Origin of the sequence: Salinicola sp. MIT1003 (genome assembly GCF_001858555.1) — a bacterium.
In the GTDB taxonomy this organism is placed as follows: domain Bacteria; phylum Pseudomonadota; class Gammaproteobacteria; order Pseudomonadales; family Halomonadaceae; genus Salinicola; species Salinicola salarius.
This window is the reverse complement of the sequence record NZ_MCAP01000006.1, coordinates 1-115,343: the sequence shown is the minus strand read 5'-3', so window position 1 is coordinate 115,343 and position 115,343 is coordinate 1. Positions and strand designations below refer to the sequence as shown.

At 62.7% G+C, this 115,343-nt stretch carries 94 protein-coding genes (1 of these 94 running past the window's edge); 48 read left to right on the top strand and 46 right to left on the bottom strand.

Going from position 1 to position 115,343, the window contains the following annotated elements; translation table 11 throughout:
* A protein-coding gene (glpD, locus tag BC443_RS03335; protein WP_071230428.1) for a glycerol-3-phosphate dehydrogenase crosses the window boundary here: on the top strand, positions 1-1,382 show its 3' portion. It extends 145 nt beyond the left edge of the window; the window shows 1,382 of its 1,527 coding nt (coding positions 146-1,527); its start codon lies beyond the left edge, outside the window; it ends in the stop codon at positions 1,380-1,382.
* Between the two features lie 110 nt (positions 1,383-1,492).
* Positions 1,493-2,569: an endonuclease/exonuclease/phosphatase family protein gene (locus tag BC443_RS03330; protein ID WP_071230427.1), complete on the top strand. Its 1,077-nt coding sequence runs from the start codon at positions 1,493-1,495 to the stop codon at positions 2,567-2,569.
* Between the two features lie 132 nt (positions 2,570-2,701).
* Here the strand turns inward: BC443_RS03330 and BC443_RS03325 are convergent, their stop codons facing one another.
* Positions 2,702-4,081, bottom strand: coding sequence for a class II fumarate hydratase (locus tag BC443_RS03325; RefSeq protein ID WP_071230426.1), 1,380 nt, complete (start codon positions 4,079-4,081; stop codon positions 2,702-2,704).
* A gap of 112 nt (positions 4,082-4,193) precedes the next feature.
* Positions 4,194-5,321 (bottom strand): zinc-dependent alcohol dehydrogenase family protein, encoded by a 1,128-nt coding sequence (locus tag BC443_RS03320; RefSeq protein WP_071230425.1) that lies wholly within the window; start codon positions 5,319-5,321, stop codon positions 4,194-4,196.
* Between the two features lie 203 nt (positions 5,322-5,524).
* Here BC443_RS03320 and BC443_RS03315 point away from each other — a divergent pair, with 203 nt between their 5' ends.
* Positions 5,525-5,944 (top strand): secondary thiamine-phosphate synthase enzyme YjbQ, encoded by a 420-nt coding sequence (locus BC443_RS03315; RefSeq protein WP_071230424.1) that lies wholly within the window; start codon positions 5,525-5,527, stop codon positions 5,942-5,944.
* A gap of 56 nt (positions 5,945-6,000) precedes the next feature.
* Here the strand turns inward: BC443_RS03315 and BC443_RS03310 are convergent, their stop codons facing one another.
* From BC443_RS03310 to BC443_RS03285, 6 genes are all read right to left on the bottom strand, one after another.
* The gene (locus BC443_RS03310) at positions 6,001-7,785 is read right to left on the bottom strand and encodes an IlvD/Edd family dehydratase (protein ID WP_071230423.1); all 1,785 of its coding nucleotides are present in this window, start codon (positions 7,783-7,785) and stop codon (positions 6,001-6,003) included.
* A gap of 94 nt (positions 7,786-7,879) precedes the next feature.
* Positions 7,880-9,280: a GntP family permease gene (locus BC443_RS03305; protein WP_071230422.1), complete on the bottom strand. Its 1,401-nt coding sequence runs from the start codon at positions 9,278-9,280 to the stop codon at positions 7,880-7,882.
* A 219-nt stretch (positions 9,281-9,499) separates the two neighbouring features.
* Positions 9,500-10,501 carry an L-arabinose ABC transporter permease AraH gene (gene araH / locus BC443_RS03300; RefSeq protein WP_071230421.1) on the bottom strand — a complete coding sequence of 334 codons (1,002 nt, stop codon included), beginning with the start codon at positions 10,499-10,501 and terminating at the stop codon, positions 9,500-9,502.
* 140 nt (positions 10,502-10,641) lie between these two features.
* The gene (araG, locus tag BC443_RS03295; protein WP_071230420.1) at positions 10,642-12,135 is read right to left on the bottom strand and encodes an L-arabinose ABC transporter ATP-binding protein AraG; all 1,494 of its coding nucleotides are present in this window, start codon (positions 12,133-12,135) and stop codon (positions 10,642-10,644) included.
* A gap of 45 nt (positions 12,136-12,180) precedes the next feature.
* Positions 12,181-13,173, bottom strand: a complete 993-nt coding sequence (locus BC443_RS03290; protein ID WP_071230419.1) for an arabinose ABC transporter substrate-binding protein — start codon at positions 13,171-13,173, stop codon at positions 12,181-12,183.
* A gap of 298 nt (positions 13,174-13,471) precedes the next feature.
* On the bottom strand, positions 13,472-14,713 hold the full coding sequence (locus BC443_RS03285; protein ID WP_071230418.1) for an aldose epimerase family protein: 1,242 nt from the start codon (positions 14,711-14,713) through the stop codon (positions 13,472-13,474).
* A gap of 173 nt (positions 14,714-14,886) precedes the next feature.
* Here BC443_RS03285 and BC443_RS03280 point away from each other — a divergent pair, with 173 nt between their 5' ends.
* Positions 14,887-15,888: a LysR substrate-binding domain-containing protein gene (locus BC443_RS03280; RefSeq protein WP_071230417.1), complete on the top strand. Its 1,002-nt coding sequence runs from the start codon at positions 14,887-14,889 to the stop codon at positions 15,886-15,888.
* 25 nt (positions 15,889-15,913) lie between these two features.
* On the opposite strand, the gene hda is transcribed toward BC443_RS03280, so the two are convergent.
* Both hda and BC443_RS03270 read right to left on the bottom strand, forming a co-directional pair.
* Entirely contained in the window at positions 15,914-16,615 is a 702-nt protein-coding gene (gene hda, locus BC443_RS03275) for a DnaA regulatory inactivator Hda (protein WP_071230416.1), read from the bottom strand.
* Entirely contained in the window at positions 16,612-17,709 is a 1,098-nt protein-coding gene (locus tag BC443_RS03270) for an AI-2E family transporter (RefSeq protein ID WP_071230415.1), read from the bottom strand. Before BC443_RS03270 ends, hda begins: the two co-directional genes overlap by 4 nt.
* A 104-nt stretch (positions 17,710-17,813) precedes the next feature.
* On the opposite strand from BC443_RS03270, the gene purM reads away from it, so the two are divergent.
* The 3 genes from purM (at position 17,814) to BC443_RS03255 (ending at position 20,933) form a co-directional block, all read left to right on the top strand.
* Entirely contained in the window at positions 17,814-18,908 is a 1,095-nt protein-coding gene (purM, locus tag BC443_RS03265) for a phosphoribosylformylglycinamidine cyclo-ligase (protein WP_071230414.1), read from the top strand.
* Complete coding sequence (purN, locus tag BC443_RS03260) at positions 18,905-19,657, top strand: phosphoribosylglycinamide formyltransferase (RefSeq protein ID WP_071230413.1); 753 nt, start codon at positions 18,905-18,907, stop codon at positions 19,655-19,657. Before purM ends, purN begins: the two co-directional genes overlap by 4 nt.
* Positions 19,658-19,844: 187 nt before the next feature.
* Entirely contained in the window at positions 19,845-20,933 is a 1,089-nt protein-coding gene (locus BC443_RS03255) for an aldo/keto reductase (RefSeq protein ID WP_071230412.1), read from the top strand.
* 298 nt (positions 20,934-21,231) lie between these two features.
* Here BC443_RS03255 and dcd read toward each other — a convergent pair whose 3' ends face one another.
* The 6 genes from dcd to BC443_RS03225 form a co-directional block, all read right to left on the bottom strand.
* Positions 21,232-21,798 (bottom strand): dCTP deaminase, encoded by a 567-nt coding sequence (gene dcd, locus BC443_RS03250; RefSeq protein ID WP_071230411.1) that lies wholly within the window; start codon positions 21,796-21,798, stop codon positions 21,232-21,234.
* Positions 21,799-22,048: 250 nt separating this feature from the next.
* A complete protein-coding gene (gene apbC / locus BC443_RS03245) occupies positions 22,049-22,915 on the bottom strand; it encodes an iron-sulfur cluster carrier protein ApbC (RefSeq protein ID WP_083387184.1) in 867 nt (288 codons plus the stop codon).
* Positions 22,916-23,032: 117 nt separating this feature from the next.
* Entirely contained in the window at positions 23,033-23,494 is a 462-nt protein-coding gene (locus tag BC443_RS03240; protein ID WP_071230410.1) for a TerB family tellurite resistance protein, read from the bottom strand.
* A gap of 261 nt (positions 23,495-23,755) precedes the next feature.
* On the bottom strand, positions 23,756-24,271 hold the full coding sequence (luxS, locus tag BC443_RS03235; protein WP_071230409.1) for an S-ribosylhomocysteine lyase: 516 nt from the start codon (positions 24,269-24,271) through the stop codon (positions 23,756-23,758).
* Between the two features lie 61 nt (positions 24,272-24,332).
* The gene (locus BC443_RS03230) at positions 24,333-25,061 is read right to left on the bottom strand and encodes a glutathione S-transferase (RefSeq protein ID WP_071230408.1); all 729 of its coding nucleotides are present in this window, start codon (positions 25,059-25,061) and stop codon (positions 24,333-24,335) included.
* A 244-nt stretch (positions 25,062-25,305) separates the two neighbouring features.
* Entirely contained in the window at positions 25,306-25,575 is a 270-nt protein-coding gene (locus tag BC443_RS03225) for a hypothetical protein (protein ID WP_071230435.1), read from the bottom strand.
* Positions 25,576-25,754: 179 nt separating this feature from the next.
* Here BC443_RS03225 and thiI point away from each other — a divergent pair, with 179 nt between their 5' ends.
* Positions 25,755-27,248: a tRNA uracil 4-sulfurtransferase ThiI gene (gene thiI, locus BC443_RS03220; protein ID WP_071230407.1), complete on the top strand. Its 1,494-nt coding sequence runs from the start codon at positions 25,755-25,757 to the stop codon at positions 27,246-27,248.
* A 31-nt stretch (positions 27,249-27,279) separates the two neighbouring features.
* On the opposite strand, the gene BC443_RS03215 is transcribed toward thiI, so the two are convergent.
* The 3 genes from BC443_RS03215 to BC443_RS03205 all read right to left on the bottom strand — a co-directional run bounded on the left by BC443_RS03215 (position 27,280) and on the right by BC443_RS03205 (position 30,977).
* The gene (locus BC443_RS03215) at positions 27,280-29,679 is read right to left on the bottom strand and encodes a DNA polymerase II (protein WP_071230406.1); all 2,400 of its coding nucleotides are present in this window, start codon (positions 29,677-29,679) and stop codon (positions 27,280-27,282) included.
* Between the two features lie 25 nt (positions 29,680-29,704).
* Entirely contained in the window at positions 29,705-30,634 is a 930-nt protein-coding gene (locus BC443_RS03210) for an AEC family transporter (RefSeq protein WP_071230405.1), read from the bottom strand.
* Positions 30,635-30,743: 109 nt separating this feature from the next.
* Positions 30,744-30,977 carry a DUF2845 domain-containing protein gene (locus BC443_RS03205; protein ID WP_247643204.1) on the bottom strand — a complete coding sequence of 78 codons (234 nt, stop codon included), beginning with the start codon at positions 30,975-30,977 and terminating at the stop codon, positions 30,744-30,746.
* 292 nt (positions 30,978-31,269) lie between these two features.
* On the opposite strand from BC443_RS03205, the gene metG reads away from it, so the two are divergent.
* The 4 genes from metG (at position 31,270) to nth (ending at position 36,902) form a co-directional block, all read left to right on the top strand.
* A complete protein-coding gene (gene metG / locus BC443_RS03200; protein ID WP_071230404.1) occupies positions 31,270-33,333 on the top strand; it encodes a methionine--tRNA ligase in 2,064 nt (687 codons plus the stop codon).
* Between the two features lie 366 nt (positions 33,334-33,699).
* On the top strand, positions 33,700-35,181 hold the full coding sequence (locus tag BC443_RS03195; RefSeq protein ID WP_170835839.1) for a diguanylate cyclase: 1,482 nt from the start codon (positions 33,700-33,702) through the stop codon (positions 35,179-35,181).
* 54 nt (positions 35,182-35,235) lie between these two features.
* Positions 35,236-36,267: an RnfABCDGE type electron transport complex subunit B gene (locus tag BC443_RS03190; RefSeq protein WP_071230402.1), complete on the top strand. Its 1,032-nt coding sequence runs from the start codon at positions 35,236-35,238 to the stop codon at positions 36,265-36,267.
* Positions 36,264-36,902 (top strand): endonuclease III, encoded by a 639-nt coding sequence (gene nth / locus BC443_RS03185; protein WP_071230401.1) that lies wholly within the window; start codon positions 36,264-36,266, stop codon positions 36,900-36,902. The genes BC443_RS03190 and nth overlap by 4 nt, the downstream gene beginning before the upstream one ends.
* A gap of 62 nt (positions 36,903-36,964) precedes the next feature.
* Here the strand turns inward: nth and BC443_RS03180 are convergent, their stop codons facing one another.
* The 4 genes from BC443_RS03180 to BC443_RS03165 all read right to left on the bottom strand — a co-directional run bounded on the left by BC443_RS03180 (position 36,965) and on the right by BC443_RS03165 (position 40,017).
* Positions 36,965-37,486 (bottom strand): DUF1161 domain-containing protein, encoded by a 522-nt coding sequence (locus BC443_RS03180; protein WP_210766233.1) that lies wholly within the window; start codon positions 37,484-37,486, stop codon positions 36,965-36,967.
* 114 nt (positions 37,487-37,600) lie between these two features.
* On the bottom strand, positions 37,601-38,263 hold the full coding sequence (locus BC443_RS03175) for a glutathione S-transferase (RefSeq protein WP_071230399.1): 663 nt from the start codon (positions 38,261-38,263) through the stop codon (positions 37,601-37,603).
* 149 nt (positions 38,264-38,412) lie between these two features.
* A complete protein-coding gene (locus BC443_RS03170; RefSeq protein ID WP_071230398.1) occupies positions 38,413-38,718 on the bottom strand; it encodes an HlyU family transcriptional regulator in 306 nt (101 codons plus the stop codon).
* Positions 38,719-38,796: 78 nt separating this feature from the next.
* Positions 38,797-40,017, bottom strand: coding sequence for an argininosuccinate synthase (locus tag BC443_RS03165; RefSeq protein WP_071230397.1), 1,221 nt, complete (start codon positions 40,015-40,017; stop codon positions 38,797-38,799).
* A 291-nt stretch (positions 40,018-40,308) separates the two neighbouring features.
* On the opposite strand from BC443_RS03165, the gene rnt reads away from it, so the two are divergent.
* Positions 40,309-40,974 carry a ribonuclease T gene (gene rnt, locus BC443_RS03160; protein ID WP_071230396.1) on the top strand — a complete coding sequence of 222 codons (666 nt, stop codon included), beginning with the start codon at positions 40,309-40,311 and terminating at the stop codon, positions 40,972-40,974.
* A gap of 61 nt (positions 40,975-41,035) precedes the next feature.
* Here rnt and grxD read toward each other — a convergent pair whose 3' ends face one another.
* On the bottom strand, positions 41,036-41,380 hold the full coding sequence (grxD, locus tag BC443_RS03155) for a Grx4 family monothiol glutaredoxin (RefSeq protein ID WP_071230395.1): 345 nt from the start codon (positions 41,378-41,380) through the stop codon (positions 41,036-41,038).
* 410 nt (positions 41,381-41,790) lie between these two features.
* Here grxD and argF point away from each other — a divergent pair, with 410 nt between their 5' ends.
* Entirely contained in the window at positions 41,791-42,708 is a 918-nt protein-coding gene (gene argF / locus BC443_RS03150; RefSeq protein ID WP_071230394.1) for an ornithine carbamoyltransferase, read from the top strand.
* A 65-nt stretch (positions 42,709-42,773) separates the two neighbouring features.
* On the opposite strand, the gene BC443_RS03145 is transcribed toward argF, so the two are convergent.
* From BC443_RS03145 to BC443_RS03135, 3 genes are all read right to left on the bottom strand, one after another.
* Positions 42,774-43,400 carry a VTT domain-containing protein gene (locus BC443_RS03145; RefSeq protein WP_170835838.1) on the bottom strand — a complete coding sequence of 209 codons (627 nt, stop codon included), beginning with the start codon at positions 43,398-43,400 and terminating at the stop codon, positions 42,774-42,776.
* Positions 43,401-43,539: 139 nt separating this feature from the next.
* Positions 43,540-45,036 carry an anthranilate synthase component I gene (gene trpE, locus BC443_RS03140; RefSeq protein ID WP_071230433.1) on the bottom strand — a complete coding sequence of 499 codons (1,497 nt, stop codon included), beginning with the start codon at positions 45,034-45,036 and terminating at the stop codon, positions 43,540-43,542.
* A gap of 229 nt (positions 45,037-45,265) precedes the next feature.
* Positions 45,266-45,931 carry a phosphoglycolate phosphatase gene (locus tag BC443_RS03135; protein ID WP_071230392.1) on the bottom strand — a complete coding sequence of 222 codons (666 nt, stop codon included), beginning with the start codon at positions 45,929-45,931 and terminating at the stop codon, positions 45,266-45,268.
* Positions 45,932-46,280: 349 nt separating this feature from the next.
* Between BC443_RS03135 and BC443_RS03130 the strand changes: the two genes are divergently transcribed.
* Both BC443_RS03130 and BC443_RS03125 read left to right on the top strand, forming a co-directional pair.
* Positions 46,281-47,579, top strand: a complete 1,299-nt coding sequence (locus BC443_RS03130; RefSeq protein WP_071230391.1) for an NAD(P)/FAD-dependent oxidoreductase — start codon at positions 46,281-46,283, stop codon at positions 47,577-47,579.
* Positions 47,580-47,680: 101 nt separating this feature from the next.
* Positions 47,681-49,336, top strand: a complete 1,656-nt coding sequence (locus BC443_RS03125) for a dihydroxyacetone kinase subunit DhaK (protein WP_071230390.1) — start codon at positions 47,681-47,683, stop codon at positions 49,334-49,336.
* 365 nt (positions 49,337-49,701) lie between these two features.
* On the opposite strand, the gene BC443_RS03120 is transcribed toward BC443_RS03125, so the two are convergent.
* The 5 genes from BC443_RS03120 to rpe all read right to left on the bottom strand — a co-directional run bounded on the left by BC443_RS03120 (position 49,702) and on the right by rpe (position 55,722).
* Positions 49,702-52,080 (bottom strand): ATP-dependent DNA helicase, encoded by a 2,379-nt coding sequence (locus BC443_RS03120; protein ID WP_071230389.1) that lies wholly within the window; start codon positions 52,078-52,080, stop codon positions 49,702-49,704.
* On the bottom strand, positions 52,077-53,816 hold the full coding sequence (locus tag BC443_RS03115; RefSeq protein ID WP_071230388.1) for a VRR-NUC domain-containing protein: 1,740 nt from the start codon (positions 53,814-53,816) through the stop codon (positions 52,077-52,079). Before BC443_RS03115 ends, BC443_RS03120 begins: the two co-directional genes overlap by 4 nt.
* Before the next feature lie 85 nt (positions 53,817-53,901).
* Positions 53,902-54,648, bottom strand: coding sequence for a ParA family protein (locus tag BC443_RS03110; RefSeq protein ID WP_071230387.1), 747 nt, complete (start codon positions 54,646-54,648; stop codon positions 53,902-53,904).
* A gap of 42 nt (positions 54,649-54,690) precedes the next feature.
* Positions 54,691-55,029, bottom strand: coding sequence for a GIY-YIG nuclease family protein (locus tag BC443_RS03105; protein WP_071230386.1), 339 nt, complete (start codon positions 55,027-55,029; stop codon positions 54,691-54,693).
* A 6-nt stretch (positions 55,030-55,035) separates the two neighbouring features.
* Positions 55,036-55,722, bottom strand: coding sequence for a ribulose-phosphate 3-epimerase (gene rpe / locus BC443_RS03100; RefSeq protein WP_071230385.1), 687 nt, complete (start codon positions 55,720-55,722; stop codon positions 55,036-55,038).
* Positions 55,723-55,934: 212 nt separating this feature from the next.
* Here rpe and ggt point away from each other — a divergent pair, with 212 nt between their 5' ends.
* From ggt to BC443_RS03065, 7 genes are all read left to right on the top strand, one after another.
* Positions 55,935-57,695, top strand: coding sequence for a gamma-glutamyltransferase (gene ggt / locus BC443_RS03095; RefSeq protein ID WP_247643203.1), 1,761 nt, complete (start codon positions 55,935-55,937; stop codon positions 57,693-57,695).
* An 80-nt stretch (positions 57,696-57,775) separates the two neighbouring features.
* Positions 57,776-58,987, top strand: coding sequence for an MFS transporter (locus BC443_RS03090; RefSeq protein WP_071230384.1), 1,212 nt, complete (start codon positions 57,776-57,778; stop codon positions 58,985-58,987).
* 163 nt (positions 58,988-59,150) lie between these two features.
* Positions 59,151-60,179 (top strand): thiosulfate ABC transporter substrate-binding protein CysP, encoded by a 1,029-nt coding sequence (gene cysP, locus BC443_RS03085; protein ID WP_071230383.1) that lies wholly within the window; start codon positions 59,151-59,153, stop codon positions 60,177-60,179.
* Positions 60,176-61,030 carry a sulfate/thiosulfate ABC transporter permease CysT gene (cysT, locus tag BC443_RS03080; protein ID WP_071230382.1) on the top strand — a complete coding sequence of 285 codons (855 nt, stop codon included), beginning with the start codon at positions 60,176-60,178 and terminating at the stop codon, positions 61,028-61,030. Before cysP ends, cysT begins: the two co-directional genes overlap by 4 nt.
* Complete coding sequence (cysW, locus tag BC443_RS03075) at positions 61,030-61,857, top strand: sulfate ABC transporter permease subunit CysW (protein WP_071230381.1); 828 nt, start codon at positions 61,030-61,032, stop codon at positions 61,855-61,857. Before cysT ends, cysW begins: the two co-directional genes overlap by 1 nt.
* Positions 61,854-62,954 (top strand): TOBE-like domain-containing protein, encoded by a 1,101-nt coding sequence (locus BC443_RS03070; RefSeq protein WP_071230380.1) that lies wholly within the window; start codon positions 61,854-61,856, stop codon positions 62,952-62,954. Before cysW ends, BC443_RS03070 begins: the two co-directional genes overlap by 4 nt.
* Positions 62,955-63,060: 106 nt before the next feature.
* Positions 63,061-63,654 (top strand): YajG family lipoprotein, encoded by a 594-nt coding sequence (locus BC443_RS03065; RefSeq protein WP_071230379.1) that lies wholly within the window; start codon positions 63,061-63,063, stop codon positions 63,652-63,654.
* Positions 63,655-63,804: 150 nt separating this feature from the next.
* Here BC443_RS03065 and BC443_RS03060 read toward each other — a convergent pair whose 3' ends face one another.
* Genes BC443_RS03060 through BC443_RS03050 form a run of 4 tightly spaced genes read right to left on the bottom strand, consistent with a single transcriptional unit; the run spans position 63,805 to position 65,688 of the window.
* On the bottom strand, positions 63,805-64,437 hold the full coding sequence (locus BC443_RS03060; RefSeq protein ID WP_071230378.1) for a thiopurine S-methyltransferase: 633 nt from the start codon (positions 64,435-64,437) through the stop codon (positions 63,805-63,807).
* A 19-nt stretch (positions 64,438-64,456) separates the two neighbouring features.
* Positions 64,457-65,074: a TIGR04211 family SH3 domain-containing protein gene (locus BC443_RS03055; protein WP_071230377.1), complete on the bottom strand. Its 618-nt coding sequence runs from the start codon at positions 65,072-65,074 to the stop codon at positions 64,457-64,459.
* Positions 65,075-65,123: 49 nt separating this feature from the next.
* Positions 65,124-65,300: a hypothetical protein gene (locus tag BC443_RS18745; protein WP_157957044.1), complete on the bottom strand. Its 177-nt coding sequence runs from the start codon at positions 65,298-65,300 to the stop codon at positions 65,124-65,126.
* A 58-nt stretch (positions 65,301-65,358) separates the two neighbouring features.
* A complete protein-coding gene (locus tag BC443_RS03050; protein ID WP_071230376.1) occupies positions 65,359-65,688 on the bottom strand; it encodes a DUF1820 family protein in 330 nt (109 codons plus the stop codon).
* Positions 65,689-65,964: 276 nt separating this feature from the next.
* Here BC443_RS03050 and miaB point away from each other — a divergent pair, with 276 nt between their 5' ends.
* From miaB to BC443_RS03010, 8 genes are all read left to right on the top strand, one after another.
* A complete protein-coding gene (miaB, locus tag BC443_RS03045; RefSeq protein WP_071230375.1) occupies positions 65,965-67,314 on the top strand; it encodes a tRNA (N6-isopentenyl adenosine(37)-C2)-methylthiotransferase MiaB in 1,350 nt (449 codons plus the stop codon).
* A 291-nt stretch (positions 67,315-67,605) separates the two neighbouring features.
* Positions 67,606-68,610: a PhoH family protein gene (locus BC443_RS03040; RefSeq protein ID WP_083387181.1), complete on the top strand. Its 1,005-nt coding sequence runs from the start codon at positions 67,606-67,608 to the stop codon at positions 68,608-68,610.
* Complete coding sequence (gene ybeY, locus BC443_RS03035) at positions 68,607-69,092, top strand: rRNA maturation RNase YbeY (protein ID WP_071230373.1); 486 nt, start codon at positions 68,607-68,609, stop codon at positions 69,090-69,092. The genes BC443_RS03040 and ybeY overlap by 4 nt, the downstream gene beginning before the upstream one ends.
* Before the next feature lie 303 nt (positions 69,093-69,395).
* Positions 69,396-70,289 carry a transporter associated domain-containing protein gene (locus BC443_RS03030; RefSeq protein ID WP_071230372.1) on the top strand — a complete coding sequence of 298 codons (894 nt, stop codon included), beginning with the start codon at positions 69,396-69,398 and terminating at the stop codon, positions 70,287-70,289.
* Positions 70,290-70,378: 89 nt separating this feature from the next.
* Entirely contained in the window at positions 70,379-71,866 is a 1,488-nt protein-coding gene (gene lnt, locus BC443_RS03025) for an apolipoprotein N-acyltransferase (protein ID WP_071230371.1), read from the top strand.
* A gap of 270 nt (positions 71,867-72,136) precedes the next feature.
* Positions 72,137-73,504: a VOC family protein gene (locus tag BC443_RS03020; protein ID WP_071230370.1), complete on the top strand. Its 1,368-nt coding sequence runs from the start codon at positions 72,137-72,139 to the stop codon at positions 73,502-73,504.
* A gap of 75 nt (positions 73,505-73,579) precedes the next feature.
* The gene (locus BC443_RS03015) at positions 73,580-74,350 is read left to right on the top strand and encodes an SDR family oxidoreductase (RefSeq protein ID WP_071230369.1); all 771 of its coding nucleotides are present in this window, start codon (positions 73,580-73,582) and stop codon (positions 74,348-74,350) included.
* A 115-nt stretch (positions 74,351-74,465) separates the two neighbouring features.
* A complete protein-coding gene (locus BC443_RS03010; protein WP_208625342.1) occupies positions 74,466-75,839 on the top strand; it encodes an MFS transporter in 1,374 nt (457 codons plus the stop codon).
* 46 nt (positions 75,840-75,885) lie between these two features.
* Here the strand turns inward: BC443_RS03010 and BC443_RS03005 are convergent, their stop codons facing one another.
* On the bottom strand, positions 75,886-77,250 hold the full coding sequence (locus tag BC443_RS03005) for a hypothetical protein (protein ID WP_139284232.1): 1,365 nt from the start codon (positions 77,248-77,250) through the stop codon (positions 75,886-75,888).
* A gap of 82 nt (positions 77,251-77,332) precedes the next feature.
* Positions 77,333-77,875, bottom strand: coding sequence for a zinc ribbon-containing protein (locus BC443_RS03000; protein ID WP_071230367.1), 543 nt, complete (start codon positions 77,873-77,875; stop codon positions 77,333-77,335).
* A 321-nt stretch (positions 77,876-78,196) separates the two neighbouring features.
* Here BC443_RS03000 and leuS point away from each other — a divergent pair, with 321 nt between their 5' ends.
* From leuS to BC443_RS02980, 4 genes are all read left to right on the top strand, one after another.
* Positions 78,197-80,767, top strand: a complete 2,571-nt coding sequence (gene leuS, locus BC443_RS02995; protein WP_071230366.1) for a leucine--tRNA ligase — start codon at positions 78,197-78,199, stop codon at positions 80,765-80,767.
* A 111-nt stretch (positions 80,768-80,878) separates the two neighbouring features.
* Positions 80,879-81,367, top strand: coding sequence for an LPS assembly lipoprotein LptE (gene lptE, locus BC443_RS02990; RefSeq protein ID WP_071230365.1), 489 nt, complete (start codon positions 80,879-80,881; stop codon positions 81,365-81,367).
* A complete protein-coding gene (gene holA / locus BC443_RS02985) occupies positions 81,364-82,422 on the top strand; it encodes a DNA polymerase III subunit delta (protein WP_071230364.1) in 1,059 nt (352 codons plus the stop codon). Before lptE ends, holA begins: the two co-directional genes overlap by 4 nt.
* A 139-nt stretch (positions 82,423-82,561) precedes the next feature.
* Complete coding sequence (locus BC443_RS02980; RefSeq protein ID WP_071230363.1) at positions 82,562-83,743, top strand: multidrug effflux MFS transporter; 1,182 nt, start codon at positions 82,562-82,564, stop codon at positions 83,741-83,743.
* Positions 83,744-83,854: 111 nt separating this feature from the next.
* Here the strand turns inward: BC443_RS02980 and BC443_RS02975 are convergent, their stop codons facing one another.
* Positions 83,855-91,321, bottom strand: coding sequence for a carbohydrate-binding protein (locus tag BC443_RS02975; protein ID WP_071230362.1), 7,467 nt, complete (start codon positions 91,319-91,321; stop codon positions 83,855-83,857).
* Between the two features lie 678 nt (positions 91,322-91,999).
* On the opposite strand from BC443_RS02975, the gene BC443_RS02970 reads away from it, so the two are divergent.
* The 6 genes from BC443_RS02970 to BC443_RS02945 all read left to right on the top strand — a co-directional run bounded on the left by BC443_RS02970 (position 92,000) and on the right by BC443_RS02945 (position 100,478).
* Positions 92,000-93,784 (top strand): type I secretion system permease/ATPase, encoded by a 1,785-nt coding sequence (locus BC443_RS02970; protein ID WP_071230361.1) that lies wholly within the window; start codon positions 92,000-92,002, stop codon positions 93,782-93,784.
* Entirely contained in the window at positions 93,781-95,118 is a 1,338-nt protein-coding gene (locus tag BC443_RS02965) for an HlyD family type I secretion periplasmic adaptor subunit (protein ID WP_139284231.1), read from the top strand. Before BC443_RS02970 ends, BC443_RS02965 begins: the two co-directional genes overlap by 4 nt.
* Positions 95,118-96,518, top strand: coding sequence for a TolC family protein (locus tag BC443_RS02960; protein WP_071230359.1), 1,401 nt, complete (start codon positions 95,118-95,120; stop codon positions 96,516-96,518). Before BC443_RS02965 ends, BC443_RS02960 begins: the two co-directional genes overlap by 1 nt.
* A gap of 245 nt (positions 96,519-96,763) precedes the next feature.
* On the top strand, positions 96,764-97,150 hold the full coding sequence (locus tag BC443_RS02955; protein WP_071230358.1) for an MAPEG family protein: 387 nt from the start codon (positions 96,764-96,766) through the stop codon (positions 97,148-97,150).
* Positions 97,151-97,307: 157 nt separating this feature from the next.
* The gene (locus tag BC443_RS02950; RefSeq protein ID WP_071230357.1) at positions 97,308-99,452 is read left to right on the top strand and encodes a GGDEF and EAL domain-containing protein; all 2,145 of its coding nucleotides are present in this window, start codon (positions 97,308-97,310) and stop codon (positions 99,450-99,452) included.
* Between the two features lie 141 nt (positions 99,453-99,593).
* Positions 99,594-100,478, top strand: a complete 885-nt coding sequence (locus BC443_RS02945; RefSeq protein WP_071230356.1) for an LD-carboxypeptidase — start codon at positions 99,594-99,596, stop codon at positions 100,476-100,478.
* A 154-nt stretch (positions 100,479-100,632) separates the two neighbouring features.
* Here the strand turns inward: BC443_RS02945 and fadA are convergent, their stop codons facing one another.
* Positions 100,633-101,808, bottom strand: coding sequence for an acetyl-CoA C-acyltransferase FadA (gene fadA / locus BC443_RS02940; RefSeq protein ID WP_071230355.1), 1,176 nt, complete (start codon positions 101,806-101,808; stop codon positions 100,633-100,635).
* Between the two features lie 26 nt (positions 101,809-101,834).
* Positions 101,835-104,000 carry a fatty acid oxidation complex subunit alpha FadB gene (fadB, locus tag BC443_RS02935; protein WP_071230354.1) on the bottom strand — a complete coding sequence of 722 codons (2,166 nt, stop codon included), beginning with the start codon at positions 103,998-104,000 and terminating at the stop codon, positions 101,835-101,837.
* A 313-nt stretch (positions 104,001-104,313) separates the two neighbouring features.
* Between fadB and BC443_RS02930 the strand changes: the two genes are divergently transcribed.
* On the top strand, positions 104,314-105,444 hold the full coding sequence (locus BC443_RS02930) for a DUF5924 family protein (RefSeq protein WP_071230353.1): 1,131 nt from the start codon (positions 104,314-104,316) through the stop codon (positions 105,442-105,444).
* A gap of 77 nt (positions 105,445-105,521) precedes the next feature.
* Positions 105,522-105,974 (top strand): transcriptional regulator SlyA, encoded by a 453-nt coding sequence (gene slyA / locus BC443_RS02925; RefSeq protein ID WP_071230352.1) that lies wholly within the window; start codon positions 105,522-105,524, stop codon positions 105,972-105,974.
* 106 nt (positions 105,975-106,080) lie between these two features.
* Here slyA and BC443_RS02920 read toward each other — a convergent pair whose 3' ends face one another.
* The gene (locus tag BC443_RS02920; RefSeq protein ID WP_071230351.1) at positions 106,081-106,602 is read right to left on the bottom strand and encodes a hypothetical protein; all 522 of its coding nucleotides are present in this window, start codon (positions 106,600-106,602) and stop codon (positions 106,081-106,083) included.
* Positions 106,603-106,837: 235 nt separating this feature from the next.
* Here BC443_RS02920 and BC443_RS02915 point away from each other — a divergent pair, with 235 nt between their 5' ends.
* Positions 106,838-107,293, top strand: coding sequence for a universal stress protein (locus BC443_RS02915; RefSeq protein ID WP_071230430.1), 456 nt, complete (start codon positions 106,838-106,840; stop codon positions 107,291-107,293).
* A gap of 80 nt (positions 107,294-107,373) precedes the next feature.
* Here the strand turns inward: BC443_RS02915 and BC443_RS02910 are convergent, their stop codons facing one another.
* On the bottom strand, positions 107,374-109,299 hold the full coding sequence (locus BC443_RS02910; protein ID WP_071230350.1) for an ATP-binding cassette domain-containing protein: 1,926 nt from the start codon (positions 109,297-109,299) through the stop codon (positions 107,374-107,376).
* Positions 109,300-109,542: 243 nt separating this feature from the next.
* On the opposite strand from BC443_RS02910, the gene BC443_RS02905 reads away from it, so the two are divergent.
* Together BC443_RS02905 and BC443_RS02900 are read left to right on the top strand one after the other, a co-directional pair.
* Positions 109,543-110,418: a TatD family hydrolase gene (locus BC443_RS02905; RefSeq protein WP_071230349.1), complete on the top strand. Its 876-nt coding sequence runs from the start codon at positions 109,543-109,545 to the stop codon at positions 110,416-110,418.
* The gene (locus BC443_RS02900; RefSeq protein ID WP_071230348.1) at positions 110,415-110,897 is read left to right on the top strand and encodes a hypothetical protein; all 483 of its coding nucleotides are present in this window, start codon (positions 110,415-110,417) and stop codon (positions 110,895-110,897) included. The genes BC443_RS02905 and BC443_RS02900 overlap by 4 nt, the downstream gene beginning before the upstream one ends.
* Here BC443_RS02900 and BC443_RS02895 read toward each other — a convergent pair.
* Positions 110,854-111,447, bottom strand: coding sequence for an elongation factor P hydroxylase (locus BC443_RS02895; protein WP_071230347.1), 594 nt, complete (start codon positions 111,445-111,447; stop codon positions 110,854-110,856). The genes BC443_RS02900 and BC443_RS02895 overlap by 44 nt on opposite strands.
* A 112-nt stretch (positions 111,448-111,559) precedes the next feature.
* Here BC443_RS02895 and BC443_RS02890 point away from each other — a divergent pair, with 112 nt between their 5' ends.
* Both BC443_RS02890 and BC443_RS02885 read left to right on the top strand, forming a co-directional pair.
* Positions 111,560-112,984 carry an MATE family efflux transporter gene (locus tag BC443_RS02890; protein ID WP_071230346.1) on the top strand — a complete coding sequence of 475 codons (1,425 nt, stop codon included), beginning with the start codon at positions 111,560-111,562 and terminating at the stop codon, positions 112,982-112,984.
* Between the two features lie 105 nt (positions 112,985-113,089).
* Positions 113,090-113,785 carry a hypothetical protein gene (locus BC443_RS02885; protein WP_071230345.1) on the top strand — a complete coding sequence of 232 codons (696 nt, stop codon included), beginning with the start codon at positions 113,090-113,092 and terminating at the stop codon, positions 113,783-113,785.
* Positions 113,786-113,826: 41 nt separating this feature from the next.
* Here BC443_RS02885 and tusA read toward each other — a convergent pair whose 3' ends face one another.
* Both tusA and rlmM read right to left on the bottom strand, forming a co-directional pair.
* Positions 113,827-114,069 (bottom strand): sulfurtransferase TusA, encoded by a 243-nt coding sequence (tusA, locus tag BC443_RS02880; protein ID WP_071230344.1) that lies wholly within the window; start codon positions 114,067-114,069, stop codon positions 113,827-113,829.
* An 18-nt stretch (positions 114,070-114,087) separates the two neighbouring features.
* Complete coding sequence (gene rlmM / locus BC443_RS02875; protein WP_083387179.1) at positions 114,088-115,170, bottom strand: 23S rRNA (cytidine(2498)-2'-O)-methyltransferase RlmM; 1,083 nt, start codon at positions 115,168-115,170, stop codon at positions 114,088-114,090.
* Positions 115,171-115,343: the final 173 nt, after the last annotated feature.

The window sequence follows — 115,343 nt, the reverse complement described above, 5'->3', positions numbered from 1 at the left end:
CGGCCAGCAGCAAGCTGATCCATGGCGGCCTGCGCTATCTGGAGCACCGGGAATTCCGCCTGGTCCGCGAGGCACTGAGAGAACGCGAAGTCATGCTGCGCAAGGCGCCTCACATCGTCTGGCCGCTACGCTTCATTCTTCCGCATCAGCCCCACCTGCGTCCGGGCTGGATGATTCGTACCGGGCTGTTCCTCTACGACCATCTGAGCCACCGGGACAGCCTGCCCAACGCCAAGGGCCTGCGTTTCGGCAGCGAAAGCCCGCTGGTGCCGACGATCAAGCGCGGGTTCGAATATTCCGACTGCTGGGTGGACGACGCCCGGCTGGTGATCCTGAACGCGCTGCAGGCGCAGGAAAAAGGCGCGGACATTCGGGTTCGCACCCGCTGCACCGAGGCTCGAGAGGAAGCGGGACACTGGGTGGTCAGCCTCGAAGATCGCGACACCGGCGAACGCCGCGAACATCGCTGCAAAGTGCTGGTCAACGCCGCCGGCCCCTGGGTCGAATCCTTCGTCAAAGGCAATGCCAGGCGTGACTCGCGCTACGGCATCCGCATGATCCAGGGCAGTCATCTTATCGTGCCGCGACTCAACGACGACGAGCGCGCCTACATTCTTCAGAACCAGGACGGCCGTATCGTGTTCGTGCTGCCCTACCAGCAGCGCTTCAGCCTCATCGGCACGACCGATCGCCGCTATCAGGGCGACCCGGCCAAGGTCAGCATCAACGACGAGGAAATCGACTATCTGCTCGACGTACTCAACGCGCACTTCGTCAGGAAGCTGAGCCGAGCGGATGTCATTTCGACCTATGCCGGCGTCCGCCCGCTGTGCGATGACGAATCGGAAAATCCCTCCGCCATGACGCGTGACTACACGCTCGATCTCGACAAGCACGGCGCGCCGATGCTGTCGATCTTCGGCGGCAAGATCACCACCTATCGCAAGCTTGCCGAAGCGGCCATGCACAAACTGCAACCGCTGCTGCCGCACATGGGGCAAGCCTGGACGGCCGACGCTCGGCTCCCCGGCGGGGATATCGAATCGCGCCAGACATTCGTCGCACAGTTGCTGCGCGAATATCCGTTTCTTGGCCGGGAGCGGGCCGAGCGCTTCGCCTCCAGTTACGGCACGCTCTGCTTGAAGTTCCTGGCAGGAAAGCAGAGCCAGGAAGATCTCGGCCAGCATTTCGGCAGTGGCCTGACCCGTGCAGAAGTCGATTACCTGATCGAGCACGAATGGGCACGCACCAGTGACGATATTCTGTGGCGACGCAGCAAGCTGGGGCTGCGCCTGACGCTCGAAGAGCAGCAAGCGCTGGTGGAACATCTCAGCCGGCATCCCCTCATTGCGACCCTCGGACCGCTATCCCAGGCATCTTGAATGACAGCTTTTGGTGAGTCGTCGAAGCGCCATATCGGCGTGGGCGCCTGTCACGTTTCTGCTACCCTTGGCCAGGTACGGTGCTTTAACCTGATATAAGGAATGACCAGTTGCTGCAATTCCTGTTTACCTGCCTTGGCTGCCTCGTCTTGTTGGTCACGCTCGCGCCTTATCTGAGGATCCGCCACTGGAGCGTTCGCAGCTTCGATTTCCCGCTACTCCAGATTGCCATCATCGCCACCATCCTGGCACTCGCTCAGGCTGCCTTAAGCCCGACCGCCTGGTGGCACTGGGCTGGCGTCGTAGCCAGCACCGTTGCCGCCATCATCCAGTGGGCGCGAGTCTACCCCTGGACGTCATTGGCAAGCTGTCTCGTCGTCGAGGCCGAATCTCACGAGCCGGATCACGAGCTCAAGCTGCTCGTCTCCAACGTGCTGACACCCAATCGTCAGGCCGACAAACTGATCGCTCTCGTCGAGAAACACCAACCCGATATTCTGCTGACGCTGGAATCCGACCAATGGTGGGGCGACCAATTGGACGCCGCCATTGGCGAGGAGATGCCGGAAGCCGTGCGCATTCCTCTCGACAATCTTTACGGCATGCATCTTTATTCCCGGCTGCCGCTGGAAGACGTCGAGGTCAAGTGGCTAATTCAGGATGACATCCCGTCGATTCATGCCTGGGTCAAACTCAAAAGCGGTAAGCGCATTCGCTTCCACGCGCTGCACCCGAGACCGCCCGCGCCGTCGGAAAGCGACGAATCGCTGTGGCGAGACGCGGAACTGCTGCTGGTCGGCCAGACGATTGCCAAGAACGACGATCCGACCATCGTCGCCGGAGATCTCAATGACGTGGCATGGTCGCCGACGACCAAGCTCTTCTGTCGGGTCAGCGGCATGCTGGATCCCCGACGCGGCCGCGGCCAGTACAGCACCTTTCATGCCAAATATCCGATGCTGCGCTGGCCGCTGGATCACGTATTCGTCACTGAGCACTTCACGCTCGTCGATATGCAACGGTTGCCCGAGATCGGGTCGGATCATTTCCCGATTCTGGTCACGCTATGTCACAACCCTTCTCGCGCCGACGAGAACGAGCCCGAAAAGGCCGACACGGAGGAGCGAGAAGACGCCGAGGACACCATCGAAGAGGCGCAGGACCGGCATGGCGAAACGCCGGTTTGAGGCCGTCTTCGCAGCGATAGCGTCCCAGTCGACAACGCCACCCGATCGGGTGGCGTTGTCGTGTTGGTGTCGACCATGCGTGGATGAATGGCGACGTTCGAGGCAGGCAAGCAGCCAATCAGACCGGAGCCGTCACTCCGGGATTCCCCCTTCGGTCAGCCTGGCGGGATCGAGCAGACGCTCCAGCTCCTCGCGGGAGAGATCGGTTTCCTCCTCGGCGACATCGATGATCGGCCGCCCTGCCTGATAGGCTTTCTTGGCCACCGCCGCCGCCGCGTTGTAACCGATCACCGAATTGAGCGCCGTCACCAGAATCGGGTTGCGGGAGAGCGGGCGCTCGATGTTGTCGCGCCGCACATTGAACGTGGCGATGGCGCGGTCGGCCAGCAGACGGCTGACATTGGTCAGCAGCGTGATCGAACCCAGCAGGTTGTGCGCGATCAGCGGCAACATGACGTTGAGCTGGAAATTGCCGCTCTGCCCACCGATCGTGATCGCCGCATCGTTGCCGATCACCTGCGCCGCGACCTGGGCGGCGGATTCGGGAATCACCGGATTGACCTTGCCCGGCATGATCGAACTGCCCGGCTGCAGCGCCTCCAGCTCGATCTCGCCCAGACCGGCCAGCGGGCCGGAATTCATCCAGCGCAGGTCGTTGGCGATCTTCATCACCGCGACGGCGTACGTCTTGAGATGCCCCGAAAGCTCCACCGCCGCGTCCTGCGACGCCAGGCTGGCAAAGAAGCTGTCGTTGGGGCGGAAATCGAGATGGGTATCGCTGGCCAGACGCTGCGCCACCTTGTCGGCGAACTCGGGATGCGCATTGACGCCGGTGCCGACCGCCGTACCGCCCAGGGCCAGGCAAGTGATGCGCTTCAACCCGTCTTCCAGTCGCGCGATCGCCTGACCGACCTGGCTGGACCAGCCACCCAGTTCCTGGCTCAAGCGCACTGGCATCGCGTCCATGAGATGCGTGCGGCCAGTCTTGACCACGTCGTCGACATCCTTCGCCTTGTCATCGATGACCGAGCGCAGGTAGCCGAGGGCCGGCAGTAGGCGCTCACGGACCTGGATCGCTGCCGCCAGATGGATGGCCGTGGGGATCACGTCATTGCTCGACTGCCCCATGTTGACATGATCGTTGGGGCCGACTTCAAGCCCGTCGCGACTCGCGAGATGCGAGATCACCTCGTTGACGTTCATGTTGGTCGACGTGCCGGACCCCGTCTGGAACACATCGACCGGAAACTGGTGGGGATGCTTGCCGTCGATGATCTCGTCGGCTGCGGTAACGATAGCCTTGGCCCGGGCTTCGTCCAGCAGCCCCAGCTCCTGGTTGACCTGCGCCGCAGCACGCTTGATACGGGCCACCGCCGCGATGAATGCCGGTGGCAATGGCTGACCACTGACCGGAAAATTGTTCACCGCACGCTGCGTCTGAGCGCCATAGAGCGCGCTCTCCGGGACTTCCAGTTCGCCCATGCTATCGCGCTCGACTCGTGTCTGAGCCATGACCTTCTCCTATCGATGACGGTTGAAATGCCAAGGCGCAGCCCGAACGTCGGGCTACGCCTTCGAGTCCTTCAAGACTAGCAGCCGGACCATGCTCCGTCCGGTTCGAGGCTCAATCGAAATCGATGATCTGCCGTATCGCCTCACCACTCGCCAGACGGTCGAAACCGAGGTTGATCTCGTCGAGTTTCAATCGGTGCGTCAGCAACCGATCTACCGGCAGGCGGCCGGACTGGTAGAGCGCGATATATTCGGGCACGTCCAGCGATGGCACGTGACCGCCCAGATAGGAGCCCTTGAGCGTGCGCTCTTCCGCGACCATGCGCGTCGGGCTGATGGCGAATCGCACGTCGGGATGCGGCAAGCCGGAAGTGACGGTCGTGCCGCCACGGGCGGTGGATTCATAGGCAAACTCCAGCGCCTTGGCCACACCTGCGAACTCGGCCGCGATGTCCACCCCGCCGCCGCTGATCTCGCGCACCTGCTCCACCGCATCCGGATCGCCGCTGTTGACGATATGCGTGGCACCCATCGCCTTGGCGGTCTCCAGCTTGTCCGGCGCGATATCCGCCGCGATCACCTGCCGCGCGCCGCCACCGGCGGCGCCCATGACCGCCGCCAGCCCGACGCCGCCCAGGCCGACGACCAGCACCGACTGGCCCAATCTCAGGCCCGCCGTATGCACCAGCGCACCGACGCCTGTCAGCACCGCGCATCCGAACAGCGCCGCGATATGAAAAGGCAGGTCCGGATCGATCCGGGTCAGGGAGCGGCGCGACGCCACCGTGTACTCGGCAAAGCCGGAAACGCCGATATGGTGATAGATCTTCTGGCCGTTCTTGTGCAGACGCATCCCGCCACCCAGCAGATGCCCGGCAGTGTTGGCTGCCGCACCGGGCTGACACAGCGCCGCCCGCCCGGAAAGACACGACGAGCATGCACCGCAGCTGGGCGCAAAGGAGAACACCACATGGTCGCCGGGAGCGAGATCGGTCACGCCCTCGCCGACTTCGGCGACTTCGCCGGCCGCCTCATGGCCCAGCACCATCGGCAACGGGCGCGGCCGATCGCCATTGATCGTGGAAAGATCCGAATGACACAGACCGGCGGCACGCATCTTGACAAGCACCTCGCCCGGCCCCGGCCCGTCCAGCTCGACCTCCTCGACCGACATCGGCAGCGACTCCCGATACGGGCGTGGCCTTTTCATTTCATGTATCACGGCGGCACGAATTTTCACGAACACCTCCTGGTTTCGAATCGCCTGGGGGCGACTACCGGTTCTCGGTAGTCGTTCAGACTAAGCGCAAACGTTAACGCGAGTACTGCGACTTTGGTCTTTCGGTGCCGCTGACGATTGCCAGCCGTCGACGTTGAAAGACAGGGCAAGCATCGCGATCTAGGATGAGGTGCTTTCTATCAATGACCGAAGGAACCAACCCCATGTGGCATCGTCAGCAGTTCTCGCTCAAACCCCGTTCGCGCGGCTTTCATCTGGTCACCGACGAGATTCTCGGCGCGCTTTCCGGCATGAACGACATCCGCACCGGGCTTTTGCATCTGCAGCTGATGCATACCTCCGCCTCACTGACGCTCAACGAGAATGCCGACCCGGACGTGCGCCACGACATGGCGCTGTTCGCCAACAAGCTGGCACCGGAAAACCTGTCCGGCATGCGGCATACGCTGGAGGGCCCGGACGACATGCCCGCTCACGTGCTGGCGAGCCTGTTCGGCACCGAACTGACCCTGGCGGTGGAAAACGGCCGCCTGCTAACCGGCACCTGGCAGGGCATCTGGTTGGGCGAACATCGCGAGCATGGCGGTGCCCGAAAGGTCACCGCCACATTGATGGGCGAATAACGAAAGCTTCTGTGCTCACCCTCGTGCTTTCTGGCTGAACACGATTCTCTGCCAGCTCAATGCGAGTGCCGTGGCACCTCGGCGCCCCGGCAACCGCGCAGGAAGTCGAAATCGCAGCCCTCGTCCGCCTGCAGCACCCGCTCGATATAGAGCTGGCGGTAACCGCCGGTCGTGGCGATCTGGTTCGACGCCGCCATCGGATCGGCTTCCGCCAGCCGCCGTGCGATTTCGACGTCGTCGACTTCCAGATTCAGCGCGCCGCTGTCGCAATCCAGCGAGATCCAGTCGCCGTTGTGGACCGCCGCGAGCGGACCGCCAGCCGCGGCTTCCGGCGCCACGTGCAACACCACCGTGCCGTAGGCCGTGCCGCTCATGCGCGCGTCCGAGATGCGAACCATGTCGGTGATCCCCTGCTCCAGGATCTTGGGCGGCAGGCCCATGTTCCCGACTTCGGCCATGCCGTGGTAGCCGCGCGGGCCGCAGTGTTTCAGGACCAGAATGTCGTTGGCTTCGACTTCCAGGTTCGGGTCGTTGATCCGCGCCTTGTAGTCGTCGAAATTCTCGAACACCACCGCCCGGCCGCGATGCTTCATCAGCTCGGGGCTGGCCGCCGAGGGCTTGAGCACCGCACCATTGGGTGCCAGATTGCCGCGCAGAATGCAGATGCCGCCATCTTCACGCAGCGGATTGTCCAGCGGCCGGATCACCTCATCGTTGTAGTGCGGCGCGTCCTGCACGTTTTCCCAGATCGTCTTGCCGTTGACCGTCAGCGCATCCTTGTGCGGCAGCCGGTCGGCTTCGCCCAACCGACGCAGCACCGCGGGCAGACCGCCGGCATAATAGAACTCTTCCATCAGGAAGCGCCCGGAGGGCTGCAGGTCGACGATGGTCGGCGTACCGCGGCCGATACGCGTCCAGTCGTCCAGTGGCAGATCGACACCGATACGACCGGCGATCGCCTTCAGATGAATGACAGCGTTGGTCGAGCCGCCAATCGCCGCGTTGGTGCGAATCGCGTTCTCGAACGCCTCGCGGGTCAGAACCTTCGACAGCTTCAGATCCTCGTCGACCATCTCGACGATGCGGTTGCCGGAAAGGTGCGCGAGTACGTAGCGACGGGAATCCACTGCCGGAATCGCCGCGTTGTGCGGCAGGGAAACGCCCAGCGATTCCGCCATGCAGGCCATGGTCGACGCGGTCCCCATGGTGTTGCAGGTACCAGCGGAGCGCGACATGCCAGCCTCGGCGGCCATGAAGTCGTGGATCGAGATCTTGCCCGCCTTGACCTCTTCGGAAAGCTTCCAGACCACCGTGCCGGAACCGATATCCTTGCCTTCGTGCTTGCCGTTGAGCATCGGCCCGCCGGTCACCACGATCGTCGGGATATCGCAGCTCGCCGCGCCCATGAGCAGCGCCGGCGTGGTCTTGTCACAGCCGACCAGCAGTACCACGGCATCCATCGGGTTGCCGCGAATCGCCTCCTCGACATCCATGCTGGCGAGATTGCGGGTGAACATCGCCGTCGGCCGCAGGTTGGACTCGCCATTGGAGAACACCGGAAACTCGACCGGGTAGCCACCAGCTTCGAGCACCCCTTTCTTGACGTGCTCGGCAAGCTTGCGGAAATGCGCATTGCACGGCGTCAGCTCGGACCAGGTATTGCAGATGCCGATGATCGGCTTGCCCTGGAATTCATGATCCGGAATGCCCTGGTTCTTCATCCAGCTGCGGTACATGAAGCCGTTCTTGTCGGCGCTACCGAACCACTGGGCAGAGCGCAGCTGGCGCTGGGACTCTGGTTTTTGGGACGGCTTTTGGGACTTGTCCGATGAATCGCTCATTCTTCTCTCCTCGAGCCATCGTCAGTGCGGTGGCGGTCAGGGCCATCATCAAAGGTGTTCGTCAACCGGTGCTGTCGATGCGTGTCATCAAGGATCACAGCAAGGAAAACACCAGCCACGCCAGGGCGAACGACATCAGCGAAATGCCGATGGAGATCACCGTCCATGTCTTCAACATCGTCTTGGTATCGACGCCGAGAAAGCGACCCACCAGCCAGAACCCGGAATCGTTGACGTGGGAGTAACCGATGGCGCCCGCGACGATCGCGACGGTAATGCAGGCTGCCGGCAATCCGGCAAGCGTGGGATCCCCCAGCACCACCGGCGCCATGATGCCGGCTGCCGTGGTGCCGGCCACCGTGGCCGAACCCTGAGCTATCCGGATCACCGATGCGATCACGTATCCGGCCAGGATCACCGGCAGCCCGAACGCCTGGAGACTGTCCGCCAGCGCGTCGCCGATGCCGCTGGCCGTCAGCACGCCACCGAACATGCCGCCGGCACCGGTGATCAGGATGATGCTGCAGACCGGGGAGAGCGCCTGCTCGACAATCTCGTTGATGGAATCCATCGCTCCGCGTTCACTGGCACGAATGACCAGCAGCCACATGGCGATACAGGTACTGATCAGCAGCGCGATCGGTGTCTCGCCGATCACCATCAGCGCGGAAACCAGCGGGTTGTCGCTATCGATCACGCCGCTCTGACCCAGCGTCGATAGCCCCGTGTTGAGGAAGATCAGCACCAGCGGCAGCAACAGTACCAGCAGCACCGTACCGAACGCCGGGCGCTTCTCGGGCGGGATCTCCTCGCTTTCCGCCCCCATGAAGTTCGGCACCGGCTGGAACGGCGTCCGCTTGGCCAGTATCAGCGACAGCCGGTAGCCCATCACGTACCAGGTCGGCAGCCCCACCAGCAGCGCGACGAACAGCACCTGGCCGATGTCGGCGTGCAGGAAGACCGCCGCCGCGACCGGGCCGGGATGTGGGGGCATCAAGGCGTGCATGACCAGAAACGCACCCGCCGCCGGCAGCCCATAAAGCAGCAACGAGGCCTTGAGCTCACGAGCGACCGAATAGATGACCGGCAGCATGACCACGAAGGCCGCATCCAGAAAGATCGGAAAGCCGAACAGCAGGCAGGCGATCGACAGACCCAACGGCGCCCGCTTGCTGCCGAACAGACTAATCAGCGTGTCGGCCAGCACTCGCGCCCCGCCGGAAACCGCAACCAGCCGCCCCAGTACCGCCCCGAAGCCGATCAGCAGCGCCACATTGCCCAGCGTCTTGCCGAAGCCGCCCAGCAATGTGGGAAGCAGATCGGCCACCGTAATGCCGGTCGCCAGTGCCGTACCGATACTGACGATGACCAGCGCAAAAAAGGGATGCAGACGCACCCGAATGATCAAAACCAACAGAATGGCGATAGCCGCGACGGCGACCCCCATCAGCCCTAATGTGGATAGGCCGGCGGCCGCTTGTGTCGTGTCTTGCATGGCGTTCTCCTGACGACTGTCACGGCTTCGATTGGACATGTCCGCCGTGGGTACGGCCACAGTAGTGCCAAGCATCAATAACCATGAAATGCCAAAAATCGGCAAAACCAATATCAATATGGTTATTAGATGGGCCGCATCATGCGTAAGAACACGTGATCGTCATACAAGCTCGTGGTTTCGACGCGACCAAAGTTGCAGGTTGCGTGCCGGGACTCATCAGCCACCGGCGCGGCGGGTCTGTTTCCAGCGGTCGAACATGACCGCGAGCAGCAGGATCGCGCCGCGTACCAGGTACTGATAGAACGTCGGTACGTTGAGCAGCCCCATCGCATTCTGTACGCACCCCATGATGAGTACACCGACCAGCACGCCGGTGATCGAGGCCACGCCGCCGGAAAGCGAGACACCACCCAATACGCAGGCCGAGATGACGGCGAGCTCGAGCCCTTGAGACGTGTTGGGATCGCCCAGCCCCATACGAGAAGTCAGCAGCACCCCGGCGATGCCGGCAACCAGACCCTGGAGCGCGAACACCATGATCTTCAAGCGGCGAACATTGACCCCGGCCAGACTGGCGGCCTCGGAATTGCCCCCCGTCGCCAGCGTATTACGGCCAAAGGCAGTCATGTTGAGTACGACACCGAACACCAGGAAGCAGACGATCATCGTCCATACCGGCAATGTCAGACCAAGAAACGAGGCGCTGCCAAGATCGAAGAAGCCCGGTACGGTGATCATGACGGCATCGCCGCCGGACGTGATATAGGCCAGGCCTCGTACGAACTCCATCGCGGCCAACGTCGCGATCAGCGAGTTGATACCGAAGCGGGCGACCACGAAACCGTTGAAAGCCCCGACCGCTGCGCCGGCTGCGATTCCCACCAGCACGCCGATCACGACGCTGCCAGTAGTCGAAGTCACCATTGCCGCGACCACACCGGAAAAGGCCACGATCGACGCCACCGACAGATCCACCTCGCCCAGCGCCAGCACCATCATCATGGTGGTGGCGATCGTGCCGATCAGGGTCACCGACAACAGCAGCCCGACGATGTTACGGCCGGTCAGGAAATCCGGCACCAGCACGGAGAGGCCGATGAAGAGCAGGATGAAAACCGCAATCAGACCGGACGTGTCGAGTAGCGTCCGTAGCGGCTTGGGCAGCCCACGGCGTGTCTCGCGTGGTAGTGCCGCCGATGTGGCAACTTTGTCATTCATGTTCCTGAACCCTCTTGAGATTCATTTGCTTCTATAAAACGGAGCTTCTATAAAACGGATGCAACCTCAAAACGATGACGACCATAAACCGATGCCAACCGGCGCGGGATCGATTCATCGAGTAGCGATGAGGACCGATCTCAGGCCGGCAGCGCCAATCCCAGCAGTCGCTCGGGCGTCGCCTCGTCTCGTTCGACGACATCGGTCAGTACGCCTTCCCGCATGACGCCGATGCGGTCGCAGATCGAACTGACTTCCGCCAGATCGCTGGAGATGACCAGGATCCCCTTGCCCTGCTCGGCGAGGTCGTACAGGAGCGAATAGATGTCCCGACGCGCCCCGACATCGATGCCGCGAGTGGGCTCGTCCATCACGAAAAGATCGATCTCTTCGGCCAGCCAGCGCGCCAGAATCACCTTCTGCTGGTTGCCGCCGGAAAGATTGGCGATGGGCGTCTTGGGCCCCGGCGTCCGGATACGCAGTTGGCGAATGTAGTCCTGGGTGTTTCGGGTCTCGCGTTGCGGGTTGCGAAAGCCGCCCCAGCGCTTGAAGAAGCGGCGACAGCTGATGTTGAGATTGTCCGATACGCTCGCCACCGGGAAGATACCCTGCGACTTGCGATCCTCCGGACACATGGCGATACCGGCACGGATTGCGGCCTGCGGCGAACCGAATCGCTGCAACTTGCCATCGAAGAAAACCCGGCCGGCGGTGGCACGCTCCACGCCGCAGACCAGCCGCATCAATTCGCTCCGTCCTGCCCCGACCAGCCCGAACAGCCCGAGCACTTCGCCGCGCCGAATCTCGAGGCTGACCGGCGCCCGGACGCCACGGCCCTCGATACCCTCGAGACGCATCAGCACATCGCCCGATTGGCGTGGCCGGTAGCCGTAGACATCCTCGATCTCGCGCCCCACCATCTCGCTGACCAGCGTATCGTGATCGAGTCCTTCCAGCGTGTCGTGAGTACGAATGTGGCGGCCATCGCGGAACACGGTCACCGCATCGCACATTTCGAACACCTCTTCCATGCGATGGGTCACGTAAAGCACCACGCGGCCTTCGTCGCGCAGTCGCGAGACGATTCGCTTCAGATGGCGAATTTCCTGCACCGAGAGCGAGCTGGTCGGCTCGTCGAAGGCAATGATGCGCGCGTCCCGCAGCAGTGCTCGCCCGATTTCGATCATCTGCTGCTGACCGATCGAGAGATCCCGAACCTTGGTCGAGGGGTGGATGTCCCCCTCCCCCAGTTCTTCCAGAATCGTCATCGCCCGCTCGCGCAGCCGACGCCGGTCGAGAAAGCCGTGCTTGACCGGCAATTGCCCCAACAGAAGGTTCTCGGCAACCGAGAGATTGGGCGACAGGGTCAGTTCCTGATAGATGATCGCGATGCCACGCCGTAGCGCTTCACGCGCATTAGCGAAAACGATCGGTTCACCGCCGATCCAGAGCTGACCACCGGTGACGCGGTTGACGCCGCTCAGTACCTTGAGCAGCGTGGATTTGCCTGCACCGTTCTCGCCCATCAACGCGTGGACTTCGCCGCCGCGCGCCGAGAAACTGACGCCGTCCAGCGCGCGAACCCCGGGAAACTCGACGGTGATGCCATCGACACGCAGGTAAGCATCCGCCATACCGTTCTCCTCAGCGGTATATGATTCGACTATCGACGCACCGGCTTACAGTCCCAGGTCGTCGCGAACCTGCTCCCAATTGTCGCGCGTCATCAGCGTCCCGGTGGTTTCGGTATTGGCCGGCGGCTGCTTGTCCTCGGTGATCCAGGTATAGAGATTGTCTGCGCTCTGGCGTCCATGCATGGTCGAACTCACGGCGATGGTGCCGTAGAAGCCGGTCGGCTTCTCGCGCGAGAATTCGGCGAACGCCGCACCCGAGCCATTGATGCCGACGCCGATCACCTGATCCGGCGACAGGCCGTACTGTTCACTCGCGCGAACGCCGCCCAGCACGCTCTCTTCGTTGAGCGCGTAAATCACCCAATGCTCGAAATTGCCATTCTTCGATAGCACGGGAGACGCCGCGGCGAAGGCGCTGCTGGTATCGGTATTCTGCTGCGGCGCATCGAAGATGTTGTCCTCGACGAAACCGGCGTCCAGCAACGCGTCCGTCGCGCCATCGGTGCGCTCCTTGGCGGTCGGCAGTTCGTTGTTGCTGATGCGCAACGCCGCGACATCCTGCGGATCCCAGCCCCGCGCCTTCATCTCCTTGGCAATCGTCTCGCCGACCTGCTGACCGATCTTGTAGCCCGACATGCCCAGATGCGGCACGGACGCCATCGGCTTGCCGTCCGGACCCAGGAACTGATCATCGACGGTCACTACCTTCATGCCGTACTGCTCGGCGCGGTTGGCGATCGCCGGCCCCAGCCGAACGTCCGGCGGACAGATCACGAAACCCTGGGCGCCCTGTGAATTGAGGTTATCGATGGCGCTGAGCACCTGCTGGCCGTCTTCGCCCGACAGCCGGACGACTTCGAATCCCTTTTGCTCGCCCAGAGCGGTGGCCGCATCCTGCTCATTGATGAACCAGGCCTGCTCGGGTTTCTTGACGATGAAACCGATCTTGACGTCATCCTGGGCATAGAGCGGTGCAGCGCCAATGCCAAGGGCGGAGACACTCAGCACGAGCAGTGACGACTTCACAAAGCGAATCATTGACGACCTCCAGGCCTCGTGGACCATTAGGTTTATTATTGGCAAGCACATGCCATGACACGGCTGAAACGACATTAAACAGTCGTCCAATAACCGGCTAATAACGAGCCTCGCTCAAAGCGATACTTAATTTGCTATCGGCAAATCATGAGAGCTACCGGGATGCGGGGTCGACGACCTCACAGTGGCTTTTCGTGCCGACTAAAGTCGTTTTACGACTTTGGTGACGGGAAGCCCCCCATCCTCCACGAAAAAGCCGCCATGACGGCGGCTTCGAAGAGTCGGGCCCTGATAGCAATCAGCCTGAGGTAACGCCCGGCATCTGCTGAATCGTCGAGAAACGATAGACGGTCTGGGAATGGTACGTTTCACCGGGCTTGAGAATCGTCGAAGGGAAATTCGGCTGATTGGGGGAATTGGGGAAATGCTGCGTCTCCAGTGCCAGACCGGAACGATGGGTGTACGGGCGACCGCTTTTGCCGACGAGACTGCCATCAAGGAAATTTCCCGAATAGAACTGCAGTCCCGGCTCCGTGGTGGCAACCTCGAGCACTCTGCCGCTGTGCGGTTCGATGACCTTCGCCGCCAGCGTCGGTCGATCGGCCTGTCCCGGATTCTTGCTCAGCACGAAGTTGTGATCGTAGCCCTTGGCATAGGCCAGTTGAGTGTTCTTCTGCCCCATGCGTGCGCCGATGGCGGTCGGCTGGCGGAAATCGAACGGCGTACCGCTGACGTCGGCGATCTCTCCCGTCGGAATCAGGGTCTCGCCGACGGGCGTGTAGGCGCTCGCGTTGATCATCAGTTGGTGATCGAGGACGCTGCCGCTCCCCTCGCCCTGGAGATTGAAGTAGCTGTGCTGGGTCAGATTGACCGGCGTCGCACGCGTCGTTTCCGCACGGTAGTCGATGGCCAGTTCATTGTCATGGGTCAGCGTATAGCTGACTCGCGTCGACAGACGGCCGGGGAACCCCTGTTCGTCATCCGGGCTGGTATAGGTCAGGACCAGGCCTCGCCCCTGGGAAGATGAGAAGGGTTCGGCATGCCACAAGCGCTGATTGAATCCGACATCGCCGCCATGCAGGGTATTGGGACCGTCGTTGGTGGGCAGACGATAGGTTTCGCCATCCAGCGTAAAGCGGCCATTGGCAATACGATTGCCATAGCGACCAATCAAGGCACCAAAGTAGGGGTTGGCCTGACGATAGGTGTCGGAGAGATAATCGTCGAGCGAATCGAAGCCCAGCACGATATCGTCCATCTGCCCGGTCATATCGGGCGTCTTCAACGATACGATGATGCCGCCGTAGTTGATGACCCGCATCTCGATGCCGTTGTCGTTGGTGATTCGATAGCAGTCGACCTCGCGGCCATCCGGCAACCGACCGAAGGCCGATCTCTCGATGCCCGGTGGCAAGGCGCTGGAGGATGGCGAATTCGCCGGCATCGTCTGCGCCTGGGCTTGCAAGAAGGCCTGCCCGATCATCAATCCGAACAGACCGACGCCGAGACACCGAGAAAGAGAAAGGACATGGCGTGTCATCACAAGCTCCTGGTTTCATTTTCAGTTTTCTGGTTATCGTTCTTGCTGCTCGGACCGGCCTGCCGCTGCCGATGACGATCGTTTAAACCCTAGACCCACGATCCCTATCTGACTATGCGAGAACGCCACAACGTGACTTATAAAAACGTCGAATATACGTCCGAGACCGTTTCATGAAAGCACATTCCACCGACCCGTTGCCGCCGGACTGGTTCCTTCGTGTCAGGCTCAAGTTCCGCCATTTGCAGCTGTTCGTGGCACTAGACGACCACCGCAACCTGCATCGTGCGGCGGCAAGGCTGGGAATGAGCCAACCGGCGGCTTCCAAGCTGCTGGGGGATCTCGAGCATCTGCTTGGCGTCTCGCTTTTCGAGCGGCACTCCCGTGGCGTGACGCCCAACTGGTACGGGGAAAGCCTGATCCGCCATGCCCGCGGCATGTTGACATCGTTGGCGCAAGCGAGCGATGAAATCAATGCACTCAAGGAAGGTAACGCGGGAACGGTATCGATCGGTACGGTGCTCGCGCCTGCCGTCACGTTGCTGGCCAGCGCGGTCGAGCGCGTGCACCGTGACAGTCCCCATCTCGAGGTCAACATCGATGTCGGTGTCAGTCGCAATCTGGTGCCGAGACTGCGCGACGGTGAGTTCGATTTCGCCATTGCCCGCATTCCCAGCGGAATGCCGGCCGGCGATTTCGTATTCGAGGAAATCGGGGAAGAAGCGCTGTGCTTCGTCTGCCGTGCCGGGCACCCGCTCGCGAAAGACGCTTTCGACCTGATCCCGATGCTGGGCTATCCGTGGGTATTGCAGCCACCGGGGGCGCTGATGCGCCAGCGCGTCGAGCACCTTTTCCTGCATCACAAGGTGGCGCCACCCCAGCGCATCATCAATACGCCGGATATTTACATGGCGCTGGCCATGGTCGATAAATCGGACTCGATCACGGTCACGACACGCGAGGTCGCGGATCTGCTCTGCACCCAGCCACGCTTCGCGATTCTGCCGTCTACCGATGCGCTCAGCGTGCAGCCTTTCGGCCTGATCAGCCTGCGCGAACGGCGCATGTCGCCCGGCGCCGCCAAGTTGATGAGCACGCTGCATCAGATGATCCGCGAACGTCGGACGCACGAACCGAGCACGACGCTGGCTCACTACAGTGATGTCACGCTCTGAGCCGGTGTCGGCTATCTAAGCTGGCTCACCACTCCAGCGCCTGCTTGACGAAGGGGATGGTCAATTTGCGCTTGGCCGACAGCGAGGCGCGATCGAGCCGCGACAGGATCTCGAACAGCGGGTCCAGCTGGCGCGGGCCGCGATGGAGGATATAACGCCCCACTTCTGCCGGCAGCTCCATCCCGCGCACCTGCGCACGCAGTTGCAGGGCCGCCAGCCGCTGGGTGTCGTTCAGCGGCTGGGCGTGAAACACCATGCCCCAGTTCAGGCGGGAAGCGAGATCCGGCAGCTTGACCTCGAGCTGGCGCGGCGAGCGGTCGGCGGCGATCACCAGCCGCTTGCCGGCATCGCGAAGGCGGTTGAAGCCATGGAACAGCGCCTCCTCCCAACGTCTTCTCCCGACCACCAGTTGCAGGTCGTCGATCGCCAGCAGATCGAGGCGTTCCGGCTCCTCGAGAATATCCGGCGGGAAATGCCCCAGCGCATCCAGAGGCAGATAGAGTGCCCGCTTGCCTCGGGCATCGGCGTTATGGCATGCCGCCTGCAATAGATGGCTACAGCCCACGCCCTCGCCACCCCAGAGATAGAGGAAAGGTTCCCCGCTCTCGTCGAGCTGCTTCATGAGATGCGCCACCAGTGATGCGTTGTCGCCCGGCAGATAGTTGGCGAAAGTGGCATCATCACGTAGCCCGACGCCGAGCGGCAGTTGGGACGGCCCCGGACTCATGTCGATCCATCTCCTTGGCTCTGGTCTTGGGAAAGCGCGCCGCTGCGCGAACGATTGTAGAGCTGACTACCACGATAGCGATGGTAGGCGTAGCGGAGCAATACCATGACGACGGCGGCCACCGGCAGCGCCAGCAGAATGCCGGTGAACCCGAACAGTTGGCCGCCGGCGAGTACCGCGAAGATCACGGCCACCGGATGCAGCCCGATCTTGTCACCCAGCAAAAGGGGCTGAAGGACGGTGCTTTCGGCGATCTGGCCAATACCGAACACGACCAGCACGCCGACCAGCGGCAGCCAGGTATCGAACTGGAAGAAGGCCACTACCGCAGCCGTCACGATGCCTACGATCACGCCGAGATACGGCACGATGCTGGCGAGCCCCGCCATCACCCCGATCAGCAGCCCGAAGTGCAGCCCGATCACGCTCAGGCCGACCGCGTAGATCACGCCCAGGCTCAGCATCACCAGCAGTTGCCCTCGCAGGAACGCCGACAGCACCTCGTCGCACTCGGTAGTCAACGAGGTCACGCGGGGCTCGATGTGCCGGGGCAGCATGTCGCGGATATATCCCTTGATCCGGTCCCAGTCGAGCAGCAGGTAGAAAGTCACCACCGGGATCAGCGCGATGTTGCCGATCCACACTGCAAAGGCGAGGCCGGAGCGAGACGCCTGGGCGAGAAACGCCGCTGCGAAGGTGCCGGTCTCGCGCCAGTTGGCCATCAGTGCATCGCGCAGCTGGTCGAAGTCCGCAGTGAAATCGATGCCGGTCAACGACTGGATCTCCGGCAGAACCGTTGCCTGCACCCAATTGAAGATGCTGGGCAGCGCCTCGATCAGTTGCGCGATCTGACGTCCCAGCACGGGAACCAGCACCAGGACGCCGCCGACGATGATGACGCCCAGCAGCAGGAACACCACGCTGACGGCAAGACGCCGCGACAATCCGCGCGCTTCGAGCCAGTCGGTCACCGGGTCGCCCAGGTAGGCGAGGATCATGCTGACGAAGAACGGCATCAGGATCGGTTCCAGCAGGATCAGCAGCCAGACCGCCAGCGCCGCCCCGATCGCGCCCCAGATTTGCAGTTTTGTCATCGCGCTCTCGTCGTCCTTCGACTGCCCCCTCAATGAAGGCAATGCTACAATGCGCCCCGCTGAACATCATCCTTATTCCTTGGCTCCGCGAGAAAGGTCCTCCTATGACGCGCTCCTCTTCCGATACCCCGAACGCGCCCCGTTCGCCCGGCTTCCAGTCTCTGACCTACCGAGACGCCGGTGTCGACATCGACGCGGGCAACGCGCTGGTCGAGAGAATCAAGGGCGTCGCCAAGCGCACCTCGCGGCCGGAAGTCATGGGCGGGCTCGGGGGTTTCGGCGCGCTGTGCGAAATTCCGAGCGGCTACCGCCAGCCGGTGCTGGTCTCCGGCACCGACGGCGTCGGCACCAAGCTGCGCCTGGCCATGGACCTGGGGCGTCACGACACCATCGGCATCGATCTCGTCGCGATGTGCGTCAATGACCTGGTCGTTGCCGGCGCCGAGCCGCTGCAGTTTCTCGACTACTACGCTACCGGCAAGCTGGATGTCGATATCGCCGCCGACGTGGTCACCGGCATCGGCGAAGGCTGCAGCCAGGCGGGTTGCGCGCTGGTCGGCGGCGAAACCGCGGAAATGCCCGGCATGTACGAGGGCAGCGACTACGACCTGGCCGGCTTCTGCGTCGGCGTGGTCGAAAAATCCGAGATCCTCGACGGCAGCAAGGTCGGTGAAGGCGACGTGCTGCTGGGCCTCGCCTCTTCCGGCCCGCACTCCAACGGCTACTCGCTGATCCGCAAGATCCTGGAAGTCGGCGGCGGCAAGCTCGACGACACGCTGGAAGGCAAGCCGCTGGCCGACCTGCTGATGGCGCCGACCCGTATCTACGTCAAGCCGCTGCTGTCGCTGATTCGCTCCAGCAGTGTCGACGTTCACGCGCTGTCCCACATAACCGGTGGCGGCCTGCTCGAGAACGTGCCGCGAGTGCTGCCGGAACATCTGGCCGCGCGGATCGACGTCAGCCGCTGGCAGCGTCCCGCCGTGTTCGACTGGCTCAAGCAGCAGGGCAACGTGGAAGAGCGTGAAATGTACCGCGTGCTCAACTGCGGCATCGGCATGGTCGTGGTGGTTCCCGCGGACCAGTCCGACCAGGCCATCGCCCATCTCGAGACCGCCGGCGAAACCGTCCATCGTCTGGGCGAGATCGTCGGCCGTGATGCCGATGCAGAAGCCGTGCAACTGGAGAACCTGCCGGCATGAGCGGTGACTATCCTTCACAGCAGCGCGACACGCTGAACGACTTCGAAGCGGCCGCGGCGGAGAAGCCGCGGGTCGTGGTACTGATTTCCGGCAATGGCAGCAACCTGCAGGCCCTGCTGGATGCCCAGGAGCACGACGAACTGGGCGGCGGCGAGATCGTCGCCGTGGTCTCCAACAAGGCCGATGCCTATGGACTCAAGCGCGCCCGGGATGCCGGCGTCGATGCCGTCGCCCTGCCCCACCGCGAGTATGATTCCCGCGAAGCCTTCGACGCCGCGCTGATCAAGGTCATCGACCGCCACGAGCCCCACCTGGTGGTGCTCGCCGGCTTCATGCGCATCCTGACGCCCGCTTTCGTCGACCGCTATCGCGGTCGCATGCTCAACATTCATCCGTCACTGCTGCCCGCCTACCAGGGGCTGGACACGCACCGGCGCGCACTGGCCGACGGTGTCGCCGAGCATGGCGTCAGCGTGCATTTCGTCACCGAGGAGCTCGATGGCGGGCCGGTGGTGATCCAGGCCGTGGTCAACGTCGAACCGGATCAGGATGTCGATGCGCTGATCGAAAAGGTTCACGCTCGCGAGCATCTGATCTACCCCATCGCGGTGCGCTGGTTCCTCGAAGGCCGCGTCAAATTGTCGCCCGACGGCAAGGTGACGCTGGATAACGTGCCACTGCCCCCCACGGGGCTGCGCATGTCCCATGCCGACGCCGCCGAAGAGCTGGACGAAGATCTCGACGACTGATCGCCGGTAAGCTGTTTTTTCCCTCGTCGGCGCTCCCGGCGCCGACGATCTCCCCGCTGCGGACGCTACCCGCGCTTGCCCAACCGCCAATCTTTGCCAGACTGACATCATTCTTTCGTTCGGCACCTCGTGCCGGATGAATCGTTTCCGTCGATGAAGGTTTCAGCACGCAAGGAGGAAAAGCGATATGGATTATCGTCCGCTAGGCAATTCAGGATTGATGGTATCGACGTTGACGCTGGGCACGGTGCCCTTCGGTGGCGCCAACGGTTTCGAGAAGGCCGCTAGCGTCGACGTCAAGGGGGCCAAGAAGCTGCTCGATATCGCCTTCGATGCCGGCGTCAACCTGGTCGACACCGCCGATCTCTACTCGCTCGGGCTGGCGGAAGAAATTACCGGCAAGGCGCTGGGCAGCAAGCGCGACGACATCATCCTCGCCACCAAGGGCCGAAGCCCGCTGGGCGATGACCCCAACGCTACCGGCGCCTCGCGCTACCACCTGATTCGCGCCGTCGAGGCCAGTCTCAAGCGGCTGGGCACCGATCACATCGACCTCTACCAGCTGCACAACTGGGATGGCGTCACTCCCATCGAGGAGACGCTCGAGGCGATGCATCATCTGGTCGCCAGCGGCAAGGTACGCTATTGGGGCACGTCCAACTACACCGGCTGGCAAATGATGAAGACGCTCGGCAAGGCCGAGGCGCATGGCATGATCAAGCCGATCAGCCAGCAGATCTACTACACGCCGGAGTCCCGCGAGGCGGAGTACGAACTGATGCCGCTGGCGCTCGATCAGAACGTCGGCTCGCTGATCTGGGGACCGCTGGGCGAAGGCTTCCTGACCGGCAAGGTCCGCCGGGGCCAGAAGACGCCGCCGGATACCCGTCAGGGCAACGGGTGGCCGGAACCCTATATCCACGACATGGAACGGGCCTACGACATCATCGAGGCGCTGGCCGCCATTGGCGAAGCCCATGGCTGCTCCATACCCCGTGTCTGCCTGGCATGGCTGAAGGATCGCCCCGGCGTCACGTCCCTGATCGTCGGTGCCCGCACCGAAGAGCACCTGCGCGACAACCTCGCCGCCGCCGATCTGACGCTATCCCCGAAAGAGCATCAACGCCTGGAGAAACTGACTCGCCCGGCACCGCTCTATCCGTACTGGCATCGCGTGGTTTCCGGCATGGATCGCCTGGACCCGGCAGAAAAGCCGTTTCTGGACGGCTTCAGCGAGACGATCAAGAACCGCAGCGATGACCGTTCTTCATCATGATAATCAGCTAACTACCGAAGAACGTAAACGAGGCAGGCAAGACAAGGAAAAACGGCCGAAAAAGCGCAGTTTACGAGTTTGTAAATGAGCATTTTGAGACCGTTTTTAACGCAGTATTGCCAACGCAGGTAGTTCTTCAAGGAAGCGCTGATAAATCGGCGAGCAGGATGAAGCGCAAGGCGCACGGCGCGCAGGAACCGGAGCATATGGGGTATATGTGAGGGTTCCGATCGGACCGGCGCCCCGGCACCGCGCAACGTAGCGATTCGCCTGCGCAGCCATTTAGGCAGTGTTTCCTTCAGGTGCGCGGCAGGGTGACCCCACGCTGCCCCATATACTTGCCGCCCCGGTCCTTGTAGGAGACATCGCAGACCTCGTCGGACTCCAGGAACAGCATCTGCGCCACACCTTCGTTGGCGTAGATACGGGCCGGCAGATTGGTGGTGTTGGAAAACTCCAACGTCACGTGACCTTCCCACTCGGGCTCCAGCGGCGTCACGTTGACGATGATGCCGCACCGCGCGTAGGTCGACTTGCCCAGGCAGATCGTCAGCACGCTGCGCGGGACGCGGAAATACTCCACAGTGCGCGCCAGGGCGAAGGAGTTGGGTGGAATCACGCAGGCATCGCCCTTGACGTCGACGAAGCTCTTCTCGTCGAACGCCTTGGGATCGACCACCGCCGAGTGGATATTGGTGAACACCTTGAACTCGTCGGCGCAGCGGACATCGTAGCCGTAGCTGGACGTCCCGTAGGAGATGACGCGCTGGTTGTTCACATGACGGACCTGATCGGCCTCGAACGGCTCGATCATGCCTTCCTGCTCCGCCATACGGCGAATCCACTTGTCGGATTTAATGCTCATGCAGGCGTCCTTGAGACTGAGACTGACGTCGTCACGACGTCATGTATTCGTTGGGCCGAGGAAAACGGGAGCGATCTGATCGGGGCGACATGATAGCGGCCCAATTTCATTAAGGAAAAGAAAAAAGGAAAGGAAACGACGCCCCCATGCCGCAAACGTCGCGCGGGGCATGGCGAGTGGTCATGCCCTGCGCGATCGGGAATAGCCTGGGTAAGAACCGAAACCGCCGGAGAATCGAAAGGCGATTCGATCAGTCGCTGAACGAGATCGTCGGGCCACCGGTATCCTGCCCGGCGACACCACTGGCGACATCACGCGCCATCTGACGGAACGTGGCAGCCACCTCGCCCTCCGGCTCGGCAACCACGCTCGGCTTGCCGCCGTCGGCCTGCTCGCGGATCGACAGTTGCAACGGCAGCTGGCCCAGCAACCGCGTCTCGTACTGCTCGGCGATACGCTCGCCGCCGCCAGCGCCGAAGATCGGTTCGCTATGGCCGCAGTTCGAGCAGATGTGCAGGCTCATGTTCTCCACCACGCCCAGCACCGGCACGTTGACCTTGCGGAACATCTCGATGCCCTTGCGCGCGTCCAGTAGCGCGATGTCCTGCGGCGTGGTGACGATCACCGCACCGTCGACCGGCACCTTCTGCGCCAGCGTCAACTGGATATCGCCGGTGCCCGGCGGCATGTCGATGAACAGAAAATCGAGATCGTCCCACAGCGTCTGGTTGAGCAGTTGCTGGAAAGCGCCGGAAACCATCGGGCCACGCCATACCATCGGCTGGTTGATATCGACCATGAATGCCATCGACATCGCCTGGATGCCGTGCGCCATCACCGGCTTCATGTTCTTCTCGTCCACCACCTCGGGGCGGGTGTTCTCCGGCAAGCCCAGCATCCGCGCCTGGCTCGGGCCATAGATATCGGCGTCGAGCAGGCCGACACGATACCCTTCCGCCGCCATCGCCAACGCCAGATTGGCGGTGACGGTGGACTTGCCGACGCCGCCCTTGCCGGAGGCGACCGCCACGATATGTTTGATGCCCTCGATCACGAACCTCTCCTTGCAACGTTCAAAGCATGACTTTCCGCCAGTATAACGAGCCCGGCGCCCTATACCCTAGCGTTGTGCTGGGAAATAGCGGCCGAGCCGATCGAATGAGGTAGCACATCGTTGCCAACGGGGAACGCTCATCACGGTTCGAATCGATACAGGGAACGGCGGCAAGGCCGTTCAATCGCGCTCGAACTCTTTCTGCACCGTCAGCTTGGTGCGAATGAAGTCGCTGTGGGTCACGTAGAGCAGGTCCGCCAGCCGCCGGATGCGATGCTCCTCGAGAGCGGCGAGCTCATGATCGGCGTAGGCCAGACGCCACATCGCGGCGATCAGCTCGACACGCTGATCGTAGCTGTAGCGTTCATTGAGCAGGGAAACGTACTGGAAATGATCCACCGCCTGTTCGACCTGCGTCTGTGCCTGCTGGATCAGATCATCGGCGGCAGCCTCGTCCAGCGAGAACTGGACCATCAATATCCGGCGCAGCGTGGCCAACTCCTGAGGATCGACCTCATAATCGGCACGCAGCACCTCGCTGAACAGCGCCGCGACCGCCAGTTGCGGTGTCACGGCGTCACGGCCGTCGGATTCCGGCACGGCCAGAACGCGCTGAAAGAATTGCTGAACGGTATCGAGCATGGCTCACTCCTCTGCGATGAACTGCGATAAATGGCGATGAAACAATGCGCTTCGCGCGGCTTTAGGCGCGTGTTGACTGATAGGCGTTTCGCATGGCTTCTAGCTTGTGTTGATTAACATTTTGACACCGAAAGCCCGAAAGGTTCGAAAGCCCACCGGCTTCGATCGACGCGCCTCGCCGAACGAAAAAACCCGCAACCGAGGTTGCGGGTTCGATGCATAGCCGGCGCTCTACGACCGACTGAAGAAAAAAATCAGCCATCACGCGCCGTGAGCGGCAAGAAACTCTTCGGTCAGCTTGAGCTCGCTGTTGGAGTTGACGCCGATCCCGCGCGTGGTGACGTTGCGGGCGATCTGCTGCGCTTCGTCGAGCGAGTGCATTTCCGCCGTTCCGCACTGATAGATGTTGAGTTCGGGAATCGACTTCTGATCCGTCAGCGCCAGTACGTCTTCCATCGCCGCTTTCCAGGCGGCCCCCACGGTCTGCTCGTCGACATGGCCGATCAGGCTCATGTAGAACCCGGTGCGGCAGCCCATCGGCGAGATATCGATGATCTCGACGCCGTCGCCGTTGAGGTGCTGACGCATGAAGCCGGCGAACAGGTGCTCGAGCGTGTGAATGCCGCGCTCGGACAGGATCTCTTCGTTGGGAACGCAGAAGCGCAGATCGTAGACGGTGATGTTGTCGCCGCCCGGTGTCTTCATCTGCTTGGCGACACGCACCGCCGGTGCATTCATCTTGGTGTGGTCGACCATGAAACTATCGAGTAATGGCATGCTTGCCTCCTTGGTTGGCGTGTCCGGTCAGGTGCCTACTTTAGCACGCTAATCGGCGCTGTCAGGTGTCCAGTTCCGGATAGTGGCGGAATATGCCGCTCTCGTTGAAATCGAGCCGCCGGTCCGAGGTCAGATAAGCCGCCAGTTTTGGCCGTTGACTCACGCGGTCGGCCAGCGCCGTCACCTCCGGCACTTCCGGCTCCAGCCGCTCCATCGAGCGGGGAAAGGCGTAGCGCAGCCCGGTGACGACCTGAAACAGCGACAGATCCACGTAGCTGTGTGCCGTACCGACCAGATAGGGCTCGTTGCCGGCGTTGGCCGAGAGCACTCGCTCGAAGTAGTAGAGAAACTTGGGCAATCGCTCCTGGACGAAAACGACACTGCGTCGCTTGGCTTCCTCCTGCTGGTCCTCGTAGTAGAGCGACGCGCCGATCGGATGATGAGTGTCGTGAATCTCGGCGACGAAGTCCGTCAGCGTCAACTGCAAGCCGTTGGCCCAGAGGCGGCTGGCCTCGCCCTCCGGCACCAACCCCAGCCGAGGGCCGAGGAACTGCAGGATATTGGCGACATGGGACACCACGATGTCGCCGGCTTTCAATACCGGCGGTGCGAAATGCGGCTGTGCCAGCTCCCCGCCGTGGATGAATTCGCTGACGGCACCCACGCCACCGCCATCAGCCGCGGACTGCTTGCCTACATCAATGTAATCCGCGCCGGCGTCTTCCAGCGCCAAGCGCACGAATTCGCCGCGACCGGGAATCCCGGGCCAATAGTAGAGCTCGTAGGTCATCCTTTTCCCCTCCCGTTCAGGCGCTGTTGGCCGACAGCCTTTCAAAGCGCTGCTGAAATCCTGTTCAAGACATGGAGCCGGATCGCCATGAGACAACCCCGAGATAGCGGCGGTCGGATCGACCCGACGATCGAATGCGCTCCTCAGCATAGGACAAAAAACGGGCCCGAACCTTGTCTCGGTTCGGGCCCGCCGGATGGACCACGATGCTTCGCCGATCAGCGACAGAGCAGCGACGAAAAATCTAGCGACACGCCACGGCCTGGCGCAGCGTGCTTTTCACCCACAGCCGCTGACCGTCGGGAGTCTTGCCCTGATCGTTCCACTGCTGCGTGGTCTGCACGCAGAACGAGCCGAGATCCTCGATCGCCGGCGCGGCAGCATCCGGCCGCTCGCCGCCGATTCTCAGGATGTCGGTATTGTTCGACTGGTAATTGGGCGCAAAGGTATTGGAAGCGCAGCCGGCCATCGCCACGACCAATCCGGACGCCATCAACATACGGCGCAATGCCATCTTGAGTGATTCCTCGAAGAGCGCCTGACGCCGCTCACGGACGTGGTCGGGTCTCGGCGCGAACACCGGCACGATTGCCGGCAGCGGCTTAATAGCACCCCCGAATCCGGCCTGTCAATTGGCGAGCGGGCTCCAGTGTTGTTACCCTACGCCGCCCTCGAGCCGGCCGACTCCCCATCATGCGCTATCGCGTCAAGCTGTTCCCGGAAATCACCGTCAAATCCCGCCCGGTGCGCCGGGAAATGGTGAGATATCTGCGTACCAACATTCGCAATACGCTCGCTTCCGTCGCCCCGGGCGTGCGGGTACGAGACGAATGGGACGCACTGGAAATCCGCCCGCGCCGCTCTCTCGACGATACCGCGCGGGAGGCCTTCGAAGCCCGCCTTCGAGGCGTGGCCGGCATCCACGAGATCCAGGTCGTCGAAACCCACGACTGGTCCTCCTTCGAGGATACCGCTGCCAGACTGGTCCCGCTGTGGCGAGAGACGCTGGCGAATCGCCGTTTCCGCGTCAGCGTCAAGCGCCGGGGGCAGCATGATTTCCGCTCGGAAACCCTCGAACGCTTCCTTGGCGCCGCGCTGCTCGAGGCGGTGCCCTCGGCACGGGTCGATCTCAAACAGCCGGAACACGACGTGCGTCTCGAGCTTCACGACACGCGCCTGACACTGGTCACGCGACGACTACCCGGCCTGGGCGGATACCCGATGGGCACTCAGGGCCAGGCGCTGGCCTTGATCTCGGGCGGCTACGACTCGCCGGTCGCGGCCTGGCAGATGATGCGGCGAGGATTGAAGACCCACTTTCTGTACTTCGATCTCGGCGGACCGGATCAGGAACACGTGGTACGTCAGGTCGTGGATCGCTTGTGGCGAGGTTACGGTGCCTCTCACCGCGTCGATTTCATCAGCGTGCCGTTTGTCGAGGTAATGCACGCCATTCAGCGCACCGTGCCGGCCGGCCTGGCCGGCGTGATTCTAAAGCGGATGATGGTCCGCGCTGCCAACCGGATCGCCCAGCGCCACCGTCTACCGGCATTGGTTACCGGGGACGCGCTGGCCCAGGTCTCCAGCCAGAGCCTGACCAATCTCGGCCTGATCGACGCTGCCAGCGAGCGACCGATCCTGCGACCGCTGATCGCCAGCGACAAACAGACGATCATCGAGCAGGCGCGGCGCATCGGCACTGCCGAACTGGCCGAGGGACTCCCGGAAGTGTGCGGGACGATCTCACGCAAGCCCAACACGCGGCCCAAGCCGGAGCGAATACTCGACGCCGAGACCGGGTTCGATCAAAGCGTACTGGACGATGCCATTGCCCGAGCGAGCGTCGTGCGCAGTGACCAATTGCTGAACGAAGACGTGACACGCAGCGACGACGCGGTGGCGACCGCTTCGCCGTCGGCCACGGCCAGCCGTGACCAGGTCCGAGTGATCGACATCCGCCATCCCGACGAGCGCGACCTCGATCCGCTGGTTCTGCCCGAGGGCCAACCGCTGGTCATCCCCTACTTCGAGCTGGGCGAACGCGTCGCGACACTGCCGGACGACTGCCACTATCTGCTCTACTGTGCCCAGGGCACCATGAGCCGGATGCAGGCCGCCCACCTGACCGATCAGGGTTACGACAACATCGGCGTCTATCTCCCCGACCTCCCCGACCTCCCCGACTGATGCGAGATGCCAGAAGAGATCAGCGGGTCGTTCAGAACAGCCCCAACTGCTGATCGGTCAGGCTGGCGAAGTCATCCCCCACGAACGGCAGTATGCCGTCGGCGACCGGTGCCAACTGGCGGCTGACGTAGTGGTGGTAGTCTATCGCCGAGCGGCGGGCCTCGAGTGGCTCCGGCCCGGAGACGGTGATCACGTAGCGGATCCAGCCGCCGTTCTGGTACTGCTGCGGCCGGCCCAACTGACGGTTGAGCTCGTCGGCCATGCGCGCGGCACGCACGTGCGGCGGCACGTTGCGCTGATAATCGTCGAGCTTGCGCCGCAGACGCTTGCGGTAGATCAGCGCGTCGTCGTGTTCGCCGGCCATCGTCTGGTGGACGATCCCGCGCACGTAGTCACGGTACGGTTCACCCGTGAAGATGCGCCGGTAGAGCTCGCGCTGGAACTGCTTCGCCAGCGGCGACCAGTCGGCCCGTACGGATTCCAGCCCCTTGAATACCAGCCGTTCGCTGCCGTCCTCGCCTCGCACCAGCCCCGCATAGCGCTTCTTGCTACCCTCCTCCGCGCCGCGAATGGTCGGCATCAGAAAGCGGGCGAAATGCGTTTCGAACTGCAACTCCAGCGCGCTTTCCAGATCGAACGTCTCGCGCAGATGCCGACGCCACCAGTCATTGACGAGCGCCACCAGCCGCTGCCCGATCGCATTCGCTGCCTCGGCCTCGTGCGCCCCGCCCAACCACACGAAAGTCGAGTCGGTATCACCATAGATAACGGTATAACCCTCGGCTTCGATCAATTCGCGGGTGCGGCGCATGATCTCGTGACCGCGCATGGTGATCGACGAAGCCAGGCGGGGATCGAAAAAGCGGCAACCCCGCGAGCCGAGCACGCCGTAGAAGGCGTTCATGATGATCTTCAACGCCTGGGCCAGTGGCGCGTTGCCTTCCCGCTTGGCGGCTTCGCGCCCCTCCCAGACCTGCTCGACGATCGCCGGCAAAGCATGGGCCGTGCGAGAGAACCTCGCTCCCAGAAAACCCGGCACGGCGTGCGCGTCGTCCTGCTGACGCAACCCCTCGACCAGGCCCACCGGGTCGATCAAAAACGAACGAATGATCGATGGATACAGGCTCTTGAAATCGAGCACCAGCACCGAGTCGTAGAGCCCGGGGCGGGAATCCATCACGTAGCCGCCGGGGCTATCCTCGCCGTCGCGACTGCCCAGCGTCGGGGCGACGAATCCGAGCCGATGCATGCGTGGCAGATAGAGATGGGAGAAGGCCGCCACCGAGCCGCCGCTGCGATCCGCGGCCAGGCCCGTCACGCTTGCCCGCTCGAGCAGGAAGGCCATGATCCGGGTATGGTCGAAGATTCGCGTGACCAGCTCGCAATCCTTCAGGTTGTAGCGTGCCAACGCCGGCTTGTCTTCGGCGAACATGCGGTTGATGTCCGCCATGCGCTGGTAGGGGTTATCGATCGCCTTGCCCTCGCCGAGCAGGGTCTGCGCCACGTTTTCCAGACTGAACGACGGGAAGCTCCAGGTCGCGGAGCGCAGCGCCTCGATGCCATCGATGGTCAGTCGCCCGGAAATGGTGACGAAATGATGGCTGGACGATGTGTCGGAACCGCGGCCATGGGCACGCCACTCTATCGCCACGCCGCCTCGGCCCAGCGTCAGCGGTACGTTCAAGCGCTCGGCGTGACGCTGCAACTGACGCAGGTCGAACTGGATCACGCTCCAGCCGATGATCGCATCCGGGTCAAAACGAGCGAACCAGGCGTTGAGCGCCTGCAGCAGCTCGGCGCGAGAGTCACAGTAGACGAGCTCGAAGTCGCGCTCGCGATCCGCCTTGCCGCCTTCTCCCGCCGGCGGCCCCAGCATGTAGACGATCCGCTGACCGCAGCCGTGCAGGCCGATCGAATAGAGTTCGCCGCGTTCGCTGGTCTCGATATCCAGCGAGCAGAGCTTCAGCGGCGGGCGATAGTCAGGCGCCGGCTTCAGTTGTGCGTCCAGGATCGTGCCATCCATTCCCTCGCGGCCGCTGACGGTGACCGGCGCGGTAATGAAACGCTCCATCAGATAGCGCTCCGGTGGCCGGACATCGGCCTCGAACACATCGATACCCGCCTCGCCCAGCCGTCGCTCCAGGTTCATCAGTTGCCTATGAGACCGGCAATAGAGCCCGAGAACCGGGCGCTGATCGAAGTCTTTCAGCTCCAGCTCACGCAGTTCGATGTCGCGCTCCTGGCGCAAGACCCGTTCGGCCGCCGCGCGCTGTTCGGCAGGAAGGAAGGCGACCGAAGTCTGCGGCGGCAGACACACCAGCCGCGGCCCGGTATCGGTAGCCAGCCACAGCGATATTTCGGTACCGGCCGGCGTATCCCGCCAGTGGCGCGTCAGAATGAAGCCCTGCTGTTCCACGACATTCCCTTGCACAGTCGTCGTCACCGATAGCCCGCGTTCAGAAAGAGAGCACCCAGGGCAGCACCACACCAAGATAGAGGGGTATCAGCACCGGGGCGGCCAGCGTAGTGATCAGCACCGCAATGGCACCTTTCTCCGGCCGAATGTCCAGCTCCATGGCGATGACCACCACGTTGGCGGCCATGGGCACCGCACCGATGAGCAGAAACGCCAATGCCAGCGAGTCGGAAATCCCCACGCTCGCGCGCAGCCCCACCACCATCAGCAGCGTGGCCAACGGCCAGACGAGAAAGCGCACCAGTACGCAGGCGGCCACGAAACGGCCATCGAACGCCCTCCACGTGACGCGCCCCAGCGTCATGCCGATGATCATCATGCCCAGCACCGTGAAGCAGTACTTGAAGTAATCGAGCCCGTCCACGGCCACATCCGGAATATGCAAGCCGAGAGCGCTGACCAGCATGCCGGCCAGAAAGGCGTAGATCAGCGGCAGCTTCGCCAGCCTGACGAGACTTTCCTTGACCGAGAAACGGCCACGGGCACTGACATAGAAGCCGACCGTGAACTCGTAGAGCGAGACTCCCAGCATGCAGAAGAGATAGAGGGTGACGCCTTCCGGCGGCAGCAGCACCAGCGCGATCGGAAAGCCGAAATAACCGGTATTGCCCGTGCCCGCCGAAAAGGCAAGTAGCGCCCGTTCCTGATCACCGAAGAAATGTGCGGCCAGGGCATTGACGGCCAGACAGAGCAGCGCCGCCAGCAGCAGCACGCTCCCCGTCAACAAAAGCTTGTCGGGGGTCGGATGCCCCTGGGTGAGGCCGTTGAAGAAGGTCAGCGGAGAGATGATGTAGACGAGCAATGTCGCGATCGGCCGCGGATCGATCTTGAGATGCCGCGATGCGACCCAGCCCAGAGCCACGAAGAACAGCAGCATCCATAGTGACTGCGAAAGATCGACATCGGCCATCTCGGGCTCCTAAAGCGACAGGTTGTAGTGATTTGGGCGCTAACTGTAACACCCGAACACGGTACTAGCCGGTATTCTACAAACCCCGACAACTTGACTTCCGTACCTATCAGGGGAATAGCTCCGTATCTTCGTCGACCAGCTTCCCCGCCACGAAACGCAGACGATAGCGAGCCCCATGGACACTCTTGTAAATCCAGCGCTCGACCGTGACGGCGCCCTCGATGACATGACCACCGCGCCGCTGCGGTAGTTCGACCACTCGAGAGTCGGGCGGGCCGCATTTTCTTAGCACCTGCTCAGGTGAATCGCCATTGGCGGTGAGCCCATTTTCGCAACGCATTGCATTAGCGGGGTTTGCCACACTCACAAGAAGCAGCGTCCCTATCAATACCCTATGGCTTCTTCGAGCCAACATGCGCATTTCAGTACCTCCCTTGGATAAAATCCCCGTACCGATGATGCGCTTATCCTGGCTTACGCGGACACATCAGCGCGAATCCAGCCCAGCGATGCTACAATCGTCGACCAAGTTTTATCGTCGACCCAGTGTCGAACGTTTTCAGCCTATCCATCCCGTGGGGCCATCGATACTGCGCCACCTCGGGTTCCGTTACGGGAATGTTCCAGTCGCCATGTCGAACAACGCCTCGCTTTCGCGCCAGATCCTCGTCACCAGCGCTCTGCCTTATGCCAACGGCTCGATCCACCTGGGTCACCTGCTGGAGTATATCCAGACCGATATCTGGGTGCGCTTCCAGAAAAGTCGCGGCCACGAATGTCATTACGTCTGCGCCGACGACGCCCACGGCACCGCGATCATGCTGCGTGCCGAGCAGGAAGGCATTACGTCCGAGCAGTTGATCAGCAAGGTCAGCGAAGAGCATCAGGCGGATTTCGCCCGGTTCGGCGTCGCGTTCGACAATTACCATTCGACCCATTCGGAAGAGAACCGAATCCACAGCGAGCGCATCTACACCGCGCTGCGCGATGCCGGCCATATCAGCACCCGCGATATCGAGCAGATGTACGATCCGGTCAAGGGATTGTTCCTGGCCGACCGCTTCATCAAGGGCACCTGCCCCAAGTGCGGCAGCGAGGACCAGTACGGCGACAACTGCGAAGCGTGCGGCGGAACCTACACGCCGGCGGAACTGATCAACCCGGTCTCGGCGATCAGCGGCGCCACGCCGGAAGTGCGGACTTCGACCCACTACTTCTTCAAGCTGCCCGATTTCGAAGACTTTCTGAAACAGTGGACACGCTCGGGCCGCGTGCAGCCGCAGATCGCCAACAAGCTGCAGGAGTGGTTCGAGGCCGGTCTCAACGAGTGGGACATCTCCCGCGATGCGCCCTACTTCGGCTTCGAGATTCCCGACGCGCCGGGCAAGTACTTCTATGTCTGGCTGGACGCGCCGATCGGCTATCTGGCGAGCTTCCAGAACCTGTGCGACCGCGAAGGCCTCGATTTCGACAGCTACTGGAAGGCGGACTCCAACGCCGAGGTCTACCACTTCATCGGCAAGGACATCGTCTACTTCCACGCGCTGTTCTGGCCGGCGATGCTCGAAGGCGCCAACATGCGCACGCCGACCGGCGTCAACTGCCACGGCTTCGTCACCGTCAACGGCGCCAAGATGTCCAAGTCCCGCGGCACCTTCATCAAGGCCCAGACCTACGCCGAGTATCTCAACCCGGAGTATCTGCGCTACTACTTCGCCGCCAAGCTGACCTCTCGCGTCGACGATCTCGATCTCAACCTCGAGGACTTCGCCGCCCGCGTGAATTCGGATCTGGTCGGCAAGGTGGTCAATATCGCCAGCCGCTGCGCCGGCTTCATCAAGAAGCTCGCCGACGGCCAGCTTTCCGCGACCTGCACCGAGCCGGAACTGGTCGCCAGATTCATCCACGCCGGTGACGAGATCGCGGCGGACTTCGAGGCCCGCGAGTTCGGCCGCGCCATGCGCAAGGTGATGGAACTCGCTGACGAAGCCAACACCTATATCGCCGACAAGGCACCGTGGGTGCTGGCGAAGGAAGGCGGTCGCGAGCAGGAAGTGATCGACATCTGCTCGGTGGGCATCAACCTGTTCCGCACCCTGATGGTCTACCTGCAGCCGGTGGTGCCGGCCATGGCCGAGCAGGCGCGCGTCTTCCTGCAGGTCGACAGCCTCGATTGGGAGAGCCGCCAGCACGTACTGGAAGGCCATGTCATCGGCAAGTTCAAGCCGCTGATGACCCGCGTCGAGAGCGACCGGATCGAGTCAATGATCGAGGCCTCGAAGGAAGTGCTCGAGGAAGAGAAGAAACTGACCGGCAAGGCGCCCTCCTCCGACGACCAGCAGAAAACGCCGCTGGCCGATGATCCCATCAGCGACGAGATCGCCTTCGACGATTTCATCAAGGTCGATCTGCGAATCGCCCGGATCGACCAGGCCGAGTACATCGAGGGTTCCAACAAGCTGCTCAAGCTGACGCTCGATCTCGGCGGCGAGACGCGCACTGTCTTTTCCGGCATTCGCAAGGCCTACGCCCCCGAGGCACTCGAGGGCCGTCTCACGGTCATGGTCGCCAACCTGGCACCGCGCAAGATGCGCTTCGGCGTTTCGGAAGGCATGGTGCTGGCTGCAGGTGACGACGACGGTATTTATCTGCTCTCTCCCGACAGCGGCGCCAAGCCGGGCCAGCGCGTGACCTGACCCACGGAAATCGAGACTCTTACCAACGCGCGGCCTCGCCGCGCGTTTTTTGTTTGAACAGATAAATCATCCCCGAAATACTGCCAGAGCATTTATTCAGGCGAAGAAGCAAGTCAAAACCAGCAGGAACTTTTACTTATCTTGTTCAAGACAATACAAGGAGAAGCCGATATTAAGAAAGATTAGCTTTTCCTTCCTTGGCGCCAGTGCCATAACCGGCATGCTGAACAGGTCATCTACATTATGAGATCAGCCTTCTTCTCGTTGCGCGGTCGCTTCCTGATCAGCCTCTGGAGTCTGTTGAGCTCATGGATCGATTGCTCGCGTTCGTCCCGAATCATCCCGGGATATACGATGAGGCTGCCGATGAATACGAGTGCCAGCATCGCGGCGACCAGCAGAGCCCAGCATACGATCGAACGCGAAATGCAGACATTATTGTTGAGCGCCAAGGATTGGGCTACGTGGGACGACACTTATGCCTTTATCCAGGGAAGCGACGATAATTACGCAGCCTCCAACTTCAGCCGCAACATGTTCGAGGATCTCGATTACCAGTTCATGCTGTTCTTCGATCGGCAAGCCAATCTTCGCTGGGTCGCCGGCATTGATCCGGTCAGCGATCGCTACGACTCCTGTCCCGGCCAAAGCGATGCCTGCGCCTGGGCAAAATCTTATGCCGACAAGCTGAGGCCACTACTGGGATCGGCTAATCAGCACGCCAGCACGCATCTGGAGCGCCAAGGGAGCCGGCTATATTACGCGGCCATTCATTCCATTTTCCGCACGGACGAAAGTGGCCCTATGCAGGGCTGGCTTGTCCAGATCCAGTTCCTCGATGACCAATGGCAAGCGCGAATGGCGATGCAGACGGGTCGGGAAGTCGATGTCCTGCCCTTACCGCCTGCCGAAGTGCCACCCGAACTACAAATCACCCCCACCGGGGATGGACGCATCCACGTCACGAAAACGCTATCGCTCAATCCTCGAGATGCGCCCACCCTGCTGAGCACCTATTTGCCGCGAGATGCCTTTCTGGAGCGCATGGCTACCGTGCGTTACGCCCAGTGGTGGACGGCCGGCCTGTTACTGACGGTGATTGTCCTGGTGCTGTTGCTGCTCGAGGTGGTGGTACTGCACCCGCTCCGCCAGCTCGCGACCTTTACCCAACAGGCCAAGCAGGACGCCACACAGGCCGAGCTGCCGGAACGGCTTCTGCATCGCCAGGATGAAATCGGCGCGCTGTCGCGTGAGTTCCTGCACCTGATCCAGCATCAGCGGCATCGGACGTCCCAACTGCTCAACCTGTCACAGACGGACCATTTGACGGGATTGGCCAATCGCCGACTGTTCGATGAACGTTTGAATGTCTTGATGGATGCGTCGCAGCCCCCCGTACCGGTCGCTGGCATACTGCTCGATATCGACTACTTCAAGAATTACAACGATTTCTACGGCCATCCGGCAGGCGACCGCTGCCTGACCCGCCTGGCCAAGTGTCTCCAGCGAACCGTGCGCCAGCAGGCAGGCGATCGATCGCTTCTTGCCCGCGTCGGCGGCGAAGAGTTCGCCGTCATCCTGCCGGGTACGTCGCCCAGCCGCGTCGAGCAGCTTGCTGGCGCCCTGTGCAGCGCGGTCGCGCAGATGAAATTGCCGAACGACAAGGCCCGCCTGGGCATTGTCACGGTCAGCGTGGGCGCGGCGATCTGCGCCATCGACGAGCGCTCTCCGCCGACGCTGTTGGCACGATGCGATGCCGCGCTCTACCGCGCCAAACAGCGAGGCCGCAACCGGATCGAATGCGATCTCGGAAAGGCTTCTCGAAGCCATGCGGAGGAGCGTTTATAATGCCGGCCTCTTTGAACCGGGAGCCACCGCTTGTCCCGACGTTTCGGAAACAACATGGCCACCACGATTACCGCCGAACGCATCGATGCCGAATTGCCGCAGACCCAGTGCGGCAAGTGTGGCCATGACGGCTGTCGCCCCTATGCAGTAGCCATCGTCGAGGGCGAGGCGATCAACCGCTGCCCGCCCGGCGGCGAGGCCACACGCGACCGGCTGGCGAAGCTGACCGGCCAACCGCCCCTCGAACTGATCGAGCCCGCGCAGACGCCGCTACTGGCCGTCATCCGCGAAGCCGAATGCATCGGCTGCACCAAGTGCATCCAGGCCTGCCCTGTCGACGCCATACTCGGCGCCGCCAAACAGATGCATACGGTGATCGAATTCGAATGCACCGGCTGCGAACTCTGTGTTGCCCCCTGCCCGGTCGACTGTATCGATCTCGTCGAACACCCGCAGTGGGCCGGAGCCGAGAACGAGGTCGAGCAGCAGCGCTATCTCGACTGGCGTGCCGGGAACGGCCGCCAACGCTTCGAGGCGCGCAAGCGCCGGCTGGCAGTCAAAGCCGAAGAGAAGCGTCGCCGGCGGGAACGCCGTGCTGCCGCGGCGCGCGCACCGGCCGAAGCCTCGACCAAAGCCCCGGCCGAAGTCTCGAACGAAGCGCAGCCGCAGCCCGCCGCGATCGACGTCACGGCCCTGAAAGCGCAGAGAGCGACGCTCACGGCTCGCCGGAAGCGTCTGCAACGGCAGCTGGACAAGGCCGACGAGACCCAGCGCCCGGCCCTGCTCGAGCGTCTGGCCGGATTCGACGACCAGCTCGCCGCCATCGATCGCCAGCTCGAATCGACGTCATCGTCTCGCGAGAGCGCCGCTCCCGCTCATCGACATATTGCAGTGGCAGCGGCAGAGCAGGCGATGCGCAAGGCGCGACAGGAACTCGCCCATTTCCAGCGCAAGGGCGATCAGGCAGGCATCGCGCAGGCGCAGGACAAGATTCATGAGGCGGAGCGGCTTCTTTCCCTTGCCAACCAATCCCCGGCCACTTCGCCTGCCGACAGCGCTGGCAACGATCACGGAACGACGTCATGAACGCCACCAAGCGAGAACAGATTTTTGCCCGCCTCAAGGCCAACAACCCCAATCCGACCACCGAGCTGAACTGGTCGACCTCCTTCGAGCTGCTGGCAGCGGTATTGCTGTCGGCGCAAGCGACGGATGTAGGCGTCAACAAGGCGACGGCAAAGTTGTTTCCGGTGGCGAATACGCCGCAGGCGATCATCGATCTTGGCATCGACGGTCTGAAAGATCACATCAAGACCATCGGCCTCTACAACACCAAGGCCGAGAACCTGATGAAGACCTGCCATATCCTGGTCGAACAGTACGACGGTGACATTCCACGCACGCGAGAAGGGCTGGAGGCGCTCCCCGGCGTCGGCCGCAAGACCGCCAACGTCATTCTGAACACGGCGTTCGGCGAGCTGACCATGGCGGTCGATACGCATATCTTTCGCGTCGCCAACCGGACGCGGATCGCCAAGGGCAAGAACGTGCTGGAAGTCGAGCAGAAACTGATGCGTTTCGTGCCTCGCGACTATCTGAAGGATGCTCATCACTGGCTGATTCTGCACGGGCGCTATACCTGCCTGGCACGCAAGCCGCGCTGCGGAAGCTGCGTGATCGAGGATCTCTGTGAATACCCCGACAAGATCGATATCGCCTGACGGAAGTCCGATCAGACGATAACGATCGGGCACTCAGGAAGCAGGAAGTCAGCAGCAGGCAATCAGGGGCTGGATTCGGGCTCCTGCGCGGTCTCTTCATCCGCCCGCTTCCGCGTCGGCACCGCCTCTTCACCGCTGGATTCCGGCGCGGCGGGCGCGGTTTCCGGTAAATGGCTGCCGTCGCCCCCGTCAGTGCTGTTCGAAGAATCGACGTGGTTGGATGCCGATGTTTTTTCTTGCGGTGCGACACGCATTTCCGTCGCGCCGTCGCGACTGTAGACGACTTTACGTGTGCCACCGTCACAGCTTCCCACGACTTCGGCACCGGCAAAGCGTTCGCCTTCCTTGACGATATCGTTTTCCACCTGGGCATTATCGACGATCTCGAGTAGAAAATGCCGCGCGCCGTTATCCCGGATAGTCTGATCGATCTGCGCCTTCAGGCGCTCGCAGGCCAGCCGGGTTTCCGGCTGCTCATCGAATGGGGAATCCCCCGGCTGGGTCTGCGCCCAGGCCAGAGACGACGCCAGACCGACACTACCCAAACCCGCCACCACAGCCATTTTCCAGCGACAGACACGCATAGAAACTCCTCAACCCATTGCGTCGCGAGAAATGGCGAGCCGCCTTGCCAATCCTCGCGCGAGCGATACCAAGCCACGCGTGACCCGCCTCGATAATCCCGCTACCGAGACACCTCACAATCGAAACTCTCCTCCCTTCTCGATCGCGCGCTGATAGGCCGGGCGATCACGCATATTCTGCAGCACTTTCCGGATGTTGGGATAATGCGACAAGTCGGCACGGCTTTCTGCGGCCAGTAGCGGAAAGCTCATCTGGATGTCCGCCGCGCTGAAGTCGTTCCCCGCGAACCAGGCAGTCTGCCGCAGTTCACTTTCCCAGTAATCGAGATGCAGGCGAAGCTGCGGATCGAGAAATTTTCGATGAACCCCATTAGCCAGCAACTTGCCGACCGGACGAAGGATAGCGGGCATCGGCGACTTCCCGAGTCTCGAGAACACCAGTCTCATCACTAGCAGCGGCATCGCCGAGCCTTCGGCATAGTGAAGCCAATGGATATAGCGCAGATGCTCTAGCGTCCCCGCATCCGGGACCAGGGCTTCGCCATCGTAGCGAGCGACGAGATATTCGATGATCGCGCCGGATTCCGCCACCGTATGGGCATCGTCGGTGATCACCGGCGACTTGCCCAATGGATGGACCTTCTTCAGCGCATCGGGCGCCAACAGGGTTTCGGGATCCCGGCGATACGTTCGAATTTCATACTCGACTCCCAGCTCTTCGAGCAACCAGAGAATTCGCTGCGAGCGGGAGTTTTCGAGATGATGCACGGTGATCATGGGCTGGCTTCCTTGCCGGCGATTCGAACGCTTCCAATCCCCCCGCTTTTCGATCCGGGGTCCACTAACCATAGGAAGTTATCGTTGACATCGCCATTCGCAAAAACGGCGCCGTAATGGCGCCGTCGTCGAGAACGTTTCGATCGCTCTCAATGCTGCTGGTCGAACATCTCGTCGCCGACATCATCGATGTAACGCTGACTCTTGGCGATCGTCAGTTCGACACAGGCGTCTTCGCCGGGCACCACATCGGAACGCTCGAAGCGACGCTCCAGTGTTTCCCCGCCTTCGACGGGCTTGCGAATCCAGCCGCTGACCCGATGCTGTCCCCCGGCGTCCTGGGGGTCGGGGACGATCAGGAACCCCTTGTACTCGACCGGTTCCCGCTCTTTCTTCGGCGCAGCGGGCTTGGCATCACCGCCGCCCAGCAATCCGGAAAACAACTTCTTCAGCATGCGTTCCTCCTGCGGCCGCGCTCTTACAGAGGGTAACTCTTGTAGAGATAACTCATAAAGAACAGCGGCCGCTGATGCTCAGTTGGCGGAGCGACCCTTGCCCGCCGCAATGCGCAGGCGCAGTGCGTTCAGCTTGATGAAGCCTTCGGCATCTTTCTGGTCGTAGGCGCCGGCGTCGTCTTCGAACGTGGCGATCGACTCGTCGAACAGCGACTGCTCGGATTGACGACCCACGACCACGGCGCTGCCCTTGTAGAGCTTCATGCGCACGATGCCGTTGACGAACGTCTGCGTCTCGTCGATCGCGGCCTGCAGCATGCGACGCTCCGGGCTCCACCAGTAGCCGTTGTAGATGGTCTTGGCGTACTTCGGCATCAGCTCGTCTTTCAGGTGTGCCGCTTCGCGGTCCAGCGTGATCGACTCGATCGCCCGATGGGCGCGCAGCATGATGGTGCCTCCCGGCGTCTCATAGCAGCCGCGCGACTTCATGCCCACGTAGCGGTTTTCGACGATGTCGAGACGGCCGATACCGTTGTCGCCGCCCAGCTTGTTGAGCTTGGCCAAGACTTCGTGAGGCTTGAAGGATTCGCCATCGATCGCGACGATATCGCCCTTCTCGTAGGTGAGCTCGATGTAGGTCGGCTCGTCCGGTGCGGCCTCCGGAGACACGCTCCAGCGCCACATGTCCTCTTCGGCTTCGGCCCACGGATCCTCGAGAATGCCGCCCTCATAGGAGATGTGCAGCAGGTTGGCATCCATCGAGTACGGCGACTTCTTCTTGCTCTTGGAGAAGTCGACCGGGATGTCGTTCTCCTCGCAATAGGCCATCAGCTTCTCGCGGGAGTTGAGATCCCACTCCCGCCACGGGGCGATGACCTTGACGCCCGGCTTCAGCGCGTAGGCGCCCAGTTCGAAGCGCACCTGGTCGTTGCCCTTGCCGGTGGCACCGTGGGAAATGGCATCGGCGCCGGTTTCGTTGGCGATCTCGATCAGGCGCTTGGCGATCAACGGCCGGGCGATGGAAGTCCCGAGCAGATACTCGCCCTCGTAGATCGTGTTGGCTCGAAACATCGGATAGACGTAGTCACGCACGAACTCTTCTCGCAGGTCCTCGATGTAGATCTCCTTGACCCCGAGTGCCTGCGCCTTGGCTCGCGCCGGTTCGACCTCTTCGCCCTGGCCGATATCGGCGGTGAAGGTAACCACTTCGCAAGCATAGGTTTCCTGCAGCCACTTCACGATCACGGAAGTGTCAAGGCCGCCGGAATAGGCGAGGACGACCTTCTTGACATCGGACATGCGACAGCTCCTTAGCAAAATTGCCTTGATGGACAAGGTTTCGTTGGCATACGGCGGTCTTCGACCGGGCACAGTCTATGACCAAACATAAAGTGGATTATAACGCCCCGGGCCGGCGGGTAACACCGAGCGGCGGGACGCCAATGGCCGAAACTGCTAGACTCTACGCGGTTGCCAGCCCGGAGCGGTACCCGATCACGATGCGGTGCGCCGCGCGTATCCGCTCCTGTCGAGCCGGCGACATTCATCACGAGTTCATCATCCTTGCATCAAGGGAACGGGAGTCATTGCATGTCGGACGCCAGCACGAGGGAGCTGATGGCGCAGCGTTTTCGCGGGTATCTCCCGGTGGTGGTAGATATCGAGACCGGCGGATTCAATTCGGCCACGGACGCCCTACTGGAAATCGCCGCCGTGCCGCTGACGATGGACGAACAGGGTAATCTGCTGCCGCTCGATACGATCGCCTTCCACGTCGAGCCCTTCGAAGGCGCCAACATCGAACAGTCGGCCCTGGACTTTACCGGCATCGACCCATCCAGCGCCTTCCGCAAGCAGATCGCGGTGAGCGAGCGCGAAGCCCTGGATGGCATCTTCAAGCCGATTCGCAAGACCATCAAGTCCCACGACTGCACGCGCGCGATCCTGGTCGGCCACAATGCCTCCTTCGACCAGGGCTTCCTCAACGCCGCGGTCAATCGCTGCAATATCAAGCGCAATCCCTTCCACCCGTTTTCCAGTTTCGATACCGCCACGCTCTCGGCGCTGGCGTATGGACAGACCGTACTGGCGCGGGCCTGTCAGGCTGCCGGGATCGACTTCGACAACTCCTCGGCGCACTCGGCGAGTTACGACACCGAGCGCACGGCCGAACTCTTCTGCGCCATCATCAACCGCTTCAAGGATCTCGGCGGCTGGAATCTCGCCATGAAGGAACAGGGATTCGACGACATCTGAACGACGGAACGAAAAGCGCCCCGTCGTGACGGGGCGTTTCGTTGACGAGACTGCACTCGGCTCAGCTGTCGCTGGAGGCCTCGGCCGCCTTGGCTGCAGCCGCCTTGACCATGGGCTCCAGCTCGCCGTTCTGATACATCTCGACGATGATATCGCAGCCGCCGACCAGCTCGCCTTCGATCCAAAGCTGGGGGAACGTCGGCCAGCTGGCGTACTTCGGCAGCTCGGCACGGATGTCCGGGTTATCCAGGATATTGACGAATGCAAACTTCTCGCCGCAGGCCATCAGCGCCTGAACCGCTTGCGCCGAGAAACCGCACTGCGGCAGCTGGGGCGATCCTTTCATGTAGAGCAGAATGGCGTTGTCACTGATCTGCTGCTTGATCGCTTCGATGGTATCGCTCATGAGACGTCCTATAGCGGGAAGAGAAGACCGATGCCGACTCTTCGCGTGTACGCGAGTGTGAATGACCGTGCCTCCATTCTACTGATGACACCGGCTGAAAACACCCCCAGCGCCGTGTGAAGCTCTTCCCACGCCATTGCGCCGCTCGCGGGGGCTGGTTAGGATGATTGGCTTTCGCACGGATCGGCCACGACTGTAGAAACGCACAACGGGCCGATCACGGCGCCGTCTCGCCAGACGCCTTCGCAAGCGTTTGGGACGCGGCGCTTTTTTCGTTGTTTTCCGAGTCGACCGCGTGGATAGCCTGCGATTGCGGCCGACGATCTCGATTTCGCCGTGCGGCGCGCCTGGATATTGCCGCATGCCTTGAAGCCCACGTCTCAACGTCAAGCCACGACAGGAATTCGCTCATGAGCGCACGCCATTTTCTGACCCTGCTGGATCTCTCCGCCGAGGAGCTCGACTATCTGATTCAGCGCGGTATCACGATCAAGAACCGCCTGAAGACGAACGGCCCGACCTACACGCCGTTCAGCAATCGCACGCTGGCGATGATCTTCGAGAAGTCTTCGACGCGAACGCGTGTATCGTTCGAGACCGCGATGGCGCAGTTCGGCGGCCATGCGCTGTTCCTGTCATCGCGCGATACCCAGCTCGGGCGCGGCGAGCCGATCGGCGACACGGCCCGGGTGCTGTCGGAAATGGTCGATGCGGTAATGATCCGGACCTTCTCCCATACCGGCCTCGAGGAGTTCGCCGCTGCCAGCTCGGTCCCGGTAATCAACGCCCTCACCGACGACTATCACCCCTGTCAGTTGCTGGCCGACGTGATGACCTGGACCGAATGCCGCGGGCCGGTCAAGGGCAAGACCGCCGTGTGGGTGGGTGACGGCAACAACATGTGCCATTCGTGGATCAACGCCGCGCGCCAGTTCGATTTCCAGCTGCGCATCTGCTGCCCCGAGGGTTACGAGCCGCGCCAGGACATCCTTGATGCCGCCGGCGAGCACGCCGTCATCGTACGCGACCCGGCCGAAGCGGTCCGCGGCGCCGATCTGGTGACCACGGACGTCTGGGCTTCGATGGGGCAGGAGGAAGAGCAGGCCAAGCGGGAGCGCGATTTCGCCAGCTTCCAGGTCACCGAAGCGCTGCTGGATCAGGCCTCAGACGATGCGATCTTCCTGCACTGCCTGCCGGCGCACCGAGGCGAAGAGATCAGCACGACGCTGCTCGACGATCCCCGCGCCGTGGTCTGGCAGGAAGCCGGCAACCGACTGCACGCTCAGAAGGCACTGATCGAATTTCTGCTGCTGGGTCAGGTCGACTGACGGTTGCCGGGCGAAGCGCAATGGGCCGCGATCCGAGACAGGTTCGCGGCCTTCTTCTTTCCGCTCTACTCAAACCCCGCCTCGAGACTCGGCTCCCTGCGCGACTGGCGCCGTGCCCGGCGACCTAGCCCGATGTTCACCGCCGTCACGATGAGCGCCAGTAGCCCGGCCGCGATCAGCGCCTGACCGATATCCCCGGTCAGCGCGGATTGCCCCAGCACCACGAAGGCTACGCCGTAAGGGCCGGTGGTCAACAAGGCAACGCTCAGGTAGATCGACAGCGGGACGCCGGCAATTCCCAGCGCATAGTGCTTGAGAAACATCGGGACACCGGGAACGAGCTTGATCAGGAACGTGACGCGCCAGGCATTTTGGCGCGCATCGTCCAGTCCTGCCAGCGCCGGAAAACGCCGCTCGATGGAGGCGCGGAGAACCGGCCGCAGTTGGCCCCTGGCGATCGCGTAGCAGAGCAGCAGGTTGAGCAGCGTTGCCGCCGCCGAGAACATCAGCCCGCCCGGCACGCCGAGACGCAACCCGGCAAGAATGTAGAAAGGCGTCATCGGAATTCCCAGCGCCGGCAAGCCCGCCATGGCGATCAACAGCGCCAGTGGATGCAGCGTCTCGAGCGCTTCCCGCGGAACACCGCCCCAGCCAACGAGACCTGCAACGAGCAACCCCAGGGTGAGGAACACGATCCACCGCCGCCGCAGGCGAGCGCGCCTCGGCAGTAGGATAGAGTCGGCATGAAATCGATCGGGGGCAGCGTGTCGCATGCCCCCGATCTAAACCGATCATTGTGACCGGGCGATGACAGCCCGGCCGAACCGATGCCTATTCCAGGTTATCGAGCCCTTTCTCGGCCATCGCGACGGCGCGAAACAGCGCGCGACGCTTATTGAGCGTCTCGTGCCATTCGTCGTCGGGGTTGGAGTCGGCGACGATGCCGCCACCGGCCTGCACGTGGAGCTCGCCATCCTTCAGCACCGCCGTGCGAATCGCGATCGCCATGTCCATGTTGCCGTGCCAGGAGAGATACCCGACGGCACCGGAATAGACACCGCGCTTGACCGGCTCGAGCTCGTCGATGATCTCCAGCGCCCGGATCTTGGGCGCCCCGGAGAGCGTCCCCGCCGGGAAGGTGGCGCGCAGCACGTCCATCGCCGACATGCCCTCGCGCAGCTTGCCGGTCACGTTGGAGACGATATGCATGACGTGGGAATAGCGCTCGATCGCCATCTTGTCGGTGAGTTCGACGGTGCCGACCTGGCTGATCCGACCGATGTCGTTGCGCCCCAGGTCGATCAGCATCAGATGCTCGGCGATCTCCTTGGGATCGGCCAGCAGCTCCTCCTCCAGCGCCTTGTCCTGCTCCGGCGTCGCACCACGAGGCCGCGTGCCGGCGATCGGCCGCACGGTCACCTCGCCACCCTCCAGCCGCGTCAGGATCTCCGGGGAGGAGCCGATCACGTGATGATCCTCGAGATTGAGGAAGAACATGTAGGGCGACGGGTTGAGACTGCGCAGCGCGCGATAGAGATCCAGCGGCGGCGCCTGATACGGGATCGACATGCGCTGGGAAGGCACGCACTGCATGACGTCCCCGGACAGCACGTACTCCTTGATCTTGGCGACCGCGTCCTTATAGCCCTGCTCGCTGAAACTGGCATGAAAGTCGTCTTCGGCGACATCCGCCCGCCCGGTTCCCGGACTCAGCGTATTGAAGGTCGCGCTGCGCAGTTTCAGTTCCAGCGTCTCAAGCCGCTCCACCGCATTATCGTAGGCGTGAGGCGTTTCCGGATCGGCGTGGGTCCACAGCTGCAGACGGCCGGAGAGGTTGTCGAAGACGACCAGATCGTCGCACACCATCAGCAGGATGTCCGGCACGCCGATGGGATCGGGTTTCTCGGCGGCCAGCACGGTGCGCAGCTTGGGCTCGATATAGCGAATGGTGTCGTAGCCGAAGTAGCCTACGAGACCGCCATCGAAGCGCGGCTGGTCGTCGAGATCCGGGACCTTGAATCGAGACTGGAACCGCTCGATCCACGCCAGCGGGTCCTCGACTTCGCTGGCGCCCTGCTGCTCGCCATCGACGATATGGCGCACGGTGAAGCCGCGCACTTCGATGCGTTCCCGGCTTGGCAGGCCGATGATCGAATAGCGGCCCCACTTCTCTCCGCCCTGTACCGACTCGAGCAGAAAGGTCCAGGGGGCGTCAGCGAGCTTGAGGTAGGTGGAGAGCGGCGTATCAAGGTCGGCCAGCACCTCGCGGGTGACCGGAATACGGTTGTAGCCGGCTTGCGCCAGCTCGGCAAAGCGATCGGGGGTCATCATGGGACCGGGCTCCAGCAGTGAAAATCAGCAATCGTGAGAGCGGCTGCGTCGGTAACGACTGATAATCACCATCGCCATCGCTTGGCCGGGCGCATCGAGACGCAGGGGCTGAAAAGGCGTTGGGTATCCGGTCGCATGTCAAAGCTCGGTCGAAAGGAGTAACGGGAAAAAAGGGGGAGCTGCCTGAAACCGGCGCCATAACCGCCCTGGCGCCGTCCCGGAAACCCTAAACGAGTTCCCCCAGCGATTCAACCACGCCATCCGGTTCGCTCGAGGCCACCGGCTCGCCGTGATTGTAGCCGTAGGGAACGGCCAGCGTGCGGAAGCCGGCGCGTTTTCCGGCTTCCACGTCATGTCGCGAATCCCCCACCATCAGGCACTGTGCGGGATCGATGTCGTAGCGCGCCGCCAAATGCAGCAGCGGCGCCGGATGAGGCTTCTTCTCCGGCAGCGAGTCGCCGCCCAGCGTCGTACGGAAATAGTGGCGCAGTGCCAGCGCGTCGAGAATCGGATCGATGAACGCCGCCGGCTTGTTGGTGATCAGCGTCACGATGATCGAGCGGCTTTCCAGCTCATCGAGCGCCTCCCGGACGCCGGGATACACGCGGGTCCGCTCGCAGGGTGCGGCATGGTAATGACGCAGGAAAGATTCGTGAGCCGCTTCCAGCAGCGCCGCTTCGGGCATTCGCTCGAGGACGCTCTCCAGCGCCCGCTCGACCAGCTTGCGGGAACCGTTCCCGACCCAGTCGCGAACCTTCGCTTCGCCCACCGCCACCATGCCCAGCTCGATGAGCATGGCGTCCACCGCTGCCGCGAGGTCGGGGACGGAGTCGATCAATGTGCCATCGAGATCGAAGGCCACCAGACGAATGTCCTGGAGCAAAGCGTGCATGTGTGCGTCCTTGTCTGTAGCGCCGGAGCGTCGGGATGACGGTCTTTAGCTTACCCAAAAGCCGGTAAGTTTACGCAACCCGCGGATGCCAAGCGCCAGTGATCGGCGTATCCTTGACCCCATCTTTCGTCGAATCGACGGGTACCGACTTCCGTGAATGCGCAGTTCCACAGCCCGATACCGTCACCGCTCGGCTATTGCTGCGTCTGTTTCATGTCGTTCATGTCGGCCACTGGCCTGGCGATCGTTCAGGACCCCGCCTTGCCGTACCGTGACTCGCTTCGACGCCCCCGATTTTCCCCGCTTCCTTTTCACCATTTCCCTTCTGATTCTCACATTGGAGTTTCCCATGACCACACCACGTATCGTCGTGGTCGGTGGCGGCGCGGGCGGACTCGAGCTGGCAACCCGACTGGGTCGCAAGCTCGGCAAGCGTCAGCGTGCCGACATCGTCCTCGTGGACCGCAACCCGACCCACATCTGGAAACCGCTGCTGCACGAGATCGCCACCGGCACCCTCGACTCCGGGCTCGATGAGGTCTCCTATCAGGGGCACTCGAAGAGCCACGGCTACCGATTTCAGCGCGGCACCCTGAGCGCCATCGACCGCGACAACCGGACCATTACCCTCGAGCCGATCCACGACCAGGACGATGCGGTCGTGCTGCCCGCGCGCCAGATCGAGTACGACTACCTGGTGCTTTCCGTCGGCAGCGTCTCCAACGACTTCGGCACCCCCGGCGTCGCCAGGCACTGCCACTTCATCGACAGCCCGCAGCAGGCGGAGAGCTTCCGGCGCAACATGCTCAATACCTTCCTGCGCTACAGCGACCCGGAGCGCCGAACGCATCCCAAGCTGACCGTCGGCCTGGTCGGGGCGGGCGCAACCGGCGTCGAACTGGCCGCCGAACTCTTCGGCGCGTCACGCATGCTGCACAGCTACGGCTTCACGGCCATGGACAGCGGCAAGCTCGAGGTGCACCTGATCGAGGCCGCGCCGCGCATTCTGCCCGCCCTGCCCGAGCGCATCAGCCGCGCCGTGCACGGCGAGCTCGAACGGCTCGGCGTCAAGATCCATGTCGATACGCGCGTGACAGAAGCCAACGCCAACGGCTTCATCACCGCGGACGGCGAACCGCTGGAGACGGATCTAAGCGTCTGGGCGGCGGGCATCCGGGCGCCCGAATTCCTGTCGGAACTGGGACTGGCCACCGAGCGCAACCATCAGGTCAAGGTCAACCAGACACTGCAGAGCCTGGACGATGAGCGCATCTTCGCCTTCGGCGACTGCGCCTCCTGTCCCCAGCCCGACGACAAGCGTGTTCCTCCCCGCGCCCAGGCCGCGCATCAGCAGGCGACGCACTGCTACCACAACCTGCGTGCAGCCATGGATGGCAAACCGCTGAAGCCTTTCGTCTATCACGATCGAGGCTCGCTGATCTCGCTGGCGCACTTCGAGGCGGTCGGCAGCCTCATGCGCGGCGCGTCGGCGCGAAGCCTGTTCATCGAGGGCAGGCTGGCCAAGCTGTTCTACGCTTCTCTCTACCGTATGCATCAGATGGCCATTCACGGCATTTTCAAGACCGGCATGACCGTCGTCGTCGACGGCCTCAACCGCTATCTGCGGCCGAAGATGAAGCTGCACTGAGCAACAGTTGCACTGAACGCTGTGACCGCGAAGTTCCAGCAAGCGTGAAGCGCCATCAAATACGATAGCCAGCGAATTCGAAACGTCAGCGGAGAGATCACATGGAACGTTTCTACAATGCCCCCGGCGATGTCGTCGACGAGATTCTGCGGACGACGGCGGCGACCGCCCCGCTGCGCATCGCCGAACCGGACAGCGGCCTGCGCATCCTGATCCGCCGGGACTGGGACAGAACGGAACAGGGACGCCGCCAGGTCGCGGTGCTCTCCGGCGGCGGCGCCGGCCATGAACCGGCCCACGCCGGTTATATCGGCGAAGGCATGTTGACCGGCGCCATCTCCGGCAGCCTGTTCGCGTCGCCCAGCGTCGAAGCGGTGCTGGCGGCAATCCGTGAAGTCTGCGGCGACGCCGGCTGCCTGCTGGTGGTCAAGAACTACACCGGCGACCGCCTCAATTTCGGCCTTGCCGCCGAGCGTGCCCGCAGCGAGGGCCTGAATGTCGCCATGGTGATCGTCGCCGACGATATCGCCATCGAGAACGCGCCGCAGCCGCGCGGCATCGCCGGCACCGTGCTGGTCCACAAGCTGGCCGGCTACCTGGCGAGCCAGGAGACACCCCTCGATGCCATCCGCGAACGTACCGAGGCGCTGTGTCGGCGCATGGGATCACTGGGCATGGCGCTGAGCGCAGCGGCACAGCCGGGCCAGCCCGCCGCCGACCGCTCGCCGGAACTGGGCCTGGGCATTCATAACGAGACCGGCACGAGGCAGGTCGACCCGAAGAGTGCCGACGAGGCGATGAGCCTGGTTCTGGATCCCCTGCGCAACGCGCTGTCCGACCGCAAGCTCACCGGCCCCTGGATCGCGATGCTCAACGATCTGGGCAGTTGCTCCACCCAGGAAATGGGTGTGCTGGCCGCCAGCCTGCTGCGCCAGTTGGGCGTCGAGCAGGTCGCGCACCTGATTGGCCCGGCGCCGCTGATGACCTCACTGGACATGCACGGCTTTTCGCTCACTCTGCTGCCGGCGGATGACGACACCGTCACGGCGTTGTCGGCACCGACGACGGCACCAGGCTGGCCCGGACTGCGCGCCACGCAGAGGCCTCCGCACTTCTCGCCGGACACCCGCCAGGATCACGAAGCGCTGGCCGACGACGCGCCGCAGGACGCCGACACCGTCGCGACGCTCGAGCGGATCATCGATACCCTGCGCCAGGCACGTGAAGAACTCGATGCTCTGGATGCCAGGAGCGGCGATGGCGACGCCGGCGCCAGCATGCAAAGCGGCGCTGATTCGATCGCCAGAGCGCTCGAAGCCAAACGCCTGAACACCGCCGCCCTACCGCTACTGTTCGCGGGCGTCGGCCAGTTGCTCTCAAGGGACATGGGCGGCTCCAGCGGCGTGCTGCTGTCTATCCTGTTCACCGCAGCCGCCGGCTCGCTGGATCGCCGCGGCAAACTCGACGAGGCGCTGGCCGCCGGCGTGGAGAAAATGCAGGCCTACGGCGGTGCCCGGCCCGGCGACCGCACCATGCTCGATGCACTGATCCCGGCCATCGAATCGTTGCAGCGCGGCGAGTCGCTCACCCAGGCCGCGCAGGCCGCTCGCGACGGCGCCCAGGCCACCGCCAGCCTGACCCGAGCCAACGCCGGCCGCTCCGCCTATGTGCCGGAAAGCGCACTCAAGGGTGTCGTCGACCCCGGTGCCGAGGCCGTGGCAAGAGTGTTCGAGGCACTAAGCCATTCGGCCTCGTAGATCGCAGGACGGCGCTGCTGAAAAAGCCTACGCCATGTCCACTTGAATCGGCCACCTCGACGCCTCCGGGGCCGCGCTGAAAGACGAGGGGCAAGCCGGGTCTTGTGACATGGATGTCACAAGAGGCGCGCCCGGACAGGGATGTCCTTGCGCGCCGACCCGAAGCGCAGGCCATCGTCTTTCAGGGTTTCGCGGACCAGCGGCGTCAATCAAGAGGGGGAGCGCGAGGGGGCGAGCGTTAAGCCCCCCCCCAACCAGGAGCGGAACGGTCGTCGGTGCTCGAACAGTCGTAAGCTGAAAAAGCCGGAATGTGGCACTTTGCCAAATAGGGAGGCAGCCCTTCGGCTCCTCTCCACTTTTCAGACCTAGTCTTTGATCGGCTTGGGCCACCAATCCGGCAGCAATGCCTGCGATTCGCGCCGTGCGAATCGATCGTCCAGCAGATGGATGACGCCTTCATCGGTGCCGGATCGGATCACCCGGCCCGCTGCCTGCACTACCTTCTGCATGCCGGGAAAGAAGTAGGCGTAATCGTAGCCGTGGCCGTAAAGCGCCTGCAGCCGCGCTCGCATCTGCTCGTTGACCGGGTTGATCTGCGGCAATCCCAGTGTTGCGACGAACGCGCCGATCAAACGGTCGCCGGGTAGATCGATACCCTCGCCGAAAATGCCGCCCAGCACGGCAAACCCCACCCCTTCCCCGTTGGCCTCGAACCGGCTCAGGAACGTCTCGCGGGCGTCATCGTCCATGCGCGATGCCTGACGCCAGATCGGAACCTCCGGGTGACGCTCGGCCAGCCGGTCGGCGACCTGCTCCAGGTAGGCGAAGCTGGAAAAGAACGCCAGGTAGTTACCGCGGCATGCTCGGAACTGAACGGCGATGCGATCCGCCAACGGTGTCAGCGATGCCTCGCGATCGGCATACCGCGTCGACAGCCGCGCGGCAATGCGAACCTCGAGCTGCGAATCCCGAAACGGCGAGGCCAGCGACATCCAGGGCGCATCGTCGGGCACGCCCAGCAGATCACGGTAGTAGGCTTCCGGCGCCAGCGTGGCGGAAAACAGCGTACCGCCCTGGGCGGCGGCAAAGCGCGGCGTCAGGAACGGCGCGGGCACCACGTTGCGCAGCGTCACCCGGGCCCCAGCCTGGCGCTGCCGCCCCCGCGGCGCCTGCCGCGACACGTCGCAGATCGAGTGATCGCCGAAGACATCGGCGACCCGACAGAAGTGCTGGGCATCGAAAGCAAAGCGCTGCAGCTCGCTATCGAGCGCGATCGGCTGCTCGCTCTGATACTCGACCACCTGTGAAACGGCCTGCTGTAGCGCGCCGATCAGCTTGCCCGGCAGTGTCTCCAGAACCCGGTAGTCCGATTCGCTGTCATCCGCCAGCGCGCGCCACGCGGACGCCACCCGCGAGAATGGCCGCTTGAGCGGAGCAGGCAGGGTCGGCTTCAGGCGCCGAAACGCCGCGTGATCGAGCGTCGCGCTGTACATGCCGCGCCCGCGTTCGACCAGATTGTGGGCCTCGTCGACGAGCAGACCGACCCGCCATTGCTGCTGCTGGCTCAGCGCGTAGAGCATGGCGTGGAAATCGAACCAGTAGTTGACGTCGCCGATGACGACATCGGCCCAGCGCGCCATTTCCTGGCCCAGATAGTAAGGGCAGATCTCGTGGGCGAGCGCGGTCTCCCGCAGGGCGGCGCGATCGAGCCAGCCGCGTTCGACCGCCGCCCTGCGCGCAGCGGGTAGGCGATCGTAGAACCCCGCCGCCAACGGGCAGGATTCGCCGTGACACGCCTTGTCGGGATGCTCGCAACTCTTGTCGCGGGACGTGAGCGTCAGCACGCGCAGCGGAACGGCCTGGACGTCACCCAACCGGCTATCGCCCGATCTGATATCGTCCGGCTCGGCACTGCCCGACCCAGTATCGCCCGGTTCCGGGTGTTCCGGTTCCGGAATCTCGCGGTGCCGCTGCCCGGCGCCCAGGGTGCGCAGCGCATCGAGGGCGAGCCGCTGCCCGGTATTACGCGCCGTCAGGAAGAAGATCTTGTCCAGCGGCTCGCCCGGCATCGCCTTGAGCATCGGAAACAGCGTGCCTAGCGTCTTGCCGATGCCGGTAGGCGCCTGCAGCATCAGCCAGCGTCGGGTGTGAATCGCCTTGTAGACGGACTCCGCCAGCGGCCGCTGACCCTCGCGAAACCCGGCATAAGGAAACCGCAGCGCCTGCAATGCGTGATCGCGCCGCCGCCGATGGGCCAGCTCCTGCTGCGCCCAGGCCAGAAACGCCTGGCAATGAGCGTCGAACTCGGCGCGCAGCGCCTCGGCCGAACAGCGCTCGCTCAATGGCGTTTCGCGCTGACTGACGATATCGAAATAGACGAGCGTCACCGTCAACTGATCCAGCCCGCGTTCGGCGCACAGCAGGTGGCCATACATCTTGGCCTGCGCCCAGTGCAGCGCCCGCTGGTTGGCCGGCTGGCGGGAAAGATCGCCGCGATGGGTCTTTATCTCTTCCAGCCGATTGGCGTCGGGATCGTAGCCATCGGCGCGGCCGCGTACCTCGAGGTGGCGATAGGCGCCACTCAAGGCGATCTCCCGTTCGTAGCGCTCGCCCCGCCGCTCTCCGACGAGTTGATGACCGGCGATACCTTCCTGTGCCGAAGGCGACGGCGTGAAGCGCAGATCGAGATCGCCGCGTTTGGCCGCGAATTCACACAGCGCACGGACAGCGATCCGATAGCTCAAGAAAGCGCTCCTGCCGTGGTGTCAGCGTCGCCCGAGTCTACCGTTTCGTCGTCGCAGGACTCCCAGGTGACGTAGCAGACACTGATCGGCATGTCGTGACGGACGCAGAACTGAAGCCAGCGTTTCTGGTTGTCCTGCAGGCGGTCGCCAGGCCCCTTTACTTCGATCATGCGATAAGCCGGCTCGGTGGAGCCTCGCGGCCCTTGCAAAGCATGATCGCCTTCCGGCCAGAACTGGATCAGATCCGGCATCCCGGCCCGATTGGCGCGAACATCGTCGAGCAGACGCTCGAACCAGAGCCGGAGATGGCGCGCCGGAATGCAGTGCAGCGCCAGTTCCAGCGCCCGCTCATCCAGCGCTTCCCAGAACACGAACGGTGACTGGATGCCCCACTTGTCGCGGTAGCGACGACGGATGATCTCGCCATGGTCACCTCGCTCGAGCGCAGCCAGGCATGCCTCGATGAGGTCGCGTCGACGGGTCCGAAAATCCGCCTCGAACAGATCCACCGGCCCGCTATGGAACGGATGGAAGAACGCGCCGGGCAGCGGCGCGAAGATCGCATCCCAGCACAGCAGGCCGAACAGCCCGTTGACGAGCACGTTCTCGACATAGCAGACCGGCGCCTCGGCGCAGGAGAGGTGCCGGGCCACCGCCAGTTCGACGCTGGCCGAACGCGGCAGCACCAGATCGACACGCGGTGGTTCCGGTGCCTTCGTCCGCCTGCCTGAAGCCAGTCCCAGTTTGCGCCGCAGCCGCGGTATCACCCGCTCCAGCGCCTGGCTCTCCGCGGCATTGGTGGGCGCGGCTTCCGCCCGTTCGGCCAGCGCCAGCGCATCCGCTGTCGCCTGCTGCGCCTCGAGCACGCGAATCCGTCGCAGCCGCGCTTCCGGTGCCGAGCAATCCCGATAGAGATCCAGCGCCCGGCCGAGTTCGCCCTGGCGTTCGAGACGGTAGGCGAGCTTGTAGATCAACCGGCCTCTGCGACGCTCCAGCCAGTCGTTGTCGAACGCCACGCGAGGCACGTCGGGCAACAGCGATTCCAGCGACTCGTCGGCCTCGAAGCGCTCCCGGCAGCGGTGCAGATGATGGTAGGCCTCCAGCTCCTCGCGGCGCGAGAAGGCGCGGGAAGAAGCGTCCAGTTCGACGCGCTCGAAGCGATAGACACCGAGTTCCGAGAGCACGAATTCGGACCAGTGCTGACGCAGGTTGCCGAAGAACATCAGCCGGAAGCGCTCGCACATCGCGTCGACGGTCAGCCGATAGTGACGATCCCCGAGCGTCGGCAACCACTCGGCCAGCGGGCGGGGTTCGGGCGACGCCGCCTGCAACGCCGCCAGCCAGACACCCTTGCCCGCGCTCCTGCCGACGCCGAGTGCCAACAGCCCGTCGCCCATGTCGACGCCGATCTCCGCCCGGGTCGCCAGCGAAAACAGCGCTTCCAGCGACAGCGGTACATCTTCCTCGATCCAGCCGCACTCGATCAGCGGTCCGGCAGCTTCGACGCTATCGCCGATCTCGGCGTAGACCAGGCGACTGGCACGGAAATCGATGCCCTTGCGCATGACCATCCGCACCAGCAACGCCTGGGCAGGCTCCGGCACGCGCTCGAAGTCGGCGATGAAAGCGCCTTCGTCGGGACTCAGCAGGTCCGCGTAGCGGGACCTCAGCCAGTCGAGCACTTGGCGGAAGTTGGCAAGGTAATAGAGCGGGTCTTCGAGCGTCGGCAGCGCCATGGGCTCCCCAGCGTAGGACTCAAAAATACTGGGTAAGTATACAGATGACGCGACAGCGTTCGAAGCCCCGTGACGGGTCGAGACACTACTCGTCCAGCTCGGCCTTGAGTTCCTGCCACAGACGGCGATACGCGTGGGTCGCCCGGCTACGGGGCGCCAGGTCCGCCAGCGGTTGGTTTTCGAGACTCATTCGCTCGACGTCGCTGGAATAGGGAATCCAGCTGTGCAGCGTGCGCCCCATCGCTTCCGGGGGCGATTCGATCCACTCCCGGTGCAGGCGGCGCCGCCGATCGACCAGATTGAAAAAGGGGCAGACGCGCTCGCGCTGACGCTTCTTGAGATCGAGATGCGCCAGCATGCGTGAAAATGCCTGTATCGACAGCGGGCTGGGAATGGTCGGCACCAGGATGCGATCGGCGGCGCGGATCAGCTGTTCGGCCAGCGTGGAAAGCCCCGGCGGGCAGTCCAGGATCATCAGCGCGTACTCTTCGCTGAACGGCGCGATCAGGCGCTTGAGATGCTTGCCGCCCTCTGCCTTGTCTTCCAGGATACGATCGAGTTCGCGCAGGCCCATGTCCGCCGGCAGCAGATCGAAACGCTCCCACGGCGTGCGCTGGACCTGCTCTCCCAGCGGCGACTTGCCCGACAGCAGCTTGCCGACCTTGCGGCTCAAGCCGTTCTCGCCTCCCAGTATCCAGGTCGAGGCGCCCTGTGCATCGAGGTCCCACAGCAGCACCGGCAAACCATCGCGATTGGCTTCGCGGGCCAGGTTGACGGCCGCCGAGCTCTTGCCGACGCCGCCTTTGAGATTGTGCAGTGCCACCACTTTCATGATCGAAGTGTTCCCGGTCGATATCGAATGATGCCCGAGATTCTACGGCCCTGCGGATCCCCGAGAGATGACAATCTGGTGACAAAACGGTGACGACCGCTGCCGTTCGATCCAGCGCCGCTTGGCATCGGCGCTCAGCCGCTTGATCGCCGCTTCGAGCTTGAGCGCGTCGCTGCGAGTGCCGACCGCCTGCGCGTGCCGCAAAGTCAACGGTCCCTTGCCGCGCAGCGCCCGCGCGCCCCGGCCGCGGGCGTGCTGCTCGAATCGCCGAGCGACATCGGTGGTAATGCCGGTGTAGAGCGCCCCGTTCGCCATCTCGATGAGATAGAGGTACCACTGGCGCGGCTCGCTATCGGTCGCTACCGCCTCGTTCGACGACATGCCGGCTCAGTTCCCGGCGAGCGCCGAGCGCATCTTGTCGATCACGCTGTCGTAGCGATGGGGGTCGTCGAGGCTGCGCGCCTTGAAGATCGCCGAGCCGGCGACGAAGGTATCCGCCCCCGCTTCGGCAATCTCGGCAATGTTGTCCGGGCCGACGCCGCCGTCGACCTCCAGCCGAATCGGTAACCCGCTGGCGTCGATGCGCCGGCGCGCCTCGCGGAGTTTGTCCAGCGCGGCGGGGATGAAGGACTGGCCGCCGAAACCCGGGTTGACGCTCATGATCAGGATCATGTCGACCTTGTCCATCACGTAGTCCAGATAGGAGAGCGGCGTCGCCGGATTGAAGACGAGCCCGGCCTTGCAGCCGTGGCTGCGAATGAGCTGCAGCGAGCGGTCGACATGTTCCGAGGCTTCCGGATGGAACGTCACGTAGCTGGCGCCGGCGTCGATGAAATCGCCGATCAGGCGATCCACCGGCTTGACCATCAGGTGGCAGTCGATCGGCGCGGTGATGCCGTGCTTGCGCAGCGCCTCGCACACCATCGGCCCCATCGTCAGGTTGGGCACGTAATGGTTGTCCATGACATCGAAATGGATGATGTCGGCCCCCGACGCCAGCACGTCCTCGACCTCCTGTCCCAGACAGGCGAAGTTGGCGGAGAGAATGGAGGGTGCGATCTTGAAGTCATGCATGAAAGGTTCCTTATGCAGGCTGGCCGTTGGCGCTCATTCTAGCGCACGGATCGCCACCTTTGGCCGATCCGGACGCAAAACCGCCTCGCCGGCATGGCCGGCGAGGCATTGAGCATCGACTGTTTCTATACTGCTCTAGGTCTTGGCTGAATCGACCTCGGTCACATGGCATGATTCGGCCTTATCACAACAACACTCATTGGGGACACGTCATGCCTCGCTTCCACCCTTTCATGCTGCCTGCTCGCCGAGCAGTGGCCTTGTCTCTCGTCTGCCTGACAACTGTGTTATCGACTCTCGTCCCGACACCGACGCATGCCCAGTCGGCGATCCTCGAAGGGGAGCGATTCCACCCCCAGCTCGGCGAGCACGGCATGGTGGCAACCAGCCATTACCTGGCCTCGCAGATCGCCCACGATGTCCTGGCCGATGGCGGCAATGCCGTCGATGCCGCCGTGACCGCCGGCTTCGCGCTGGCAGTGACCCAACCCCGCTCGGGCAACATCGGCGGTGGCGGCTTCATGCTGATTTCGGACGAGAAGAGCAATGAGATCATCGCCATCGACTACCGCGAAAAGGCCCCGGCGGCAGCCTACGAGACCATGTTCCAGAACGAACAGGGTGAGGCCGTCTCCGAGCTTTCCCGCTACACCCACAACGCGTCCGGCGTGCCCGGCACCGTGGCCGGCCTGGCATTGGCGCTGGATAAGTACGGCACCATGAGTCTCGCCGAGGCGCTGGCGCCCGCGATCAAGCTGGCGGATGAAGGCTTCATCATTCCGCCGCGATTCGCCGAAGGTCTAGAACAGTCCCAGCAACGGCTCAAGCAGTGGGATTCGACGCGCAAGGTGTTCTACAAACCGGACGGCTCGCTCTATCGCGCCGGCGAGCGATTCCGCCAACCCGACCTGGCCGCGACGCTCGAGCGCATCGCCAAGAACGGCCCGCGGGAGTTCTACGAAGGCGAAACGGCGCGACTGATCACGGCCGAGATGCAAAACCATGGTGGCCTGATGACGGCAGAGGATCTGGCTGGCTACCAGCCGACGATTCGCGAGCCGGTACATGGCACCTACCGCGGCTACGACGTCTACGCCATGAGCCCGCCCTCTTCCGGCGGCGCGCATATCGTGCAGATGCTCAACATGCTTGAGGGTTACGACATTCACGCCATGGGATTCAATTCCGCACGCACGATCCACGTCATGAGCGAAGCGATGAAGCGCGCCTACGCCGATCGCGCCGAATATCTCGGCGACACCGACTTCGTCGACGTGCCGCTCGCCGGCATCACCTCGAAGGCCTATGCCGAGGAACTACGAGCGCAGATCGATCTCGACCGCGCCACGCCCAGCAGCGAGATCGCCGCCGGCAACCCGCTGCCGTACGAGTCCAACGAGACCACTCACTTCTCGATCGCCGACGACAGCGGCCTGGCGGTCTCCAATACCTATACCATCAACTTCAGCTACGGCTCGGGCATCGTCGTCGACGGCGCCGGCTTTTTGCTCAACAACGAGATGGATGACTTCTCGGCCAAGCCGGGCACGCCCAATGCCTACGGCCTGATCGGCGGTGAAGCCAACAGGATCGAACCCGAGAAGCGCATGCTCTCCTCGATGACCCCGACCATCGTCAAGAAGGATGGCAGGAACTTCCTCGTGACCGGGAGCCCCGGCGGCTCGCGCATCATCACCACCACGCTGCAGGTGGTGATGAACATTATCGACCATGGCATGAACATCCAGAGTGCCGTCAGCGCGCCGCGCATTCACGATCAGTGGCTGCCGGACGAGATCCGCATCGAGGATGGCATCAGCCCGGACACGATCGCCCTCCTCGAGGCGATGGGCCATACCGTCAGCCAGCAGGAGGCGATGGGCGCGGCGCAGTCGATCCTGATCGAGGACGATGGCACCTTCACCGGCGGCGCCGATCCGCGGCGTTCGACCTCCTCGGCGATGGGTCTATGAGCCGGCACCTGCGACCCGAAGGCGACCGACATGCCGTCGCCCACCGACGGTGACCCAGGCTGATTCGTGCGGGGAGACCGATGCCGATTGTCATCATTGCCATCGCCGAGTGGTTCGGCACCGCGCTGTGGTTCACGCCCAACGCCGTCATCGGCGATCTCCAGCGGACGTGGGGACTCGCCACCGGCGATCTGGGCTGGCTCACCGGTGCGGTGCAGTTCGGATTCCTGCTGGGAACGCTCGGCCTTGGTCTCAGCGGCCTTGCCGATCGCACTCGAGCCAGCCGACTGTTCGCCCTGGCATGCCTGGTCGGCGCGCTTTCCAACGCCCTGCTGCCTTATGCCGGTGGCCTTTGGCCAGCGATCGGGTTGCGCCTGGTTACCGGGCTGTCGCTGGCCGGTATCTACCCCATCGGCATGAAACTGATGGTGGGCTGGGCGCCTGGGCGCGCCGGACTGGGGCTGGCATGGCTCGTCGGGATGCTGGTGCTGGGCACCGCGATGCCCCACCTGCTGGCCGGCCTCGGCTGGAGTGGGGGCGGACTCATAGGTCAGAGCGGCGGCGGCTCGGCGAGAGAAAGCGGCGACTGGCGGTTGACGCTATGGATCGCATCACTGCTCGCCCTGCTGGCCGGCGTCTCCATATGGCGGCTGGGCGACGCCCCTTCCCTTGCTCGGGCTTCCACTCCGACGCCATCACGTCTGGCCGGGCTGGCGGCCTTTCGCATCGCCGATTTTCGCCGTGCTGCCGGCGCCTACTTCGGTCATATGTGGGAGCTCTATACGCTCTGGACACTGATCCCGTTGCTGCTGATTGGGGATAACCCCTCGCTCTCTCCCCAGGCGCTATCGATGCTGTCGTTCGCCCTGATCGCGGTCGGCGCTCCCGGCTGCTGGCTCGGCGGCTGGCTGAGTCAGCATCTGGGCAGTCGCCGGGTCGCGATCCTGGGGCTGGCCGGCTCGGCGATAGGCTGCCTGCTCTATCCTTGGCTCGCTCCGCACCTCGGTTTCGCTGCGCTGGTGGCGTATCTGGCAGCGTGGAGCCTGCTCGCGGTGATCGATTCACCGCAGTTTTCCGCGCTCTCCGCCAGCGCTTGCCCCGCCGCGCTGATTGGCAGTGCCCTGACGCTGCAGAACGCGATCGGGTTCGCGATCTCCGCGGTCTCGATCGGTCTGCTGGTGCCATGGCTACCCGCCCTCGAGGCAACGATCGCCTGGTGGCTACTTCCCGGTCCGCTGCTGGGGCTGCTTGCTCTCCGCCGACTCGGCAGGCCCGCTCGCTTCGGACCGTAGACACGGAGTCTGCCGCGCCTGAGCACCCTGAGCTCAAGAACATCTGGGCTTATAGAGTTACCGAGCAAATTAATAATTAAACGTTCTATAGAAACGAATTGTCATTCCATTCTGATTTATTTAGCCTTGCCGCCATTACCAATAAATCCTAGGGGACTGACTCATGACCTGGTTTTCCAAGCCTCGCTCGCTGTTCACCGCATCCGCCGTCGGGTTGGCGTTGACTTTCGGCGCCCTGTCGCCCGCGCAGCCTCAGGAAGAACCGCGTGAGCTGCTCAACTCCTCCTATGACATCGCTCGCGAACTGTTCGCCGCGGTGAACCCGAAGTTCATCGACTGGTGGCAGGCCCAGCACGACGAAACCGTCAGCGTGAAGCAGTCCCATGGCGGCTCCTCGACGCAGGCTCGTTCGATCATGCAGGGGCTGCGTGCCGACGTGGTGACCTTCAACCAAGTGACCGACGTCAACGTGCTGGCAGACGCCGGCCTGGTCGCCGAGGATTGGCAGGATCGCTACCCGAACCAGGCGTCGCCCTACTACTCCACGACCGCCTTCCTGGTGCGCAAGGGCAACCCCAAGCAGATCGAGAACTGGGATGACCTGGCGCGGGACGATGTCTCTCTCGTCTTCCCCAATCCCAAGACTTCGGGTAACGGCCGCTACACCTATCTCGCCGCCTGGGCCTATGCCGACCAGGCCTTCGATGGCGATCAGGACAAGATCGAAGATTACATGAGCACGTTCCTCGGCAACGTCGAGGTGTTCGACACCGGCGGCCGCGGCGCCACCACGACATTCGTCGAGCGCGGTATCGGCGACGTGCTGATCACCTTCGAGTCCGAGGTCAACAACATCCGTAACGAATACGGCAAGGACGACTACGAAGTAGTAGTACCGCCGGTCAGCATCCTGGCAGAGTTCCCGGTGGCCGTGGTCGACGAGTACGCCGAGCGCAACGGCAACGAGGACCTGGCCAAGGGCTACCTGGACTACCTCTACACCGAGGAAGCGCAGCGCCTGCTGGCCGGGTTCAACTACCGCGTCAACGACGAGAAGGTGGCCGAGGAGTTCAGCGACCAGTTCCCCAAAACCGAACTGCTGCGCGTCGAAGACGTCTTTGGCGGCTGGCCCGAGGCGATGGAAACGCATTTCTCGAGCGGCGGTGAACTGGATCAGCTTCAGCGCCGATGATCGCACACGCTCTGACCTGGCGCCGCGAACGCCGAGTGCTGCCCGGCTTCGGCCTCTCGCTCGGCATCTCGCTGACCTTCGTCTCTCTGATTCTGCTGCTGCCCCTGACCAGTCTGGTGGGGCAGCTCTCGCAGTTGAGCTGGTCGCAGTACTGGTTTTTGATCACGGATCCGCGCCTGCTGGCGAGCTACGGCGTGACGCTCTTCGGCGCCGCGGTGGCGGCTATCTTCAACGCCGCGTTCGGGCTGCTGATGGCGTGGGTGCTGGTGCGCTACGAGTTCCCCGGCAAGCGCCTGGTCGATGCGCTGATGGACCTGCCGTTCGCGCTGCCGACGGCGGTGGCGGGGATCACGCTGGCGACGCTCTACTCCAGTAACGGCTGGATCGGACGACTGCTGGAGCCGCTGGGCATTTCGATCTCCTACACCTGGATCGGGATCGCCCTGGCGATGGCCTTTACCAGCATCCCGTTCGTGGTTCGCACCGTGCAGCCGGTACTGGAAGATCTCCCCGCCGAAGTGGACGAAGCCGCGATGACGCTCGGCGCCAGCGATAGCCTCGCGTTCCGCCGGGTGATCCTGCCCTACCTGTGGCCGGCGCTGGTCACCGGTACCGGGCTCGCCTTCGTGCGTTCGCTCGGCGAGTTCGGCGCCGTGATCTTCATTGCCGGCGGCAAGCCCTACGAAACCGAGATCACCTCGCTGATGATCTTCGTCAAGCTGCAGGAGTACGACTACGCCGGTGCCTCGGCGGTCGCTTCGATCGTTCTCGCCACCTCGCTTGCGCTGCTGCTGGCGATCAATCTGTGGCAAGGCCGCTTCATCAAACGACTGCACGGAGGGCGCGGCTGATGATACGGATCGGTGACGCACCGCGTGTCCGCCGTCTGCTGATCGGGGCCGCCCTGGTGCTGACGGCGCTGTTCCTGCTGCTGCCGCTGGTGGCGATCTTCGCCCAGGCGTTGATGAGCGGCATCGATGTCTACTGGCAGAATCTGAGCGATGCCTACACCCTCTCCGCCATCGGCCTGACGCTGCTGGTCGCCGTGATAACCGTGCCGGTCAATCTGGTCTTCGGGGTGTTTCTGGCCTGGCTGGTGACGCGCTTCGATTTCCCCGGCCGGCGCCTGCTGCAGACGCTGATCGATATTCCGTTTGCCGTCTCGCCGGTGGTCGCCGGCCTGGTCTACCTGCTGCTCTACGGGCGAAACGGCTGGCTCGGCGGCTGGCTCGATGCTCACGATATCCAGATCATGTTCGCCTGGCCGGGCATCGTGCTGGTCACGCTGTTCGTCACCTGCCCGTTCGTCGCCCGCGAGCTGATTCCGCTGATGCAGGCGCAAGGCTCCCGCGAGGAAGAAGCAGCCGTGACGCTGGGCGCTTCCGGCTGGACGATTTTCCGGCGCGTGACGCTGCCGAACATTCGTCATGCCCTGCTCTACGGCGTGATCCTGACCAACGCCCGCGCGGTCGGCGAGTTCGGCGCGGTCTCGGTGGTCGCCGGGGCGATTCGCGGCGAAACCAATACCCTGCCGCTGCAGGTCGAACAGCTCTATCAGGACTACAACACCGTGGGTGCCTTCACCAGTGCATCGCTGCTGGCACTGCTGGCGCTGCTGACGCTGGCCGCCAAGGCCGCACTCGAATGGCGCGCTGCGCGCCGGGAGACCGCGACATGAGTATCCGCATCTCGCAGATCGAAAAGACCTATGGTTACCAGGGCCGCGGCCGGACCCGTGCCCTCGAACCCATCGATCTCGATATCCACGATGGCGAACTGATCGGCCTGCTCGGCCCCTCCGGCTCCGGCAAGACCACGCTGTTGCGTATCGTGGCCGGGCTGGAACAGGCCGACAGCGGCTCGATCCATTTCGGCGATCGTGACGTGACTCGGGTTCACGTGCGCGATCGACGCATCGGGTTCGTGTTCCAGCATTATGCCCTGTTCCGCCACATGAGCGTGTTCGACAACGTCGCTTTCGGGCTGACTGCCATGCCGCGCTCGCAGCGGCCGTCGAGCGGCGAGATTCGTTCGCGGGTGATGCAGTTGCTGGAAATGGTCCGGCTGCAGGATTTCGCCGAGCGTTTCCCGGCCCAGCTCTCCGGCGGGCAACAGCAGCGCGTATCGCTGGCGCGGGCGCTGGCGCTGAAGCCCGACGTGCTGCTGCTCGACGAGCCGTTCGGCGCGCTGGATGCCAAGGTACGCCAGGAGCTGCGCCGCTGGCTGCGCCATCTCCACGAGGAGCTTCACTTCACCAGCCTGTTCGTGACCCACGACCAGGAAGAGGCGCTGGAACTGTCGGATCGGGTGGTGGTGATGAGCAACGGCCGGATCGAACAGATCGCGACGCCGGATACGCTCTATCGCCAACCCGCCAATCGCTTCGTGTTCGAGTTCCTCGGTGACGTCAACCGGATCGAGGGCGATATCGAGAAGGAAGTCCTCACCTGCGGCAACGCGCGGGTGGCGGTGCCCGGCATCGAGAATGGTCGCCAGGAACTGCTGCTGCGACCCCATGAGGTCCGCCTGGACGAGCAGCCCAGCACCCGCGCGCACTTGCCGGTCAGCGTCACGGCCGTCGTGCCGGTAGGCGCCGAAGTTCGCCTCGAGCTGGAAGCGGACTGGCTGGGCGAACCGTGGCTGGCCACGATCAGCCATGCGGATTTCGAACGCCTGGCGATCACCCGTGGCAAACGGCTCTTCGCCCAGCCCAGCCGTCTGCATCGCTTCGATACCTCACGACCACAGACACTGGCACCGCTGTCAGCCTCATGAGGCGGCAGCCGGGGCAAGGCCTTAGGGGTCTTCGTCGCATTCCGGAAACTCGCGACCGACGTCTATAATGGTCGCGCCGTTTCCACGACTCGAGAGGTTCACTGTTATGCGTCAATGGTTTGCGTTCAAAGGCCTGGCCGTACTGCTATTGCTCGGCCTGCTGGCGGCCTGTGCCCAGAGCCCCCAGATTCTGTCCGTGAGTCCCAAGGTCAGCGGCGGTTTTCCGCATACCGGCAACGGCCAGTCGGTCTCGCTGGAAGTGGTCGACGGACGCGACAGCAGCGTCATCGGCACGCGCTCGGGCAGCCCGTCGGCAACGTCGACGATTACCGTCGAGGCCAACGATGTCATTCCCAAGATCCGTGTCCAGGCGGAAAACGCCCTGCGCAGCATGGGATTCAACCCGACCAGCAGCAACGCCGGCGGCCCTTCGCTGACCCTGACGCTGACCGATCTGGCCTACGCCCGCGGCACCGCCGAGCAGCCGCTGCTGGACGCCTCCCAGCTCCAGGCGATCATCCAGGCGGAAGTGGTCAATGGCGGCAACACCTATACCGGTCGCTACACCGCCAAGCGCTCCCAGAGCTACGCCGTGAAGCCGGACTGGGATACCAACAACCGCATGGTGAGCGAACTGTTGGGTAACGCCCTGGATCGCACCTTCCGCGATCAGCAACTGGCCAATCTGCTGGCCCGTTGATCCCGCCCGGAGGTCTCCGCCGAAAGCGAAGAACCGCCTGCCACGTCACCGTGGCAGGCGGTTCTCTCGTTCCGGGCTTGAGGATAGCGGCTTTGGGTAGCTTGGGGCGACGCCGCACGGGACCACGACTGGACGACACTTCGGTAACCACTAGAGCGGCGGACCCCGCCTCACCAACTGCCACACGCTTTCGGTCAGGCCATCTCTGGCCTCCGATACCTCGCACAGCGTCAGCTCGAAATTGGGGGCCATCAGCGCCCTGACTTCCTCGTGCGGAACGCTGAACGGCGGGCCGCGCTCCGGGTCGTCATGGGTCAGGGTGACCAGCAGGCCGCGCTTGCCCGGCAACAGCAGTTGCGCCAGATGGTGAGCGTAGCGCTGGCGCGTCGCCGGTGGCAGCGCAATGAGGGCGGCACGATCGTAGAAGCCCGCCAGCTCGGCCGCTTCATCCACCTGAAAGTGGAAGAAGTCGCCACACCACAGCTCGACGCTCCCCTGCCGCGTGCACTCGAACCCGGATCGGCGGTAGCGAAGCGCGGGCTGATCGCCTTCCGCCACGAACTGCTCGATCGCCAGGGGCGACAGCTCGACTCCCAGTACCGGATTACCGCGCTGGACCAGCCAGCGCATGTCCCGACTCTTGCCGCACAGCGGCACCAGGATCTTGGCGCCGGCGTCCAGCCCGAGTCGCGGCCAGTGCCTTTCCAGCGCCGGGTGCGGCATCTCGCGATGAAACCCGATGCGTCCTTCCTGCCAGCGCTGCAACCAATCCGCGGCGGTCATCACGACTCCTCAGGCAGGCTCAGAACCAGCGGTCGCGCTTGCGCCGGCGGCGCGGCAGATGCGGCACGATCAGGCCGACGATCAGCCCCGCGCCAGCCACCCCGCCGCCATACATGAAGTAGCGCATCAGCAGATCTTCTTCCTGGGTGTCCAGACGCGCCTGCATCTCGCGCATCTTGCTCTCCGCCTGAGAATAGGCCTGATTGAGCTGATTATTGGTGGCCTGCAGCTCGTCGACCTGCGCCTGACGGCCTTCCAGTTCGTTGCGCATGTCGGCCACCCGCTGATTCCACTCGTCATCGATGCCATCGAGCCGCGTGGTCAGTTCGTCCACCTTCTTCTGGAGCGCCGGCAGTTGCTGCTGGGCGCTGGGTTGGTCCTGGATGAACTGGGACTGGACCCATACCTCGTCGCCGTCGGGGCCGCGCACCTGCGTATAGTCGCCCTGGGTCTGCAGCACGGTAACGGGATCACCACTGGTGAGCGTTCCCACGATGCGGTAGCCGTCGGTGGGGCCACTGCGCACGAACGTGGTCAATGAATCACTGACCCAGTGGCCATCCTGAGCCACGGCGGAGGCGGAAAACAGGGCCGCGCCCAAGGCGCAACCCATGACTGCATTTCGAATTTTCAACATATCGTCGTGATCTTAAATGGCTAGTCGGTAACGGTTGGGCATTTCGTGCTCATGTGACGATGAACTGGGCGACGATGAGACCGCGCATCGCTTCCTGCGAGGGCGGTGATTCAATCATCCACACTTTCTGTGGATAACCATTTGGACAACCTGCGCAGCGATCATGCCATTCACCGGCTGCTTCGGCATTGACGACAAATTGGTGAAAATCTGACCAATCCGTCATTTTCTAACCTCGTTCCACCCATCGGCCGGTCGGTATCGGCCACTCTAACCGGCTCGTTTCAGCCATCGTCCCGCGGTGGCCAGGCCATCGGCCGCGGGAACTCGGTGACATTGCCCTCGGCCTTCACGGCCTTGGCTACGCCGCCGCGCTCGACTTCGTCGATCCGCACGATGGCGCTGTAGGGAATATAACTGCGATTGACCCCATCGAACGTGCGCCGAAGCTTCTCCGCACCGGGGTCGACGACCACCTTGGTCTGATCCTCGAACACGAAGGCCTCGACTTCGATAAACCCCCACAGGTCGCTTTGAAAGATCTCTCTGGCGTAGAGTTCCCAAACTTCACCTTGGTTGTGGAACACGACCCGATAGATCGGCTTGCTGGGCATAAATGAACGGCTCTCTCGATATCATTGCCACGCAGCCGGTTCGTCCTGTCCGCGAACGCGGCATCATGGCGTCTCAAATAGGCGCAAGGGTACCACAGCCATGGCGCCGTGCGAGCGGCACGGGTTGGCTGTATGGCCTCATCCCCCGTATAATGCCGCGTTCTCGAGAAGGCCTGAACGGCGCGCACACTGGCTGGGCGCCGTCTTTCCTGTCTCTCCTCTTCAGTTTTTCCACGGGGCATCGGTGACGCGCGCATGGCCGCAGCAACGCAACCTATGACGAAGAAGCTCTTCATCAAGACTCACGGCTGTCAGATGAACGAGTACGACTCCGCCCGTATCGCGGATCTGCTCGGCGAATCTCATCGTCTGGAAATGACCGATGACGAAAGTGAAGCCGACGTCATTCTGCTCAACACCTGTTCGATTCGCGAAAAGGCGCAGGAAAAGGTCTTCCACCAGCTCGGTCGCTGGAAGAAGCTGAAAGCCGCGAACCCGGATCTGGTCATCGGCGTCGGCGGCTGCGTCGCCAGCCAGGAAGGCGAGAACATTCGCAAGCGCGCGCCTCATGTCGACATGGTGTTCGGCCCGCAGACGCTGCATCGGCTTCCCACCATGCTGGATGCCCGCAGCAAGAGCGCGACACCGATCCAGACCGTGGACGTGACCTTCCCCGAGATCGAGAAGTTCGATCATCTGCCCAAGCCGAAATCCGACGGCGCGACCGCGTTCGTCTCGGTGATGGAAGGCTGCTCCAAGTACTGCACCTTCTGTGTCGTGCCCTACACTCGCGGCGAAGAGGTATCGCGCCCCTTCGAGTCGGTAATGGAAGAAGTCGTTCACCTGGCCGAACAGGGCGTGCGCGAAATCAACCTGCTGGGCCAGAACGTCAACGCGTATCGCGGCCTGGACGAGAGCGGCGACGAAATCGATCTGGCGGAACTGATCGCCTGCGTGGCGGCGGTGGACGGCGTCGATCGCATTCGCTTCACCACTTCGCACCCGGTCGAGTTCACCGACAGCCTGATCGAGGCCTACGGCGAGATTCCGGAGCTGGTCAGCCACCTGCACCTGCCGGTGCAGTCGGGCTCGGATCGCATTCTTGCTGCCATGAAGCGCGGCCACGGCCGGGACATGTACATCGACAAGCTCGAGCGCATCCGGGCGCTGCGTCCGGACATCAGTTTCTCCTCGGACTTCATCATCGGCTTCCCCGGCGAGACCGACGAGGACTTCGAAGACACCATGGACCTGATCCATCGCATCGGCTTCGATGCCTCGTTCAGCTTCATCTATTCCAAGCGTCCCGGCACGCCGGCATCCAGCCTGCCGGACGACACTCCCGTGGAGACGAAAAAGCAGCGCCTGGCGATCCTGCAGGATCGGCTCAACCAGCAGACGCAGCAGATCAGTCGCCGCATGGTGGGGAACCGGGAGCGGATTCTGGTCACCGGCTTCTCGCCCAAGGATCCGGGGCAGCTTTCCGGGCGTACCGAAAACAACCGTGTCGTCAATTTCCGGGCCGAAGATCCGACGTCGCTGATCGGCTATTTCGTCGACGTCACCATCACCGAAGCCCTGCCCAATTCACTGCGTGGCGAGCTGGTATCCGCCGACCGCTATTGAGTTAGCGCCAATCGCCCTCATCTAGCCTGACGCAAGGCGAGGCGCTCCGTGCCTCGCCTTGCTCCGCCAGACTGATTCGCGTTCGATACGCGGGAGAGCCTGTCGGAACCAGGTGCAGGTTAATCCCGGTCATTGCCTCGACAGGAAGCGGCGCAGTAAGCTGGCGATAAGTTTTCAAGTTGCACCTTTTTCCAAGCCAACTTTTTCAAACCAACGGATCTCTTTGCGTTGACCCAAGACCAACAGTCTGACAGCCGCGTCGTGTCACTGACACTCGAACCCAACGATCCCATGCGCCTGGCCAATCTCTGCGGCCAGCGCGACGAACACCTGAAGCTGGTCGAGGCCCGCCTCGGCGTGACGCTGCGCAATCGCGGCAACGTCTTCCAGCTTGCGGGCCCGGATGCCAGCGTCAAGGCAGCGGCCAACGTGCTCGAACACCTCTACCGCGAGACCGAAGCCGACGAGCTGACGCCGGATACGGTGCATCTCTATCTTCAGGAGTCGGGCGTCGAGGCGCTGGAAGAGGAAACCGGCGACATCGAAGCCGGCGGCCTGCTCATCCGGACGCCGCGAACGCTGATCAAGCCCCGCGGCTTCAACCAGCAGGGTTATGTCGCCAGCATCCGCCGCCACGACATCAATTTCGGTATCGGCCCGGCGGGCACCGGCAAGACCTATCTGGCGGTCGCGGCGGCGGTCGAGGCGCTCAATCGTCAGGAAGTCAGACGCATCCTGCTGGTACGTCCGGCCGTCGAGGCCGGCGAGAAGCTCGGCTTCCTGCCGGGCGATCTGGCGCAGAAGATCGATCCTTACCTGCGCCCACTCTACGACGCGCTCTACGAGATGCTGGGCTTCGAGCACGTCAACAAGCTGATCGAACGCCAGATCATCGAGATCGCCCCGCTGGCCTACATGCGCGGGCGGACGCTCAACAATGCCTTCATCATTCTCGACGAGAGCCAGAACACCACGCGCGAGCAGATGAAGATGTTCCTGACCCGTATCGGCTTCGGCTCGACGGCGGTGATCACCGGCGATGCGACCCAGGTCGACCTGCCCCGTGGCTCGAGCTCCGGCCTGATTCATGTGCTCGAAGTGCTGCGCGACACGGCCGGCATCGGGATTACCCAGTTTGCACCCAAGGACGTCGTTCGCCATCCGCTGGTGCAGCGCATCATCGAAGCCTACGACATCCACGAGGCAACCGAGGAAGCGGCCCAGCGCCAGCGCCGGGAAGACCGTCGTCAGGCACGCCTCGACGCGGAATCCCAGCGGGATCAAGGCGAATCATGAGTCCCGAGATCGACCGTCAGATTGCCGTCGGCACCGAGGCCGAAGCCGCCCTTCCGACACAGGCGGAGCTGGAAGCCTGGGTCGGTGCCGTGCTCGACCAGGAAGGCGATGGCCGCCACGAGTTAACGATCCGCTTCGTCGAGCGGGACGAGAGCCAGCAGCTCAATCGCGACTATCGCGGCAAGGACAAGCCGACCAACGTGCTCTCCTTTCCCTTCGAGACGCCGCCCGGAATCGAGCTTCCCCTGCTCGGCGATCTGGTGATCTGCCACGACATCGTGGTGCGCGAAGCGCAGGAACAGCACAAGTCGACCCAGGCGCACTACGCCCATCTGGTAATACACGGTTGCTTGCATTTGCTCGGCCATGACCATATAGATGATCAGGAAGCCGAGCAGATGGAAGCGCTGGAAAGAACGCTGCTCACCCAGTTTGGCATCACGGACCCCTATCGTGTCACCGATCCGGAACCCGATGTCTAGACGCCGACCCACGACGCTAACATTCATCGCCATGCCGACACCGACGAGACCTTCCTGCCCTGCCTGGAACGAGGGCCGGGAAGGATCAAGCGAGACCCCGAGCTTGACGGCCGAACAGCCTGACGAGCCTCCGCCTAGCCGCTCCCGGATTGCGGACGGCCCCCTTCGGACATCGACCATCGATTCAACACATGCTGTTATCGAGCCCCCGTCTAGTACGGTGCGGCCACGCGCGCGGGCGTCATGCCGGCGCGCCATCGTTTTCCCCTTCCGTGCGTCATCCGAGGACAAGAGACCACAGTCATGAGCGAAGACCGATCGAGTAGCCAGAACAGTCGATCCTGGCTGGATAAACTCATCAGTACCTTCTCTAGCGATTTCGATGAACCCAGCTCCCGCGAAGAGCTGCTCACCTTTCTGCGCGAGGCCGGCCCTAGGCTGAACCTCGATCAGGATGCGCTGACCATCATCGAAGGTGCCTTCCAGATCAGCGACCAGCAGGTGCGCGAGGTAATGATTCCGCGCTCTCAGGTCACCGCGATCAACGTGACGCAGCGCCCGGAAGATTGCCTGCCGATCATCCTGGAAACCGCACACTCCCGTTACCCGGTCATCGACGACAACCTCGATGACGTCATCGGCATTCTGCTGGTCAAGGATCTGCTGCCGCTGCTGAAGGGCAATCCCCAGGAGCGCGAGGCGTTCGAGCTGCGCGATGTGCTGCGCCCGGCGATGTTCGTTCCCGAGTCCAAACGCCTCAACAGCCTGCTCAAGGAGTTCCGCGACACCCACAATCACATGGCGATCGTGGTCGACGAGTACGGCGGCACAGCCGGCATCGTCACCATCGAGGACATCCTCGAGCAGATCGTCGGCGATATCGAGGACGAGCATGACACCGACGAGGAAGAGGACATTCGCGACATGGGCGACGGCACCTATGCCGTCCGCGCGCTGACGCCGATCGAGGACTTCAACGAGCATTTCGACACGGCCTTCTCCGACGACGAGTTCGATACCGTCGGCGGCTTGATCATGCAGCGCTTTGGCCACCTGCCCGGTCGCAACGAACATACCGATCTCGGCGAGTGGCGATTCACCGTCCTCAATGCCGATAATCGACGCATCCGCCTGCTGCAGGCCAGGCCGGTGCCGGCCGAGGTCGAAAGCGACTCCCCGCGCCGTATCGAAAGCTGATCGATTCCGCCCTTCGGCTTGCAGGCACTTGACGCATTCGATCGGCAACTTTGATATAAGGGGCACTTTTCGCAAGGAGTGCCCCCGACATGCCGCAAGCCAAGCCGTTGATTTCCGCCCGTCGACCCTGGCCGGGCTATCTCGCTGCGCTGGTCGCCGGCGGGTTCTCCACGCTCACCTTCGCCCCCTTCCACCTCTGGTGGCTGGGTCCGGTCGCCGTGGCCCTGATGTATCTCGATCACCACCGCCTGAGCGTGGGTCAGGCCGCCCTGCGCGGCTGGCTGTTCGGCGTCGGGCTGTTCGGGACCGGCACCTCCTGGGTCTACGTCTCGATCCACGACTACGGCTATACCGGCGTGCCGCTGGCGCTGTTTCTGACCGCCTTGTTCGTCGCCACGCTGGCGCTGTTCCACGCGTTCATCTTCGGTCTCTACCGGCGGTTCACCTCACCCCGGCTCGCCTTCCTCAGCTTTGCCGGGGTCTGGGTGCTGGGCGAGGCTTTTCGTAGCTGGGCGTTCACCGGTTTCCCGTGGCTGTTGCTGGGCAGTGCCCATGTCGATTCGCCGCTGGCGCCCTGGGCACCCATCGGCGGTGTCTATCTGCTGTCGCTGATCGTCGCGCTCAGCGGCACGTTACTGGTCGAGTTCTGCCGTCGGCGCTGGTGGGCGGTCGCGCCCGTCGCCCTGCTGTGGCTGGTGCCGCTGGCCCTGCCCACCCACTGGACATCGCAGGCCGCCGATCCGCTGCGGGTCGCGCTGCTGCAGGGCAACCTGCCCCAGCTTTCCAAGTGGAGCGCCGAGGGCCAGCGCAACGCCGTCAACACCTACACCCGCATGACGCGCCAGCAACCCGACGATGTCGACATCATCGTGTGGCCGGAAACGGCACTGCCCATGTTCGAGCAGCAGGCGCGCCCGTTCATGGCTCGACTGCAGTCGACACTTCCCCCGGAGACGTCGCTGCTGACCGGCATCGTTCAGCGCGACGAGGCCGGGCGTTACTACAACGCCATCACGGGGGTGGGAGATGTCCGCGGCGAGTACCGCAAGAGCCATCTGGTGCCGTTCGGCGAATTCCTGCCGCTGGATTTCCTGCTGCGCGGCATCATCGACTTCTTCAATCTGCCGATGTCCGACTTCGCTGCCGGCGCCGATTCCCAGCCGCCGATCCTCACTCATCGCGTCGCCATCGGCAGCGCCATCTGCTACGAGATCGTCTATCCCGACCTGGTCGCGGAGCGCGCGCGCGATGCCAACGTGCTGCTGACGGTCTCCAACGATACCTGGTTCGGTCGCTCGATCGGCCCCCTTCAACATTTGCAGATGGCCCAACTGCGCGCGCTGGAGAACGGCCGCTACGTCATCCGGGCCACCAGCAACGGGGTGACCGCGATCATCGACGACCAGGGCCAGTTGCGGGAGCAGGCGCCGCAGTTCGAAACTGCCAGCGTGGTCGGCGATGTCGTCCCGATGACCGGGCTGACACCGTTCACGCGCACCGGTAGTTGGCCGACCTGGATATTGTCGTTGCTGTTGCTGGCCCCGGCACTGGTGTGGAAAGCCCGCCAGCCGACGTAGGAAGATAGAACGCAGAAAGATACATCGACGGCACCGCCACTCTGTCAGGATTCGCCTTCGAATCCAGCGAGGGTGACGGCGCCGTTTCCGGAACGATCCCATCCTCCAACACATCTCGATCCACCCTCTTCTCTCTTCTCTCTTCCCACCTCCGCTTTTTCAATATGCGACGCCGGTTTATCGATTGGTTCCCGCTCGCAGGAAGACACTTGCCTCGCGAGTGACGATAGCGTTGGATGGAAGTCTTCATTTCCAGTCATCGAGTTCGCCATGACACTGTCCCTGGTCTCTCCCGACGATATCCGCAGCGCCTTCTCGCAAGCCATGTCCGACATGTACCGCCAGGAAGTGCCGCAATACGGCGATCTACTGGAACTGGTCGCCAACATCAACCGCGAGACGCTGACAGCGGACCCGGCACTGGCCGCCCGGCTCGATGCTCAGAACGAAACGTCGCGCCTGGATGTCGAACGCCACGGGGCGATTCGCGTCGGCACCGCCGAGGAGCTGTCGACGCTGAGGCGGGTCTTCGCGTTGATGGGCATGTTCCCGGTGAGCTATTACGACCTGTCGGAAGCGGGCGTGCCGGTTCACTCCACCGCCTTCCGCCCCATCGACGAGGATTCGCTCCGGCGCAATCCTTTCCGCGTCTTCACGTCGCTGTTGCGCCTGGAGCTGATCGAGAACGACGACCTGCGCCGCCAGGCCGCCTCGATCCTTGCCGAACGCGACATCTTCACGCCGGCGGCCCGCGAGCTGATCGAACTCGGCGAGCGCCAGGGCGGCTTCGACCGCGACCAGGCCGAGCGCTTCGTGACCGAGATCCTCGAAACCTTCCGCTGGCACCGCGACGCGACCGTCGATCACGAGACTTACCAGGCGCTGCACGACGCCCATCGCCTGATCGCCGACGTGGTCTGCTTTCGCGGCCCGCATATCAATCATCTCACCCCGCGCACGCTGGATATCGATGCCGCCCAGGCTGCCATGCCCGACTACGGAATCACGCCCAAGGCCGTCATCGAAGGCCCACCCAAGCGCGAGTGGCCCATTCTGCTACGCCAGACCAGCTTCAAGGCACTGGAAGAGCCGGTGCGCTTCGCCGGCAGCGATGGCGGCACCCATACCGCTCGCTTTGGCGAGATCGAGCAGCGCGGCATGGCGCTGACGCCCAAGGGGCGCGCGCTGTACGATGAATTGCTGGCCAACTCCCGCCAGGCGCCGCCCGCCGCCGACAATCTCGCCCACCAGCGCCAATTGAGCGAGTACTTCACGGCATTCCCGGATGACCTGGACGCGCTGCAGCGTGACGCGCTGGCCTACTTCCATTACGCGATCAGCGAGAGCGGCCGCCAACGCCTGGCCGACGGCGAGCCAGCCCCGGCCTCGCTGGACGAGGCCCTGGCAGCAGACTGGATCGACGCCACGCCGATCACCTACGAGGATTTTCTGCCGGTCAGCGCCGCCGGCATCTTCCAGTCGAATCTCGGCGATGCCCGACACCAGGCGTATGCCAATGAATCCAATCAGGGCGCCTTCGAGCTCGCCCTCGGCCGGCCGGTTCACGACGAGTTCGAACTCTACGGCCGGTTGCAGGAGGACTCTCTGGCTCGCGTGCGGCAGCAGTTGGGTATCTAGACACGGAGTTCGAGCCCCAATCGCGCCGCAAGCAGATATGCCCGGGCGCCAGAGTATTTCAGAGAGGGAAGTGGAATGCCGCAAACGGAGCGACAAGACAACGACAAGACGACCCCCATCGTCATTGTTACCGGCGGTTCTCGCGGCATCGGCGCCAGCCTGGTCGATCGCCTGCATCGCGAGGGCTTTGGCGTGCTCTTCACCCACGCCCAATCCCCACAGGAAGCGGAAACCCTGGAGCAAACTTTCTCTGATGACGGCCCGGTGGTCCGCGGCTTGCAGTGCGACGTTGCGAACCCCGACGCATCAACATGTATTTTCGATGCGGCCGAAGCGCTCGGCGATCCCGTGGCACTGGTCAACAACGCGGGTATCACGGGCGGCCTGGGACCTCTGGCCGAACTCGGAGACAACGAACTGGACCGGGTCATCGCGGTCAATCTCGCGGCGCCAGCCAGGCTATGCCGTGAGGCAGCGCGACGCTGGCAGAATCACGCCAGCCGCAAATCCATCGTCAACGTATCGTCGGTCGCCGCCCGGACAGGATCGCCCAACGAGTATGTCGTCTACGCGGCAACCAAGGCGGGTCTGGAAGCACTCACACGGGGTCTGGCCAAAGAGCTGGCGGGAGCGAACATTCTCGTCAATGCGGTTTCGCCCGGTACGACCGATACCACGCTTCATGCCCGCTCGGGTGAGCCGGATCGGGCCAAGCGCATCGCCGAGAAGATACCGCTCGGCCGCGCCGGTCAACCCGACGAAATCGCCAACGCCATCGCATGGCTGCTTTCGACGGAGACGAGCTATATCACGGGCTCGGTGATCGAGGTAACCGGCGGGCTCTAGCATCGGACAGGCATGAAGGTCGTATGGACACATGCTCTTGTCGTGGAGAGTGAATCGCGTTCCGGTCAGTCAGCCTAGGCTGAAGTTCCTTCTTCAGCCGTGTGAGGCTCGGACAGTGCATTCATCCAATAACAATGATCATGACATCTCATCCGCTTCGACCGACGTCGATCTCTCCACGCTACGCAAGGTAATCGCGGCTTCGGCGATCGGCAATTTCGTCGAGTGGTTCGATTTTGCCGTCTACGGCTTTCTGGCCGTGGTCATATCGCAGCATTTCTTCCCGCCGGGGGACGATTCCCTGGCGCTACTGCAGACATTCGCCGTATTCGCGGTCTCGTTCGCCCTGCGCCCGCTGGGCGGCATCTTCTTCGGCATGCTCGGCGACAGGATCGGACGCAAGCGCATTCTGGCGGTGACCGTCCTGCTGATGGCCGGAGCCACGACGCTGATCGGCATCCTGCCGACCTATGCAAGCGTCGGCCTGTTCGCCCCGCTGGCACTGGCGCTGGCTCGCTGCGTTCAAGGCTTCTCCGCCGGCGGTGAGTATGCCGGTGCCTGCGCCTTCGTGATGGAACACGCGCCCACCCATCGCAAGGCGCGCTATGGCAGTTTCGTCCCGGTTTCGACCTTTCTGGCCTTCGCTACGGCCGCGGCATTGACCTTCGTCATCAGTGCCCTGCTGTCAGAGGAAGCTCTGAATGCCTGGGGCTGGCGCGTACCGTTTCTGATCGCCGCACCACTGGGACTGGTCGGGCTCTACATGCGTTTGCGTCTGGACGAATCTCCCGCCTTCCAGGCCCTGAAAGCGCAACACGCCGTTCCGCAGGCACCATTGAAGGAAACCGTGCGCACGCATGGCACGACCATCGTCAGCCTGAGCGCGTTCATCTCGGTCACGGCGCTATCGTTCTATATGTTCACCACCTACTTCACGACCTACATGCAGGTTGTCGGGAGCGCCTCGCGGACCACCGCCCTTCTGGCCAGCCTCGGCGCGCTGATCTTCGCGGCGGCGTTGTGCCCGTTCGTCGGCCGTTATGCCGACCGTGTCGGACGGCGCCGAACGATACTGACGGCGGGGATCTGTCTGATCGCTGCTGTATTTCCCGCCTATACGCTGGCCGGCAGCGGAGAATGGTGGGCATCGCTGATCGGCGCGATGCTGATGGCGGTGGGCGCGGTGATCTGCGGCGTAGTCACGGCGGTCCTGCTGTCGGAGCAGTTCCCGACACGCGTGCGCTACACCGCCTCGGCGCTCTGCTACAACGTCTCCTACACGATCTTCGGCGGCACGGCACCGCTGGTCGCGACGTGGTTGATCGAGCGTACCGGCAACAACCTGTCGCCGGCGATCTACCTGATCGCAATCACGCTGCTGGCGATGTGGGGTGGTCTGCGCCTGCCGGAATCCGCCCATCGTGCCTTGAACGCCGACGAATCCGAATGGCAGCGCGCGCCGAAATCCGCCGCCCAGCCGGCTCTCTAATACATCGGCAAGCCGCTCACGGCTGGCTGATCCATCGACAAGCCGCTCATGGCTGGCGGGCATAGACTCTGGCCCGCCAGTCGGCGACTTCGTAATCCGTGTCGAAATGGCAACCGCCATCGTAGACAGCGGCTTCCCGCGTTTCGCAGTACTGGGCAACCGCCTCCGGTGTAGGCTTGTGACCGCGCTCGACCCAGCGGTCGAGGGATTCCAGCGCAGCGGCATATTGCGGCGTGGAAAGCTTGCTGTGTCGAGCTTCGTCGGTATAGATCTGGACCAGCGAGTCGGCCGTGCCGCTATCCTGGCGTGCGCGCCGGTATAGCCATTCGTTCTCGACGAAGATGATCGGGTCGTCGATGGCGTGCATGGTCACGGTGGGGATGTCGGTATTCCCGCTCAGCCCCGCATCCGCGCCAAGCTTCTCGACCGCCCGGGCATCCTCGTCGAAGCGGGAGATCCCCTTGTTGAGCGCCTCGTCGTTGCTCGAGCCCCGGTAGCGTACGTTGCGGTTGGAGAACGGGCTCGCGCCACCGAGACGCTGCTCGACCATGTCCTGAAACAGAAACGTCGACCAGCGCATGTGCGCCTTCAACGTGCCGGGCGGAATCCGCACGACATCGACGATATTGTTCAGCGTCTGCTGCTGGATGAGCGTGCGCTGCTCCGCCGGCAGGCCGGCGCCGGTACAGGCGTCGACCCGGGCATTGAGTTCCTCCGGCGTCATCTCGGCGCCTTTGGGCAGCCCTTCCCAGAGCGGGTATTGCGTTTCGTCAGGATAGGGGTGATTGGCGCAGTAGTACTGGTAGACGGCGCGGAGATCGGCGCGAAACTGATAGGCCTGGGTACCGCCCCCGAGCACGCCGCTGGTGAGCAGCGCCCCATCGTAGCGATGGTGGCCATTGTCGTCCGTTCCGTAGAGCTCCATCGCCTTGGCGGCCACGTTACCGCCCCAGGACTGCCCGTGCAGGTAGATGCGTTCGGGCTGGCCGAAGCGCTCGACGAACAGCCGTCGCAGATAGTCGGTGTCTTCGGCCGCCATGCGCACACCATATCCGCCACGCCGATAACTGGAGCCTGCCCAGGCGTAACCCTCGCGAACCATGACGTCATACTGACGCAGGTCGATATCGAGAGGATCGTCGGGTTGCGGGGCATTGGGGCGCGGCCCGCCATGACTGTGCAGAACCAGTTTGTGATTCCAGTCGTCGGGAATCGCGATCCAGTAGTAGGCGCCGTGAGTATCCTGGCCGGTGAAACATCCGGTGGCGGTCGGCAGCCAGTCGGGACAATCGGCCTGGGTCATTGAATCGGCATCCAGGGAAAGCTCGTCGGCCTGTAGCGGATGGCAATATCCCGCCAGCAGGCCGATGACCAGCAATCCTTGCCGCCAGGTGGGAGTTGGCTTCGGCACGCTTGGGCCCTCGTCGGTTTTGGCACGGAATGCCGTTACGACTGACCTCGCTGCCAAATGTTCCTCAGGCGGCGATGCCCGCTTACGCTTGGGAATCGGAGGACGGCACGCCGGAATCGCGCTGGAAGTAGCGATGCCCGCAAGCGTGACAGGCGTCCAGACGGGCCACCTGATCGAGCATCACGCCAGCCCCGCAGTGAACACAGCTCATGCGCCCGGGCAGGGCCACTTCCCCGGCGGTATAGTCGGCCCGGGCCGCTTCGAGATCGTCATCGAAGCGTTCGCGGTCGATGGTGGTGCGATCGGCGATCGAGAACAGCGCTTCGCTGACTCGTCGCGAGAGCACGTCGAGATCGATCCCCAGCCAGGTCGCGACGCCTTCGCCGCCCTTGGCCAGAAACTGACGAAAATCGCGCATGTCCCGCTCGACCCAGGCTCGCAGCAGCGCCACCTCGTCCTTGGTGAACTCCTCGAATTCGGCTTCGAATGCCACCGCCTCGTCGAGTTCCTGCTGAAAACTCTCCCAGGAGAGCTCCCCGCCGCCGTCCTTCAATCGGGTCAGAATGCGCTCGTACGCTTCGCTGAGACGGGAACGCGCCTCGGGTCGTGACTGTTGCTCATCCATGGCTATTCCCCTTGTCGTTACTGATCGAGTCGTTACTGATCGAGTCGTTGCCGATCGAGTTGCTGCTGGTCGATTTGCCAGGCTTTCATTGCCCGGCCCTTCCCGACGAACCCTGCGCACCGTGCCTTGTCTGTCAGGCGCCCTATTCGCCCAAAATCCACCCCGCCAGCGCCAGGCTCTTACTTGCGACGATGGGTCTGGGGTATGCTTGTGGGCCTGAAAAATCAAGCCGGCCCCGCGCTTTTCGTCTGTGATGAGTATAGCTTTTTGCGGGGACTCTGGCGCTCCCATACGCTGAACGCAAGGTGCCTGACCAAACCGATGGACGCACAGTACAACCCGCAAGCGATTGAAAACGCCGCCCAGCAATACTGGAACCAGCACCAGAGCTTCAAGGCCGTCGAGGATGCGACGCGCGAGAAGTTCTACTGCCTGTCGATGTTCCCCTATCCCAGCGGCAAGCTGCATATGGGCCATGTGCGCAACTACACCATCGGTGACGTGGTCACGCGTTTCCAGCGCATGCAGGGCAAGAACGTGCTGCAGCCGATGGGCTGGGACGCCTTCGGGATGCCGGCCGAGAACGCCGCCATCAAGAATCGGGTGGCGCCCGGCAAGTGGACCTACGAGAACATCGACTACATGCGCGGCCAGCTCAAGGCGCTAGGGTTCGCCTACGACTGGAATCGTGAATTCGCCACCTGCGATGTCGATTACTACCGCTGGGAGCAGTGGTTCTTCGCCAAGCTGGTCGAGAAAGGCGTCGTCTACAAGAAGATGTCGACTGTCAACTGGGACCCTGTCGACCAGACCGTGCTCGCCAACGAACAGGTCATCGATGGCCGCGGCTGGCGTTCCGGCGCGCGGGTCGAGCGCAAGGAGATCCCGCTGTGGTTCCTCAAGATCACCGACTACGCCGATGAGCTGCTGGCCGATCTCGACAAGGTCGAGTGGCCCGAGCAGGTCAAGACCATGCAGCGCAACTGGATCGGCAAATCCCGCGGCGTCGAGCTGAGTTTCGACGTCAAGGATCATGCCGAGCGCCTCGACGTCTACACCACGCGCCCGGATACCCTGTTCGGGGTCACCTACGTCGCGGTAGCAGCCGGTCATCCGCTGGCCAAGCAGGCCGCCGATCAGGATCCGGCCATGGCCGAATTTCTGATCGAATGCCAGCAAGGCGGCAACTCCGAAGCCGAGCTGGCGACCATGGAGAAACGCGGCCGCGACACTGGCTATCGCGCCATTCATCCGCTGACCGGGCGGGAAGTGCCGATCTTCGTCGCCAACTTCGTGCTGATGGAGTACGGCACCGGCGCCGTGATGGCCGTACCTGCCCACGATCAGCGCGACTGGGAGTTCGCCACCAAGTACGAACTGCCGATCCAGCCCGTGATCGCCGATGCCGAAGGCAACGCGCCGGATCTCTCCGGCGGCGCCTACGTCGAGCACGGCAAGCTGATTCACTCCGGCGAATTCAATGGCCTCGAGTTCGAAGCCGCGTTCGATGCGATCGCCGCCAGGCTCGAATCCCAGGGTCGCGGCAAGATCAAGATCAACTATCGTCTGCGCGACTGGGGTGTCGCTCGTCAGCGCTACTGGGGCGCGCCGATCCCGATCAAGTATGGCCCGGAAGGCCAGACCGTTCCGCTCACCGACGATGAACTGCCGGTCGCCCTGCCGCAGGAAGTCGAGGTCGACGCCTCGGGTTCACCGCTCAAGAAGATGCCGGCGTTCTATGACCTGGGCGACGGCTGGACCCGTGAAACCGATACCTTCGACACCTTCATGGAGTCCTCCTGGTACTACGCCCGTTTCTGCTGCGCCGACAACCCGGAGGCGATGCTCGACGATCGCGCCAACTACTGGCTGCCGGTGGACCTCTACATCGGCGGTATCGAGCACGCCATTCTGCACCTGCTCTACGCCCGCTTCTTCCACAAGCTGATGCGTGACGAAGGCTTGGTGAACGGCGACGAGCCGTTCCAGCGCCTGCTCACCCAAGGCATGGTCATCGCCGAGACCTTCTATCGCGAAACGGAAAACGGCGGCAAGGAGTGGTTCAACCCGGCCGACGTGGAAGTCGAGCGCGACGACAAGGGGCGCCCGACCAGTGCCAAACTGATCAGCGACGGGCAGCCGGTCGAGATGGGCGGCATCGAGAAGATGTCCAAGTCGAAGAACAACGGCGTCGACCCGCAGGCGATGATCGATCGCTTCGGCGCCGATACCGTGCGCCTGTTCATGATGTTCGCCGCGCCGCCGGAACAATCCCTGGAATGGTCGGATTCCGGCGTCGAGGGCTCGCATCGCTTCCTCAAGCGGCTCTGGAAGCTGGTTGCCGATCATGTCGCGGCGGGAACGCCGGCGTCGCTCGACGTGAACGCGCTCGACGATACGCAAAAGGATCTGCGCCGCAAGACACACGAGACCATTGCCAAGGCCGGCGACGACATCGGACGTCGTACCACGTTCAATACCGCTATCGCCGCGGTGATGGAGCTGACCAACGCGCTGGGCCGTTTCGACGATACCTCGCCGCAGGGTCTCGCCGTCAGTCGCGAAGCCATCGAAGCCTGCGTCCTGCTGCTGGCGCCGATCACCCCGCACGCCTGCCATGCGCTGTGGCAGGCACTGGGCCATCAGGAGCCGGTCATCGACGCGGCCTGGCCGACGGTGGACAAAGACGCACTGGTCAAGGCCAGCATCGAGATGGTGGTGCAGGTCAACGGCAAGCTGCGTGCCCGCCTGGACGTGCCCGCAGAGGCCGACAAGGCCGCGGTAGAGTCCCTCGCCCTGGCGGAGGAGAACGTGCAGCGCCATATCGAAGGCAAGAGCGTGCGCAAGGTCATCGTCGTTCCCGGCAAGCTGGTCAATATCGTCGCCAACTGAGCCGTTGCCATCTGAAACGTTGCCACCTGGAACCTTGCCAAGCGGCAACGTTCGATATCGGACCCATCCGGCACTGCGAAAGCGGTGCCGTCATGTAAAAAGGAGCTTTTCATGATGCGTCGCACCGTTCTGGCCGGCCTGATGGCCGTGTCATTGACTGCCTTGGCCGGCTGCGGCTTCCAGCTCCGTGGCCTGAATCAGCCGACCCTGGCTATCCCGGAGCTGAATCTCAACGCCAACGTCTCGCCGTTCAGCGAGGAGGTTCGTCGCGCGCTGGAGAATGCCGGCACCCGTATCAGCGAAACGGCGGACATCCGCGTCAATCTCGGCGACGAGCGGATCAGCGAGAATCGGCTGACGCGTTCCGATTCCGGCAGCCGCGAAACCGAAGTCACGCTGACGGCCCCGTTCTCCGTGCAGCGCGACTCGGACGATGCCTATCTGCTGAATCAGCAACAGCTGGAAGCGTCGACGACGGTACTGCTGTCGACGGACGACATCTATTCCGGTGAAGAAGTGCGCACGGAGGCCATCCGGCAGTTGCGTCGAGACGCGGCGACCCAACTGATCGATCGACTGGATGCGCTCGAGACGCCATGAAGGTATTTCCCGACAAGCTGGAAGACGCGCTCAAGAAACGTCTGCCGCCGGTGGTGATGGTGGCAGGCGACGAGCCGCTGATTCATCTCGAGGCTTGCGATGCCGTGCGTCGGGTTGCCCGCGAGCGTGGCATCGAGGAGCGCGAGGTCATGCATGTGGAGTCCGGCTTTCAGTGGACTCAACTGCTGGAATCGGCGTCCAGCCTGTCGCTGTTCGCGTCGAGCAAGCTGATCGAAGTCCGGCTGGGCGGGCAATCGCCCGGCCAGGATGGCGGCAAGGCTCTCGAGGCTTATGCCGAACAGGCCGGCGACAGCGACAACGTGCTGCTGCTGTCCAGCCAGCGCCTGGACCGCAAGGCGCAGTCGAGCAAATGGTTCAAGACGCTGGACAAGCTGGGCGTGTTCGTCCCGGTGTGGCCAGTGGATCACCAGCGCCTGGGCTTCTGGATGCGTGACCGGGCCAATCGCTATGGCTTCACCATGGACATGGACGCGGCCCGACTTCTCGGCGAGCGCACCGAGGGCAACCTGCTGGCAGCCGACCAGGAGCTGCAGAAACTGGCGCTGCTGATGCCGCCCAACGCCCGCCTCGATGTCAGCGCCATCGCCAACGGGGTCGAAAGTAGTGCGCGTTACGATGTCTTCACGCTCACGGATGCCTGCCTGAAAGGCGACCGTGATCGAGTCGCGCGGATCGTGCGCGGCTTGCGTCAGGAAGGTGTCGAAGCGCCGGTCATTCTGTGGGCACTGACCCGCGAGCTGCGTACGCTGCTGTCGATCTTCCAGCATCTCGACCAGGGTCAGAGTCTGGAACACGCCTGCAAGGCGCAGCGGCCGATGATTCCGGAAAAGCGCCGTCCCGGTTATCAGCAGGCACTCAAGCGACTCCCCCAGCGTCGTCTGCACAAGCTGCTGCTGTTCGCACAGCGCATCGATCTGGCCATCAAGGGTGCCGTCGCCCTGCCGGTGTGGGATTGCCTGCAGGATCTCGCCCTCACGCTGGCCGGCGGTCGCGGTTTGCTGGCGGAAATGCCTTACGCCTACCGTACCGCTTGACGTCTTTTACCGGACGTCTTTTGCCGGCGTCTCTGCCGGCCTTCTCAGCCAGCGTGAAACGAAGCCGAATTTGACCTCCCCACGGCACATCCATATAGTTGACTACCTCAACTATCCAGCAATGTACGTCACAGGCTCCATGTCCCGCCCTTACTCCTTTGCCTTGCCGCTCGTGTTAGCCATCACCATGGCGCTCGGGCCGTTGTCGATCGATGCCTACCTCCCCGCTTTCCCGGCCATGGCCGATGCGATGGGGGTCGGCATTGGTGACGTGTCGAGGAGCCTCTCGGTCTATATCTTCGGTCTCGCCATCGGGCAACTGGTCGGTGGTCCGCTATCGGATCGCGTGGGGCGATCCCGCGTCATGTATGCGGGGCTGGCTATTTTCATCGCGGCCGCCCTGGGCATCACCCAGGTCGATGACCTGAACCTGCTGCTGATGCTGCGTGGCCTGCAGGCCTTCGGTGCTGGCTGGATCATGGTGCTGGTGCCGGCGCTGGTGCGAGACCAGGTCAGGGGGCGCGAAGCGGCCAAACTGTTCAGCATGATCGGGCTGATCATGGTGGTAGCTCCCGGTGTCGCGCCCAGCATCGGCAGCGCCCTACTGGCGCTTGGCGACTGGCACGCGATTTTCTGGTTCCTCGCCATCTACGCGCTCGGCGTGATTCCGTTGCAGGCTCGCGTGGTGCTGCGCCACGCCAGGCCCACCGCCAAGGCCCATCATGAAGACTCTCTGCTGACCCGTTACCGTTTCGTTCTGGCGACCCGGGCCGCGCTTCCTTTCATTGCCCTGCAGGCCTTTGCCTTCTCGGTCATGATGCTGTTCATCACTCACGCATCCTTCATCTATCAGGCCCATTTCGGTCAGTCGGAGAGCGCCTTCTCGCTGATGTTCGGCGCCAATATCCTGGTCATGCTGCTGGTCAACCTGACCAACCGCGCCGTTCTCCACCGGTTCACGTCGCGACAGATTCTGATTACCTGCCTATGCGTGCAGTTCACCGGTGTCCTGCTGCTATCACTGATGACCTGGCTGGAGGTTTCCGTCTGGCTGTTCCTGCCGGCCATGATGTTGACCATTGGCGCCCAGGGCGCTGTCGTGCCCAACAACCAGGCCTGCTTCATGGAATACTTCGAACGCCATGGCGGCACTGCGGCCTCTCTGCTCGGTGCCTGCCAGTTCGGGGTTGCCGGCACGCTGAGTGCGCTATCGACCCTGCTGCCGGAAACGTTGGGCTGGGTCATCGCCTCGATGTTTCTCTGCTCGCTCGTCTGCATGGGTGTCATCGTCGGCGCACTGCGTCCACACCGGGCTCGCTGAACCGACCTGAACAGTCGTGAGCGTCACGCCTGCGGCAGACGTAAAAAAGCCGGGCGACGCCGCCCGGCTTAACGATGGACAAGCTGAAGGGATGTCTAGGCGGAAGGAAACCTAGGCGACGCTGGCGGTGTCCGGGTTATCGTCGACCCCGGCCACGGCAACCTCGTCACTGTCCACGAAGAGATCCTCGAAGGCCTGCATCAGGCTGGTGTTCTCGTCGATCGAGGCGATCATCGAGAACAGCGATGTCATGGGCGTCGCCGTCGCACTGGCTTCCGGTGTCAGCGTGAACGACTGCAGGTTCATTGCCCCGCCGTTGAACGTCAGCCGCAGCGTCTGCTCGCCCGCCGCAAGATCGAGTTCGATACCCTCGTTGACCTGGTAGTTGTTCCAGCCACCGGTATTGGTGACGGATTGCGGCGCAGCGCTGGTGTAGGTGGCGCCATCCTGCTCGACGCTGGCCGTGACGGTGCGACCGTTGGACATCGTGGCAGCGGCGAACGACAGCTGATAGGTGCCCGCCTGAGCGACATCGATGGTGTACTCCACCCATTCGCCGTCGGCGATCGAGCCGATCGAGTTGCCGTTGTCGCGCAGATCGACGCCTTCGTTCCTCTTGTTGACGCCCAGCTGTTCCTCGCTGCTGTCATGGTAGGCGACTTCCGCCCCACCCTCGTCGTAGAGCCCGGCATTCAGCGTCAGCCCATCGTCCACCGCCCAGGGTGTGCTGGACGCGTTGAATGCCGATTGAGCGGCAGGTGCCAGACTGAAGGACTCCAGGTTCTGCGAGCCACCGTTGAAGGTCAGCCGCAAGGTCTGCGTCCCCGCCTCCAGGGCCACGTGCTGGCTGTCGGTTGCCTCGAAGGTATTCCAGCCACCGGTATAGTCGACGCCGATGGTCACGACTTCGTAGACGCCGGCGCCGTTGTCGAACGTGGCCGTGATCGAGCGGGCGCTACCCGTCTGCGCACCCAGCGCGGACAGGAACGAGAGATCGTAGACGCCGGCCTGATCGACCTCTAGCGTGTATTCGACCCACTCTCCGTCCTCGATCCAGCCAATGGCGTCGCCATTGCCGCGAATGTCCACTCCGCCCTCGCGGAAGTTGGTGCCCAGCTGGGTTTCGCTGGAGTCCTCGTAGGTCAGATAGGGCGCACCCTCGTCGAACAGCGCCGCATCCAGCGTCAGGCCGCTCTGATCGACCTCCCAGGGCGTCGCGGTCTCGTTGAAAGGCGTTCGTGCCGCGGGTTGAATCCCTTCGATCAGATAAACGTTGTCGTTGTAGTCGGAATTGCCGCCGTTATAGTCCATCAGCGCAAAATAGGTGTTCGCGATCGCGTTTCCGTCGGCGTCAAAAGCCTGGACCATGCGGAAATAGTAACCGGTCTCGATTCCCGGGTCGGCGTTGGAGGACTGGTTATTGAGAGACGGGTCGGTCGACACGCTTGCCGCCGAAAAACCGAAGATATCGTCGCCCAGCCAGGCATCCGGTACCTGCGCGCGACTGATGGTCGTGGTCGCGAAACCGCCGTTGGCGAGGAGCGGCAGGAAAGACTGATTATAGGGCGAGTCATGATGAACCAGACTTCTGGCATCGTTCTTGTCGCCGGGCTCGTGCATGGCAAGTAACGCGCCTCCCGGACCGTGCAAGCCCGCCAGCTGCGTGACCTTGGCCGTTTCGGCGCCGTCGGCAACCTGCCAGTAACGCGAGAGAACTTCGCCCTCCAGCGCGGCTTCGTAGCGTCCGCCAGTATCCACCTCCGACAGGCCGCCGCCCTCCAGCGTGGAGAGCCCGTCGACATGATTACCGAAGCCAAAGACCTGCCAGATTTCGTTGAGATTGGGCTCCCAGCCGCCCTCGTCGCGCGCCTGCCAGAAGCCGGCCAGCTGAATTTCGGTGACGGGGTGATCCACGTCGTCGGATTGAATCGTCAACGTGCCCTCGAACACCCCGTCATCGGCGTTACCGGCCGGGGGGGTATAGGCATCCCGGTTGAACAGGACGCCGACCTCGATGGAGGCGCCGGGGGCCAATCTCAAATCGTCCAGCAAGTGGGCGTCGGCCAACATGAATGGACCGCTGACCGCCACGCTACCTACCGCCAATTCCCCGGTGCCGTTGTTGGTGATGACGACCGAACCGCTGTCCTTGTACTCCCGAGGTCCGTTCTCAGGATGGGTGGCTTCATTGTTTTCCAGATAATTGAAAGCGATGCGGTCGCTGAAGTAGGCCGGATCGGTACTGACAACGCTGATGTTGCCGTCGGAGACGACCGTGACGGGCTCGTCCGACACTTCCAGCGAGTCGATATCGGGCCCGACACCATTGGGCGCGGTGACCGTGACGGTGTTACTGCCCGCCGCCAGCGTCACTTCCACCGTCTGGTAGACCCAGTCGCTCACCGTCTGGCTCTGGGCAGGGAAGTTGACCGTCGGATAACTGACCCCGTTGATCGTCAGCGCCATGGGGCGGTCGGCCTTGCCACTGGTCAACGAGTAGCGGAATGCGATTTCATAGACACCGCTCTGATCGACGTCCACATCCCAGGTAAGGCTCTGGTCGCCGCTGCCGACGAAATCGACGAAGCCTTCGCCCGAGGCGTCACGATCGGTCTGAGAGGAAGGAATGACGACGGCGCCACCCTCGATGACCGCAGCCTCTGCTTCGTAGACGGCATAACCCGGCGTCGTGTCCTCGACCAGTACCTGCAACTGATCGATATTCGGCCCCGTGTTGCTGGTCGACTGCAGTCGGATCGTATTGGCGCCGGCGATCAGCTCGGCCGGAATATCCAGTGTCTGCCACGTATTCCATGCGGCATTGCCACTGACACCGACCGGCGGCGCGAAACCATAGACGCCGATGCTGACATCGTTGACGAAGACTTCCAGCGGCCGGTTGGCCGTGCCCCCGTTGGCGTAGCGAATCCGAAGTACGGCATCGCCAGCGTCGGTCGCACTCATGTCGACGTTGAAAGTGATGAAATCCGCTGTGGTCGCGCCAAAGTCGGCGTAGCCGCCGATCACACCATCGCTGTCGTTGGTGTTGCCGTCGAGCCCGTAGGCGCCGGGACGCACGCCGTAATCCGATCCGACATCGGTGGGCTCGGGGTTGTCGCCGTCTCGGATCACGATCTGAGCGCCGGCCCCGGAAGCGATGATCGCCTGGGACTCGTCTTCGGCCTGGATAGTGGCAATAGTAGTCAAGTCGGCATCTCCTTCTCCGGGGTCAATGATATCGCCAGGCACCGGATCAAGCCGGACGACCTGGCTCTCGCCCGTGCTGCGATTGAGTGTCATCAGGTAGAGCTGGCCGGTCAGCGGATTCTCGATGATATCCAGGGGATCGACATAGGTGATGACACTACCGTCGACATCACGCAGCACGTTATCGTTCGAGACGTTGCCCTCTTCGTCCAGTGTGATCCAGCGGATATCGTCACCGCCGGAGTACTCGACGAACAGCAGGCTGCCGTCCAGCGTCGCGCCGAAAATGTTGCTGGTATATTCGATGGCGCCATTGGGCGAACGGTTGGTACCCAGAGAATACGCATCGTCGATCGCGTAGTTGCTGTCGGGGTTGGTACCCACCGCGTACTCGTCGGTCTCGTTGGTATCCTCGCCGGCGGTCGGATTCCCGCCGTTGAGGATATATTCGTCGTGCATCGGGTTGGGGTGACCGTAGTAACCCCCTTCCTCGACCTTGAATAGCCAGTCGTCCTCGATGCCCACGTTGATCAGCCCTTCGTTGTAGGCCGTCGAAGGATCGTCCGGCGTGACACCGCCGGCAGCCGAGCCATTGGTGGGCGCGTACAGGTTGCCGTTGGAGTGCCAGACCAGATCGTAGGCGTTGCGAATACCGGTGGCGTAGACCTTGAGGACGGCATCGGCGGCAAACGGATCGTAGTATTCGATCAATACGTTGCCGTCGGCATCCTGCATCGTCGCGGTGCCATCTTCCGCGAAGACCAGATACTGGCCGCCACCCATGTCGATGGGGCCATTCTTGAGGTCTCCGTCATCGTCTTCGTAGCGAGTGTTGGAGCCATCGGTCGGCAACGGTTCGGTCGAGACGTCGAAGCCTCCCGCCGGCGCATCCCGATACGGATCGATTTCGAGCACCGCAGCGTTCAGCAGTCGCTCGGGACGGTTACCCCAGGCGCTGTCGTCTCCCCCCATCGCGGTGTTGGCACCCTGCGAGACATACAGCAGATAAGGCGGCACGTCGGGGTTGGTCTCGGCGTCGTATTCGGGGTTGGCGTGGAACACCAGGCTGTTGGTGACATGGTCGCCGTTGGAACGCGGCAGCCCCGTGATATAGGTTTCCGCCGAGCCGGAGAACGTGGAATCGCTATCGTCGATCGTGATCTTGCTGACGCGTCCGCTGAATTCGGGTACGCCGTTGTCACGCCCGGTCAGCGGAATGGGATAGTTGTCGGTCACCCACAGCACATTGGGGTCGGTCGGGTCGAAGGTCAGGCTGACGATACCGCGGGCTCCCTCCTCGCTCTGGAAGTAGTCCAGTGCCAGCGTCTGCTCGTTGGACAGCGCCCCGGTGATTGGATCGACATCGAAACGCTTGATCTCGCCGGTCATGGTCGAGACGTAGATCTGGCTGTAGTCCGGTGACATGGTGATGGAAGTAAACAGATACGCTCCATCTTCGGCACCGTTCAGTTCCACCGTCGTGTCGAAGGCCACTTCGCTGTCCTGGACTTCCGGTTCGGCGCCGGTCACGAAGGTGGTGGTGAATTTCTGGAACTCGCGGGTGGGCGCGCTGGGATCGTCGTTGTCGCCGCGATCCTGGAAGCCGTCGATCACCAAGGTGTAGCTGGTGTACTCATCCAGCTCGCCCACCGGCGATATGGTCAGCGAATCGAACCCGCCGGTGGTATTGATGTTGAACGCGACCTCTTCACCGGTAACGGTGTTGAAGAGCTTCACCGAGCCGTCGTTGAGACTCTCCAGCAACGCACCACCGCGGCCATCGACCACGGAAATACCGATGAAGATATCGGACGTGGGATCGATACCCACCGGTAGCGTACCGTCGTCCGACTGGAGATGGACCTCCACCTGCTGCTCGCCGACGCCGGCCACGGCCCGCGGGTCGGTGAAATAGGCGTAATCCGCCGGCGCCTCGCGGTCATCGTTGGGCGTCAGGTCCGGCAGCGACTGGATCTGGATGTACTGGATTTCGGTGTTGGCGCTGTCGACACCGATCGAGTCGAGCGTCAGCCGGCCATCGGTCACCTGGACGATTCGCGTCACCAGTGTCGAACGGTAGCCGTCGCTGTCATCGGCCGGATTGCCGTCCGCCGGAAAGTCGTCCGGCCGCGCCGAGACAAACGGCGTATTGAAGGCATCCCCTTCGGCATTGATGACGTTGACACTGTCATACGCGCCGCCGCTGTCGCCGATGGAGATCGTGACTTCGTAATAGCCGTCCTCCAGCTCGATTTCCCAGCCGGCGCTTTGACTATAGCCCGGCTTGTCGAAGCCGGCATAGGTCGCCTGCAACGGATCGACATCGGGCAACGCACTGCTGCGGTCACCGAGCGCGTTGGCATCCTGGCCGGCGATCGCCATCGGCGTCGTGCCGTTGGCGGTGCCGTCGGCGATCGAACCCTCCGTCACCCATCCATACTGGTAAGTCTGGCCATCCACCTGCAGCGACTGCTGCCCGAACGCCAGTCCGGTATCGGCAACATAGCCATCCGGCGTGGTCGCGCCGTTCGGCTGGAAGTTGATCTTGACCTCGAAGCGATCACCGGGCTCGACGACGGGATCGCCGCCGTCGTCAGGCAGCGTGTGGATCGACAGGCTGTCAATGTTGGGGCCGATATTGCCGATGTTGGCGAGCCGAACCACGTTGTCGCCGGCACCGAGCTCGATCTCGACGGTGGTTTCCGTCCAGTTCTCCCAGCCCGCGCTGCTCACCCCTGTTGATGGGAAATCGATCGTGCCCTGCGTATCACCGTCTACCGAAAGCGCCATCGGGCGATCGTTCGTGCCGCTGGCGGCGTAGCGAATCGTCAGCAGGTAGGTTCCCGCTTCCGCGACATTGACCGTGAAAGCTCCCGCATCCCCGGTCTGGGATCCCATATCCAGATATCCCGTACCGCTGAAATCGCCCCACAAACCATCAGCGCCGCCACCGCTCGGCTCCGGGTTGCTGGCATCGCGAACCACGGTATCGGCGGCGGAGGAGCCGTCGTCGATCGCCAGCGCTTCCCCCTCGATCGAGAATACCAGCGTGGGATCCGCCGGCAATGCCTCGACATAATCGAAGGTGATCTGGTCGATATTGGGACCGTTGGGTACGCCGCCCTGCGCCGTCGACGGCAGAGTCAACGTCAAGCTGTTGTCGTTTTCGGAGAGCGGTACCGAAACGCTGATCTCGCTCCAGTTGGTCCAGGATCCGGTCGGCGGAAACGAAACCAGGGTGGGCTCCGCGCCGTTGACGGAGAGCAGCAGCGGGCGATCGCCGGTCCCGCCATTGACGTAGCGAATCGTCGCGGTATAGACCCCGGTCTCCTCGGGAGAGACCTGGAAGGTGACCGCATCGCCGGCATCCGTGCCGAAATCGACGTAGCCACCGTCGATCGCGCCCGCGCGGACGACGCCCTGCGCGTCGGGATGTTCGCTGTCGACGACTCGCGTCAGGCCAGCGCTGCTCGTCGCCCCGCTGTCGGCGATGGAAACCAGCGCTGAGTCTTCGGCCTGAATGACCAGCGGCGCCGGCACGTCATCCACAGCGATCGCGGTCAGCGTCAGGCTGTCGATGTTCGGGCCGCCTCCCACGATATTCTCCAGCCGGATGACATTGGTGCCGCTGTCGAGCGTCAGGGTCAGTGTCGCGTGCTGCCAGGTCTCCCACCCCGCCGTCCCGGTACCGGTCGAGGGAAATGTCAGGGTGCCCTGATCGTTGCCATCGACCAGTACGGCCATCGGGCGGGAGGCGCCACTCGCGCTGCTGCCGGCATATCGCACATCGAGCTGATAGGTGCCGGCGGCTGCGACATCCACCTCGAAATAGGCCGCGTCCCCGATCTGCCCCCCCATGTCCACGTACCCGGTACCGCTCGATCCGTTCCACAAGCCATCGCTACCCGCGGCGGCGCTGGTCTCCGGGTTATCGGCATCGCGAACGACCGTATCGGCAGCCGAGCTACCGTCATCGGTCGTCAGTGATTCTCCCTGGAGAGTGAAGACATCGCCCGACCAGCCTTCGACGTTGACGACTTCGATATCGACCGACTGCTCGCTACCCGTCAACAGCTGACCGTTTGCATTCAGCGCATCCAGCATCAGATTGGTCAGACCTCGATCCAGATCCGCGGACAAGGTGAACCGATAAGGGCTTTCCGAAGCCACCTGCTCGCTCGGGTTGCCCGCGGAGTCGGTTACCGTCAGGGTGACAGCGGCAACGTCGCTGGCGGAAAAGCCGCTGCTGTCGATGGGCGCGACTTCCAGCCAGTAGTCCTCACCAAGAAAGTCACGAGTGATGGCAGCGCCCTGCGTCAATGTCTCGACGGTGTCCCCGGTCTGAGCATCGATGATGGATAGCGTGAACATGAATAGAGCCCCTACGCGTTATATGGTGGTTATGAAACGAGCGAGAATGACCGTCGCCCGTTCGGCGCTAACCGACACGATGCCGAGCTCCCGAGCATTGACTGACGGAAGTTCCCTATCGCTGATCGTTTATGGGCCGAAAGACTCGGACTGACTCATGACTAAAGTCTTATCGATGGAGTCTTACCGATGGCAACCTAGCGCTTCTCACTGCCAGCGCAAAGTTGAAACTTCTAAAACCATCAAAACGAGTTTAACGAGAAGCGCATGGAATGTAGCACTCGAACGCCTCACTTCCAACGCATAATCATTGATTTAGCTTCTTTCTCGCCCCCTTATAAAAAGCGCGTTTACATAAAATTTCAAGGATGATAAATATCAAACTCAAGTACCAAAAATCGGTCTGGCATTTCAGTACAAATTCGTAACCTTATCACCATGAAATCCTTTGTTTTTATTCGCACGACTTTTGCCACATATCGAATCAATCGCGACAAAAACACAACAAATCATTGATTTAAAAAGGTTAAAACAACAACCCAAGAACCATACTCCTCTCTCGACCAGGAATCCGCCCTTAAAACCCCGCTTGTAAACTTGTTCACAATTTACGCATCCTGATGGGAACAGCGATGCATCAACGCCACTTTCCACAACAACCTCAGAAGAGAAAATGCTGTGGCAAACCCCCAGGACAAAACCGACCTGCAACAGGCTATATCGGCCAGTCGTCAGGCTTTCCTGTTTATCTTGTTGTTCAGCCTGTTCATCAACTTGCTCATGCTGGCGCCGTCGATTTACATGTTGCAGGTATACGACCGTGTAATCACCACCCGTAGCCCTGAAACCTTGCTCATGCTGACGCTGGTAGTGGTGTTCCTGTTTGTCGTGATGGGCGCCCTGGATCTGGTGCGTTCGCGCATTCTGGTTCGCGTCGGCAACCGACTCGACATGCAGATCAACGAACGGCTCTACCAGGCCACGTTCAAGCGTGCGCTGCTGGTGCCAGGCAGGCCGTCGGCCCAGCCATTCAATGATCTGACCACGCTACGTCAGTTTCTCAGCGGCAATGGGTTGTTCGCCTTCTTCGATGCGCCCTGGATTCCGGTCTACATCGCCATATTGACGCTGTTCCATCCCTGGTTCGGGATCTTCGCCGCCGTCGCCGCCAGCGTGCTGCTGGCGCTGGCATGGATCAACGAAAAGAGCACCCAGTCGCTGCTGAGCGAAGCCAACCGGGAGCACATCCAGTCCCAGGACCTGGCCCAGAGCAACCTGCGCAATGCCGAAGTGCTCCAGGCCATGGGGATGCTGCCGAATCTGCTCGCCCGCTGGCGAGGAAAGCATCACGACTATTTGCTGCATCAATCCCATGCCAGCGATCGGGCCGGTACCCTCAGCAACGTGTCGAAAACCCTGCGAATCCTGTTCCAGTCGTTGATCCTGGGGCTGGGTGCCTTTCTGGTCATCGAAGGTAGCCTGACCGGCGGCATGATGATCGCCGGCTCCATCCTGATGGGCCGCGCACTGGCGCCGATCGACCAGATGATCGGCGGCTGGAAGGGTTTCATCGCCGCACGTACCGCGCACGGACGGCTCAACGCCCTGCTGTCGGCGGTACCTGCCGAGCCTCAGCGCATGCCTCTGCCGCCGCCGACCGGGCGCCTGGCACTCGAATCGGTGACCGCGGGCCCTCCCGGCGAAAGCCGGCCGACCCTGTGGGAACTCGACCTGCTGTGCAATCCCGGCGAGCACATCGCTATCGTCGGCCCCAGTGCCGCGGGCAAATCGACGCTCGCTCGCGTCATGCTGGGCGTCTGGCCGGTGCAAAGTGGCTGTGTCCGGATAGGGGGCACCGATATCGGCCAGTGGCCGCGGGAACGGCTGGGGCCTTTCATCGGCTATCTGCCTCAGGATGTCGAGTTGTTCGACGGCAGCATCAGCGAAAATATCGCCCGTTTCGGTGATCTGGACCCGGCGCGGGTCATCGAAGCCGCCCAAAAGGCGGGCGTGCACGACATCATTCTGCGGCAACCCTCGGGTTACGACACCCAGATCAGCGGGGCCGGCGGCATCCTTTCCGGCGGGCAGCGCCAGCGACTCGGCCTGGCCCGGGCGCTTTACGGCAACCCGGTCCTGGTGGTGCTCGACGAGCCGGACGCCAATCTCGATGCCAGCGGCGAACGCGCGCTGCTGCACTGCCTGCGCCAGCTCAAGACTCAAGGCACCACGGTGTTCATCATCAGCCATTCATCGACCATCCTCGAGCATGTCGACCGTGTCCTGACACTGCAGGAAGGACGTATGGTGTCCTGCGCTCCCGCCCGCCAGCCTGCGCCGAAGATGGCGCAACCCCCGCGGGAGAGCGGCACACCCGTTCACTCCATCCGGATGCGTGCCCGCGGCAAGCCGGACGACTCGCGATCATCTCTTCCTCTCCCCCCGGAACCGCCGACGTCATGACGATTTCATCTGCCGCGCCGATAGCGCTCGGGGCTCCTGCCCCTCAGTTGCCCACCAGCGATCGCACCAGCCGACGCTGGGGTCTGGCCATTCTGGTATTCGCCCTGGGCGGTTTCGTGCTCTGGTCGGTCACGGCCGATCTCGCGGTCGCGGTGGTGGCGCCGGGATCGGTGGCCGTCGAGACCTCGACCAAGAAGGTTCAACACTTCGAGGGCGGCATCGTCAAACGCATCCTGGTCGAGGATGGCGATCAGGTCAGTGCCGGAGATTCGCTGATCGTGCTCGACGACACCCAGCCGCTGGCCAAGCTCTCGATTGCCGAGTCGGAATACCGTATTGCCCTGGCGAGCGAGGTCCGCCTGCTGGCCGAGCAGAGCGACCGCGACACGCTGACGTTTCCCGATATCCTGCTCGATGACGTGTCGGCGCGGGTGCAGGCCGTGGTCGACGTGCAGCAGCGTCTGTTCCAGGTCCGCCGGCAGTCGTTGAAGGACGCGCTGTCCGCACTGGACGAGAAGGCTCGCCAGATGCAGGAGCAGATCGCCGGTCTCGAACGGTTGCAGCAGGTCAATCGGTCCAAGATCAACTCGCTTTCCGGAGAAGCCGGCGACTATCGCACGCTGTTCAAGGAGGGGCTTGGAGACAACCAGCGCCTGCGCGAGCTCGAACGCCAGGTGCTCGAGTATCAGGGGGAAAACGCCCAGCATAGCGCGGAAGTGGCGCAGCTACGTTCGCAGATCAGCGAGAACGGGTTCCAGAAGGAAATTCGTCGACAGGAGTATCACCAGGAAGTCGGCGAACATCTCAAGGATGTCCAGTCCCAGGTGACGGACGCCGAGGAGCGGGTCACCGCGCTGCGCGATCAGGTTCAGCGTACCGCTATCGTCGCGCCGGTCTCGGGAACCGTCGTCGGCCTCCAGGTCCACACCCAGGGCGCCGTCATTCGCTCCGGCGATACGGTGATGGAAATCGTCCCGGCCAACGAAGCCTTTATCGTCGAAGCGCGAATCCCGGATCGCGACATCGACAATGTCCACATCGGACAACCTGCCGAGATCCGCTTCAGTGCCTTCAACCAGCGGCTATCCAATGTGATCGAAGGTGAAGTCGCCCACGTTTCAGCAGACAGTTTCGAAGACGAGGCAACACGCAACCATTACTACAAGGCCCGCATCCGCGTCACCGACGTGGGTCATTCCGAAATGACTTCGTCGATGCAGCTGCTGGCCGGCATGCCTGCCGAAGTCATGCTGAAGACCGGCGACCGCACCTTTGCCAGCTACATGTTCAAACCGTTCAGCGACATGCTGGCACGCGCGATGCGAGAAGAGTGATGCCATCCATTCGTCAATGGGCGTTGACCGGTTGTCTGGCGACGCTGATCGCCACGGCGCATGCCCAGCCACTCAAGATCGAAGCACCGCTACCGTCCCTTCCACAACTGGTCGCCCTGGCGCTGACCTACGACAGCGGCTTGCAGAGCCAGCGCCTGGATAGCCAATCGATGGCGCAGGAAGTGCCGATGGCGCAGGCAGGGTTGCGCCCCCGGCTCGATGCCACCGCTGCCTATCGCTACACGGACGCCGACAATATCTACACCGACAATCCCGATGACTATCCGGACGAGGTCTATGACGATCGCGTTTCCGGCAGGACGCGGGACACCAGTTGGGAACTGCGGCTGACACAGCCGCTGTTCAGCCTCGAGCGCTGGCGCCGGGTCGGCAAGGCTCGTGCGCAGATGGATGCGGCGGCGCTGCAGGTGGCCGTCGCCGAGCGTGACCTCGCGGTCAAGGTGGTGGAAACCTATCTCGATGCCTACCAGGCCTCGCGCAAGCTGGGCTTGCTGATCGCGCAGCGCGAGTCGCTGGTCTTGCAGCAGCGCCAGGCCCAGCGCGCCTACGACCTGGGTATCGGCGATCGTATCAACCTGCTGGAGTCCCAGTCGCGGCTGGATCAGGCGGTCGCCGACCAGACATCGGCGGAAAACGACCTGACCAACGCTCTGAGCGACCTCGAAAGGCTGACCGGCGTTGCGCTTCCCTTTGATCCGGTACTGGTCGATACGCCGGAGAATCTGAACATCTCACCGGAATCTCGCCCGCTGGAGAGCTGGCTGGCATTGAGCCGAAATAATGTGCAGGTGCGCCTGGCCGCCGAGCGCCAGCGCGTCGCCGACAGGGATACCGACGTGCGACGCGCGTCACGCTATCCCGAACTCAACCTGGTGGTCGGCTACAGCGATGTCGACAGTAGCGATGCCTTGAGAACCAGCAACGATCTTTCGGCCAGCGTGGAAATGAACCTGCCGATCTACCAGGGTGGCTATACCACCGCCAGTATCCGCCAGGGAGAGCTGACGGCACGAGCCAGCGCGGCCAGCACGGAGAACGAACGCCGACTGGCCCAGCAGGAGGTTCGCAAGCGCCTGCTCAGCATGCAGGGCGACCTGCGCCAGCTGGAGGCCCTGCAGCGCTCGGTGGAATCCGGCAGTCTGTTCCTGCAGGCGGCGATTCGCGGCGAATCTCTCGGCCTGAGAGACTTGGTAGATGTCCTCGACGCCCGCTCCTCGCTCTATGATCTGCGCATTCGCTTCATCGAAACGCTCTGCCTCTATCTCGAGGATCGCACCTATTTGCAGGCCACTACCGATCAACTCGACACATCGACACTGGCGGAGGTGGCAAGCATTCTGGAGCGTGTAGAACGGGCAGCGCCGAGCGACGATGTCTGAACCGGACCAGGTTGGGAAAAGAAATATCGGACAATGCTCCGATGACTAGGCGGTCGAAGCGGTCGAAGCGGTCGAAGCGGTCGAAGCGGTCGAAGCGGTCGAAGCGGTCGAAGCGCCAATATTTTCAGGTCCCGATCGACCGTATTCGACAACCGTACGATCGAAGAACGATCTGCTATCTTGACTAAAAATCGCCGGATAAGGCGTTCGGCGGGATCGACCGAGAGAATGCAAGAGGGAATGCAATGAGCCTGCCACTATGGTGCCTGCTGATAACCGCGCTATTGCCCTTCTGGCTGGCATTCTGGGGCAGCAGCGTCAGGCGCCGGGAATTCGGCCACCTGGATAATCATCATCCACGCCAGCAATATGCGCAGATGACAGGTAAAGGCGCGCGTCTCTGGGCAGCGCAGAGCAACGCCTGGGAGGCGCTGGCGCTGTTCACCGCGGGTATCGTTGCCATGCAGACCTCGGGTGGCGGCAGGCTTGCGGATATCGCCTGCGTCGTCTTCGTGCTGGCTCGGATCGGCCATGGTCTCTGTTACGCCATGGATCTGGCGACACTGAGGTCTTCTCTTTTCGTCGTCAGCTTTCTGGCCGTACTGTCACTCTTCATGACGGCTCTGCTATAGGCTACATGGCATCAAGGTGCGAGCTTTCGGAAAGAGCGCCACGGCAAGGACCCATAGCGTTCAGAACCATCAAGTTTTAGCGAAATGAGCCGATAGAGTTCGAATCACCTTCCATGATTCGCTTTTTGTCATTCGAGTGCGATCGAGATCCCGTCCCATGTCCACCGACAATGAATTCCAACGCGGTTCGCCACAAGACACCGACGATAGCCTCGGAGCAGATAGCCTCGGAGAATCAGTGCTGCCTGCCCCGCCTTTCGAAAACGCGATGGCCGGTGATCTCGACACACATCAGCAATGGGCGCTGGAAGCCATGGCCGCAGCCCGGACCTCCTACTGGCGATGGTCTGCCCCCGAACGCAGCTTTCTCTGCGGCACGATAGCCGAACGAAGCGATAGCGACCTTCTGCGTCTTGACTGGTGGACGCTATTGAAGACGATGCCGTCGGCCGAGCGTCGGCGGCTGATCACCCTATGGCGGCGAATGAACGACGGTCAGCAGAACCGCGTCGACGTACTGATACAACCCGACGCCACCAAGCCATCGATCTGGTGGCGCATCCGCGGCGCGATCACCTCGCGCGACGATGGCGCCTCCCCTCTCGCGGCAACCGGCACCTGGGAAGTCCTCGACGATCCGCGTGACCAGCGGCCTCATGGTAGCGTCCGGGCGCATGCGTTCGCCGCCTCGCGCGATTCGATGCTGGTCGTCGACAATCGCTGGCGCATTCTGGAAATCAACGACGCGTTCACCACGCTCGGGGGGTTACCACCGAGCGCGATACTCGGCCGCGCACTGCAGCAGTACATAGATGCCGATGTGCTGCGCTCCGACCCGGCGACGGTCGCGCGTAACGATCGCATCCAGCACTACGAAGGACTCTTCCATGTCGAAGGGGCAGCACCCGTTCCCGTGGAATTGACCCTCAGCCACTTTACGCTGGACGAAACTGGCGAGACTCACTATATCGCCGCGCTACGGGACATCTCGGCACGCAAGCGCTCCGAGCGGGAGCTGGAGCATCTCGCCAGGATCGACACGCTGACTCAACTGCCCAATCGTGCGACGCTGCAGCAGACGCTGAACGGGCGGCTGCTCAGGCTCCTGCCTGGACACGGACTCGCGGTCCTCTTCATCGATCTGGATGGTTTCAAGCACATCAACGACTCGCTGGGGCACCAGTCGGGCGACATTCTGCTGAAAATCATCGTCAAGCGGCTACGCGCCACGGTGCGTAGCAAGGATCTGGTTGCGCGCTGGGGCGGCGACGAATTCGTCGTGGTCATCGAGGTGGGCAGCGACATGGAACTCGCCGACAGGATCGCCCAACGCCTGCTCGAAGCGCTGTCCCACCCCATGGTGATCGGCGGGCATCAGATCAGCGTCACCGCCAGTATCGGCATCGTTCACGCACCGCAGAACGGGCGCGACGGAGAGACTCTGCTCAAGCATGCCGATGTCGCCATGTATGCGGCGAAGAACCGGGGCAAGAACGCCATCGTCGTCTATCACGAGCAGCTGAAGCATCACAGCCTGGAACAGATGTCGATGCTCGCCCACCTGCGGGAAGCCATCGCCAAGGACGCTCTCGACTTCGTGGTCCAGCCCAAGTTCGACGGCAACAACCGGATGATCGGCGCCGAACTGCTCGCGCGCTGGATGACCGAAGACCATGGCGAAGTGCCCCCTGCCGTCTTCGTACCACTGACCGAAAACAACGGAATGGCGTCGGCACTGGGCAACCTGGCCATCGACCGCGCCGCCCAATATGCCGCCCGCCTGGCCGCCACGGGTAATCCGTTGCCGGTATCGGTGAACATCTCCGCGCTGCATGTCATGGACGACAAGCTGGCGGATACGCTACGCAGTGCCTGCCAACGCCACCACATCACGGCCGACCAGATCGAACTGGAGGTGACGGAGTCCGTGTTCCTGGAAGACACGCGGTTACCGGAAGCCCGGATCAAGCATCTCAGAAGCCAAGGTTTCCGTGTCGCGATGGATGACTTTGGCGCCGGTTACTCATCGCTGGGTTATCTCAAGCGACTGCCCTTCGACACCATCAAGATCGATCGCAGTTTCATGCACGGCCTGGAAGCGGACCGGCGTTCACGCGACCTGCTGGCAGGCATCGTCGAACTTTGCAATCTGCTCGGCATGGAAACCGTTGCCGAAGGCGTCGAGACCGAAGAACAGTGGCAACTGCTGCAGACACTGGGCGTCAAGCAATACCAGGGGTTTTATCTGGGTCGCCCCATGCCGGTGGAACAGCTATTGGAGCGACTGAAGGGAGAGCTCTGATCGCATCTCCCAGCGAAACCTCTCTGCCAGTCGCATGACGCGTCACGCCGGGGAAAGAAAACGGCCGGTAGCGTCGGGCGCCGAGCTGGCGTAACGTGCGAAGCTTTCATTCATTCGCCCGCTTTCGTGAAGCCGTTGCCCATGTCCCCGACGTTCAGCCTGATCGCTCCCGCCTCCTTCACCCGGCCCGATGTACTGGAACAAGCCGCCCGGGCGTTGCAGTCGTTCGGTATCGCCGTTCGCTTTCCCGACCGGCTGCAGGATCAACGACACTACCTGGCCGGGAGCGTCGAGCATCGCCTCCAGACGCTCTACGATGCCTACGCCGATCCCGACACCGATGCCGTCTGGGCCGTTCGCGGCGGCTATGGCTGCGCCCATCTGGCGACCGAAATCGACTGGAGCCGGCTCTCTCGCAAACCGCTGATCGGTTACTCCGATCTCAGCGTGTTACTGGATCAGTGCCATCGCCACGGCTTACCGGCCATCCATGGCCCGGTGATGAAAGAGGGCGTGAAGCTCGCCAGCGATGATGCCGACCTGCGCACCGCGAGCCACCGAGATTTCAGCGCCCTGCTCGGACTGCTCGAGGGTCGGTCGCCGGAGAGCGTGGCGTTGACGCCTGTTTCGACAGTTTCAGCGGCGGCGATCGAAGGGCCGCTCGTCGGCGGCAATCTTGCGACCCTGGCCAGCGTTGCCGGCACCTCGCTGGCGTTTCGCGCACCGCCCGGGGCGATCGTGATTCTGGAAGATGTTGGCGAGCCCTACTACCGGCTCGAGCGCGACCTGTGGCAGCTGGTCCATTCCGGCGCGCTGGACACCGCCGCTGCCGTCTGCATCGGCACTTTCGAGAATTGCGTCCCCTACGGGGATCTCGAGATCGAGACGCTGTTCGAGACCTGGATCGCCCCTCGCGGCCTGCCGCTCTACGCAGGGCTTCCGGTCGGCCATGGACGTGACAACCTCCCTTGGCGCTACGGGTCGAAGGCGCGTATCGCCAGCGATCGGCTGCAGTTCCTTGACTGAGCTTGTCACCAAGACCCAGTTACGTTCATTCGAATCCACGAAAAACGCCGCCTCGCATAGACGAGGCGGCGATCGATTGGCTACCAACTTTGACTGGATACCAACTTCGACTGGATACCGACTTCGACTGGCACCTTGCATGCGGATTCGAACCCTATACGCGCTCGAACACCGTCGCCACACCCTGCCCCATGCCGATACACATCGTCGCCAGGCCGAGCGTAGTGTTCTGTTGACGCATGACGTTGAGCAAGGTAGTGCAGATACGCGCTCCGGAACAGCCCAGCGGGTGACCGAGCGCGATGGCGCCACCATGCAGGTTGACCGCCTCATCCAGGCGATCGAGCAGTTCGAGATCCTTCAGCACCGGGATCGACTGTGCCGCGAAGGCTTCGTTGAGCTCGACCGTCTGGATATCACCGATCTTGAGACCGGCGGCTGCCAGCGCCTTCTGCGTCGCCGGAACCGGGCCATACCCCATGATCGAGGCATCACAGCCGGCCACGCCGGTCGAGACGACTTTCGCCAGAGGCTCCAGTCCCAGAGATTTCGCCCGCTCGTAGCTCATCACCATCAGCGCCGAAGCGCCAACGGAGAGCGCCGACGAGGTCGCCGCGGTCACCGTGCCGTTCTTGGGATCGAACACCGGCTTGAGCGATGCCATCTGTTCGAGACTGGCGTCTTCGCGTACCACCTCGTCGTGCTTGATCAGACTGCGGTAGCCCTGCTGATCGTGTCCCTCGATCGGCACGATCTCGTTGTCGAAATAGCCTTGACGGTTGGCCTCGCTAGCGCGTCGATGAGAACGCAGCCCGAACTGGTCCTGCTGTTCGCGAGTCACCCCGTGCATCTTGCCCAGCAGTTCCGCCGTCAAGCCCATCATCATCGCCGCCTTGGCAGTGCTCTTGCTGGCCGCCGGATTGACATCGACTCCGTGATCCATCGGCACGTGCTCCATGTGCTCGACGCCGCCGATCAGATAGCAGTCGCCCATGTCGGCGCGAATGTTGGCCACTGCGATATGCAGCGCGCTCATTGACGATCCGCACAGGCGATTGATGGTCTGCGCCGGTACCGAACGCGGGATGCCGGTCAGAATGGCGGCGTTGCGTGCGATATTCATCGACTGCTCCAGGGTCTGGTTGACGCAACCCCAGAGGATGTCGTCGACGCCGGCCGGGTCGAGCTTCGCGTTGCGAGTGAACAGCGCCTGCATTACCGCTGCGGAGAGATTCTCGGCGCGGACGTGACGAAAGGCACCGTTCTTGGCCTTGGCCATGGGGGAGCGCACGGCATCGACCACCACGGCATCTCTTGCTTTCAAACTCATGACTGTGACTCCGGTTGGTGGTGGGCTCAGCGGTCGCTGGCGTCAGGGTAAAAGCGCTCGCCGTTGGCGGCCATTTCCTCGAGTCGCGCCGTCGGCGCATACAGCGCGCCCAGTTCGCCGGCGAGCCGTTTCGCTACCGCCACGAACTCGGCCACGCCCATGGCATCGATGTAACGCAGCGCACCACCGCGGAACGGCGGGAAGCCGATGCCGTAGATCAGCGCCATGTCGGCCTCGGCCGGCGACCCGACGATGCCGTCCTCGAGACAGCGCACCGTCTCCATGCACAGCGGCACCATCATTCGCGCAATGATCTCGTCGTCGGACAGTTCCCGTGCTTCGCGGACGACCCCGGCGACCAGCCGGTGAGCCTCGTCGTCATGGGTTTTCTTCGGCTTGCCCTTCTTGTCTTCCTCGTAGACGTAGAAGCCCTTGCCGTTCTTCTGGCCGAGCCGCTGGTTGTCCAGCATCACCTGAATCGCGGACTTGCCGTCGTGGGCCATGCGATCGGGGAAGCCTTCGGCCATCACCTCGCTGGCGTGCACCGCGGTATCGATGCCGACGACATCGAGCAGATAGGCAGGCCCCATCGGCCAACCGAAGCGTTCCATGACCTTGTCTGCACGCTCGAAGTCGACACCATGCTCGACCAGGCCGCTGAAACCACCGAAGTAGGGAAACAGGACGCGATTGACCAGGAATCCCGGGCAGTCGTTGACGACGATCGGCGTCTTGCCCATCTGGCGGGCGTAGGCCACTGTCGCGGCGACCGCGGCGTCGGAGGTCTTGGCGCCACGAATGACTTCGACCAGCGGCATCCGGTGCACCGGGTTGAAGAAGTGCATGCCGCAGAAGTTCTCGGGCCGCTTGAGATTGGCCGCTAGCCGGTCGATGGAGATGGTCGAGGTGTTGGATGCCAGGATGGTGTCGTCCGCGACCTGGGCCTCTACTTCGGCAAGTACCGCTTCCTTGATCCGGGGATTCTCGACCACGGCTTCGACCACGAGATCGACCGCACCGAAATCGCCGTAGGAGAGCGTCGGACGAATGTTGCCCAGCACTTCGGCCATTCGCGTCTGGCTGAGCTTGCCGCGCTCGAGCTGCTTGGTCAGCAGTTTGCGGGCTTCCTTCAGGCCGAGTTCGATCGCCTCGGTCTTGATGTCCTTCATCAGGATCGGCGTGCCCTTGTAGGCGCTCTGGTAGGCGATGCCGCCGCCCATGATGCCCGCCCCGAGCACTGCGGTCTGCTCGACCGCCTTGGCATCCTTCTCGTACTGCTTGGCCTTTTTCTTGACGGCCTGGTCGTTCATGAACAGACCGACCAGGTTGTAGCAGACATCGGTCTTGGCCAGCTTGGCGAAGGCTTGCGCTTCGATCGCCTGGGCGCGTTCGCGCTCTTCGCCTGCGCCCTTCTGGATGACGCGGATGGCCTCGATCGGTGCCGGATAATGCGGCCCGGCCTTCCCGGCCACGTAACCCTTTGCGGTTTCGAACGCCATCATCTGCTCGACCGCATTGAGCTTCAGTGGCGAACCCTTCTCGACACGTCGGGCACGGTAATCGAAATCCCCGGCATTGGCCTTGTCGATCATGTCTCGGGCCGCCGCCAGCAACTGGGATTGCGGCACAACGGCATCGACGGCGCCCACCTTGAAGGCCGTGACGGCATCGTTCTGCGAGCCCCCGGCAATCCACTCGATGGCATTGTCGGCACCGATCAGTCGCGGCAACCGGACACAGCCACCCCACCCCGGCACGATGCCCAGTTTGGTTTCGGGCAATCCGATCTGTGCCGTTTCCGCCATGATGCGGAAATCGGTGGTCAGTCCGAGTTCGCAGCCACCGCCCAGTGCCAGACCGTTGAGTGCGGTGACGGTCGGGAACGGCAGATCCTCGATGCGATTGAACAGCGCATGAATCCGTGTGTTCATGTCGACCAGAAACGCTTCGTCCTTGGCGAACATGGCATGAAATTCGGTGATATCGGCACCGACGATGAACACGTCCTTGGCGCTGGCGATGACGAGCCCCTTGAGGCCGGCCTCACTTTCCAATGCCTCGACGGCTTGCGACAACTCACCGATGACCGAGGATGAGAGCTTGTTGATCGCCTCATCCTTGAGATCGAACGTCAGGAGCGCGAGATCGCCGTCCTGACGCTCGACCCGGATGGCATCGCCTTGATAGAGCATGAGAAATCTCCGTGCCATGGCTGCGAAAGCGCCCCGTGCTGGCATCTACGAGGCGAATCATACGACTGTTTGAATACCGGGAGCTTGAGGCGCGCGAGTGGGCTCGTCAAGCTCAACCAAAGTCTCGGCCTACCGCACCGGCTCTCATCCCAGCGTAGACTACCGGCGGCCCGGCTCCGTCTGCCGGCGTCTTCGCGCAAAGTGATGCCTCACCCGCTAGAATGTCCCCCGCCTGCCTGTCGGCCTCTCCTCGTTTCGAGAAACAGACAGGCTGGCGCCTTGACAATCACTCGCAGGAGCCTGGCCCGTGGCCATGAAAGACCCCACGATACCTTCGACAGCGGCTCGTCTGGAACCGCTTGTCGCTCGTTTACGCCGCTATCACTGGGTCTGGCCACCTATCGCTTTCGTACTGGGTTTGCTGGGGTTTTTCCTGGTCGATCGGCAACAGTGGCTGGGGGCCGTGCTTGCCCTGGGGCTGGTGCTGACCTGGGCCCTGTTGATCGTCGAAGGTATTGCCAGCAAATGGCTGTCGCGACGAGGACGCAATGCCGCACTGCCCCGCGCGGCGGCGACGTTCATCGCACAGATGGTGCATCAGGAGACACTGTTCTTCTGTCTACCGTTCTTTCTCGCCACGACGATCTGGACCAGCGGCCAGGCTGTATTCACCGGACTCCTGATCGTCTGCTCGATTCTCGCCATTCTGGACCCTCTGTATTTCGGCTTGTCCAACCGTCATCGCTGGCTCTACTTCCTGCTCCATGCGCTGTGCGTGTTCGTGGTGATGCTGGTCACGCTGCCCATAATGCTGAGCCTGACCACGGGAGAGAGCCTGATACTGTCGATTCTGGCGATGATGTTCTTCAGCCTGCCTAGCGTCATGGGCCTGCTCAAACCCGGCGGCGTCGTCCGCTGGCTCGCCATGGCGGGGCTGCTGATCGTTCTGGGTGGCATTGCCTGGACAGGACGGACTTGGATACCGCCAGCGACGCTGTGGCTGTCCGGCAGCGCCCTCTCTCCCGGATTCGACACGGCCGCCCGCGAGCCCAGCGGCAGCATGACGCTGACGCCGCAGGCACTGCGCTCGCGCGGCCTCTATGTCTACACGGCGATACGAGCCCCCCGCGGGCTGCGCGAGAAGGTCTATCACGTCTGGCGTCATGAGGGCGATGTCGTCGAACGCATCGCGCTGGTCATTCACGGCGGGCGCGACCAGGGCTATCGAGCCTGGACCCACAAGCAGAATTTCTCCGCTGACCTGAAAGGCCGCTGGCAAGTGGACGTGATCACGCAGACCGGCCAGCGCATCGGTAGCGTACGGTTCACGGTGGCCGAAGGTGACGAAGCCTCGACGGCCGATGGTAACATCCAGCGCCCGTTGGGCATCCCCGGCTGGAACATCCGCCATGCCTTGGGAAGCCACGATGAGCAAGCCGACTAATCGCCAATCATTGTGGCTTGCATTATCCTGTGGCGCTTTGGAGAATGTTAGGACGTTCACGATTCAGGTAATCCGCTATGGCACAGCATATCGGCTTTAAACTGGCACGCCTGCCGCGACTCTGGCGCGCTGTCATCGATGAACGCTTGGCGCCACTGGGCTTGACCCAGACACGCTGGGTGACGCTTTGGAACTTGCGCAATATGGGCGGAGGTCAGGCGCAATGCGATCTGGCGCGAGCCATCGGCGTGGAAGCGCCCTCGCTGGTGCGCACGCTGGACCAGCTGGCCGAGCAGAATCTGATCGAGCGCCGCCCTTGCGCCGAAGATCGCCGTACCAAGCGCCTTCATCTGACGGAAGAGGCAACACCGCTACTGGAAAAGATCGAGGAGATCGTCACCGAGGTACGCGATGAAATGCTCGGCGGGTTCACGCCGGAAGAGATCGATGCTTTCGAAAGCATGCTGGATCGCATCGAGAAAAACGGGTTGGAACTACAGCGCCAGTCCGAGCAGACCAAGTCCAACTGAGGCGGGAGCAGGCACCGGCCTGAACACTCCGCCACGATCACGACCAAACGCACCGCGCCGCAAGCGGTGCGCCACTCAAGCAACGCATCACTCAAGCGATGAACCACTACCGAGGCTTGTTCGGCACCTCGACGTTTCTGCCGCTGCCAGCCAGGGTATCCCGCATTGCCAGCCAGCTCGTCCACTCCTGCGGGAACCGTTCGAAGTTCATCGCCTCCTGCCACCAGATGCACATCGTATGCTGGCCGGATTCGACGATCAGGGCGTCCGTCGGCAATCCGTCCAGGCACTGCTTGAGTGCCCGCAGACGCTCGGCATCCAGCGATGGCAGCGGCGCCTGGCGCCAGCGCCACTGATCCGTTGCCGCTTCCAGTGCTTCGCTGGCGACATCGTTACGAATCAGTGTGAAATCGCTGCCCGGCTTCGTTCCCGGGTATCGCAGCCGATAACCGGTCAGCGCCACGTTCGGCATCGCCAGTGGCGCCTTGGTAAAGTTCAACTCCCCGCCGTTGGCCTTGACGTGCCGACGCATTTGCCCGCGGTTGGACTCGCCTCGGCTCGGCCGCAGCCATACCATTGGCGACAGAATCAGCAGTACGGCAACCAATAGAAAACCCAGCACTGCCATAACGTCTTTACTCCTGTTTCGGCCGACTCTTCCACGACCCAGTTTCGTTTGATACGACCAAGGTATGAGGCATCACCGTGCACTCTATCGGTTACATCACGTTGCGTCGCGAAAGCGCATGGTTGATGATCGCCTGCGGCGCCTGACCGCAGGTCATTATCGAAAATTGCGTTGTGCCGCTCATGAGGCGCGCTTACAGTTATCCATGTTCATTCGCCGAACGGGGGGTTACCCGATGAGCAACGAATACCATCACGTGCTGGTTGCCGTGGATCTGACCAAGGATTCGCATAAAGTCCTGGAACGCGCGATTCCCATCGCACGCCGGAACCAAGCCAAGCTCTCGATCATCCATACGCTGGAGCCCCTGGGATTCGCCTACGGCGGCGATATCCCGATGGACCTGACGAGCATCCAGGATCAGCTCGACGAACACGCCACGCAGCGACTGGCCGATATCTCCGATCCTTACGACATTCCTCGTGAAGACCAGCATATCGTGGTCGGCATGCCGGATACCGAAATTCAGCGCTTTGCCAAGGAGCACGACGTGGACCTGATCGTCGTGGGCTCCCATGGTCGCCACGGCTTCGCGCTGTTGCTGGGGTCGACATCGACCGGCGTTCTGCATGGCGCAGAGTGTGACGTTTTGGCGGTTCGCGTCGGCAAGGATGGCGAAACGGAAGAGTAATGGCGACCGGTCTCGTCTCCCGCTGAATCATGCGCCTTGCCCGCGATGGGCAAGGCGCATCCTGCCGCCGCGAGCGGCGACTAGCCCTCTCCTTCCGCCATCGCCTCCAGCTCCATCCAGCGCTCCATTGCCCGATCCAGCTCGGCCTGGGTTGCCGAAAGCGCCTCGATGGCCGCGGTGACGGTCTCGCTTTCCTGCTGGTAGAAGTCCGCCTCGCCCATCTGGGCCTCGAACGTCGCGATCTTGCCCTCCAGAGTTTCGATCGTTGCCGGTAACGAGTCCAGCTCCCGCTGCAGCTTGTAGGAGAGCTTCTGGCGACGCTTGTCGCTTTCGCTCTTCGTCGGTTGCGCGGATGCCGCCTGCCGCTCGGCCAGCTTTTCCTGCGCCTTGCGTGCCTCGGCCAACTCCCACGGTGCCGGCGGTAGCCGCCCACCCTGTCGGACCCAGTCGGTATATCCGCCCACATAACTGCGCACGATGCCATCGCCCTCGAACGCCAGCACGTCGGTGACCACGTTGTCCATGAACGCGCGGTCATGCGAGACCAGCAGCAGCGTGCCTTCGAAGTCGAGCAAAAGCTCTTCCAGCAGCTCCAGGGTTTCCACGTCAAGATCGTTGGTCGGCTCGTCCAGCACCAGCACGTTGGCCGGCTGGGTGAAGAGCTTGGCCAGCAGCAGACGGTTGGACTCGCCGCCGGACAGCGCCTTGACCGGTTGTCTCGCGCGCTCCGGCGTGAACAGGAAGTCCTGCAGGTAGCTGATGACGTGCTTGTCCTTGCCCGCGACCGTCACCTTGTCGCTGCCCTGAGCAACGTTGTCGTAGACGCTCTTGTCCAGCTCGAGCCCCGCGCGCAGCTGATCGAAATAGGCGACCGACAGGTTGGTGCCCATGCGCACACTGCCTTCGCTGGGCTCGAGCTCGCCCAGCAGAATCTTGAGCAGCGTGGTCTTGCCGGCGCCGTTTCGCCCGATCAGACCAATGCGATCGCCGCGCTGAATCTCCAGCGACAGGTCGTGAATGATGCAGGCCTCCGCGTAGTAGTGCGTCACCCCCTGCAGCTCGACGACGCGCTTGCCGCTGCGTTCGCCGCTATCCACCTGGAACGATGCTTTGCCCTGGCGCTCGCGCCGCTGGGAGCGTTCGTTGCGCATCTTTTCCAGCGCCCGGACCCGGCCTTCGTTGCGGGTTCGGCGCGCCTTGATGCCCTGGCGAATCCAGGTTTCTTCCTGCGCCAGTTTCTTGTCGAACTCGGCACGTTCGCGCGCCTCGACTTCCAGCTCGTGCGTCTTTTGTGCCTGGTAGGTGGCGTAATCGCCGGGATAACGACCCAGGCGTCCGCGGTCGAGTTCCAGAATCGTGGTCGCCAGCTTCGAAAGAAAGGCGCGGTCGTGGGTAATGAACAGGACGGCGCCGTCGAATGCCAGAAGCTGCTCTTCGAGCCAGGTAATGGTATCGATGTCGAGATGGTTGGTCGGCTCATCGAGGAGCAGCAGGTCGGGCCCGGCCACCATGGCGCGCGCCAGCGCCACCCGCCGGCGCCAGCCACCCGAGAGGCCGCTCATCAGGGCATCGGCCGGCAGGCCCAGCCGGGTCAGCACGGTATCGATACGCTGATGGAAGGACCAGCCATCCTGCGCTTCCAGACGCGTCTGCAGCGTCTCCAGCCGTCGCATGTCCGGCTCGGCCATCGCCACGAGACGGTGATACTCGGCCAGCAAGTCTCCGGTTTCGGGCAGCCCCTGGGCGACGACTTCGAAGATCGTCGCCTCGTCGGCGTCCGGCAGCGCCTGCTCGAGAACGCCGATCTTGAGACCCGGCGCGCGCCAGATATGGCCATCGTCGGCCTGATTATCGCCCGCGATCAGTTTCAGCAGCGTCGACTTGCCGGTGCCGTTACGCCCGACCAGCGCGATGCGCTCTCCTTTCTCGATGACCAGGTCGGCGCCATCGAGCAGCGTATGGTGCCCGTAGGCGAGTTGCAGTTGTTCAAGGCGTAGCAGAGCCACGTAGGACCTCGCGATCGTGAAACTTCGAAATGGTGACGGTCATGTCTTGCCGAGCGTGTCTTGCCAAACGTGCTTTTGAAGAAACGTGTCGTCTGGCCGACATTGTACCTTGCTCGCCCAAACTCGCCGAAATGGATTGGCCCACGCTTCGCCGTTGGCGTCCGGCGCTTTACAATGCCCGTCGATACCTGCATCGACTGACATTTCATCGACTCATCATTCACTGACCAAGAGGAGTGCCGCGTGAGCGACACGTCCCCGCATGAATCCGCGAACGGCGGTTCTCCGCTGCCGGAAGCGTTACGCATCACTTCCCCGGTGCCACTGGTCGATATCGGGGCCAACCTGACGCACGAAAGCTTCGACCGAGATCTCGAGGCCACGCTGACTCGGGCGACCGAGGCCAATGTCACGACGCTCGTGATCACTGGCGCCGATCTCGAGGGCGCTACCCAGGCAGCAAAGCTGGCAACTCGCTTCGCGGGTCTCCATGCCACGGCGGGGCTGCATCCTCATCACGCCGCCGATTGGACCTCCGAGCTGGAACAGGCGATGCGCGAGCTCCATCGCCAGAAAACCGTGGTCGCCGTGGGCGAATGCGGTCTCGATTTCCATCGCAATTTTTCATCGCATACGGATCAGGAACGCGCACTGGAAGCGCAACTGGCCCTGGCGGCGGAGACGGGGTTACCCGTGTTTCTCCATGAACGTGACGCCGGCCGCCGGATGCTGGAAATGCTGCGGGAATGGCGAGACCGGCTCAGCGACGCCGTCGTCCACTGCTTCACCGGCGACAGGGAAACACTCCACGGCTATCTCGATCTCGATCTGCACATCGGGCAGACCGGCTGGCTGAGCGACGAGCGTCGGGGCCATCATCTTCGCGAATTCGTCGCCGATATTCCCGACGACCGCCTGATGGTGGAAACCGATTGCCCTTACCTGCTGCCCCGCAATCTGCCGGCAAAGATAAAAGGACGCCGCCACGAGCCGGCTCTGCTACCTTGGATAGTGAGAGAGCTGGCTCACTGGCGCGGCACGACCGAGGCCGAGCTGGCACGACAGACCACGCTGACGGCCAAGCGTTTCTTTCGGATCGAGGAGGTCGCTGGCGAATGACGAACTATCCCGGATTCATCGCTGTCGAGACAGGTGGCGACAACTCGCTGCCACTGGCCATCGCCTGGGCACTGCCCAACGGCCAGGTCAAGAATACCCTGATCCAGCCTGACGACGAATGGCTGGAAGACGAACTGCTGTCGCTCGGCGGCTATGATCTCGACGAACTCCGCCACCTGGGCATCAGTCCTCTCGACGTCCTCAGGGAGCTGGAGAACGATCATTTCAGCGAGACGCTCTATACCGCTGGCGTTCAGGATGACGAAGCGGCGCTATCGATGATGTTCGATGACTTCGGCGTCGATCCCTTCGTCGAGCTGGCGCCCGCCTCGATGCTCTACCCCGACCTCGAGCCCGGCGAATGGGCCCGCGCCCGCAACGAGCTCTTCGGGGAAATGGGCCTCGAGCCGTTGCGTCCGGAGCACGAGGTACAGGTCATGCTCTACCTGCATCAGCGGCTGATCCAGCGGGACGAGTAGTATCGTTCGCGTCGAGCCGTCGCCGCCCGGCGGCGACGGCTTCCTGGATCCCGCCCGTTCCGGCATAGAAGATATCGAGCGTGTCGATCAAGGCCTGGGCGCGTAGCGGCATGCCTTCACTACGATAACGGGCTGCTCGCGCAGAGACTTTCCTGCTGAAAGCCTGTCGATCGACCTCGACGCCATCGAGATTGTCGACGCTGACCTGGAATGGTTTTCCGCACGCTTCGCTGAACAGCAACTCCAATGCCTGGGGCGCGACCTCCACCCGCTCGAAATCTTTCTGCTGGCGGGCGTCGCGTCCATCCGGTTCATACCAGTAGCCATAGTCCTCGAGCTGGCGACGCTTCTCGCCGGCGATACACCAGTGGCTGATTTCATGCAGCGCGCTGGCAAAGAAACCATGGGCGAACACGATCCGATGATGATCGTGCCGGGCATCCGCAGGCAGGTAAATGGGTTCATCCTCTCCGTGAACCAGCCGCGTGCGATAGCGGTCGGCGAATACGCCGTCGAACAGATGAATCAGATCGTCGATGTCATGAATCATGAACGCCTCCAGAACTGCGCCGGAGTATACGTAAGTTCACCTCGGTCGCCGAGCGCTGGCGATCGACTCCTGCTAGAATCGCCGCCCTGCCCGTTCGGTCAAGGAGCGCTTCGTGTCGTCGACCGCCCATCGTTCTTATCGCTGTCGAAAAGAGACTGCGAGCCTGGTACGCCTGGGCCTGCCGATCTGTGGCGCGCAGCTGGCACAGGCCGGCATGAGTGCGTCGGATGTGATCATGTCGGGGCGGGCCAGTGCCACCGACCTGGCAGCCGTCTCGGTGGGCGCGAGTCTGTGGGTGCCCTTGATGCTGTTGATGACCGGGACGTTAATGGGCGTCACTCCGATCGTCGCCCATCGCGCAGGCGCGGAACGTTTCGACCAGGTGCGCGGGAAGGTTCACCAGGCGCTTTGGGTAGCCTTGGTACTCGGATGTTTCAGCGCGCTGATCATGACCTTCGGCGGCAAAGCCATCTTCCAATTGATGGAAATACCCACCGATGTCGCCAGCCTGGCGGTCGAATACCTGAAAGCGGTGGCTTTCGGTATCCCGGCCGTGGCGCTCTATCAGGCGCTGCGCGCCTTCTCCGACGGCATGCACCATACTCGTCCGGCATTGTGGATGAGCCTTCTCGGGCTGGCCGTGAATATTCCCGGCAACTTCGTGTTGATCTACGGCGGCCCCGGCCTGACCGAGCTGCTGGGCGACGACATTCCGCTCTTTCTACAGCAACTGCCTGCTCTGGGCGCGTTCGGCTGCGGTATCGCGACAGCCATCTCCATGTGGGCCATGTGCCTGGGCATGATCTGGTATACGGTACGAAGCCGTGCCTACGCACCAGTGACGCTCTGGGTATCTCCGACTCTGCCATGCTGGAGAGACATCGCCGAACTCCTGTATATCGGCCTGCCGATTGGCCTGGCGATTTTTTTCGAGGTCACCCTGTTCACCGTGATCACGCTACTGGTCGCCTATCTCGGCGAGATCACGGTAGCCGCGCACCAGATCGCCCTCAATGTGACGTCGATTCTGTTCATGCTGCCGCTGTCGCTGAGCATGGCGTTGACCGTCAGGGTCAGTAACCGACTGGGCGCCGGCAACAATGCAGAAGCCCGCTTCGTTGCCTGGAACGGTATTGGTGTCGGCTTTGCTCTGGCGCTGTTCAACAGTCTGCTGATCTGGTTGCTGGCGGCGCCTGTGGTATCGCTCTATACCGCCAATCCCGAAGTGCGGACCTTGGCCATGTCGCTGATCCTGCTGGCCATGATGTTCCAGATTTCGGATTCGCTTCAGGTCAATCTGGCTGGCGCCTTGCGCGGGTACAAGGATACTCGGGTGGTCATGGGCATCACGCTGTTTTCCTACTGGTTCGTCGGCCTGGGTTGCGGCCACCTACTGGGGCGAGGGCTGGAGGGTGCGTTCGATTCGCTGGGGGTCTATGGTTACTGGATCGGCCTCAATGCCGGGCTGACCTCGGCAGCGCTGCTGCTGGCCTGGCGACTATGGCGCGTCAGCCGACGTCAACGGATGGAAACCTGAAATAATCCCCATCGTGTTTAACCCGGGGCTTAACAGGCCCTTCATGGCTATGCTAATACTGGCACCATGCCTCAAGCCGAGACATTGCCGACCAGGAGGGTAGCCATGGGTGTCCCACTTTCCCCTCGATCTGCGCAGATCATTGATCTGGAAACCATGAGGCATCGGCTGAGAGCCAGGAAGCGGTTGGTCCGGTTGTCGCCCGAGCTCGATGGTCTGGAAATGCTTTACTACCTCGCCTCAGACCCCGATACGCTGTACGGGATGCCGCTGCTGGCATGGGGCCTGCGTGAAGACGACGAAGTCGTCGGCCTGATACCTTGGATGGAGTCGTTGGCGTCGTGCCATGAACTGGATGATCCCGAGTATGGTCACTTCGTTGGCTACCGGGATCCCGAGACTCACGAGATATTTCACGACGCGCCCGAACACAAGATCGTCGAGTTGGCGCACGCGGCAGCCTACTTCGATTACGAAGAGACACCGGAAGTCTCTCTGACTCAGCAACTTCCGGAAACCCAGGGTACCCATGCGCTATGCATGGACGAAGACGGCAAACCTTGGCAGCTCAAGCAGATTTTTGGATGGCATCTCTACAGCGATGGAACCGTCGATGCGATGCTGGTCGATGAGGGCCAGGCGACATCGCTTCCCGTGCTGATGGGTGATGAGTGTCTCTACCCGGGCAAGAGCCGTCATCAGACGCTCTATTTTTTCCAGCGCAATATCGCCAATCGCATTCGAAACGAAGATCCGGAAACGCTGGAAGCGTTGGCCTTGATGGTCATGCCGGACAACTAATCGGCCCGGCTTGAAGTGTATCGATCGAACGAACCGCTATTTCATCCCAGCAGAATGCGATAGCGGTACTCTCCTTCGACCTCGGATTGCTCGATAAGCTCGTGCCCAAGAAAGCTGCAGAATTTGGGGATATCGCGGGTCGTGGCGGGATCGGTAGCGATGACATCGAGAATGTCGCCCGCCGACATGTCACGTACCTTGTTATGCATCAGCATGATCGGCTCCGGACAGTAGAGCCCGCTCGTATCCAGCGTTTCACTTCGCATCGATTCAACGTTACTCATGGCTCCCTCGCGCAATCATCATCGCTCTCCTTTCAGCCGAACGTGAACGGTGACCTCTTCACGATCATGATACAGGTGGCGACAGGCGATATCAGCTTCTATGCCCTCCGCCTTCAGCGTTACCTCGAGCCGTGTCAGGCAGCGCTGAACCTCTTCCCAGCGCTTTTTCATCGGCAGTTTCAGGTTGAATATCGCCTCGCGACACCAACGCTTGATCAGCCATCGCTCGACCATGTCGATGACGCGCACCGGCTTGTCGACGATATCGCAGACCAGCCAATCGAGCCGGTACGGGGGCTCCCACACGAATCCGTCTTCACGCAGATGCTCGACCTGCCCCGTGGCGATCAGACCAGGCGCCATGGGCCCGTTATCGATGGCATAGACGAACATGCCTCGACGAACCAGCTGGTACGTCCAGCCACCCGGCGCCGCGCCGAGATCCACGGCCTGCATGCCTTCATGCAGCCGTGACTCCCAGGACTCTTTCGGCACGAAGGTATGCCAGGCCTCCTCGAGCTTCAGCGTCGAACGACTCGGGGCATCCGCCGGATGACGAAGACGCAGGACGCCCCCCGGATGTTCACTGCGATTGCCGGGGAAGCTCATCCCTATCTGCACGGCGTCGCCTGCCAGCCAGAACAGATGCAGTCGACGCCCACCAGCTTTCCGCCGCAAACCGCCACCTCGCTTCAAAGCGCTTTCCAGAGGGCGACTCAAGGATTTGGCCAAACGTGACAGGCTCTTGCCTTCATTGGTATCAGGCGTCTCGTGCCAGATGGACTCGAAATTCCAGCCGCTTTCCTTGATCAGCTCCACGACGGGCGAGATCCGGTCATCGCGGGAAAGTGACAACGGCTCGAAAGCAACCAGTGACTGCCTGGCGAATACCAAAGACATCAACGGCAACCCACGATGGATACCGTTGGCTGGCCGGGAATCACGACTCTGCCAACGAACGAAACCGCTGTTGCTTTCGGCCGCCACGACCTGCCCCGGCTCATCGAGTTCGTGTGCACGAGCTGTTATTTCAGCCGTCAGGTCGGGCTCGAAACCGGCCCGACAATACAACAGCCATTCGTTGGGCACTCGATTCACAATCGCCTCGCTAAGCTGGTACTCGTTTCAAAAACCTGGTGATCTTTTCAAAAAAGTCTGGCATAAAAAAACCCCAGCCTTGTTGGGCTGGGGTTTGGGATAGATGCCTGACGATGACCTACTCTCACATGGGGAGACCCCACACTACCATCGGCGCTGAGCGGTTTCACTACTGA

Bases quoted from the DNA above. Each gene is read 5' to 3' on its own strand.
- BC443_RS03325 (WP_071230426.1), bottom strand. From the start codon at position 4,081: ATGGCTCAGACACGAGTCGAGCGCGATAGCATGGGCGAACTGGAAGTC.
- BC443_RS03315 (WP_071230424.1), top strand. From the start codon at position 5,525: ATGTGGCATCGTCAGCAGTTCTCGCTCAAACCCCGTTCGCGCGGCTTT.
- BC443_RS03310 (WP_071230423.1), bottom strand. From the start codon at position 7,785: ATGAGCGATTCATCGGACAAGTCCCAAAAGCCGTCCCAAAAACCAGAG.
- BC443_RS03305 (WP_071230422.1), bottom strand. From the start codon at position 9,280: ATGCAAGACACGACACAAGCGGCCGCCGGCCTATCCACATTAGGGCTG.
- araH (WP_071230421.1), bottom strand. From the start codon at position 10,501: ATGAATGACAAAGTTGCCACATCGGCGGCACTACCACGCGAGACACGC.
- araG (WP_071230420.1), bottom strand. From the start codon at position 12,135: ATGGCGGATGCTTACCTGCGTGTCGATGGCATCACCGTCGAGTTTCCC.
- BC443_RS03290 (WP_071230419.1), bottom strand. From the start codon at position 13,173: ATGATTCGCTTTGTGAAGTCGTCACTGCTCGTGCTGAGTGTCTCCGCC.
- BC443_RS03285 (WP_071230418.1), bottom strand. From the start codon at position 14,713: ATGACACGCCATGTCCTTTCTCTTTCTCGGTGTCTCGGCGTCGGTCTG.
- BC443_RS03280 (WP_071230417.1), top strand. From the start codon at position 14,887: ATGAAAGCACATTCCACCGACCCGTTGCCGCCGGACTGGTTCCTTCGT.
- hda (WP_071230416.1), bottom strand. From the start codon at position 16,615: ATGAGTCCGGGGCCGTCCCAACTGCCGCTCGGCGTCGGGCTACGTGAT.
- BC443_RS03270 (WP_071230415.1), bottom strand. From the start codon at position 17,709: ATGACAAAACTGCAAATCTGGGGCGCGATCGGGGCGGCGCTGGCGGTC.
- purM (WP_071230414.1), top strand. From the start codon at position 17,814: ATGACGCGCTCCTCTTCCGATACCCCGAACGCGCCCCGTTCGCCCGGC.
- purN (WP_071230413.1), top strand. From the start codon at position 18,905: ATGAGCGGTGACTATCCTTCACAGCAGCGCGACACGCTGAACGACTTC.
- BC443_RS03255 (WP_071230412.1), top strand. From the start codon at position 19,845: ATGGATTATCGTCCGCTAGGCAATTCAGGATTGATGGTATCGACGTTG.
- dcd (WP_071230411.1), bottom strand. From the start codon at position 21,798: ATGAGCATTAAATCCGACAAGTGGATTCGCCGTATGGCGGAGCAGGAA.
- BC443_RS03240 (WP_071230410.1), bottom strand. From the start codon at position 23,494: ATGCTCGATACCGTTCAGCAATTCTTTCAGCGCGTTCTGGCCGTGCCG.
- luxS (WP_071230409.1), bottom strand. From the start codon at position 24,271: ATGCCATTACTCGATAGTTTCATGGTCGACCACACCAAGATGAATGCA.
- BC443_RS03230 (WP_071230408.1), bottom strand. From the start codon at position 25,061: ATGACCTACGAGCTCTACTATTGGCCCGGGATTCCCGGTCGCGGCGAA.
- BC443_RS03225 (WP_071230435.1), bottom strand. From the start codon at position 25,575: ATGGCATTGCGCCGTATGTTGATGGCGTCCGGATTGGTCGTGGCGATG.
- thiI (WP_071230407.1), top strand. From the start codon at position 25,755: ATGCGCTATCGCGTCAAGCTGTTCCCGGAAATCACCGTCAAATCCCGC.
- BC443_RS03210 (WP_071230405.1), bottom strand. From the start codon at position 30,634: ATGGCCGATGTCGATCTTTCGCAGTCACTATGGATGCTGCTGTTCTTC.
- BC443_RS03205 (WP_247643204.1), bottom strand. From the start codon at position 30,977: ATGCGTTGCGAAAATGGGCTCACCGCCAATGGCGATTCACCTGAGCAG.
- metG (WP_071230404.1), top strand. From the start codon at position 31,270: ATGTCGAACAACGCCTCGCTTTCGCGCCAGATCCTCGTCACCAGCGCT.
- BC443_RS03195 (WP_170835839.1), top strand. From the start codon at position 33,700: ATGAATACGAGTGCCAGCATCGCGGCGACCAGCAGAGCCCAGCATACG.
- BC443_RS03190 (WP_071230402.1), top strand. From the start codon at position 35,236: ATGGCCACCACGATTACCGCCGAACGCATCGATGCCGAATTGCCGCAG.
- nth (WP_071230401.1), top strand. From the start codon at position 36,264: ATGAACGCCACCAAGCGAGAACAGATTTTTGCCCGCCTCAAGGCCAAC.
- BC443_RS03180 (WP_210766233.1), bottom strand. From the start codon at position 37,486: ATGCGTGTCTGTCGCTGGAAAATGGCTGTGGTGGCGGGTTTGGGTAGT.
- BC443_RS03175 (WP_071230399.1), bottom strand. From the start codon at position 38,263: ATGATCACCGTGCATCATCTCGAAAACTCCCGCTCGCAGCGAATTCTC.
- BC443_RS03170 (WP_071230398.1), bottom strand. From the start codon at position 38,718: ATGCTGAAGAAGTTGTTTTCCGGATTGCTGGGCGGCGGTGATGCCAAG.
- BC443_RS03165 (WP_071230397.1), bottom strand. From the start codon at position 40,017: ATGTCCGATGTCAAGAAGGTCGTCCTCGCCTATTCCGGCGGCCTTGAC.
- rnt (WP_071230396.1), top strand. From the start codon at position 40,309: ATGTCGGACGCCAGCACGAGGGAGCTGATGGCGCAGCGTTTTCGCGGG.
- grxD (WP_071230395.1), bottom strand. From the start codon at position 41,380: ATGAGCGATACCATCGAAGCGATCAAGCAGCAGATCAGTGACAACGCC.
- argF (WP_071230394.1), top strand. From the start codon at position 41,791: ATGAGCGCACGCCATTTTCTGACCCTGCTGGATCTCTCCGCCGAGGAG.
- trpE (WP_071230433.1), bottom strand. From the start codon at position 45,036: ATGACCCCCGATCGCTTTGCCGAGCTGGCGCAAGCCGGCTACAACCGT.
- BC443_RS03135 (WP_071230392.1), bottom strand. From the start codon at position 45,931: ATGCACGCTTTGCTCCAGGACATTCGTCTGGTGGCCTTCGATCTCGAT.
- BC443_RS03130 (WP_071230391.1), top strand. From the start codon at position 46,281: ATGACCACACCACGTATCGTCGTGGTCGGTGGCGGCGCGGGCGGACTC.
- BC443_RS03125 (WP_071230390.1), top strand. From the start codon at position 47,681: ATGGAACGTTTCTACAATGCCCCCGGCGATGTCGTCGACGAGATTCTG.
- BC443_RS03115 (WP_071230388.1), bottom strand. From the start codon at position 53,816: ATGGCGCTGCCGACGCTCGAAGACCCGCTCTATTACCTTGCCAACTTC.
- BC443_RS03110 (WP_071230387.1), bottom strand. From the start codon at position 54,648: ATGAAAGTGGTGGCACTGCACAATCTCAAAGGCGGCGTCGGCAAGAGC.
- BC443_RS03105 (WP_071230386.1), bottom strand. From the start codon at position 55,029: ATGTCGTCGAACGAGGCGGTAGCGACCGATAGCGAGCCGCGCCAGTGG.
- rpe (WP_071230385.1), bottom strand. From the start codon at position 55,722: ATGCATGACTTCAAGATCGCACCCTCCATTCTCTCCGCCAACTTCGCC.
- ggt (WP_247643203.1), top strand. From the start codon at position 55,935: ATGCCTCGCTTCCACCCTTTCATGCTGCCTGCTCGCCGAGCAGTGGCC.
- BC443_RS03090 (WP_071230384.1), top strand. From the start codon at position 57,776: ATGCCGATTGTCATCATTGCCATCGCCGAGTGGTTCGGCACCGCGCTG.
- cysP (WP_071230383.1), top strand. From the start codon at position 59,151: ATGACCTGGTTTTCCAAGCCTCGCTCGCTGTTCACCGCATCCGCCGTC.
- cysT (WP_071230382.1), top strand. From the start codon at position 60,176: ATGATCGCACACGCTCTGACCTGGCGCCGCGAACGCCGAGTGCTGCCC.
- cysW (WP_071230381.1), top strand. From the start codon at position 61,030: ATGATACGGATCGGTGACGCACCGCGTGTCCGCCGTCTGCTGATCGGG.
- BC443_RS03070 (WP_071230380.1), top strand. From the start codon at position 61,854: ATGAGTATCCGCATCTCGCAGATCGAAAAGACCTATGGTTACCAGGGC.
- BC443_RS03065 (WP_071230379.1), top strand. From the start codon at position 63,061: ATGCGTCAATGGTTTGCGTTCAAAGGCCTGGCCGTACTGCTATTGCTC.
- BC443_RS03060 (WP_071230378.1), bottom strand. From the start codon at position 64,437: ATGACCGCCGCGGATTGGTTGCAGCGCTGGCAGGAAGGACGCATCGGG.
- BC443_RS03055 (WP_071230377.1), bottom strand. From the start codon at position 65,074: ATGTTGAAAATTCGAAATGCAGTCATGGGTTGCGCCTTGGGCGCGGCC.
- BC443_RS18745 (WP_157957044.1), bottom strand. From the start codon at position 65,300: ATGACGGATTGGTCAGATTTTCACCAATTTGTCGTCAATGCCGAAGCA.
- BC443_RS03050 (WP_071230376.1), bottom strand. From the start codon at position 65,688: ATGCCCAGCAAGCCGATCTATCGGGTCGTGTTCCACAACCAAGGTGAA.
- miaB (WP_071230375.1), top strand. From the start codon at position 65,965: ATGACGAAGAAGCTCTTCATCAAGACTCACGGCTGTCAGATGAACGAG.
- BC443_RS03040 (WP_083387181.1), top strand. From the start codon at position 67,606: ATGCGCCTGGCCAATCTCTGCGGCCAGCGCGACGAACACCTGAAGCTG.
- ybeY (WP_071230373.1), top strand. From the start codon at position 68,607: ATGAGTCCCGAGATCGACCGTCAGATTGCCGTCGGCACCGAGGCCGAA.
- BC443_RS03030 (WP_071230372.1), top strand. From the start codon at position 69,396: ATGAGCGAAGACCGATCGAGTAGCCAGAACAGTCGATCCTGGCTGGAT.
- lnt (WP_071230371.1), top strand. From the start codon at position 70,379: ATGCCGCAAGCCAAGCCGTTGATTTCCGCCCGTCGACCCTGGCCGGGC.
- BC443_RS03020 (WP_071230370.1), top strand. From the start codon at position 72,137: ATGACACTGTCCCTGGTCTCTCCCGACGATATCCGCAGCGCCTTCTCG.
- BC443_RS03015 (WP_071230369.1), top strand. From the start codon at position 73,580: ATGCCGCAAACGGAGCGACAAGACAACGACAAGACGACCCCCATCGTC.
- BC443_RS03000 (WP_071230367.1), bottom strand. From the start codon at position 77,875: ATGGATGAGCAACAGTCACGACCCGAGGCGCGTTCCCGTCTCAGCGAA.
- leuS (WP_071230366.1), top strand. From the start codon at position 78,197: ATGGACGCACAGTACAACCCGCAAGCGATTGAAAACGCCGCCCAGCAA.
- lptE (WP_071230365.1), top strand. From the start codon at position 80,879: ATGATGCGTCGCACCGTTCTGGCCGGCCTGATGGCCGTGTCATTGACT.
- holA (WP_071230364.1), top strand. From the start codon at position 81,364: ATGAAGGTATTTCCCGACAAGCTGGAAGACGCGCTCAAGAAACGTCTG.
- BC443_RS02980 (WP_071230363.1), top strand. From the start codon at position 82,562: ATGTCCCGCCCTTACTCCTTTGCCTTGCCGCTCGTGTTAGCCATCACC.
- BC443_RS02975 (WP_071230362.1), bottom strand. From the start codon at position 91,321: ATGTTCACGCTATCCATCATCGATGCTCAGACCGGGGACACCGTCGAG.
- BC443_RS02965 (WP_139284231.1), top strand. From the start codon at position 93,781: ATGACGATTTCATCTGCCGCGCCGATAGCGCTCGGGGCTCCTGCCCCT.
- BC443_RS02960 (WP_071230359.1), top strand. From the start codon at position 95,118: ATGCCATCCATTCGTCAATGGGCGTTGACCGGTTGTCTGGCGACGCTG.
- BC443_RS02955 (WP_071230358.1), top strand. From the start codon at position 96,764: ATGAGCCTGCCACTATGGTGCCTGCTGATAACCGCGCTATTGCCCTTC.
- BC443_RS02950 (WP_071230357.1), top strand. From the start codon at position 97,308: ATGTCCACCGACAATGAATTCCAACGCGGTTCGCCACAAGACACCGAC.
- BC443_RS02945 (WP_071230356.1), top strand. From the start codon at position 99,594: ATGTCCCCGACGTTCAGCCTGATCGCTCCCGCCTCCTTCACCCGGCCC.
- fadA (WP_071230355.1), bottom strand. From the start codon at position 101,808: ATGAGTTTGAAAGCAAGAGATGCCGTGGTGGTCGATGCCGTGCGCTCC.
- fadB (WP_071230354.1), bottom strand. From the start codon at position 104,000: ATGCTCTATCAAGGCGATGCCATCCGGGTCGAGCGTCAGGACGGCGAT.
- BC443_RS02930 (WP_071230353.1), top strand. From the start codon at position 104,314: ATGAAAGACCCCACGATACCTTCGACAGCGGCTCGTCTGGAACCGCTT.
- slyA (WP_071230352.1), top strand. From the start codon at position 105,522: ATGGCACAGCATATCGGCTTTAAACTGGCACGCCTGCCGCGACTCTGG.
- BC443_RS02920 (WP_071230351.1), bottom strand. From the start codon at position 106,602: ATGGCAGTGCTGGGTTTTCTATTGGTTGCCGTACTGCTGATTCTGTCG.
- BC443_RS02915 (WP_071230430.1), top strand. From the start codon at position 106,838: ATGAGCAACGAATACCATCACGTGCTGGTTGCCGTGGATCTGACCAAG.
- BC443_RS02900 (WP_071230348.1), top strand. From the start codon at position 110,415: ATGACGAACTATCCCGGATTCATCGCTGTCGAGACAGGTGGCGACAAC.
- BC443_RS02895 (WP_071230347.1), bottom strand. From the start codon at position 111,447: ATGATTCATGACATCGACGATCTGATTCATCTGTTCGACGGCGTATTC.
- BC443_RS02885 (WP_071230345.1), top strand. From the start codon at position 113,090: ATGGGTGTCCCACTTTCCCCTCGATCTGCGCAGATCATTGATCTGGAA.
- tusA (WP_071230344.1), bottom strand. From the start codon at position 114,069: ATGAGTAACGTTGAATCGATGCGAAGTGAAACGCTGGATACGAGCGGG.